At 62.3% G+C, this 115,055-nt stretch carries 99 protein-coding genes and 1 tRNA gene (2 of these 100 running past the window's edge); 52 read left to right on the top strand and 48 right to left on the bottom strand.

Translation table 11 applies throughout. The features are described 5' to 3' along the window. The 4 genes from LMG28727_RS06875 to LMG28727_RS06860 all read right to left on the bottom strand — a co-directional run. A protein-coding gene (locus LMG28727_RS06875) for an ABC transporter ATP-binding protein (protein ID WP_201641563.1) crosses the window boundary here: on the bottom strand, window positions 1-308 show its beginning. 472 nt of this gene lie to the left of the window's left edge; 308 of the gene's 780 nt are visible here — the first part of the coding sequence; the start codon lies at window positions 306-308; its stop codon lies off the left edge, out of view. A gap of 45 nt (window positions 309-353) precedes the next feature. Continuing rightward, window positions 354-1,067, bottom strand: coding sequence for an ABC transporter permease (locus LMG28727_RS06870; RefSeq protein ID WP_201641562.1), 714 nt, complete (start codon window positions 1,065-1,067; stop codon window positions 354-356). Beyond that, window positions 1,064-1,753, bottom strand: coding sequence for an ABC transporter permease (locus LMG28727_RS06865; protein ID WP_201641561.1), 690 nt, complete (start codon window positions 1,751-1,753; stop codon window positions 1,064-1,066). The genes LMG28727_RS06870 and LMG28727_RS06865 overlap by 4 nt, the downstream gene beginning before the upstream one ends. 396 nt (window positions 1,754-2,149) lie before the next feature. Then, window positions 2,150-2,926, bottom strand: coding sequence for an ABC transporter substrate-binding protein (locus LMG28727_RS06860; RefSeq protein WP_201641560.1), 777 nt, complete (start codon window positions 2,924-2,926; stop codon window positions 2,150-2,152). A gap of 629 nt (window positions 2,927-3,555) precedes the next feature. Between LMG28727_RS06860 and LMG28727_RS06855 the strand changes: the two genes are divergently transcribed. After that, the gene (locus tag LMG28727_RS06855) at window positions 3,556-4,266 is read left to right on the top strand and encodes a pirin family protein (protein WP_201641559.1); all 711 of its coding nucleotides are present in this window, start codon (window positions 3,556-3,558) and stop codon (window positions 4,264-4,266) included. A gap of 178 nt (window positions 4,267-4,444) precedes the next feature. On the opposite strand, the gene LMG28727_RS06850 is transcribed toward LMG28727_RS06855, so the two are convergent. Then, on the bottom strand, window positions 4,445-4,987 hold the full coding sequence (locus LMG28727_RS06850) for a periplasmic heavy metal sensor (RefSeq protein WP_201641558.1): 543 nt from the start codon (window positions 4,985-4,987) through the stop codon (window positions 4,445-4,447). A gap of 219 nt (window positions 4,988-5,206) precedes the next feature. Between LMG28727_RS06850 and LMG28727_RS06845 the strand changes: the two genes are divergently transcribed. Then, window positions 5,207-5,932 carry a response regulator gene (locus LMG28727_RS06845; RefSeq protein WP_007175815.1) on the top strand — a complete coding sequence of 242 codons (726 nt, stop codon included), beginning with the start codon at window positions 5,207-5,209 and terminating at the stop codon, window positions 5,930-5,932. Then, window positions 5,916-7,232, top strand: a complete 1,317-nt coding sequence (locus LMG28727_RS06840) for an ATP-binding protein (protein ID WP_201641557.1) — start codon at window positions 5,916-5,918, stop codon at window positions 7,230-7,232. Before LMG28727_RS06845 ends, LMG28727_RS06840 begins: the two co-directional genes overlap by 17 nt. 140 nt (window positions 7,233-7,372) lie before the next feature. On the opposite strand, the gene LMG28727_RS06835 is transcribed toward LMG28727_RS06840, so the two are convergent. Both LMG28727_RS06835 and LMG28727_RS06830 read right to left on the bottom strand, forming a co-directional pair. Beyond that, window positions 7,373-7,639, bottom strand: a complete 267-nt coding sequence (locus tag LMG28727_RS06835; protein WP_201641556.1) for a hypothetical protein — start codon at window positions 7,637-7,639, stop codon at window positions 7,373-7,375. Window positions 7,640-7,819: 180 nt separating this feature from the next. Beyond that, complete coding sequence (locus LMG28727_RS06830) at window positions 7,820-9,511, bottom strand: sensor domain-containing diguanylate cyclase (protein ID WP_201641555.1); 1,692 nt, start codon at window positions 9,509-9,511, stop codon at window positions 7,820-7,822. Between the two features lie 721 nt (window positions 9,512-10,232). Between LMG28727_RS06830 and LMG28727_RS06825 the strand changes: the two genes are divergently transcribed. Together LMG28727_RS06825 and LMG28727_RS06820 are read left to right on the top strand one after the other, a co-directional pair. Next, window positions 10,233-11,984, top strand: coding sequence for an ABC transporter permease (locus LMG28727_RS06825; RefSeq protein ID WP_201641554.1), 1,752 nt, complete (start codon window positions 10,233-10,235; stop codon window positions 11,982-11,984). Between the two features lie 96 nt (window positions 11,985-12,080). Beyond that, window positions 12,081-13,427: an ABC transporter ATP-binding protein gene (locus LMG28727_RS06820; RefSeq protein ID WP_201641553.1), complete on the top strand. Its 1,347-nt coding sequence runs from the start codon at window positions 12,081-12,083 to the stop codon at window positions 13,425-13,427. Between the two features lie 92 nt (window positions 13,428-13,519). Here the strand turns inward: LMG28727_RS06820 and LMG28727_RS06815 are convergent, their stop codons facing one another. From LMG28727_RS06815 to LMG28727_RS06805, 3 genes are all read right to left on the bottom strand, one after another. Further along, entirely contained in the window at window positions 13,520-14,017 is a 498-nt protein-coding gene (locus LMG28727_RS06815) for a hypothetical protein (RefSeq protein ID WP_407945831.1), read from the bottom strand. A 128-nt stretch (window positions 14,018-14,145) separates the two neighbouring features. Then, complete coding sequence (locus tag LMG28727_RS06810; RefSeq protein ID WP_201641552.1) at window positions 14,146-14,724, bottom strand: hypothetical protein; 579 nt, start codon at window positions 14,722-14,724, stop codon at window positions 14,146-14,148. A 342-nt stretch (window positions 14,725-15,066) separates the two neighbouring features. Then, the gene (locus LMG28727_RS06805) at window positions 15,067-16,128 is read right to left on the bottom strand and encodes a sigma-54 interaction domain-containing protein (protein WP_201641551.1); all 1,062 of its coding nucleotides are present in this window, start codon (window positions 16,126-16,128) and stop codon (window positions 15,067-15,069) included. 376 nt (window positions 16,129-16,504) lie between these two features. Here LMG28727_RS06805 and LMG28727_RS06800 point away from each other — a divergent pair, with 376 nt between their 5' ends. From LMG28727_RS06800 to otsA, 6 genes are all read left to right on the top strand, one after another. After that, entirely contained in the window at window positions 16,505-16,822 is a 318-nt protein-coding gene (locus LMG28727_RS06800; RefSeq protein ID WP_201641893.1) for a DUF883 family protein, read from the top strand. Window positions 16,823-16,884: 62 nt separating this feature from the next. Further along, the gene (locus tag LMG28727_RS06795) at window positions 16,885-17,157 is read left to right on the top strand and encodes a hypothetical protein (RefSeq protein ID WP_201641550.1); all 273 of its coding nucleotides are present in this window, start codon (window positions 16,885-16,887) and stop codon (window positions 17,155-17,157) included. A gap of 330 nt (window positions 17,158-17,487) precedes the next feature. Beyond that, a complete protein-coding gene (locus tag LMG28727_RS06790; protein WP_201641549.1) occupies window positions 17,488-18,888 on the top strand; it encodes a sigma-54-dependent transcriptional regulator in 1,401 nt (466 codons plus the stop codon). Between the two features lie 125 nt (window positions 18,889-19,013). After that, complete coding sequence (locus tag LMG28727_RS34040) at window positions 19,014-19,250, top strand: hypothetical protein (RefSeq protein WP_236591641.1); 237 nt, start codon at window positions 19,014-19,016, stop codon at window positions 19,248-19,250. 150 nt (window positions 19,251-19,400) lie between these two features. Next, window positions 19,401-19,613 (top strand): hypothetical protein, encoded by a 213-nt coding sequence (locus LMG28727_RS06785; RefSeq protein ID WP_201641548.1) that lies wholly within the window; start codon window positions 19,401-19,403, stop codon window positions 19,611-19,613. A gap of 244 nt (window positions 19,614-19,857) precedes the next feature. Then, window positions 19,858-21,285, top strand: coding sequence for an alpha,alpha-trehalose-phosphate synthase (UDP-forming) (gene otsA, locus LMG28727_RS06780; RefSeq protein WP_201641547.1), 1,428 nt, complete (start codon window positions 19,858-19,860; stop codon window positions 21,283-21,285). A gap of 201 nt (window positions 21,286-21,486) precedes the next feature. On the opposite strand, the gene LMG28727_RS06775 is transcribed toward otsA, so the two are convergent. The 5 genes from LMG28727_RS06775 to LMG28727_RS06755 form a co-directional block, all read right to left on the bottom strand. Then, window positions 21,487-22,923 carry an MFS transporter gene (locus LMG28727_RS06775; protein WP_201641546.1) on the bottom strand — a complete coding sequence of 479 codons (1,437 nt, stop codon included), beginning with the start codon at window positions 22,921-22,923 and terminating at the stop codon, window positions 21,487-21,489. Between the two features lie 180 nt (window positions 22,924-23,103). After that, complete coding sequence (locus LMG28727_RS06770) at window positions 23,104-23,607, bottom strand: YbhB/YbcL family Raf kinase inhibitor-like protein (protein WP_201641545.1); 504 nt, start codon at window positions 23,605-23,607, stop codon at window positions 23,104-23,106. Window positions 23,608-23,834: 227 nt separating this feature from the next. Further along, entirely contained in the window at window positions 23,835-24,281 is a 447-nt protein-coding gene (locus LMG28727_RS06765) for a very short patch repair endonuclease (protein ID WP_201641544.1), read from the bottom strand. 54 nt (window positions 24,282-24,335) lie between these two features. Further along, a complete protein-coding gene (dcm, locus tag LMG28727_RS06760) occupies window positions 24,336-25,622 on the bottom strand; it encodes a DNA (cytosine-5-)-methyltransferase (protein WP_201641543.1) in 1,287 nt (428 codons plus the stop codon). A 284-nt stretch (window positions 25,623-25,906) separates the two neighbouring features. Next, the gene (locus LMG28727_RS06755; protein ID WP_201641542.1) at window positions 25,907-26,239 is read right to left on the bottom strand and encodes a hypothetical protein; all 333 of its coding nucleotides are present in this window, start codon (window positions 26,237-26,239) and stop codon (window positions 25,907-25,909) included. A 177-nt stretch (window positions 26,240-26,416) separates the two neighbouring features. Between LMG28727_RS06755 and LMG28727_RS06750 the strand changes: the two genes are divergently transcribed. The 7 genes from LMG28727_RS06750 (at window position 26,417) to LMG28727_RS06720 (ending at window position 33,139) form a co-directional block, all read left to right on the top strand. Further along, on the top strand, window positions 26,417-26,608 hold the full coding sequence (locus LMG28727_RS06750; protein WP_201641541.1) for a CsbD family protein: 192 nt from the start codon (window positions 26,417-26,419) through the stop codon (window positions 26,606-26,608). A 225-nt stretch (window positions 26,609-26,833) separates the two neighbouring features. After that, a complete protein-coding gene (locus LMG28727_RS06745) occupies window positions 26,834-27,055 on the top strand; it encodes a hypothetical protein (RefSeq protein WP_201641540.1) in 222 nt (73 codons plus the stop codon). 218 nt (window positions 27,056-27,273) lie between these two features. Then, window positions 27,274-27,981 carry a glutathione S-transferase N-terminal domain-containing protein gene (locus LMG28727_RS06740; protein WP_201641539.1) on the top strand — a complete coding sequence of 236 codons (708 nt, stop codon included), beginning with the start codon at window positions 27,274-27,276 and terminating at the stop codon, window positions 27,979-27,981. A 362-nt stretch (window positions 27,982-28,343) separates the two neighbouring features. Beyond that, on the top strand, window positions 28,344-29,417 hold the full coding sequence (locus tag LMG28727_RS06735) for a transporter (protein WP_201641538.1): 1,074 nt from the start codon (window positions 28,344-28,346) through the stop codon (window positions 29,415-29,417). A 103-nt stretch (window positions 29,418-29,520) separates the two neighbouring features. Further along, on the top strand, window positions 29,521-31,332 hold the full coding sequence (locus LMG28727_RS06730; RefSeq protein ID WP_201641537.1) for an ABC transporter transmembrane domain-containing protein: 1,812 nt from the start codon (window positions 29,521-29,523) through the stop codon (window positions 31,330-31,332). Window positions 31,333-31,416: 84 nt separating this feature from the next. Then, window positions 31,417-31,791 (top strand): gamma-glutamylcyclotransferase family protein, encoded by a 375-nt coding sequence (locus LMG28727_RS06725; RefSeq protein WP_201641536.1) that lies wholly within the window; start codon window positions 31,417-31,419, stop codon window positions 31,789-31,791. A 298-nt stretch (window positions 31,792-32,089) separates the two neighbouring features. Then, window positions 32,090-33,139 (top strand): acyltransferase family protein, encoded by a 1,050-nt coding sequence (locus tag LMG28727_RS06720; RefSeq protein ID WP_236591640.1) that lies wholly within the window; start codon window positions 32,090-32,092, stop codon window positions 33,137-33,139. 117 nt (window positions 33,140-33,256) lie between these two features. Here LMG28727_RS06720 and LMG28727_RS06715 read toward each other — a convergent pair. Together LMG28727_RS06715 and LMG28727_RS06710 are read right to left on the bottom strand one after the other, a co-directional pair. Then, window positions 33,257-33,331: transfer RNA gene (locus tag LMG28727_RS06715), tRNA-Arg, on the bottom strand. 266 nt (window positions 33,332-33,597) lie between these two features. Beyond that, window positions 33,598-33,789 (bottom strand): rubredoxin, encoded by a 192-nt coding sequence (locus LMG28727_RS06710; RefSeq protein ID WP_268960451.1) that lies wholly within the window; start codon window positions 33,787-33,789, stop codon window positions 33,598-33,600. A 319-nt stretch (window positions 33,790-34,108) separates the two neighbouring features. Here LMG28727_RS06710 and LMG28727_RS06705 point away from each other — a divergent pair, with 319 nt between their 5' ends. The 5 genes from LMG28727_RS06705 to LMG28727_RS06685 all read left to right on the top strand — a co-directional run bounded on the left by LMG28727_RS06705 (window position 34,109) and on the right by LMG28727_RS06685 (window position 42,612). Continuing rightward, a complete protein-coding gene (locus LMG28727_RS06705; RefSeq protein ID WP_201641534.1) occupies window positions 34,109-34,510 on the top strand; it encodes a DUF4399 domain-containing protein in 402 nt (133 codons plus the stop codon). Between the two features lie 209 nt (window positions 34,511-34,719). Then, entirely contained in the window at window positions 34,720-36,657 is a 1,938-nt protein-coding gene (locus LMG28727_RS06700; RefSeq protein WP_201641533.1) for an ATP-binding cassette domain-containing protein, read from the top strand. A 791-nt stretch (window positions 36,658-37,448) separates the two neighbouring features. Next, window positions 37,449-39,434 carry a DNA topoisomerase IV subunit B gene (locus tag LMG28727_RS06695; RefSeq protein ID WP_201641532.1) on the top strand — a complete coding sequence of 662 codons (1,986 nt, stop codon included), beginning with the start codon at window positions 37,449-37,451 and terminating at the stop codon, window positions 39,432-39,434. Window positions 39,435-39,521: 87 nt separating this feature from the next. Further along, window positions 39,522-41,846, top strand: coding sequence for a DNA topoisomerase IV subunit A (gene parC, locus LMG28727_RS06690; RefSeq protein ID WP_201641531.1), 2,325 nt, complete (start codon window positions 39,522-39,524; stop codon window positions 41,844-41,846). A gap of 307 nt (window positions 41,847-42,153) precedes the next feature. Then, window positions 42,154-42,612 (top strand): CopD family protein, encoded by a 459-nt coding sequence (locus LMG28727_RS06685; protein ID WP_201641530.1) that lies wholly within the window; start codon window positions 42,154-42,156, stop codon window positions 42,610-42,612. A 29-nt stretch (window positions 42,613-42,641) separates the two neighbouring features. On the opposite strand, the gene LMG28727_RS06680 is transcribed toward LMG28727_RS06685, so the two are convergent. The 7 genes from LMG28727_RS06680 to LMG28727_RS06650 all read right to left on the bottom strand — a co-directional run bounded on the left by LMG28727_RS06680 (window position 42,642) and on the right by LMG28727_RS06650 (window position 50,517). Beyond that, window positions 42,642-43,850: a chromate transporter gene (locus LMG28727_RS06680; protein ID WP_201641891.1), complete on the bottom strand. Its 1,209-nt coding sequence runs from the start codon at window positions 43,848-43,850 to the stop codon at window positions 42,642-42,644. Between the two features lie 196 nt (window positions 43,851-44,046). Further along, window positions 44,047-46,401: a bifunctional diguanylate cyclase/phosphodiesterase gene (locus LMG28727_RS06675; RefSeq protein WP_201641529.1), complete on the bottom strand. Its 2,355-nt coding sequence runs from the start codon at window positions 46,399-46,401 to the stop codon at window positions 44,047-44,049. After that, window positions 46,398-46,598, bottom strand: a complete 201-nt coding sequence (locus LMG28727_RS06670; protein WP_201641528.1) for a hypothetical protein — start codon at window positions 46,596-46,598, stop codon at window positions 46,398-46,400. The genes LMG28727_RS06675 and LMG28727_RS06670 overlap by 4 nt, the downstream gene beginning before the upstream one ends. 248 nt (window positions 46,599-46,846) lie before the next feature. Beyond that, window positions 46,847-47,761: a PhzF family phenazine biosynthesis protein gene (locus LMG28727_RS06665; protein WP_201641527.1), complete on the bottom strand. Its 915-nt coding sequence runs from the start codon at window positions 47,759-47,761 to the stop codon at window positions 46,847-46,849. Between the two features lie 238 nt (window positions 47,762-47,999). Continuing rightward, entirely contained in the window at window positions 48,000-48,464 is a 465-nt protein-coding gene (locus tag LMG28727_RS06660; RefSeq protein WP_201641526.1) for a RidA family protein, read from the bottom strand. 58 nt (window positions 48,465-48,522) lie between these two features. Next, window positions 48,523-49,719 (bottom strand): aminotransferase-like domain-containing protein, encoded by a 1,197-nt coding sequence (locus LMG28727_RS06655; RefSeq protein ID WP_201641525.1) that lies wholly within the window; start codon window positions 49,717-49,719, stop codon window positions 48,523-48,525. A 75-nt stretch (window positions 49,720-49,794) separates the two neighbouring features. Next, the gene (locus LMG28727_RS06650; protein ID WP_201641524.1) at window positions 49,795-50,517 is read right to left on the bottom strand and encodes a VOC family protein; all 723 of its coding nucleotides are present in this window, start codon (window positions 50,515-50,517) and stop codon (window positions 49,795-49,797) included. A gap of 275 nt (window positions 50,518-50,792) precedes the next feature. Here LMG28727_RS06650 and LMG28727_RS06645 point away from each other — a divergent pair, with 275 nt between their 5' ends. Beyond that, complete coding sequence (locus LMG28727_RS06645) at window positions 50,793-52,247, top strand: aminotransferase-like domain-containing protein (protein ID WP_201641523.1); 1,455 nt, start codon at window positions 50,793-50,795, stop codon at window positions 52,245-52,247. A 218-nt stretch (window positions 52,248-52,465) separates the two neighbouring features. Further along, the gene (gene htpG / locus LMG28727_RS06640; protein ID WP_201641522.1) at window positions 52,466-54,364 is read left to right on the top strand and encodes a molecular chaperone HtpG; all 1,899 of its coding nucleotides are present in this window, start codon (window positions 52,466-52,468) and stop codon (window positions 54,362-54,364) included. Between the two features lie 148 nt (window positions 54,365-54,512). Here htpG and LMG28727_RS06635 read toward each other — a convergent pair whose 3' ends face one another. Next, window positions 54,513-54,785: a hypothetical protein gene (locus tag LMG28727_RS06635; RefSeq protein WP_236591639.1), complete on the bottom strand. Its 273-nt coding sequence runs from the start codon at window positions 54,783-54,785 to the stop codon at window positions 54,513-54,515. Window positions 54,786-55,198: 413 nt separating this feature from the next. Beyond that, window positions 55,199-55,705 carry an OmpA family protein gene (locus LMG28727_RS06630; RefSeq protein ID WP_201641520.1) on the bottom strand — a complete coding sequence of 169 codons (507 nt, stop codon included), beginning with the start codon at window positions 55,703-55,705 and terminating at the stop codon, window positions 55,199-55,201. A gap of 257 nt (window positions 55,706-55,962) precedes the next feature. Here LMG28727_RS06630 and LMG28727_RS06625 point away from each other — a divergent pair, with 257 nt between their 5' ends. Both LMG28727_RS06625 and LMG28727_RS06620 read left to right on the top strand, forming a co-directional pair. Beyond that, window positions 55,963-56,667, top strand: coding sequence for a chorismate--pyruvate lyase family protein (locus LMG28727_RS06625; RefSeq protein ID WP_201641519.1), 705 nt, complete (start codon window positions 55,963-55,965; stop codon window positions 56,665-56,667). Next, complete coding sequence (locus LMG28727_RS06620) at window positions 56,667-57,143, top strand: DNA-deoxyinosine glycosylase (protein WP_201641518.1); 477 nt, start codon at window positions 56,667-56,669, stop codon at window positions 57,141-57,143. Before LMG28727_RS06625 ends, LMG28727_RS06620 begins: the two co-directional genes overlap by 1 nt. A gap of 100 nt (window positions 57,144-57,243) precedes the next feature. On the opposite strand, the gene LMG28727_RS06615 is transcribed toward LMG28727_RS06620, so the two are convergent. After that, a complete protein-coding gene (locus LMG28727_RS06615) occupies window positions 57,244-58,179 on the bottom strand; it encodes a hypothetical protein (RefSeq protein ID WP_236591638.1) in 936 nt (311 codons plus the stop codon). A gap of 644 nt (window positions 58,180-58,823) precedes the next feature. Here LMG28727_RS06615 and LMG28727_RS06610 point away from each other — a divergent pair. From LMG28727_RS06610 to LMG28727_RS06595, 4 genes are all read left to right on the top strand, one after another. Next, window positions 58,824-59,759 (top strand): class I SAM-dependent methyltransferase, encoded by a 936-nt coding sequence (locus tag LMG28727_RS06610; protein ID WP_201641516.1) that lies wholly within the window; start codon window positions 58,824-58,826, stop codon window positions 59,757-59,759. A gap of 328 nt (window positions 59,760-60,087) precedes the next feature. Then, the gene (locus tag LMG28727_RS06605) at window positions 60,088-60,327 is read left to right on the top strand and encodes a DUF3311 domain-containing protein (protein WP_201641515.1); all 240 of its coding nucleotides are present in this window, start codon (window positions 60,088-60,090) and stop codon (window positions 60,325-60,327) included. Beyond that, complete coding sequence (gene mctP, locus LMG28727_RS06600) at window positions 60,327-61,877, top strand: monocarboxylate uptake permease MctP (RefSeq protein WP_201641514.1); 1,551 nt, start codon at window positions 60,327-60,329, stop codon at window positions 61,875-61,877. Before LMG28727_RS06605 ends, mctP begins: the two co-directional genes overlap by 1 nt. A 251-nt stretch (window positions 61,878-62,128) precedes the next feature. After that, on the top strand, window positions 62,129-63,253 hold the full coding sequence (locus LMG28727_RS06595; RefSeq protein ID WP_201641513.1) for an FUSC family protein: 1,125 nt from the start codon (window positions 62,129-62,131) through the stop codon (window positions 63,251-63,253). Here the strand turns inward: LMG28727_RS06595 and LMG28727_RS06590 are convergent. The 4 genes from LMG28727_RS06590 to LMG28727_RS06575 all read right to left on the bottom strand — a co-directional run bounded on the left by LMG28727_RS06590 (window position 63,250) and on the right by LMG28727_RS06575 (window position 67,971). Further along, complete coding sequence (locus LMG28727_RS06590) at window positions 63,250-63,681, bottom strand: VOC family protein (RefSeq protein WP_201641512.1); 432 nt, start codon at window positions 63,679-63,681, stop codon at window positions 63,250-63,252. The genes LMG28727_RS06595 and LMG28727_RS06590 overlap by 4 nt on opposite strands. A 546-nt stretch (window positions 63,682-64,227) precedes the next feature. Beyond that, on the bottom strand, window positions 64,228-65,181 hold the full coding sequence (gene tal, locus LMG28727_RS06585; RefSeq protein ID WP_201641511.1) for a transaldolase: 954 nt from the start codon (window positions 65,179-65,181) through the stop codon (window positions 64,228-64,230). A 240-nt stretch (window positions 65,182-65,421) separates the two neighbouring features. Continuing rightward, window positions 65,422-66,642, bottom strand: coding sequence for a benzoate/H(+) symporter BenE family transporter (locus LMG28727_RS06580; protein ID WP_201641510.1), 1,221 nt, complete (start codon window positions 66,640-66,642; stop codon window positions 65,422-65,424). Window positions 66,643-66,795: 153 nt separating this feature from the next. After that, window positions 66,796-67,971 carry a vWA domain-containing protein gene (locus tag LMG28727_RS06575; protein ID WP_201641509.1) on the bottom strand — a complete coding sequence of 392 codons (1,176 nt, stop codon included), beginning with the start codon at window positions 67,969-67,971 and terminating at the stop codon, window positions 66,796-66,798. Here LMG28727_RS06575 and LMG28727_RS06570 point away from each other — a divergent pair. Beyond that, a complete protein-coding gene (locus LMG28727_RS06570; RefSeq protein ID WP_201641508.1) occupies window positions 67,970-68,155 on the top strand; it encodes a hypothetical protein in 186 nt (61 codons plus the stop codon). The genes LMG28727_RS06575 and LMG28727_RS06570 overlap by 2 nt on opposite strands. Here LMG28727_RS06570 and LMG28727_RS06565 read toward each other — a convergent pair. Continuing rightward, window positions 68,133-68,975 (bottom strand): AAA family ATPase, encoded by an 843-nt coding sequence (locus LMG28727_RS06565; RefSeq protein WP_012432267.1) that lies wholly within the window; start codon window positions 68,973-68,975, stop codon window positions 68,133-68,135. The genes LMG28727_RS06570 and LMG28727_RS06565 overlap by 23 nt on opposite strands. 577 nt (window positions 68,976-69,552) lie before the next feature. On the opposite strand from LMG28727_RS06565, the gene LMG28727_RS06560 reads away from it, so the two are divergent. Both LMG28727_RS06560 and LMG28727_RS06555 read left to right on the top strand, forming a co-directional pair. Further along, window positions 69,553-69,921 (top strand): c-type cytochrome, encoded by a 369-nt coding sequence (locus tag LMG28727_RS06560; RefSeq protein WP_201641507.1) that lies wholly within the window; start codon window positions 69,553-69,555, stop codon window positions 69,919-69,921. A 47-nt stretch (window positions 69,922-69,968) separates the two neighbouring features. Continuing rightward, window positions 69,969-70,352, top strand: coding sequence for a c-type cytochrome (locus LMG28727_RS06555; protein ID WP_201641506.1), 384 nt, complete (start codon window positions 69,969-69,971; stop codon window positions 70,350-70,352). Between the two features lie 311 nt (window positions 70,353-70,663). Here LMG28727_RS06555 and LMG28727_RS06550 read toward each other — a convergent pair whose 3' ends face one another. The 3 genes from LMG28727_RS06550 to rsxB form a co-directional block, all read right to left on the bottom strand. Next, entirely contained in the window at window positions 70,664-71,098 is a 435-nt protein-coding gene (locus tag LMG28727_RS06550) for a DUF1841 family protein (protein ID WP_201641505.1), read from the bottom strand. A 465-nt stretch (window positions 71,099-71,563) separates the two neighbouring features. Continuing rightward, a complete protein-coding gene (nth, locus tag LMG28727_RS06545; protein ID WP_201641504.1) occupies window positions 71,564-72,208 on the bottom strand; it encodes an endonuclease III in 645 nt (214 codons plus the stop codon). A 24-nt stretch (window positions 72,209-72,232) separates the two neighbouring features. Further along, the gene (rsxB, locus tag LMG28727_RS06540; protein ID WP_201641503.1) at window positions 72,233-73,192 is read right to left on the bottom strand and encodes an electron transport complex subunit RsxB; all 960 of its coding nucleotides are present in this window, start codon (window positions 73,190-73,192) and stop codon (window positions 72,233-72,235) included. Between the two features lie 236 nt (window positions 73,193-73,428). Here rsxB and LMG28727_RS06535 point away from each other — a divergent pair, with 236 nt between their 5' ends. Then, window positions 73,429-74,061: a TetR/AcrR family transcriptional regulator gene (locus tag LMG28727_RS06535; RefSeq protein WP_201641502.1), complete on the top strand. Its 633-nt coding sequence runs from the start codon at window positions 73,429-73,431 to the stop codon at window positions 74,059-74,061. 159 nt (window positions 74,062-74,220) lie between these two features. Here LMG28727_RS06535 and LMG28727_RS06530 read toward each other — a convergent pair whose 3' ends face one another. Both LMG28727_RS06530 and LMG28727_RS06525 read right to left on the bottom strand, forming a co-directional pair. Next, a complete protein-coding gene (locus tag LMG28727_RS06530) occupies window positions 74,221-75,498 on the bottom strand; it encodes a polyhydroxyalkanoate depolymerase (protein WP_201641501.1) in 1,278 nt (425 codons plus the stop codon). Window positions 75,499-75,678: 180 nt separating this feature from the next. After that, a complete protein-coding gene (locus LMG28727_RS06525; RefSeq protein ID WP_201641500.1) occupies window positions 75,679-77,559 on the bottom strand; it encodes a glycoside hydrolase family 15 protein in 1,881 nt (626 codons plus the stop codon). A 242-nt stretch (window positions 77,560-77,801) separates the two neighbouring features. Between LMG28727_RS06525 and LMG28727_RS06520 the strand changes: the two genes are divergently transcribed. Further along, window positions 77,802-78,047 (top strand): hypothetical protein, encoded by a 246-nt coding sequence (locus tag LMG28727_RS06520; protein ID WP_201641499.1) that lies wholly within the window; start codon window positions 77,802-77,804, stop codon window positions 78,045-78,047. A gap of 297 nt (window positions 78,048-78,344) precedes the next feature. On the opposite strand, the gene LMG28727_RS06515 is transcribed toward LMG28727_RS06520, so the two are convergent. Next, entirely contained in the window at window positions 78,345-78,497 is a 153-nt protein-coding gene (locus LMG28727_RS06515; RefSeq protein ID WP_168793077.1) for a DUF3096 domain-containing protein, read from the bottom strand. Window positions 78,498-78,730: 233 nt separating this feature from the next. Between LMG28727_RS06515 and LMG28727_RS06510 the strand changes: the two genes are divergently transcribed. After that, window positions 78,731-80,020: a lactonase family protein gene (locus LMG28727_RS06510; RefSeq protein ID WP_201641498.1), complete on the top strand. Its 1,290-nt coding sequence runs from the start codon at window positions 78,731-78,733 to the stop codon at window positions 80,018-80,020. Between the two features lie 208 nt (window positions 80,021-80,228). Here the strand turns inward: LMG28727_RS06510 and LMG28727_RS06505 are convergent, their stop codons facing one another. Together LMG28727_RS06505 and LMG28727_RS06500 are read right to left on the bottom strand one after the other, a co-directional pair. Continuing rightward, window positions 80,229-85,700 (bottom strand): DNA translocase FtsK, encoded by a 5,472-nt coding sequence (locus LMG28727_RS06505; RefSeq protein WP_201641497.1) that lies wholly within the window; start codon window positions 85,698-85,700, stop codon window positions 80,229-80,231. 233 nt (window positions 85,701-85,933) lie between these two features. Next, the gene (locus LMG28727_RS06500) at window positions 85,934-86,473 is read right to left on the bottom strand and encodes an META domain-containing protein (RefSeq protein WP_201641496.1); all 540 of its coding nucleotides are present in this window, start codon (window positions 86,471-86,473) and stop codon (window positions 85,934-85,936) included. 413 nt (window positions 86,474-86,886) lie between these two features. Between LMG28727_RS06500 and purT the strand changes: the two genes are divergently transcribed. From purT to LMG28727_RS06470, 6 genes are all read left to right on the top strand, one after another. Next, window positions 86,887-88,101, top strand: coding sequence for a formate-dependent phosphoribosylglycinamide formyltransferase (gene purT, locus LMG28727_RS06495; protein WP_201641495.1), 1,215 nt, complete (start codon window positions 86,887-86,889; stop codon window positions 88,099-88,101). 118 nt (window positions 88,102-88,219) lie between these two features. After that, window positions 88,220-88,432, top strand: coding sequence for a DUF6726 family protein (locus LMG28727_RS06490; RefSeq protein WP_236591637.1), 213 nt, complete (start codon window positions 88,220-88,222; stop codon window positions 88,430-88,432). 111 nt (window positions 88,433-88,543) lie between these two features. After that, window positions 88,544-88,912 carry an MliC family protein gene (locus LMG28727_RS06485; RefSeq protein WP_201641494.1) on the top strand — a complete coding sequence of 123 codons (369 nt, stop codon included), beginning with the start codon at window positions 88,544-88,546 and terminating at the stop codon, window positions 88,910-88,912. A 255-nt stretch (window positions 88,913-89,167) separates the two neighbouring features. Next, window positions 89,168-90,820, top strand: a complete 1,653-nt coding sequence (locus LMG28727_RS06480) for an acetolactate synthase large subunit (RefSeq protein WP_201641493.1) — start codon at window positions 89,168-89,170, stop codon at window positions 90,818-90,820. 177 nt (window positions 90,821-90,997) lie between these two features. After that, window positions 90,998-92,434, top strand: coding sequence for an aldehyde dehydrogenase family protein (locus tag LMG28727_RS06475; protein WP_201641492.1), 1,437 nt, complete (start codon window positions 90,998-91,000; stop codon window positions 92,432-92,434). A gap of 642 nt (window positions 92,435-93,076) precedes the next feature. Next, window positions 93,077-94,561, top strand: a complete 1,485-nt coding sequence (locus tag LMG28727_RS06470; protein ID WP_201641491.1) for a DEAD/DEAH box helicase — start codon at window positions 93,077-93,079, stop codon at window positions 94,559-94,561. Window positions 94,562-94,654: 93 nt separating this feature from the next. Here LMG28727_RS06470 and gluQRS read toward each other — a convergent pair whose 3' ends face one another. Together gluQRS and LMG28727_RS06460 are read right to left on the bottom strand one after the other, a co-directional pair. Next, window positions 94,655-95,539, bottom strand: a complete 885-nt coding sequence (gluQRS, locus tag LMG28727_RS06465) for a tRNA glutamyl-Q(34) synthetase GluQRS (RefSeq protein ID WP_201641490.1) — start codon at window positions 95,537-95,539, stop codon at window positions 94,655-94,657. A gap of 34 nt (window positions 95,540-95,573) precedes the next feature. Continuing rightward, complete coding sequence (locus tag LMG28727_RS06460; RefSeq protein ID WP_201641489.1) at window positions 95,574-96,437, bottom strand: sulfurtransferase; 864 nt, start codon at window positions 96,435-96,437, stop codon at window positions 95,574-95,576. A gap of 342 nt (window positions 96,438-96,779) precedes the next feature. Between LMG28727_RS06460 and dnaE the strand changes: the two genes are divergently transcribed. Beyond that, window positions 96,780-100,358, top strand: coding sequence for a DNA polymerase III subunit alpha (dnaE, locus tag LMG28727_RS06455; RefSeq protein ID WP_201641488.1), 3,579 nt, complete (start codon window positions 96,780-96,782; stop codon window positions 100,356-100,358). A 248-nt stretch (window positions 100,359-100,606) separates the two neighbouring features. On the opposite strand, the gene LMG28727_RS06450 is transcribed toward dnaE, so the two are convergent. Then, window positions 100,607-101,368, bottom strand: a complete 762-nt coding sequence (locus tag LMG28727_RS06450; protein ID WP_201641487.1) for a glycosyltransferase family 2 protein — start codon at window positions 101,366-101,368, stop codon at window positions 100,607-100,609. Between the two features lie 331 nt (window positions 101,369-101,699). Here LMG28727_RS06450 and msbA point away from each other — a divergent pair, with 331 nt between their 5' ends. Next, entirely contained in the window at window positions 101,700-103,493 is a 1,794-nt protein-coding gene (msbA, locus tag LMG28727_RS06445; RefSeq protein WP_201641486.1) for a lipid A export permease/ATP-binding protein MsbA, read from the top strand. A 74-nt stretch (window positions 103,494-103,567) separates the two neighbouring features. On the opposite strand, the gene LMG28727_RS06440 is transcribed toward msbA, so the two are convergent. Beyond that, window positions 103,568-104,674, bottom strand: a complete 1,107-nt coding sequence (locus LMG28727_RS06440) for a glycosyltransferase family 9 protein (protein ID WP_236591636.1) — start codon at window positions 104,672-104,674, stop codon at window positions 103,568-103,570. A gap of 533 nt (window positions 104,675-105,207) precedes the next feature. On the opposite strand from LMG28727_RS06440, the gene LMG28727_RS06435 reads away from it, so the two are divergent. From LMG28727_RS06435 to LMG28727_RS06425, 3 genes are all read left to right on the top strand, one after another. Continuing rightward, window positions 105,208-106,347: an O-antigen ligase family protein gene (locus LMG28727_RS06435; protein WP_236591635.1), complete on the top strand. Its 1,140-nt coding sequence runs from the start codon at window positions 105,208-105,210 to the stop codon at window positions 106,345-106,347. A 16-nt stretch (window positions 106,348-106,363) separates the two neighbouring features. Next, on the top strand, window positions 106,364-107,299 hold the full coding sequence (locus LMG28727_RS06430; protein WP_201641484.1) for a glycosyltransferase family 2 protein: 936 nt from the start codon (window positions 106,364-106,366) through the stop codon (window positions 107,297-107,299). A gap of 63 nt (window positions 107,300-107,362) precedes the next feature. Continuing rightward, complete coding sequence (locus LMG28727_RS06425; RefSeq protein WP_201641483.1) at window positions 107,363-108,208, top strand: glycosyltransferase family 2 protein; 846 nt, start codon at window positions 107,363-107,365, stop codon at window positions 108,206-108,208. 41 nt (window positions 108,209-108,249) lie between these two features. On the opposite strand, the gene LMG28727_RS06420 is transcribed toward LMG28727_RS06425, so the two are convergent. After that, a complete protein-coding gene (locus tag LMG28727_RS06420; protein WP_201641482.1) occupies window positions 108,250-108,570 on the bottom strand; it encodes a hypothetical protein in 321 nt (106 codons plus the stop codon). 85 nt (window positions 108,571-108,655) lie between these two features. Beyond that, the gene (locus tag LMG28727_RS06415) at window positions 108,656-109,222 is read right to left on the bottom strand and encodes an ester cyclase (protein WP_201641481.1); all 567 of its coding nucleotides are present in this window, start codon (window positions 109,220-109,222) and stop codon (window positions 108,656-108,658) included. 205 nt (window positions 109,223-109,427) lie between these two features. Between LMG28727_RS06415 and LMG28727_RS06410 the strand changes: the two genes are divergently transcribed. The 4 genes from LMG28727_RS06410 (at window position 109,428) to LMG28727_RS06395 (ending at window position 113,821) form a co-directional block, all read left to right on the top strand. Continuing rightward, window positions 109,428-110,351, top strand: a complete 924-nt coding sequence (locus LMG28727_RS06410) for a recombination-associated protein RdgC (RefSeq protein WP_201641480.1) — start codon at window positions 109,428-109,430, stop codon at window positions 110,349-110,351. Between the two features lie 131 nt (window positions 110,352-110,482). Next, on the top strand, window positions 110,483-111,889 hold the full coding sequence (locus LMG28727_RS06405; protein WP_201641479.1) for an HdeD family acid-resistance protein: 1,407 nt from the start codon (window positions 110,483-110,485) through the stop codon (window positions 111,887-111,889). 662 nt (window positions 111,890-112,551) lie between these two features. After that, a complete protein-coding gene (locus LMG28727_RS06400) occupies window positions 112,552-113,379 on the top strand; it encodes a transglutaminase-like domain-containing protein (RefSeq protein ID WP_201641888.1) in 828 nt (275 codons plus the stop codon). Window positions 113,380-113,494: 115 nt separating this feature from the next. Further along, window positions 113,495-113,821: a hypothetical protein gene (locus tag LMG28727_RS06395; protein WP_201641478.1), complete on the top strand. Its 327-nt coding sequence runs from the start codon at window positions 113,495-113,497 to the stop codon at window positions 113,819-113,821. A gap of 47 nt (window positions 113,822-113,868) precedes the next feature. Here the strand turns inward: LMG28727_RS06395 and LMG28727_RS06390 are convergent, their stop codons facing one another. Both LMG28727_RS06390 and LMG28727_RS06385 read right to left on the bottom strand, forming a co-directional pair. Next, window positions 113,869-114,822, bottom strand: coding sequence for a Csu type fimbrial protein (locus LMG28727_RS06390; protein WP_201641477.1), 954 nt, complete (start codon window positions 114,820-114,822; stop codon window positions 113,869-113,871). Continuing rightward, window positions 114,819-115,055, bottom strand: the 3' portion of a protein-coding gene (locus tag LMG28727_RS06385) for a fimbria/pilus outer membrane usher protein (RefSeq protein ID WP_236591634.1). It continues 2,352 nt past the right edge of the window; the window shows 237 of its 2,589 coding nt (coding positions 2,353-2,589); the start codon falls outside the window, past its right edge; the stop codon is at window positions 114,819-114,821. The genes LMG28727_RS06390 and LMG28727_RS06385 overlap by 4 nt, the downstream gene beginning before the upstream one ends.

Here is a 115,055-nt window from a genome sequence, read left to right as displayed (position 1 = left end):
AAGTGCTGGAACACCATCGACAATCTGGTGCGCACGCGCTGCAACTGCTTCGGGTCGGACACGCGCAGCGCGCCACCCTTGCCGATCTGCGTGCGGACTTCTTCGCCGTCGACAAAGATCCGTCCCGAGTTCGGCTGTTCGAGAAAGTTGATGCAGCGAAGCATCGTGCTCTTACCCGAACCGGACGAGCCGATCACGCTAATCACATCGCCGGCATTGGCTTTGAGCGACACGCCTTTGAGAACTTCGTTATCGCCGTATTTTTTGTGAAGCTCGTCGACGAAGAGCTTCTGCTTCTTGGTGTTCATCAGGGTCCTTGACGAGCTTACTTGCAGAGGGCTTATGGCCCAGGGTTACTTGCCTTGCGGCCGCAGGTAAGCGAGCCAGCGACGCTCGGCGCGGCGGAACAGCCACACGAGCGCAAAAGAAATACAGAGGTAAAGCAGGGCGGCGATACCGAACGCATTGAACGACTGGTACGTGGCGGAGTTCACGTCACGTGCAATCTTGAGGATGTCCGGCACGGTCGCGGTGAATGCGACGGTAGTGGCGTGCAGCATCAGGATCACTTCGTTGCTGTAGTAGGGCAGTGCGCGACGCAGTGCCGACGGCAGGATCACGCGACGGTACAACGTGAACGACGACATGCCGTATGCACGTGCCGCTTCGATCTCGCCATACGGCGTTGCCTTGATCGCGCCAGCGAAGATTTCGGTGGTGTACGCGCAGGTGTTCAGCGTGAACGCGAGCAGCGTGCAATGCATGCCGTCGCGGAAGAACGCGTTGGTCAACTCGTTATTGCGGATGATGTCGAGGCTATACAGACCGGTGTAGCAGAGCAGCAGTTGCACGTACAGCGGCGTGCCGCGAAAGATATATGTATACAGCCACACGAGGCCGGAGAGCCATTTCTTCTTCGACACGCGTGCCACCGCGAGCGGCACCGACAGGCAGAAGCCCAGTCCGATCGACACCACCAGCAGCCACAACGTGATCGCGAGGCCGGTGAAGCGGTAGCCGTCGGTGAACAGATAGTTGCGCCAGTATTCCTGAATGATCTCGATCATAGATCCGCCTTTCGCACGCCGGTCGAGTAACGCTTTTCGAGGTACATCAGCACGAAGTTCGACACTGTGGTGATGACGAGATAGATCGCCCCTGCGAGCAAAGTGAAAAAGAAGAACCGCAACGTGCCCTTGCCGGCGTCCTGCGACGCCTTGACCACGTCGGCCAGACCGATGATCGACACCAGCGCGGTGGCCTTGACCATCACCTGCCAGTTATTGCCGATGCCGGGCAGCGCGAAGCGCATCATCTGCGGGAACATGACGCGTGAGAACACCTGCCAGTTGGTCATGCCGTAGGCCGCGCCCGCTTCGAGCTGGCCGCGCGGCACCGCGAGAAACGCGCCGCGGAAGGTCTCGGTAAAGTACGCGCCATAAATGAAGCCGAGCACCGCGACACCCGCCACGAATGGGTCGATGTCGATCTGTTCCCAGCCGAGCACGTCGGTCAGGTTGTTCAGCCAGATCTGCAGGCTGTAGAACAGCAGCAGCATCAGCACCAGATCGGGCACGCCGCGCACGAGGGTCGTGTACACCGTGCCGACGCTATACGAGAAGCGGTTCTTCGACAGTTTCGCCGCCGCGCCGAGCAGGCCCAGCACGAAAGCGAACGCCAGTGACAACACCGCCAGTTTGACGGTTTGCCAAGTGCCGTTGAGAAGCAGCGGGCCGTAGCCTTGAAGGAACATAGAGGGTCCTTGACGATGCGTTTGCGGCACACCGCGAAAGACGCGGCCAGCTTTGCGCCGCGTGGGTCGCGAGCCGGGGCTCGTGAGCTGTGCGGCGCACAGCGCACCGCTGTGCAAATCATGACTGCATGGACGTTGCCGGCCTTGCAGCGCGCTTGTTGGACTCTCGTCCCGAACCTGTTTTGAATCTACTGCTGACGACTGTATTACGAAGCCCGAGGAAAGCCCATGCGGGCGAGCCCCGAGTTTCGCGGGTGCTGCGGGATGCTGCGGAGTACTGCCTGCCGCGTGCTGCCGTTGCGGAGGGCGGCGCAACTGGCCGCCTGAGCGTGACTCCGCATAGCTCGCGACTCGTTCCGGCCCAGCGCAGTTCCGCGCTTCGACTTGCCCCGCCGATTAACGCCCGGGGTAAATTTCGAAGTCGAAGTACTGCTTCTCGAGCTTCCTGAACGTGCCGTCCTGATGAACCTGCGCTAACGCCTGATTGAACATCGCCTTCAGGTCGGTATCGCTTTTGCGCAAGCCGATGGCCGTGCCTTCGCCGATCGTTTTCGGGTCCTTCACTTCCGGGCCGGCCCACGCAAAGCCCTTACCGCGCGGCGTCTTCAGGAAACCGGCGTCGGCCTGCACTTCGTCCTGCAAGGCGGCGTCGAGACGTCCCGAGGCGAGGTCGGCATAGACCTGATCCTGATTCTGGTAGGGCACCACGGTCACGCCTTTGGGTTCCCACCAGACTTTTGCGTAGGCTTCCTGGGTCGAACCCTGCTCGACGCCGACGCTCTTGCCTTTCAGCGATTCAGCCGTGGGCAGCAACGGCGAGCCTGCCTTGGCGATCATGCGGGCGGGGGCGTCGAACAGCTTGTCGGAGAAGTCGATCTGCTCTCGGCGCTTGTCCGTGATGGTCAGCGACGACACGATCGCGTCGAACTTCTTGCCCTTGAGTGCCGGGATGATGCCGTCCAGATCCGATTCGACCCAGACGCACTTCACGTTCATCCGTGCACAGAGCGCGCGGGTAAGATCGGCGTCGAAGCCGATTACGTCACCGCTCGGCGCCTTCGATTCAAACGGCGGGTAGCTGGCGTCCACCCCGATGCGCACGGTTTTCCACTCTTTCGCCATCGCGCTGGTGGCCACGAACGCAAGCGCCACGCACAGTGCGAACTTCTTCATGTTTCTCCTGGATCAAACTGATCGTCGTGATGGCTTGAACTCGACGACCGCCGGCGCCTGGCCGACCGTCGCTATTCTAGGCGGTCAAAAATGTCATGCCGCACGGGATGCTGCCAAGGCCCGCCGCCGACTTTCTGACGCATCGAGGAAGTCTGGCGCGGCCCACAAAGCTATTGCGATCCCGCTGCGATGTCGCCGCCGCTGGCCTGGCCGGACCCGCCGGCGCGCTGTCAGCGCCCACGCGTCTTGAAAAGCGCGGTATTTTACCCGAAGAGTGGCGAGGCGCCAGTCCGGCGCGCGGACGGGGGCCAACTCGCGGCTCGGCGCGTTGTGCGTGCGCGACGCTGAAGGCCACCGCGGCGGTGTTCGGGCGGATTTCAGGCGGTTTCCGTACGCTGTGTGCGGGCGGCGTTTATCAGGTTCGCGGCTGGGCTGATTCGGTGTGAGGCGCCTGGCGAGGCGAGCCGTCCGCCGCCGCGTCAGGCAGGCGACGGCCGGCTCGCCACGCGTCGCAGCCCGATTGCACGGATTTTTAGGACGGTCCGGTGCGCTCGCGCACGATTGTTTAGCGGGGGCGCTGCCCCTACATTCTCGACATCGCTATTTACTATTAGATTGGGAGCCCCACCATGATCGAGATTCGCCGTTCCGAAGAACGCGGCCACGCTAACCACGGCTGGCTCGACTCGTATCACAGCTTCTCGTTCGCCGACTACCGCGACCCGCAACACGTGCATTTCGGGCCGCTGCGGGTGATCAACGAAGACCGCATCGCCGGTGGCCAGGGGTTCGGCACGCACGGCCATCGTGACATGGAGATCGTCACCTACGTGCTCGAAGGCGCGCTGGCGCATCGCGACAGTATGGGCAACGGGTCGACGATCCGTCCCGGCGACGTGCAGCGTATGAGCGCGGGCACGGGCGTGCAGCACAGCGAATTCAACGCGTTGCCGAACGACACTACGCACCTGTTGCAGATCTGGGTGATTCCGCAGCGCGCGGGCGATCAGCCCGGTTACGAGGAAAAGCGCTTCGACGCCGCCGACAAACGCGGCCGCCTGCGGGTCGTCGCATCGCCCGATGGCCGCGACGGTTCGGTGACGATTCACGCAGACGCATCGATCTACGCCGGCTTGCTCGATGGCGCGGAGAGCGCGACCTTTGCGCTGCCGAAGGGGCGTCTGGCTTATGTACACGTTGCACGCGGTGCGGTGACGGTGAACGGTCAGGCGTTGCAAGCCGGCGACGCAGCCAAGCTCAGCGACACCGACGTCGTTACGCTGGAGCAGGGTGAGGACGCGGAAGTGTTGCTGTTCGATCTGGGTCAGCTCAATGGCTGAACGCGCTGTGAACACGCAACGCTGATGCGCCGCGTGTGTCGGGCTGAGAAGCGCAAGTAACAGATAAAGGTGCGGGTCAGCAGTCGACGCACAAACAGAAACGCCACGGAGATCCTCCGTGGCGTTTTGCATTGGCCAGACGGCTGGGTAAGCCCGCCTGGCCTGGCAGGCAAGCCGCTTACTGGCTGGCGGCCGGCGCCGACGCTGCGCCCTTGTGGTTATGCTGTTCCCAGCGCTCGCGCATATGCTCGTGACGCGCTTCCATCTTCGCGAAGCGCTGCTTCAGCGCCGTGCTCACAATAGTTTTCTGCTGATCGTTCAGGCCGTTGTAGAACGAGAGCCACGCGTCGGTGGTCTGCTGACGCAGTTGCGCGTCTTTCTGTTCGACCTGCTGATGCGCGCTGGCCATTGCGTTCAGATCCAGGATCGGCTGTTGCTGCGCAGCCTTGAACTGGTCTTTCATCTGCTTGTGATTCGCGCGCATGGCTTCGTGACCCTGCTTCATCGTGTCGAGCGCGGCTTGCCACTGCTTTTCCTGATCAGCGTTCAGCTTCAGCTGGTCGTGCAACTGGGTCAGTTGCTTCATGAAGTGGCCATGCCAGCCGCCGGGGCCGCCGTGACCTGCCTGTCCGGCGGGTTGGGCGGCATAGGCGGCGCCTGCGCCGATGGCGAGGGCAGTGGCGGCAACGGCGAGAACGCGCGACATCTTTTTGGTGGACATGTAAGGCTCCTTGTAATGGAATAGCCGACGATGCAACCGTTAATGTGTTCGGCCTGCATTCGGTAAGTCACAGCGTAGAGAAGCTCGCTCTTCGCTGTGTTACGCGGCTTCCCACCGCTATTACGGAGAATTACGTGCGCCTTTCACCGTAACACCCGGTAACCCTTGAGGGGTGTCGGTTAACTAAAACCATTCCTGCTGCGCGTTAAACTTCAATCCATGGCTACTCAAATACTTGTTGTCGACGACGACGTCGAATTGCGCGATCTGCTGCGCGACTATCTGGCCCGCCAGGGCATCGAAGTATCGGTGCTGCATGACGCCGGCTCGCTCGAGCGCAGGCTCGAACGTGAGCGTCCAGATCTGATCGTGCTGGATCTGATGATGCCTGGCGTCGACGGCCTTACGGCGCTGCGCAAGCTGCGCGCATCGGGCGACGACATTCCCGTCATCATGCTGACCGCGCGTGCAGACGACGTCGACCGGATCGTCGGGCTCGAACTCGGCGCAGACGACTACCTCGGCAAGCCGTTCAATCCGCGCGAGCTGCTGGCGCGTGTGCAGGCGGTGCTGCGGCGGCGTCGCACGTTGCCGTCGGCGGCGGCGCCGGAACAGCGCGAGCCGTTCAACTTCGGCCGCTTCACACTCGACTTCCAGTCGCGCACGCTGCATCTGGAAGACAAGCCGCTCACGCTGTCGGGCAGTGAATTTGCATTGCTGAAGATTTTCGTCAATCACCCCATGCGCACGCTCACGCGTGAACGCCTGCTTGAACTGCTGCACGGTCCCGAATACGACGGCACCGACCGTGGCATCGACGTGCAGGTGTGGCGCCTGCGCCGCATTCTCGAAACGGACCCTTCCACGCCGCGCTTCATTCAGACCGTGCGCGGCCGCGGTTACGTGTTCGTCCCTGACGGCGAGCAACATGCGTCGGCCCATTGATTCCCTGTTCGGACGGCTGGCGCTGCTAGTCGTCGCAGTATTGCTGCTGTCGCATTTCGCGTGGTACTCGCTGATGCGGCTCGAACGCTCGCAGCTGCAAACGCGCTACGCGGTCGAAGAGGCCACGTTTCTCGTCGACGCAGTGCGCCAGCACGTCGCCCGTACGCCGGATCAACCGTTGCCGTCGCGCGTGAAGCTGGTCGATCCGACGAGCCCGGAAGTGCCCCCCGAGGCCGCGGAAATGCCGCCGCCGCTCGAACGTTTCGTCGAGGACGTGCGCGATCGCATGCCGTCGGGCACCCAGGTGCGGGTTGGGGTGCCAGGCAAACCGCCTGAGCTATGGGTGCGCGCCGCGACCGATCACAGCTGGATCGTCGTCCCCATGCAGCCGCTGCGCATGCCGCGTTCGCTCGACCGTACGGTGCTGTGGCTCGTCATCATTTTCTCGTTTGCAGTGATGGCCGCGCTGTTCGCTGCGTGGGCGTTGCAGCAGCCGCTGCGCAGTCTGGCCCAGGCGGTCGCGCGTTTTGGCCGGGGCTTGCCGGTGCCCCCGGTGCCGGAGCGCGGTCCACGAGAATTGCGTCAACTGACGCATGGCTTCAATCAGATGGTGCAGGAAGTGGCGCGCACGGAAAACGATCGCGCGGTGATGCTCGCCGGTGTCGCGCACGATCTGAAAACGCCGCTGGCGCGTTTGCGGCTGCGCGCCGAAATGATGGATGAAGTGAAGATGCGCGACGGCGTAGTGCGCGACGTCGATTCAATGACGCATATCGTCGAGCAGTTTCTGGTGTTTGCGCACGACGGCGCCGATCGCAGCGAGGCCGTCGAAGTGGACGCGCAGTGCGAACGCGTGGTGCGCAGTTATCGTGCGGTCGCCGCCGGTGCGCCGACCGTGCTGACCGAACTCAATGCGGGGGCAACGTTCCTGCTGCCCGCCGCCACGCTCGACCGGATTCTGTCCAACTTGCTCGACAATGCACACGCGTATGGTGCGCCGCCCATTACCGTCACCACGGCGCGCACGTCGCAAGGCTTTACGCTGGCGGTCAGCGATAACGGCAAAGGCATCGCGCCGCAGGATCTGATCAATGCCAGCCGGCCTTTCGTGCGGCTCGATCCGGCGCGCGGCGGCAATGGCCACAGCGGGCTCGGTCTGGCCATCGTCGAGCGGCTGGTGCGGCGTGCAGGCGGGGAGTGGGAAATCGGCAACCACGGCGGCCGTGGTTTGCGAGTGCTGATGAGCTTTCCGTTCGACGTGGTGCCGCGAGTGGCGGCAGTGTCGGAAAGTGCGTGGTAGCTATTATTAGAGCCGGGCAGTATTTAACGCGGTATCTACAGTCTCGTGGAAACTGCCCGGTGCAGGCGCTGCGCATCTGCACCTTGAGTTCGATATCCGGACGTGACGTCCGGATGTTTCACCGGGCCTTCCCCGCTGCGTCAGTCTGAAAACAGTGTATTCAACGCATTCGCCGCGTCGCTATCCACCGTATTCCACGTCACCGTTTCAGCCTCGAAAATATAGTGCGTGGTGTATTTGCCGAGGCGCGCGAGTATCTCCTCCTGAATCAGTTCCGGCGCGACAGCCAGTTTCAGATACCACGCGGTCGACGACAGGCGCGTCTGGAAAGCACCATATTCAGCCAGCAGATGGTCGAATGCGTTAGCGTCCTGATCGCGACAGACGATCACCAAATTTCCCTTCATGCGAATCTCCCGTTAAAGCGGTAGCGGCAACCTCGAAATCAGGGTTGATGATACCTGCTTCATCACGGAAAGCCCGGTGCCGATGTTCGGGCGATGGTTGCGTTGTGTCAGCTTATGCACATAGCTGAGCAGGGTTCGCCTGAGCGAATATCGGACGCTGCAGAGCGGCCTCGGCAGACGCTATAGGACGCTGGCCACCGTGCGGGTGGGTGGCGCGGTGTCGTCGGGCGGCAGCGCTTCGGTGCGGTCGCGGCCGCCCGATTTCGCCGCGTAGAGCGCGGTGTCGGCGCGGCTCACGATCCGCTCGGGCAAATCGTCGGGCGACAGTTCGGTGATGCCGATGCTGACGCTCAGCCCCACCGAAGGCGGAAGCTTCGGCGAAGGAACCGCCTTCAGACGCAGCCGCAAGCGTTCGACCACCTCGCGTCCGTCGGCGAGATTCGTGACCGGCAGCAGCAAGCCGAACTCTTCGCCGCCAAGCCGGCCAATCGAGTCGGCATTGCGAAGCTCGGCCCGGCATGTGTCGACGAAATGTTCGAGCGCGCGGTCGCCGGCCGCATGGCCGAAGCGGTCGTTGATCTGCTTGAAGTGGTCGAGGTCGGCAATTGCCATGCAGAGCGGTTCGTGGCTCGCATGAGCGCGCTCGATCTCCCGCCGCAACAGGTCGAGAAAGTAGCGTCGCGACAACGCGCCAGTCAGCGCGTCGTGGCGAGCCTCCGCCGACAGCAGGGTGTTGGCCGATTGCAATTGTTCCGCCAGATCGCGCGTGGCGCGATGGTGGCGCCGCTCGCGCACATACGACACCGTGATGACCCACGCCAGCGCGACCGTGCCGGCCAGCGTCAGGAACACCAGCAGATGATCGCGTTTGTGATTGCGCAGCAGTTCGGGCCACGCTGCGAGCGGGTCGACCAGATGCGCGGACAGGCCCGAGTTCAGGCCATTGCGAGCCTGATACAGCGACGGCGCCGGCTGCTCGCTCATCCCGAACAACTGCCCGGCGACGGCCGCCGGCACCCACGGCGCCTCTTCGCGAACCTGTGTATCGACGCGAATCTCCATATCGGGGAACACGTCGCGGTGATAGATCAGCTTGCGGTCGGCGGCGCTCATCTGGGTGACGTGGGAGTTGGGCAGCGTGTGGCCTTCGAGTTCGCTGTTATGCGCCATGATGATCACGCCGTTCTCGTCGGCGACGAAGGTGCCCTCGTGCGCGACCCAGTGGCGCAAACGCGCGATCCCTACCTTCGCGACCACCACGCCGACCAGCAGGCCGTCCGCATACACCGGCGCGGCGATGAAGATGCCGGGCTCGCCGCTCGAGCGGCCCACACCATAGGCTTCCGAGAATGCACCGAGCAGCGCATTCGTCAGATAGGCCCGCGTGCGCATGTCGATGCCGACAAACGAGCGCTCGGCCGCCTGCGGATTGTTGGTCGAGTCGCTCGACGCCACGCAGATGCCGTTGGTATTGACCAGCCAGATCTGATCGAGCCCGGAGAAGCCCTGCGCGTCGTGCAGGAAGTTGCTCACGGTGGTCATCTGGCGGTCTTTTAGCAATGCGGCGCGCAGAGCGGGTTCCGCCGCTTCGCTGTTCGCGGCATAATTCTGGGATTGCACCAGGGCGCGCTGGACCACGTCCAATTCGGCCATGGTTGCGGGGATAGCGCGAGACATGGCGAGGTCGCTGGCAATCACCTCGGCCATGTTGTCGACAACCGATGCGGACATTTGCCGCTGCGTGCGCAGGGCAGCGTCCAGCTCTTGCTGTACCATCCGGTCCGCGACCATGCCTGCCACGAACCAGCAAACCAGCACGATCAGCACGAAGCTGATCGGACCGGTTACCTGGCGCAAGGTTGTTCTGTTCATCGACCCTCTGATCCGTCTGGCTGTGACATGCAACAAGCTCATTCATGGCAGCGCGCTGGCGCTGTGCCGACCCTCTGCAAGCGAGTGACGATCCGCCGCCATCGTGGTCCGGGGTAACGGCCGGGCGAGGCGCGTCGTTTCCTGATTTTAACCGTCATGGGGCCAGACGCCACCGTTATTGCGGGAATGCGAAGTACTGGCGCCACACCTTTCCAGTTATGAACGGCAAGCTGGCTGTTCATCTGAAGACGGGAGGGTCTCCGAGGCAACCCGCGGTGATTTTGCGGATGACCGCGAGGTCCGCCGATGTGGCTGACGCGCCACGCTCGCTGCGTCGCCAAGCCGGTTCAGCGTGGCGGCTCCAGACCGGTTTGCCGGACGTACGCCTGTATTTACCGCGATTTGCCGCGAAAGGTTGTGCCTGAAACAGTGGATGGTGTAGTGTCGTGCCGTCCAAAACAAGGAAAGCTCGCCAGCCCTACGGGCGGCGCCTGCGGCGACCGCAGGCCAGCTTGATGGAGGTGGTCGTGAACGGCTCTGAACAGTGCGTTGCGCCCCCCGCCCGTCACCGGCCCACGTGTCTCCAACGCCAACGATTTACCGCGCACACGCGTTTTGCCATGCATGATTTCCGCTTTCCGGACCGATCTTCAGACCGCCGCGCTAAAGCCGCGTGCTCCTTCGACAAGAAGAACACTAGCCACGAAGGGGAGGGCCTCTGATGGATTTCAGTTTTAACCTGAAGCGCACCGCCAATGCGTCGGCATGGCGGGTGTTGCCCAATCGTTGGGACTTCGTCGCCTTTCCGCTGATCATCTGCATTATTGCGATGACGGCGATCGGCTTTCACGAGACGCTGGCGCCGATGTCGGTGCTGAAGAGCCAGGCCATCTCGCTCGATCCGTCGAATCTGCCCGAATATGCGATGCGCACTACGCTGCGCATGCTGGCGGCAATGGTCGCGTCGCTGATCTTCACGCTGGGCTATGGCACGCTGGCCGCCAAGAGCCGCCGCGCGGGACTCGTGCTCGTGCCGATTCTGGACATTCTTCAGTCGGTGCCGGTGCTGGGCTACATTTCGTTTACGGTCACGTTCTTCCTCGCGCTGTTTCCGGGCCGCGTGCTCGGTGCCGAACTCGCGGCGATCTTCGCGATCTTCACGAGCCAGGCGTGGAATATGACGTTCAGCTTCTATCAGTCGCTGCGCACGGTGCCGCGCGATCTGGACGAGGTGTCGCGCGGCTTTCATCTGACTTCATGGCAACGCTTCTGGAAGCTCGAAGTACCGTTCTCGATGCCGGGCCTCATCTGGAACATGATGATGTCGATGTCGGGCGGCTGGTTCTTCGTGGTCGCGTCCGAAGCCATCACGGTCGGCAATAACACGATCACGCTGCCGGGCATCGGCGCGTATCTGGCGCAGGCGATCCAGGTCAAGAATCTGCACGCGATCGGCTGGGTGATCCTCGCGATGACGGTCGTGATCCTCGCGTACGACCAGCTGCTGTTCCGTCCGCTGGTCGCGTGGGCCGACAAGTTCCGCATGGAAAACACCAGTTCCGGCGACGCGCCGGAATCCTGGCTGCTCGACCTGATTCGCCGCACCCGGCTGATCCACCGTTTGCTGGTGCCGCTCGGCTGGATGTTCGCGAAGGCCGCACGCGTGCGCTTCCAGTTGCCGGCGTTCAGCGCGCCGCGTTTCCAGATTCCGCAGCGTGAAAAGAGTTCGAAGGTGGGTGACATCGTTTGGGCCACGCTGGTGCTGCTCGCCACCGTGTACGTCGTGTATCGCGTGTTCATGTATGTGCGCACCGGCGTGTCGCTCGACGAAGTCGGTCACGTATTCGTGCTCGGTCTTATCACGCTGCTTCGCGTGGTGGTGCTGATCGCGATTGCTTCGGTGATCTGGGTGCCGATCGGCGTGCTGATCGGGCTGCGTCCGGCGCTCTCCGAGAAAATCCAGCCGCTTGCGCAGTTCCTCGCCGCGTTCCCGGCCAACCTGCTGTTCCCGGTGTTCGTGATCGTGATCGTGCGGTTCCACCTGAACCCGGACATCTGGCTGTCGCCGCTGATCGTGCTCGGCACGCAGTGGTATATCCTTTTTAACGTCATTGCCGGTGCGAGTTCCTATCCGAACGACTACCGCGAGGCGGCCAAGAATTTCCACATCCGCGGCTGGCAGTGGTGGCGTCAGGCAATGCTGCCCGGCATTTTCCCGTACTACGTGACCGGCGCAATCACCGCGTCGGGCGGCGCGTGGAACGCGAGTATCGTGGCGGAATTCGTCCAGTGGGGCGACACCAAGGTGGCGGCGCACGGTTTGGGCGCGTACATCGCGCAGACCACCGCAGCGGGCGACTATCCGAAGATCATTGTGGGCATCGCCGTGATGTCCCTGTTCGTGACGCTGTTCAACCGACTGCTGTGGCGTCCGCTGTTCGCGTACGCCGAAGCCAAGCTCCGGCTTGATTGAGCGCCCCCGAACCTGGCGCTTGGCGCCAGGCTTCCCGAGCGACTGAGACTCGGCACGAGCCTGGCGTGTTCATCAGAGAAATGAAGGCATAACGCGATGCAAAATCCTAAAGCTGCTATGACCGCCGCACCGATCCAGACGCCGCCCAAGCCGCCGCGCCTCGGCGAAGAGATCCTGCGCGTCAAGGACGTGTGCCGCGGTTTCAACAAGTCGCAGGGCGAACTGCTCGTTCTCGACGACGCGAATCTGTCGTTGCGCGAAGGCGAAATCGTCGGTCTGCTGGGTCGTTCGGGTTCGGGCAAATCGACGCTGCTGCGCATCATCGCCGGTTTGATCGAACCGACCGATGGCGAAGTCACCTATATGGGCAAGCCGCTCGACGGCCCGGCGAAGGGCGTCGCGATGGTGTTCCAGACCTTCGCGCTGTTCCCGTGGCTGACTGTGCTGCAAAACGTGGAGGCGGGTCTCGAAGCGCAGGGTGTCGGCGCGAGCGAGCGGCGCACGCGGGCGCTTGCCGCGATCGACCTGATCGGTCTCGACGGGTTTGAAAACGCGTATCCGCGCGAGTTGTCGGGCGGTATGCGGCAGCGCGTCGGCTTTGCGCGCGCGCTGGTGGTCGACCCGACGCTGCTGCTGATGGACGAACCGTTCTCCGCGCTTGACGTGCTGACCGCCGAAACGCTGCGTACCGATTTGCTCGATCTGTGGACGCAAGGCCGCATGCCGATCAAGTCGGTGCTGATCGTCACGCACAACATCGAGGAAGCGGTGTTCATGTGCGACCGGATTCTGGTGTTGTCGTCGAATCCGGGGCGCGTGGTGGCTGAGATCAAGGTGCCGTTCAAGCATCCGCGTAACCGTCTCGACCCGGCGTTCCGCAAGCTGGTGGACGACATCTACGCGAAGATGACCGCACGCCAGACGGACGAGAAGACCAAGAAGGGGCTCGAGCTGCATAGCTGGCTGCCGCATGTGTCGACCAACCTGATGGCGGGTCTGATCGAAACGCTGGCTGCCGCGCCGTACCACGGACGCGCTGACATGCCGGAAATCGCACGTTCGCTGCACCTGGAGGTCGACGATCTGTTCCCGGTGGCCGAAGTGCTGCAGCATCTCGGTTTTGCCGACATCCGCGAAGGCGATATTTTCCTCACGCCGCCGGCGCGTGTGTTCTCCGAGTTCGGCACGCAGGAACGGAAGATGATGTTCGCCGAGCATCTGCTGCGGCACGTGCCGCTTGCTGCGCGAATCAAGAAGGTGCTGAACGAACGGCCGGGGCATCGCGCGCCGCGCGTGCGCTTCGAACAGGAGCTGGAGGATTTTCTGTCGGACAGCGCGGCGGAAGAAACGCTGGACGCGGTCATCAACTGGGGCCGTTATGGCGAGATTTTCTCGTACAACGACCAGACCGAAATCTTCAGCCTCGAAGACGTGGAGTCTTGAACGAGGGGGAGGCGCGTGAGCGCGCCTCGCGAAGAACCGATGCAGACAGAAGCGGCAGGGGAGACCCCCGCCGCTTTTTTCATGCTGTGCGTTTATTGCAGATTGCCCCAGCGTTCGACCGCAGGTTCGGCGGACGCCCACTTCCAGCCTTTGTCCTGCTGACACGCGCTCGCCGTGAACCAGGCTTCATGCGCGTTCGGCCCGTCGCCGTCGCGCACCGAGAACACGAATTCCTTGCACAGCGCGAGCGACGAACCGAATGCACGGATCACGCGCACTTCGCCGTGGCCGTTCTCGATGGGCAGCGTGTGCTTGACCGACCAGGGGCGCGTCTCGCCGACCGGCATGTCGCCCGCCAACGCCGCGATCAGGTCCTGCTGGTCCTTGTGCATGCTCTTCATATAGCGGGCGACCGCTTCGTCGGTTGCCGCCTGCACGGCGATGCCGACGCCGATCGCCACCGCCGGGTTCGACGTGAAGATGCCCGACGCGACGCCTGCCGCGGCACCGCTGGCCGCGCCGATCGACGTGCAGCCGCTCGTCATCAGGCTGGCGCCGACGCAAAGCGCACCCGCCGCGATGAGCCGCAACCGGTTGCCGGACCATCCGCCAGGTCGCGCTTGCGCAGCTTCACGCGCGCCCCGGCGCAAGACGCTGAACGGGGTCCTGAGCGGGTCCCCGAGCGAATCTCTGAATGCTTCCCGAAGCGAGCGCGCCCTCATTGCAGCGCACCCCAGCGTTCGGTGGCGGGTTCGGCCGACGCCCATTTCCAGTTGTCGCCGTCACGGCAGATCGAAGCAACATAAAACGCGCTGCTGGCCGGGACATTTTTAGTGGCGGACGTGTCGACCGAGAAGACGATTTCCTTGCAGTCGAGCGCGCCGCTGCTGATCGCCCGGCTGACGGTGACGCGGCCATGCTCGTCGCTTTCGATCGGGAAGCTGTGCGTCACGCTCCACGGCGCAATCGCGCCGACATCGAGCGGCCCCGCAATCTTTGCGATGCCGTCTTGCGTATTTCTGTGGACTACGCGCTCTGAATACTGGACGCCGGCGCGCGCGGCGGCAACCGCACCGAGGCCGATGCCGGTGGCAACGGCTGCATTGCTGGTGACTTTGCCCGCGACCGCCGCGCCCGCGATACCGGCGCCAGCCACGGCGCCTTCCGAGTACAGCGAGCTACAGCCGCTCAATGCCGACGAGAGCGCCAGCACGGCCGCGACGACCAGTGTTGCATTGGGGCGTCCGCGTTTGGTCGCCTGATTTATCCTGCCAGCCCACATCATATTTTTTTGCATTTCCCTGTCTCTGCTCGTGCAAATGCCTTTCATTCACGCCACGCCACCTGTGAACGAACGGCACATCGATCCAATACGCTGCCGCATTTTGCAGGATGCGATTTGTAATTGGCAGAGGAAAAATGCAAGAAATTGCAAAACATAATGCGGAGAAAATCGGTTTCTGGTTATGTCCGCCGATATTTGCCTGGCGATGCGAAGCAATTGACCGGCAACCGTATTTATCCGTAAAAGCTGCAATATTGTGATGAAACGACACGCTGCGCGCGCGGAAAAATCGCTTGAATGTGCGGTAGGATTGACCGCCTCAAACTGATTTTTCCACTAAGTTTCCGGGCGTTTTCAATTACCGTCGGCTTCTTCTTCGGCGCCTTCATCGCCATACGCGCTCAAGCGGTTGTACAGCGTTTTCAGGCTCACGCCGAGCGCCTTGGCCGCGCGACGTTTATCGCCGCCGCAATATTTCAGCGTGCCGAGAATGATCTGCTTTTGCGCGTCGGCGAGTGGCGTGCCGATCCATACGCTCATTGCGTCACCCTGCGTCACGGCTTTTTTCACCCGCGACGCGAGGTGCGGATGCGGTAATTCAACGGTCTTTTCCGCGAGAATAAACGCGCGATACACGGCGTTTTTCAATTCGCGCACGTTGCCGGGCCATGACCAGGTGCGCAGCGTTTCGATCGAGCGCTTGCTGAAACTCTTGCTCGTGCCTTCCTGTTGATTCAATTGCGCGAGGAAGTGTTGCGCAAGCAGTTCGCGATCGTTTTCGCGTTCGCGCAGCGGCGGCGCGCGCAACGGAAAAACTGCAAGCCGGTACATCAGGTCTTCACGCAGGCCGTTTTCTTTCACGGCGACCGCCGGGTCCCGATTGGTCGCGGCGATCACTCGTACGTTGCCGCTGATCAGCTCATTGCCGCCGACCCGATAGAACGTGCCGGTCTCCAGCGCGCGCAGCAGTTTGACCTGGCGCACGGGCGCCATCTCGGTGATTTCGTCGAGAAACAGCGTGCCGCCATTCGCGTGTTCGAAGTAGCCGATGCGGCCCTGCACCGCGCCCGTGAAACTGCCTTTTTCATGGCCGAACAATTCGGCTTCGATGAGTTCGTCGGGAATCGCGCCGCAATTCACGGCGACGAAGGCCGCATCTTTGCGGCTGCTTTGATCGTGAATCGTGCGGGCAATGAGCTCTTTGCCGGTACCGGATTCGCCGATGATCAACGCGGTTGCGTCAGTGCACGCGACCCGCTCGATCTGCTCGTACAGATCCTGCATCACCGGCGACGACCCAAACAGCAGACCGTACGATTTCAGTCCCGCGATGCCGTCCGCGACGCGCTGCTTCGCCTGTGCCGGGCCATTGTCGCCGGCGGAGACGGTGGGCGAGTCCAGATCGATTGACGCCATAAACGGGGAGTCCTGTGCAAATAAATGTCGTTGTTGCGGCGCGCAGGCCTGGAAAAGAGAAGAGTGGCCTGTGCAGCCAATATCTCACAAAAGTTGATTTAACCACTTCGATGCGGTTCCCGGCAATCGAAGTCATGTTCGGCGAAATACATTGATGGGGGATCGGTCGAAAGTGCCGGATTCGCGGTTTCGTCGGTCATTGATGGAGATATTTACCGGGCACGCCGTTTGCGGCATGGATCCGACACGCGTGTGCTTTTTCACTCGCCTAAAGTGAAGAAGTACAGGAACGATTCGTCCGATCGCGAGAGGCGAAAAGCGAATGGCTCACGCGCACGCTGAACCTGCTGAACTGGAACTGGATAAGGAGCGAATGATGACTGACACCACCCAACAGCTCGCACTCGGCGGCCAGAAGATTGTCGAGGATCTGCGAGTGTTGCTGAAGGACTCGGAAGAAATGCTGCGGCTCGCTGCGAACGTGCCGGGCGAGGGCGTTGGCGTGCTGCGCGACAAACTGGGCACGCATGTCGAAACGCTGCAGTCTGCGCTCGGCGATGCGCAGCAGAGCGCGCAGCGCCGCTATCGCGCGGCGACCGTCAACACCGAGCGCTACGTGCGCCATAACCCGTGGCGCGCGATCGGCATCGCGGCGGGCGTTGGCTTCGTGCTCGGCGTGCTGACCGTGCGCTGACCCTGGTTTCGTCGCGTCCTGCACCATTCGGCTTCACGTTTCACGACCTCAAGGAGTTCACGATGGCACGACCCAAAATTGGCATCTTCGGCGCGTTGATGGCGCTCGGCGGCTTTCTGGCGGTCCGCTACGTGCAGCACAAGCGCGCGGCGCATTATCCCGTCGCGCGGGAGTTGAGTCGCTGGGAGGGCGAAGGCGGCGCGGTCGTGACCCCGGCCACGCCCGCGAGCGCAGGCAGTCTGACGGCGGAGAGCGCCAGTGCGGGCACACAGGGTGCCAACGGTGCGGCTCACGCGAACGGCGATGGCCACCCATGGCCGTTTCCACGTAGTTGATCATTGCCCGCGAGGGTGCGCGATGACGCCCCGGTTGCGCGCGCCGCACCCTTTGTAAATTTGACGCTCACGGCTTCGTTTGCATTGCTGATTTATCCCAATAAGGCCGTATAATAGGTAAATAGACAACAATGGAGCGAAAATAGCCGGGCATCTATCGGGTATTGTTGCAAAATTGTATGAAGTCAACGGTTCGGCGCATTGCGAAGTCGTTGAGTGTGCGATGGCTTCCCGAAGCACGCGCATCACACTCGCACGACGCCGCCGGTCCGCTTTTCAACATGCACGTTCGCATGTTTCCTACCCACGCTTGCAGGCTTTCGAGACGCGATGCCACATGTACTGATTGTCGATGACGATGCCGGTACCCGCGAGGCGCTTTCCGCCATCATCGGGGAAGACGGCCTGACTACCGCCACCGCGGGCGATTTGCGCGAAGCGCGCATTCAACTGGTCCGGCAGATGCCGGACGTCGTCTTTACCGACCTGAAGCTGCCCGATGGCAGCGGGGTCGATCTGTTCGAAGACCTCGACCCGCGCTCCGGCGTGGAAGTCATTGTGATTACCGGCCACGCCACGGTGGAATCGGCGGTGAACGCGTTGAAGATGGGCGCCACCGACTATCTGGTCAAGCCGATCAACATGCAGCGCGTGAAGGCTATCCTGTCGCGCCTGCCGCGCGCCGGCGACCTTAAGGCTGAAATCGGCACCTTGCGCGGCGAGTTACGCCGCATGGGCCGTTTCGGTTTGATGCTCGGCAATTCGCCGGCCATCCAGGAGGTCTACGACCAGATCGGCCGGGTTGCGCCGACGGCGGCTTCCGTGATGCTGGTCGGCGAATCGGGTACGGGTAAGGAAGTCGCCGCGCAGACGCTGCACGAACTGAGCTTGCGTCGCAAGCACGCGTTCCTCGCGGTGAATTGCGGCGCGATTTCGCCAAATCTGATCGAGTCGGAAATGTTCGGCCATGAGCGCGGTTCGTTCACCGGCGCGGATCGGCAGCACAAGGGTTATTTCGAGCGCGCGAACGGCGGCACGCTGTTCCTCGACGAAATCACCGAAATGCCGATCGAGTTGCAGGTGAAACTGCTGCGCGTGCTGGAAACCGGCATGTTCATGCGGGTCGGCACAACCAAGGAAATCGAAACCGACGTGCGCCTGATCGCGGCGACCAACCGCGATCCGGAGCAGGCGGTGCTGGAAGGCAAGTTGCGGCTCGACTTGTACCATCGGCTGAATGTGTTTCCGATCAGCCTGCCGCCGCTGCGCGAGCGCGGTAAGGACGTCGAGCTGCTCGCGCAGGCGTTTCTCGACGAACTCAACGAACGTCACAGCACGAAGAAGCATTTCCCGGCGGCCGTGAAGGAAATGCTGATGACGTACCCGTGGCCCGGCAATGTGCGCGAGCTGAAGAATTACGTGCAGCGCGCGCACATCATGTCGGGAACGGACTCCGACAGCACCGCGACGGTGCCGTTGCAGATCACGTTGTCGAAGCCCGCAGCGGGCACGGCGATCACGATCCCGTTCGGCACGTCGCTCGCCGAGGCGGATCGTCAGCTGATTCTGGCCACGCTCGAACAATGCGGCGGCGTGAAAACGCGTGCAGCGGAGATTCTCGGCATCAGCCTGAAGACGCTGTACAACCGTCTGGTCGAGTACGGCAATGACGCGCGTGAAGACGGCGAAGCCGCCGACGAAGCGCGCGCGCTGCGCGGCGCGGACGTCTAGCCGCCTGCCGCCCCAGCTGGCCGCCGGCAGTTTTAATGCCGGCGTGCCGTGCCGTGCCGGGAGGGCATCGTAACGGCACAAGCCTTGCTGCGCTTCAGTGGAACGCAAAGACGAGGATAAAAAATATGCCGGACTACGCTGCCACTCCCGCGCTTCCCGTTTCGAAGCGCGCTCATCGTCCCGAGCCGGTTGAACCACCGTCGGCGCCGCCGGTTCCTGCGGAGCCTGACACTTTCCCCGGTCCCGAGCCGGTACCCATCGAACCTCCTGGCCCGACGCCGCCTCCGATCGGCGATCCGCCGCCTCAGCCGACGCAGACACCGCAAGCCGGTCAGCGTCTGTCCATCCGAATGCAACTCTGACGTGTGAGATCCGCCACCGCCCGTCCGGTGTGGCGGATTTATGTATTTGTTACAAAGTCGGCGCATCTTTTACCGGCAATTTACGGTCGGCGCCCCTAGACTGTAATGATGCCGCTAACCGGCGGCAGGCTTCCCCTGGAGGCATCGATCATGAGACACCCTGCACTGCGACGCTCGGCGCGCCACTCGAAGCGCGACTCACGCCCGGGCAGCAGCAAGACCGAACCGGCAGTGTCGCCGGATCCGGCCGCGCAAAACCGCGTCGCGCCCGATGCGCCGCCCGACGGCGAGCACAATCAGGGCGGCGTACGTCCCGAGGGGCTTGAGTATCAGCGCGACCTCGGTTCGGAACAGGATGCCTGAAGCCGCTCGAGCGTTGCTTGAGCGTTTTTGACGGGCGCGCGGCGCACTGTTCAAGGGCGCCCCGTTTCGTCATACAAAGCAGAAAAAACTTCTTCGCGATGTGACGTCGTCGCGTGTTTTTGCTCGCCCGTCACATTTGCATACATTTTTATTTCCAGAAATAACCAAAACGGCACGCGACTTGCATGCACCTTTTTGGCACATATCCGAATGCAACGAAACAACTGAACTAGGTGGAGCACCAATGAGCAGACTGATCGTGGTATCGAATCGTGTTGCGCCGACCCAGGAAGGCCGTCCCGCAGCGGGTGGTCTGGCGATTGGCGTGCTGGACGCGTTGAAGGAGACCGGCGGGGTCTGGTTCGGCTGGAGTGGGGAGACAGTGAGTGAGCCGTCCGCGCCCGTGATCGAAAAGCAGGGCAACGTCACGTACGCGACCGTGGGCTTGACCAAGCGCGATTACGACCAGTATTACCGTGGCTTTTCCAACGCGACGTTGTGGCCGACTTTCCATTACCGCAACGACCTGTCGCGCTATGACCGGCAGGAATACGCGGGCTATCAGCGTGTCAACGCGACGCTCGCAAAGCAACTCAAAGAGTTGCTAAAGCCCGATGACATCATCTGGGTGCACGACTATCACCTGTTGCCGTTCGCGCGCTGCCTGCGCGAGCTGGGCGTGAAGAACCCGATCGGCTTTTTCCTGCATATTCCATTTCCGGTGCCGGAAGTGCTGCGCACGATTCCGCCGCACGAAGAACTCGTCAAGGCGATGTGCAGCTATGACGTGATCGGGTTTCAGACCGAAGCGGATCGTCAGTCATTTGTCGATTTCATCGAGCGCGGACAGCATGGCACGTCGAGTGAGGACGGCATGGTGCACGCGTATAACCGCTTCCTCAAAGTGGGCGCGTATCCGATCGGGATCTATCCGGACGCGATTGCGAAGGCCGCCGAGCAGTTCACCGACCGCAAGCCGGTGCGCAGCCTGCGTGACGGCATGCGCGGTCGCAAGCTGATCATGAGCGTCGACCGCCTCGATTATTCGAAGGGGTTGGTGGAGCGCTTCCAGGCGTTCGAGCGTCTGCTGCTGAATGCACCGGGTTGGCATGGGCGCGTTTCGCTTGTGCAGATTGCACCGCCGACGCGTGCCGACGTGACCACGTATCAGCGGATTCGGCAGACGCTGGAAGGCGAAGCGGGCCGTATCAACGGACGTTTCGCGCAGCTGGACTGGACGCCGATTCAGTATCTGAACCGCAAGTACGAGCGCAATCTGCTGATGGCGCTGTTCCGTCAGTCGCAGGTGGGCTACGTGACGCCGTTGCGCGACGGGATGAATCTGGTCGCGAAGGAGTATGTCGCGTCGCAGGACCCGGCCGATCCGGGCGTGCTGGTGCTGTCGCAATTCGCTGGAGCGGCCGAACAGTTGCCGGGCGCGCTGGTCGTCAATCCGTTCGATCTGTCGCAAATGGCCGAAGCGCTCGAACGTGCTTTGTCGATGCCGCTTGCTGAACGTCAGGCACGTCATGCGGACATGATGGCGCCGATGCGCGAGAACAATCTGTCGGTGTGGCGCGATACGTTCCTCGCCGATCTGCGCAATGTCGCAACGGCGTCTTCGGTGACGGCTAAAGCGGTAAAGCTCGCTGACGTGACGGCATCGTCGTAGGCATCGGCCCGCGTTGCTTGCCTGCGGGCGGGTGGCGCGTGTGCTGTCACGTCTTTGGAAGTGTTGAACAGCAGTGAGTGACATGGACGAAGGGCGCGAATCGCTTGATTCGATTCGCGCCCTTCGTTTTTCTGCGGTGCCTTCACGTTTTGCCCGTGTCTGTCGGCTTACTGCGACTGCATCAGGCTTACCGTGACCGCATCAGGCCGCCTGCGTCTTGCCGCGCTGTACGACACGCATCATGCTCACCACCGCCGCCACGGCAGAAAAACCCGCCGCCACATACAGCGCGATGAACGCGCCGTCCTTCGGTGCAATGCCGAAGATCAGCGCGACCAGTGCCGCGCCGAGCGTCTGTCCAGTCAGACGCGCGGTGCCCAGCATGCCGCTCGCTCCGCCGCTGCGCTCACGCGGCGCGGAGGACAGCATGGTGCGATTGTTCGGCGACTGGAAGATGCCAAAGCCCACGCCGCACAACGCCATCCGCCACGCAATCTGCATGGGGTCCGGATGGGCGCCGAGCGTCGCGAGTAACAGCAGGCCGACGGTTAGCGCGGCGAGTCCGACGCCGCCGAGCCAGCCCGACGAAATTTTGTCCGATAGCACGCCTGCAACGGGCGCCGCGATGATGATGACGGCGGGCCATGGCGTCATCAACAGACCCGTTTCCACTTGCGACATGCCCAAGGTTTCCTGCAAAAGAAACGGCAGCGACACAAAGGCCAGCATCTGCGCGCAGAACGAGCACACCGACGTGCCGATGGACAGCGCGAACACGGGAATCTTCAACAGGTCGATCGGCAACAGAGGCGCGGCCTGCGTCAGTTGACGCCGCACGAAGAAGTAGCCAATCACCAGCGCGCCAATCAACGCGGCCAGGACGAGACCGAGCCGCTCGCCGTGGCCGGCACCGTCGATCGCGAAAATCAGCAGGCCGAACACGAACGCATTCATCACCGCGCTCAGGTAGTCGTACGGCGATTCGTGACCGGGGTTCATCGGCAGCGCCTTGAAGCCGCCGACGATCGCCGCGATGCCGATCGGCACATTGATCGCGAACAGCCACGGCCACGTTGCCACCGACAGCACCCCGGACGCCACCGTAGGACCGATCGCCGACGACACGGCCACCACCATTGCGTTGATCGACACGCCGCGCCCGAGTTGCGCGGGCGGGTAGATCATTCGCACCAGCGCCGTATTCACGCTCATGATGCCCGCCGCGCCGAAGCCCTGGACCACGCGCGCGAGCGCCAGGGTTTGCAGCGACGTGGACAATGCGCACCCGAACGACGCCACCGTGAACAGGATCAGCCCGCCCAGATAGATGCGCCGGTAGCCGATCCGGTCGCCGAGTGACGCTAGCGGCAGCAATGAAATCGTGATCGCGAGTTGATAGGCGTTGACGACCCAGATCGAACTCGCCGAACTCGCGTGCAGCGTGCGTGCGATGGTCGGCAGCGCCACGTTGGCGATGGCGCTGTCGAGCACTGCGAGCGTGAGCGCGAGGGCAATGACGAGCATCGCCCAGTAGCGTTGCGGGACCGGCAGACCCTGTTCGGTGTGATCGGGCAGTGCATGAGCGGAGGAGGCGGCTGACGTGTCTCTGGCGTCAGTGCGCGAAGGATGGGCTTGCATCGATTGTTTGATTTGTGATGGTTCGGTTCGACGTGGAAGCGCCGGGCGCCGCACATGGCCCGCCGTGGTGACAGCATGGTTTTGTCGCCGCAGAATCTGGCGGCGACGTTGACGGCGTGGTGGTGTGCGATGCCGGCATCAGTTGCTTCGCGTGCCCATGCCGGCATCGTCTCCGTCAGTTCACTTCAGTTCGTACAGCCCGGTATGGGTCGTCGAATCCAGTTCGTTCAGATGCGTCATGAAGCGCGCCACGGCATTGGTGGTCTCTGCATTGACCGGCAGATGCGGCACCTTCAGCGCATGCAGCCGGAAGATGTAGCGATGCGCCTTGTCGCCACGCGGCGGCGCCGCGCCACCGAAGCCAACCGTGCCATAGTCATTGCGCATTTGCAGTGCGCCTTGCGGCAGCAGCGACCCATCTGCCTTGCCGGCGTTGCGCGACAGCGAACGGGCGTCGACGGGAATGTTGACCACGACCCAATGCCAGAAGCCGCTGCCGGTGGGCGCGTCGGGATCGTGAACGGTGAGGGCGAAGCTTTGCGTGTCAGGCGGCGGCGCGTCCCACTGCAATGCCGGCGAGATGTTTTCGCCGTCCACACCGAATGCCTTGTCGTGATATTCATGGGCTTTCGGCATGAAGCCGTTGGTGGGAAATTCGTCGGACCAGAGACGGAAATCAGCCATGATGTGCCTCCCTTGTTGATTGGTTCTGGGATCGTCGGAGCACCGCGGATTTTGCTGCGGGCCACACTCGCGCGGGCGAAAGCGGCGTCATGCAAAAGTGCTCCGAATTAGCCAGTCGAGTGTATCACCGGCGGCTTTCGGACTCGTTCCGGCCGGGCAGGCTGAAAGCGGATCTTCAGCGCGTCGCCGGGCCGTCGCCGGGCATCGAGGCGGTGGCAACAACCGCGTCAGCCGCGTTCCTCGAACTCCGGCTCCTCACTTCGGAGCCACTCGACAAGCCGTTGCAATACCCCTTCGATATCGCGATTGGCGCCACGCAAAGCGCATTCCCACACCACGGCCACGCGCCAGCCGCCCGCGAGTAACGCGTGGCGGACCTTGTGGTCGTTGGTGCGATTGCGGCCGATCTTGTCGCGCCAGAACTCGGGGCGCGTCTGCGGCCATTTGAAAAGCCGGCAATCGTGGCCGTGCCAGAAACAGCCATGCACGAGCACCACCGCGCGATAGCGCGGCAACACGATGTCGGGGCGCCCAGGCAGATCGCGCACATCCAGACGAAAGCGAAAGCCCTGCCGATGCAGCAGGCTGCGGATCAGGATTTCCGGTTTGGTATTGCGGCCGCGGATGCCGGACATCATCCGGCTGCGCGTCGCGCTATCGACGATATCGACCATGTTTAGCGCCGTGATAACGCGTTGCCGCGTTCAGCGGCGCTGACGGCGAACCAGTCAGGCGTACAGCGACAAAGCTTGCTTCGAACCATCGCGGGTTTCCTCGGCGAGCAGGGTGTGCACATGCGGCAGCATGATGCGCGCCACTTCGCGCATCACCGGCATGACGACGCTGTTGCCGAACTGCCGGTACGCCTGCGTATCGCTGACGGGGATTCTGAAGGTGTCGGGGAAGCCCATCAGCCGCGCGCATTCACGCGGCGTCAGGCGGCGCGGACGCAATGCGTCGCCCTGATAGACCAGAATTTCGGAGCCGTCCTTGTGATAACGCGCAGACAGCGTACGCGTGACGCTGTCCGGATACGCCATGCCAAAGCCGAAACCGTTGCCCGCCGCGCGATGCTTGGCCGCGTAGTTCTGCAAATAGGTCCACAGGTTCGAAGTGAGCGTGTACTTTGGCTGCACGCAGCGGGCGGTGTGGTCGAAGAAGCGGTCGTGGTCCCACGGCAGTTCCGGTTCGCTTCCATCCGTGCGATGCAGGATCGAGCCGAGACGCGGACCGTTTTCCGGCAGGCGCAGATCGTCCCACGAGAAATCCGTCTTGCCGCGAAAGCCGACGATGATGATGCGCTCCCGATGCTGCGGCGTGAAATGCTGGCCGTCGATCACCCGGTAATGCACTTCGTAACCGAGTTCGTCGCGCAGGGTTTGCACGATCACGTCGAAGGTACGGCCTTTATCGTGCGAGAGCAGGTTCTTCACGTTCTCCAGCAGAAACGCAGCAGGGCGCTTCGCCGCGATGATTCGCGCAACGTCGAAAAAAAGCGTGCCTTGGGTTGTGCATTCGAAACCGTGCGGGCGGCCCAGCGCGTTTTTCTTGCTGACGCCCGCAATGGAAAACGGCTGGCAGGGAAAGCCGCCGAGCAGCACATCGTGGCTCGGCACGTCCTCGGCGGGAAACGAGACGATATCGCCGATCAGCGCGTGTTCGTCGCCGGCCGGGTAGTTCTCGCGATAGGTGCGGGTCGAAAAATCGTTCCACTCGCTAGTGAAGACACACTCGCCGCCGTGCGCTTCGAAGCCCATGCGAATCCCGCCGATGCCCGCGAACAGGTCGATGAAGCGGAATTGCGCGGCGCCGCTGCCGTGAGCCTCGCCCTTCAAGCGCGCCCCCTGCTGCAGCAGATCGCGCAACGCGGGCTCCAGCATCGCCGGGCACGGTGTTTCGCCCTTTTCCCAGCGGCGCACCGTCTTGATGTCCTTGCCGACATGCGCGGCGATTTCGCGTTGAGTGAAGCGGGCGCGCGCCTGCCTGAGCAGGTTGAGCGGTGCGGCGAGGGTCACGGGCGTCCTTGCTGGGAATTTTTGCGGACATTATGACCTAAGGTCGTCCCGCTTTTCGGGTTTTTGCGACGGCTGGGCAGAAAATTTCCCGCAAGCTCGCGGAAATATTGGGGCGCGGGTGGCGAAATCTGCTTGTCACAGTTGGATGGGTACGCTTGCGGCCGTGACGCGAATCCCCGCGTTGCGACGTGTTAGGGCCGCGACCTGGATCGCGGCCTTCTTTTTAAGCGGGAGCGATAGGGCGCGTCGGCCTGCAATGGCCGACGACGCGGGATAAAGCGGAGTCAGGCCGGGTTGCCGGCGTTCGACGAATGCGGCGGCGCAAACGGTGGCAGTGACGCAGCGGCGGGCAGCATCGTGCCCCATGCCGGTTGAGGTTCAGCTTCGAATTGGGCGAGTTGCAGCAGGAGACTGTCGATCGCGCAGAGTTGCGGATGGGACAGGTTGCCGGAGTCGAGTAACTGGTACAAACGGTTGCGCCAGTAAGCAACGGGGAGAATGGGGCCGCCCAGGTCACCGTGTAACGCTACCCGCATCACACGCGAAATATGCGCGATGTCATGATCGATCAGCGCGATATGGGACGACCCTGAAAGCCTGTTGAGCGTGCGGTCCATAGCTCCTCCATCGCTGTCTAACGGCACGTTGGGGCGGGACTTTAGGCCCTATTTAAAAAATTTTTCAACCGGTATCGTTGCGTGCCGATTCAACGCGAACCAGGCGCGGGCACAGCCGTTGCTCGATAGGGATACTGGCGTAATGTCGCGCCGGCATTCCAGATAGCGGAGCCGAACATGAACAAGGACCAGGTAAAGGGTGTGACCGAACAGGTCAAGGGCAAGGTCAATGAAGCGGTTGGCAAAGCCACGGACAACCCCGGCAAGGAACTGAAGGGCGATCTCCAGCAAGGCGCGGGCAAGGTACAGAAGGCCTACGGCGACGCTAAGGAAGACGCGAAAGACAACGCCAAGCGCAATGCGCCGTAACCGGCTTTGGGCTGTTGATTGCCGATGATCGACGGTGAAGCGTCGATGGCGATGAAAGAGGTGCTTCGGCACCTCTTTTCTTTTTCGCGCGATGTCCACGGATGATGCACGCTGGGTAGCAGGGCTTGGCGACGCCTGGGAGTAACCCGGGATCCGTGCGGTCAGCGTTCCTTGTGCGGTGCGTCGCCCATTAGACTTGGTGCATCCCACACGGAGGTAGCGCCAATGACACCCGAAAAAGTGCTTTCGATGTTCGAACGGCAGTACCTGGAGGGCAAAGCGCCCCTCGATCTCGAATCCACCTGCGCGAGCTATGCCACCTGGTTGTCGGTGGCGTGGGAACTGCTCGACGGCGAGCAGAAGACGCTGCTGCTGACGGTGGGAGCGGCCTTGTGGCGTGAGGGCTATAACTCGCGCGCCGGGACGGCGACCAAAGATTTGTGGTGATGAATACGGTAATGCGTGTAAGGCATTTGCAAGATTTTCAATCTGCGTGAGAGGAATGGCACGCGCTATGGCGCCCGTTTAGGCACGCCATAAACAGCCTCGCACACAGTGCGCCGAGTCGGTTTATATTGGGCGGCTCCGGTCGTCCGGCCCGCCGGATCACCGCCGCCCGATTCCGCTTTCAATCGAACCACTCACGCATAGGGTGACCCCGTCTCATGACCGATTTATCCGCTTTCCCGATCACGAAGAAATGGCCTGCCGCTCATCCTGAGCGGATTCAGCTCTATTCGCTGCCAACGCCGAATGGCGTAAAAATCTCGATCATGCTCGAAGAAACCGGTTTGCCGTATGAACCGCATCTCGTGCGCTTCGACACGAACGATCAGATGACGCCGGAGTTTTTATCGCTGAATCCGAACAACAAGATTCCGGCGATTATCGATCCGGACGGACCGGACGGTAAGCCGCTTGCGTTATTCGAATCCGGCGCGATCCTGCTTTATCTGGCAGATAAAAGCGGTCAATTGGTTCCGCAGGACGCGGCCGGCCGTTATGAAGCCATTCAATGGATCATGTTCCAGATGGGCGGCATTGGCCCCATGTTCGGGCAACTCGGGTTCTTCCACAAATTCGCGGGCAAAGAATACGAAGACAAGCGTCCGCGCGATCGCTATGTCGCCGAATCGAAGCGTCTGCTGGGTGTGCTGAATCAACGGCTCGAAGGACGCGAGTGGATTCTTGGCGACGCTTATTCGATTGCCGATATCGCGACTTTCCCATGGGTGCGTAACCTCGCCGGCTTTTATGAGGCGGGTGAGTTGGTCGGCATTCAGGACTTTCCGAATGTGACGCGTGCGTTGGCGGCATTCGTTGCACGTCCGGCGGTCGAGCGAGGTTTGACGATTCCGAAGCGTCCGGAATAAGCGTCCGGAATAATGCGTTGTCGGGCCGGGTCGCATTGATTGCATCCGGCCCGTGCTAATCAACGGGTTCGCACCGCCCATGCCATCGCATTGACTTGCCTGGCAAAAATAGATGACTGTGTCGTGACCGGCCACGATAAAAGGCGATCGTCCGAATTGGACGATTCATCACCCGGACGCTAAAAATCAGTGGGCTAACCTTCGTTCAACTGGCCGCGATATGCTCCGGCATTTTCGTTCCAGTGCGCTTCTTGCTTTGTTCGAGGCTTGCGTCGCGCGATCATCGTCACGATTTCATGTTCGACGGGTACCTTGGTGAATAATCCGCCAAACCGGGACGGGAAGCGAACCTTCAATGATCTATGAAAGCTGATCTGCTACTGCAAACCTACGGCGCGGATTCGACCGGTATGGTGTGCGGCTTCCTCTTTACTCCCACGCTCGCTGGACGGCCCGTCGACGCCGATGAGGTCGCCGAATGGCTTCGTGGACAACAGGCAAACGGCGCAAACGGCGCGAGTAACACCGGCGGCATAAGCGGCTCAGCGAACGAAGCCGGTGAATTCCTGTGGCTGCACTTCAATCTCGCCCACAGCGCGAGCGAACGCTGGATGAAAGCGCAACTCGATTTGCCTGACGGCTTTTACGATGCGTTGCGCGAAGGCTCGCATTCGACGCGCATCGAGCATGCTGACGGCGCATTGCGCGCGGTCGTCAACGACGTGATGTTCAACCTCGAATTCATTCCGTCCGAGATTGCGACGCTATGGATTTACGCGAATCAGCGGATCATCGTTACCGCGCGCATGAAGCCGCTGCGCTCGGTGGACCGCCTGCGCGCGTCGGTTCGCGAGGGCGAGCTATTCAGGTCTCCCACTGAACTGCTGGTGCATCTGATGCGCGACCAGGCTGATCTGCTGGTGCAGATCGTGCGGCGAACCAGCACCGATGTCGACCGTATCGAAGATCGTTTTCTGTCGCAGCGTCCGACCCAAAATCGCCTCGACCTCGGTGCGATGCGCCGTACGCTGACTCGCCTGCAACGGATGCTCGCACCTGAGCCGGGTGCGATTTTCCGACTGTTGGCGAGACCGCCGCGCTGGCTTCATGCCGAAGACGTGCAGGATCTGCGCGAGTCGACGGAAGAGTTTTCGGTCGTGCTGTCGGATGTCGCCGGACTGATTGAACGGGTCAGGCTGCTGCAGGAAGAAATCATTTCGCGGCTGGAAGAGCAGAACAACCGCACGCTGTTCACGCTGACGCTGGTGACGGTTCTGGCGATGCCGATCAATATCGTCGCGGGTTTTTTCGGCATGAATGTGGGCGGTATTCCGCTTGCTGAAAACCGCCATGGTTTCTGGGTGATGGTGCTGCTGGTTGCCGGTTTCACCGGGCTGGCGGGATGGTGGGCGTTCCGGCGGCGCAAGGAGCGGTAGCGCGAAGTCACCGTTGACCGTGTCATGGCGAGCATTGCCGTGTGACGGCAAATCCGCAGCACTGGCACAATCGGGAGGATCTTCGTTCCGTCCAGGAATCCTCATGTCAACCGCCGCCCCGCGTTCATCGCGTATCGGTCCGCTGTTCGCGCTGTTTCCGTTTATGCGGCCCTATGCCGGGCGCTGGGTGCTCGCGTTCATCGCGCTCGTGACCTCGGCGGGCGCCACGCTCGCGTTGCCGTTGGCATTCAGATATCTGATCGATCGCGGCTTTGCCAGCGGCGACCGGACCCACATCGATCGCTATTTCGTCGCGTTATTCGCGGTGTCGCTGATTCTCGCCGGCGCGACGGCCGCACGCTTTTACCTGGTGTCGTGGCTCGGCGAACGCGTGACGGCCGACCTGCGGCGCGCGGTCTACGACCATGTGCTGAAGATGAGTCCGCAGTTCTTTGAAACCACCCAAACCGGCGAGGTGCTGTCGAGGCTCACCACCGACACCACGTTGATTCAGGCGATGGTGGGCACCAGCCTGTCGATGGGCCTGCGCAACTTCTTTCTGTTGATCGGCGGCGTCGCGATGCTGGCCGTGACCAGTCCGGTGCTGTCCGGGTACATCATCGTCACGTTGATCGTGGTGATCGCGCCGATCGTCATCTTCGGACGGCGCGTACGGCGGCTCTCGCGCGCCAGCCAGGACAAGGTGGCCAACGCCAGCGCGCTGGCCGGCGAGGTGCTCAATGCGATGCCGACTGTGCAGTCGTACACGCAGGAGCCCTATGAGTCGAAGCGGTTTGCCGGCGCGGTGGAGATCGCTTTCGATACCGCGCTCACGCGCATCCGGGCGCGTGCGTGGCTGACCGCCGTGGTGATCGTGCTGGTGTTCAGCGCGATCGTGTTCGTGCTTTGGCTCGGCGCGCAGGCTGTGCTGGCCGGGCGGATGACCGCAGGCCAGTTGTCCCAGTTCATTCTTTACGCGGTGTTCACGGCTGGCGCGGTGGGGGCGGTTGCCGAAGTGTGGGGCGATCTGCAGCGGGCTGCCGGCGCCACTGAACGGCTGCTGCAGTTGCTGGCCGCTCGCTCGCCGGTGGTCGAGGCCGAGGCCACGGTTGCGTTGCCCACGCGCGGACACGGCATCCGTTTCGACAACGTCGGCTTCTCGTATCCGTCGCGCGAAGGCATTGCGGCGCTCTCCGCTCTTTCACTCGATGTTCGCGCAGGCGAGCATGTCGCGTTGGTCGGGCCGTCCGGTGCGGGAAAAACTACGCTGTTCCAACTGCTGCTGCGATTTTTCGATCCGCAATCAGGGACCATTCTGATCAATGGCGTGTCGACGCGTGACGTGCCGCTTGTCGAGTTGCGCCGGGAAATCGGCGTCGTGCTGCAGGAGTCGGTGATCTTCTCCGGCAGCGTGCTCGACAATATTCGCTACGGCGCGCCCGACGCTACTTTCGAACAGGTGCAGCAGGCTGCGGCAATGGCAGCGGCGGCGGGTTTTATCGACCAACTGCCGCAAGGCTACGACACGTTTCTCGGAGAGCGCGGCGTACGATTATCCGGCGGACAGCGTCAGCGAATTGCGATTGCCCGCGCCATTCTGAAGAATCCGCCGATCCTGCTGCTCGATGAAGCCACCAGCGCGCTCGACGCCGCTAGCGAGCGTCTGGTGCAGAAGGCACTCGACAACGCTGCGCAAAATCGCACGACGCTGGTTATCGCACACCGTCTCGCGACGGTGCAGCAGGCAGATCGCATTGTGGTGCTGGAGCAGGGGCGAATCGTTGCGCAAGGGCGTCATACGGAGCTTTTGCACAGCTCGCCGCTGTATGCGCAACTGGCTGCTTTGCAATTCGGTGAACCACTCGTGCGGACGGAGCAGGGTGGTGCCGTGCCGGATCACGCGGACTCTGCGTAGTTGAAGACGCAGAAGACGCAGACGACGCAGAAGACGCAGAAAATCCCGAAGTCTTTTTCCTGTTTGTTTATCAGTTCATTCGATATGTCCAAAACCGATCAAGTGTTTTCCGAGCACCTCTTTTCGTATGGCACGCTGCAACTCGAACAGGTGCAACTGGCGACGTTCGGCCGGAAGCTGGCTGGCCGCGCCGACGACATGCCCGGTTATTCGCTCACGATGCTGAAGATCGAAGACCCCGAAGTCGTCGCGACCAGCGGCAAGACACACCATCCTGTGGTCGCTTATAGCGGTAACTCCGACGACAAAGTGAGCGGAACAGTATTCGTGATCACGCCCGAAGAACTTCAACATGCGGACGACTACGAAGTCGATGCGTATCGACGCGACCGCGTCGTGCTTGCGTCGGGTGTGTCGGCATGGGTGTATGTCGACGCCGCCTCGCCGCGCCAGGAGTAGTCGGAATTTCCGTCTATAACGGCGGAGGACTATCGCATATGGGTAGCCTGGATGCCCCGTAGTCGCGCGACGAAGTGTGGTGATGCGATGAGCAAACCATTGGGCGAGACACTGCGTGCCGCGCATGTCACGCAGATCGAATCGGGCAGTTGAACGACGACTGCATCGGTCGGCGCGATTTTTACGTGGCGTTCACGCACGCCGCGGGTGGAAGTTGGCCAACTCGCCTTCTGTGCCCTGAAGCAAAAAATGACGTGCTGTACCATGTGGCCTTTCGAGAATTTACGGGCGGAAGGGCGTGGTCGGTTTCAGAAAATTCCAATCAATTCAGGCGCTGCGTGCGCTTGCTGCCTTGGGAGTGGTCGCCTTCCATACGAACGGCAACGTACTGGCTTACGGTTGGCATCCGCACCTGTTCGCGCTTGTTTCGCGTTTCGGCGAGATTGGCGTCGACGTTTTTTTCGTTATCTCCGGTTTCATCATGGTGTTTGTGACCCATGAGCAACCTCCCGGTTTCGCTTCGGCCAGATCATTCATCGCCGCGCGCATCGCCCGGATCGTTCCGCTTTATTGGCTGCTGACCGTCCTTTTCATTCTGCTGCTCGTTATTACCCCTAGTGCGTTTGGCAATGCGAGCTTCAACGCATGGAATGCGCTGACATCCTTCGTATTTTTTCCGTCGCTCAATTGGGCCGGTATAACCGCACCGGTTGTCGGAGTCGGCTGGACGCTGAACTACGAGATGTGGTTTTACGTCGTGTTCGCCGCCGCAATGTGCGTGACGCGTCACCGCGTGCTAGTCGCAGGAACGTTCCTCGCACTGACTTCCTTATTGCGGTTATTACCGGATGGCGGTGTAGTCCATCAGTTCTACACGAACCCGATTGTTCTTGAGTTTGTGTTTGGTTGCTGCGTCGGTGTGTTTTATACGTCGGGACGCACGGTGTCGCTGACTGCGGCCGTAGCGCTATTGCTTGTGACGGCGGCGGCAGGTAAAGCATTTGCGCCGACGCTTACCGACACGAACCGCTTTCTTGTGTTCGGCTTGCCGGCGCTGGCCGTGTTCATTGCAGGTCTTTCGCTGGAGAGCAAAGTGCGGTGGAACGCTTTGCTCGAACGAATCGGCGATTCGTCTTATTCGCTGTATCTCACGCATGTTTTTTCGGTGCCGATTGCCGCGAAGGTGTTGCGAATGGCGGATGGGCAGCATCGGTTATCGGGCGATGTTATTTGTGTGGCTGTGGTGGTGATTTCAACGATTGTTGGGCTTGTTTCGTATCGATTGTTGGAGAGGCCGTTGGGACGGTTGGTTAGAGGCAGGGTGGCGGTGGGAAGGCGGGCGGCCTGAAGGTCGGCGTTCCGGATGTTGCGTGGATGGCGGACAGCATTGGGAAAACAAAAAGCCTCGTAGCGGGATGCGTACGAGGCTTTTCTGGGCAAACTTGAAATAGGCTGGGAAGCTAGTTGGTCCCCCTGACAGGAATCGAACCTGTATCTAGCGCTTAGGAGGCACTTGTTCTATCCATTGAACTACAGGGAGAGGACCGAACCGGAATAGTCACCGCATCTACCGCCAATACAAGGGCCGCGAAGACGGGCAAGTCCAGATTCACCAGCGAGCGCAGAGTATATCAAACACACCCGGGCGAGAGGAGGGCTGCAAGCCCGTCGCTTCGGCTTCAACCAGACGGCCCGCAAAAAACAAACGGCCCAGCGGCTTTCGCCTGCTGGGCCGTACTGACCGACTGACCGACTTTTCGACGCACACACCGTAGACATGGCGCTCGCCGCGTCAATCGAGCCAGGTCAGAATTCCACGACGGTAAATTCCGCCTTACCGACATCGCACAACGGGCAGCGCCAGTCTTCCGGAATCGCGGCGAAGCGCGTGCCCGGCGCAATGCCCTCCTCAGGCAGGCCTTCTTCCTCGTTGTAGATCCAACCGCAAATCAGGCAGACCCAGCTCTTATACTCAATCAATTCAATTACTTCGCTCACGGCGTACTCTTCTCTAGTCAATGCAATGGCCCGCATAATCTGCCCCTTTTTTGAGCAGTGCGGCAACCCGCAATATTACCGGAATTTGTCAATTCGACCGCGAACTACCGATGCGGCGCCGCCGCAACGCGTCTGAGACAACTCCGACCCCACTGGACGAATCCCGTCACACACACCGTGTATGCTTTGATTCGCAGCTATTGGTTGGACAGGCGCGCGACGCGCCTGGCATGCATTGCGACCATCGGTCCCAGGCGACGGAAATGCCGGCCGACCGACGTGCGCGTGCATGACCCTCGTTTCCCAAAGGAGAAAAACGATGTTTAAAAACAAATGGTTGGCCGGCGCCGCATTGGCCGGATTGCTCGCCGTCTCAGGCGTGGCGCAGGCTGCAGGCGTCTCCTTCGTACAGCCGGCCGACGGCGCGACGGTCAGCAACCCGGTGCACGTGGTGTTCGCGGTCGAAGGCATGAAAATCGCCCCGGCGGGCACGGTGACGGAAGGCACGGGCCACCATCATCTGCTGATCGACGGCAAGCCGTTGCCCAAGGGTGAAGTCATTCCCGTTAGCGACAAGTCGCTGCACTTCGGCAAGGGTCAGATTGAAACTGATCTGACGCTGCCGCCGGGCGACCATACATTGACGCTTCAATTCGGCGACGGCGCGCATCGATCGTATGGTCCGGAAATGAGCAAGACCATCACGGTGCACGTGAAGTAACTTGACTGAGCCATCGGCCGGGCGAGCGCGAACGCCGCCTGGCCGCGTTTTGCGCCAGTCGAGGCAAGGCCGCCGGCTCTGCCGGCACCGGCCAGTTTCAAGGCTCGCAAGCCAGCCGTTTGGCCTATCTCTTCCAGCAGACAGGCACCGCGCCGCGCGCCCGGTACAATGGGCAGTTCCGACTCATCGCTGTCTTCTGCCAAATCTCCATGTCGCTTTACACCATTACCGGGGCCCAACTGGCGTTCGGTCACGTCGCGTTGCTCGATCACGCGGATTTTTCTCTCGAAGCGGGCGAACGCGTCGGGCTGATCGGCCGCAACGGCGCGGGCAAGTCGTCGCTGCTGACTATCGTTGCCGATCTGGCCAAGCCTGACGACGGCCTTGTCACGCGTCAGCAGAATCTGACCACCGTCTATGTGCCGCAGGAGCCGGAGTTCGATCAGGACGACACCGTGTTCGACGCTGTCGCGGCCGGCCTCACGCACGCCCGCGCGCTGCTCGACGAATACGACGTGGTCGCCAATCAGCTGGCAGACGAGCCGGAAGGCGCACAGCACGACGAGTTGATGTCGCGCATGAACACGCTGCAATCGTCGCTGGATGCAGCGGACGCCTGGAACTGGAGCACCCGCGTGGCCACCACGCTGCAGCAAATCGGCCTGAACGGCGAATTGCGCGTGGGTTCGCTGTCGGGCGGCATGCAAAAGCGCGTCGCGCTGGCGCGTGCGCTAGTCGTGCAACCCGACGTGCTGCTGCTCGACGAGCCGACCAACCACCTCGATTTCGACGGCATCCGCTGGCTCGAAGAACTGCTGGTGTCGCTGCGCACGGGCCTGCTGTTCATTACCCACGACCGCGCGTTTCTCGACCGCGTCGCCACGCGCATCGTCGAACTGGATCGCGGACGTTTGCTGTCGTACCCGGGCAACTTCTCGGCTTACCAGGAGCGCAAGGCGCAACAGCTTGAAATCGAGCGAGTCGAAAACGACAAGGCCGACAAACTGCTCGCGCAGGAAGAGGTGTGGATCCGCAAGGGCGTCGAGGCGCGCCGTACGCGCAGCGTCGGCCGGATCGCCCGGCTCGTGGAGATGCGCAATCAGCGCGCCGAGCGCCGTAACGTGCAGGGCAACGTCAAGCTCGACGTCGGCCAGGGCGAGAAGTCCGGCAAGATCGTCGCCGAATTGACCGACGTCACGAAGCGCTACGGTTCGCGCACGGTCGTCGACAACTTCACGGCCACGGTCATGCGCGGCGACAAGATTGGTTTTGTCGGGCCGAATGGCGCGGGCAAAACCACGCTGCTCAAGATGATCCTCGGCGAACTCGCGCCGGACGAAGGCACGGTGCGCGTCGGCACCAATCTGCAAGTCGCTTATTTCGACCAGATGCGCGCGCAGCTCGATCTGGAAAAAAGTCTCGCGGACACCATCAGCCCGGGTAGCGAATGGGTTGAGGTCAACGGCCAGAAGAAGCATGTGATGAGCTATCTCGGCGACTTCCTGTTCGCGCCGGAACGCGCGCGTTCGCCGGTCAAGTCGCTGTCGGGCGGTGAGCGCAACCGTCTGCTGCTCGCGCGTCTGTTCGCGCGGCCCGCCAACGTGCTCGTGCTCGACGAACCGACCAACGACCTCGACATCCCCACGCTCGAACTGCTCGAAGAACTGCTCACCGAATACGACGGCACGGTGCTGCTGGTCAGCCACGACCGCGCGTTTCTGGATAACGTCGCGACGTCGGTGATCGCGTCGGAGGGCGGCGGCAAGTGGCGCGAGTACGTCGGCGGCTTCACCGACTGGCAGATTCAGCGCGACCGCTCGCAGAAAATGGCGTTGGACGCGCAGAAGGAAGCCAATAAGGAAGCGGGCAAAGACGCGGCGCCGTCCAAAGAGCCGGCGGAGGGCCGTCAGGCGCAGCGCGTGGCGAAGCTGTCGTTCAAGGAACAGCGTGAACTGGAGGCGTTGCCCGGCAAAATTGCCGCGCTGGAGGCCGAGCAGAAAACCATCGGCACGCAACTTGAAGACGGTTCGGTGTTCGCTAAAGACCCGAAAGAAGGCACGCGTCTGACCGAGCGCTATGCCGCGATCGACGAAGAACTGATGATCGCGCTAGAACGTTGGGACGAGTTGGAAAAGCGGCGTAAGTGACACGTGGGCGGCCCAGCGTTCGCGCGCAGCGGCGGCGCAGGGCCGTTGTAGCGGTATGGCAAAGGTCGGCGCACAGCGCGAGTTTAAACATCGCGCTGGCAGCGCCGACGCAGAGCGCACGCTTGTATAGCGGCGCCCCGATGAGCGATGAGCGGTGGGCGGCGTGGCGTGCGAACGCAGCCGCGTGGAGGACAGTGAAGCAACGCTTGAAAAGCCACAGCAAAATACACGGCGTAAAGCAGCGTTGCAAAAAGCCGTCGCAGAACGTGGTGATCGGCAGCAACGCTGCCTGTGAGGCGCGTTTGAGGTTGCCATTGTCATACGCCGCAAAACAGCGCAACGCGCGCCGCACGAGAGCGCCTGACAGGCCCCGCCAGATTTGCCGTCGGCACGCTTTGGGACCACAATTCAAGCCGCCCAGTGGCACATTTCCCCCATCATTCCTTATCCAGACGGCCAATTCCGCTCATCGTCAATTGCCGCCTGGTTTGAAATCAGTAAAATACCCCGCGAACAGGCTTTCCCTGCGATCGCACCGGTGCCGGTGCTGGACGGCTGCCGTATCGGTCCGAGTTGGCACGTATCAGGCATGTGCTGTGGCGCGTACCGGTCCCGCTTCGCCGTCGGGCGCGCCAACGGGAAGCCGCGCGACAAAAACAGCTTGCCCGCACTGCGGGCACCCCACCTAACCCCGTTGTTTCGTTTCGCTTTTTTTGAAAACTCAACGCATTGTCCACGGACTGATGAACAGGACCTGTGGACAACGATGAACCGACGCACCCGAGTCAACCATGTCTACGAAAAAGCCAAACGCCGCGTATAGCGAAGCGTCGATCAAGGTGTTGAAGGGCCTCGAGCCGGTCAAGCAACGGCCCGGGATGTACACCCGCACCGAGAATCCGCTGCACATCATTCAGGAAGTTATCGACAACGCGTCGGACGAGGCCCTTGGCGGCCACGGCCGGCAAATCACGGTCACGCTGCACGCGGACCATTCGGTCTCGGTCGAAGACGACGGCCGTGGTATCCCGTTCGGTCTGCATCCCGAAGAGGGCGTGCCGGTCGTCGAAATCGTTTTCACGCGCCTGCATGCAGGCGGCAAATTCGATAAAGCCGCCGGCGGCGCTTACACGTTCTCAGGCGGCCTGCACGGCGTCGGCGTGTCGGTCACCAACGCGCTGTCTACCCGCCTCGACGTGACCGTCTGGCGCGACGGCAAAGTGGCCGCCCTGAGTTTTGCGAATGGCGATGTTGCCAAAGAACTCGAAGTCCGGGCCGCCACGAAGGGCGACAAGAAGTCCGGCACGCGCGTCACTGCGTGGGCCAATCCGAAATATTTCGACTCGCCGAATCTGCCGCTCGGCGAACTGCAACGACTGCTGCGTTCGAAAGCGGTGCTGTTGCCGGGCGTCGAAGTCACGCTGATCAACGAGAAAACCGGCGAGCAGCAAAGCTGGAAGTATGAAGACGGTCTGCGTGGCTATCTGCTCGAAGGGATGAACGGCAGCGACCTGCTGATCCCGCTGTTCGAAGGCGAGCGTTACGCGGAAAGCTCGCGTTCGAGCGAAGAAACGTTTGCCGAAGGCGAGGGCGCGGCGTGGGTCGTCGCGTGGAGCGAGGAAGGCACGTTGATGCGCGAGTCGTACGTCAACCTGATTCCGACTCCCGCGGGCGGCACGCACGAATCCGGTTTGCGCGACGGTCTGTACCAGGCGGTCAAGAGTTTCGTCGAGCTGCACAACCTGCAGCCGAAGGGCGTGAAGCTTCTTGCTGAAGACGTGTTCGCGCGCGTGTCGTTCGTGCTGTCGGCGAAGGTGCTCGATCCGCAGTTCCAAGGGCAGATCAAGGAGCGCCTGAATAGCCGCGACGCGGTCAAGCTGGTGTCGTCGTTTGCACGGCCGGCGCTGGAGTTGTGGCTCAACCAGCATGTCGAGCACGGCAAGAAACTCGCGGACCTCGTCATCAAGCAGGCGCAGGCACGCACCCGCGCCGGGCAGAAAGTCGAGAAACGCAAGAGTTCGGGCGTGGCCGTGTTGCCGGGCAAGCTGACCGATTGCGAATCGACGGAAATTGGCCGTAACGAACTGTTCCTCGTCGAGGGTGACTCGGCGGGCGGTTCGGCGAAGATGGGCCGCGACAAGGAATATCAGGCGATCCTGCCGTTGCGCGGCAAGGTGCTGAACACGTGGGAAACCGAACGCGACCGGCTGTTTGCGAACAACGAAGTGCACGATATTTCGGTGGCGATCGGCGTCGATCCGCATAGCCCCGACGACAAGGTCGATCTGTCCAATCTGCGTTACGGCAAGATCTGCATTCTGTCGGACGCCGACGTCGACGGCTCGCACATTCAGGTGCTGCTGCTCACGCTGTTCTTCAAGCATTTCCCGCAACTGATCGAGCGCGGGCATGTGTGCGTCGCGCGTCCGCCGCTGTTCCGCGTCGATGCGCCCGCGCGTGGCAAGAAGCCCGCGCAGAAACTGTATGCGCTCGACGAAGGCGAACTCGAAGCGATCCTCGACAAGCTGCGCAAAGACGGCGTGCGTGACACGCAATGGTCGATCAGCCGCTTCAAGGGCCTCGGCGAAATGAGCGCCGAGCAACTGTGGGACACCACGATGAACCCGGACACGCGCCGTCTGCAGCCGGTCGCGCTGGGCGATCTCGACTACGACGCAACGGTCGCGCGTATGACGATGCTGATGGGCAAGGGCGAAGCGGCGTCGCGGCGTAGCTGGCTCGAAGAGAAGGGCAACGAAGTGGAAGCGGATATCTGAGCGCGGGTTTTTTAGCAGGCCTCGGCGCCGGCAATAACGCTCTACATTCGAACCAGACTTCAAGCCAAACACAGATACGGAATCTAGATGGACGACGATAACTCTCTCGACCTTTTCACCGAGCCGCCGCCTCCGGAAGGCGACTTCCTGACGCTCGGCAACTACGCGGAACGCGCGTACCTCGAATACGCGGTCAGCGTGGTCAAGGGCCGCGCGCTGCCGGACGTGTGCGACGGCCAGAAGCCGGTGCAGCGCCGCATCCTGTTCGCGATGAACGAGATGGGCCTCAGCGACAACGCGAAGCCGGTCAAATCGGCGCGCGTGGTCGGCGACGTGCTCGGTAAATATCACCCGCACGGCGACCAGTCGGCGTACGACGCGCTCGTGCGTCTCGCGCAAGATTTTTCGATGCGCTATCCGCTGATCGACGGTCAGGGCAATTTCGGCTCGCGCGACGGCGACGGCGCAGCGGCAATGCGGTACACGGAAGCGCGTCTCACGCCGATCGCGAAACTGTTGCTCGATGAAATCAACCAGGGCACGGTCGATTTCATGCCGAACTACGACGGCTCGTTCGAAGAGCCGAAGACGCTGCCCGCACGCCTGCCGTTCGTGTTGCTGAACGGCGCATCGGGTATCGCGGTGGGTCTGGCGACGGAAATTCCGTCGCACAATCTGCGCGAAGTCGCAGGCGCAGCGGTTGCGTTGATCCGCAATCCGAAGTTGTCGCACGCTGAATTGATGCAACACGTGCCGGGTCCGGACTTTCCAGGTGGCGGCCAGATCATTTCGAGCGAAGCGGAAATTTCCGCCGCGTACGAAGCAGGCCGTGGCAGCCTGAAAGTGCGCGCGCGCTGGAAGATCGAAGAGATGGCGCGCGGCCAGTGGCAACTGGTGATCACGGAACTGCCGCCGAACACGGCCGCGCAGAAGGTGCTCGAAGAAATCGAAGAGCAGACCAATCCGAAGATCAAGCTTGGCAAGAAGACGCTCACGCCCGAACAGTTGCAGACCAAGCAGACCATGCTCGGGCTGCTTGACGCCGTGCGCGACGAGTCCGGCAAGGATGCGCCGGTGCGTCTCGTGTTTGAGCCGAAGTCGAGCCGCATCGACCAGACTGAGTTCGTCAACTCGCTGCTTGCGCATACGAGCCTGGAGTCGAACGCGTCGCTGAACATGGTGATGGTCGGTGGCGATGGCCGGCCGCGTCAGAAGGGTTTGAGCGAAATCCTGCACGAGTGGATTGCGTTCCGCTTCGCTACGGTCACGCGTCGGACGCGTCATCGTTTGTCGAAGGTAGACGACCGGATTCATATTCTCGAAGGCCGGATGATCGTCTTTTTGAATATCGACGAAGTCATCCGCATCATTCGCGAATCCGACGAACCGAAGGTCGCGCTGATGGCCGCGTTCGGTTTGTCCGACCGTCAGGCCGAGGACATTCTTGAAATCCGGCTGCGTCAGTTGGCGCGGCTCGAAAAGATCAAGATCGAGAAGGAACTGTCCGAACTGCGCGACGAAAAGGCCAAGCTCGAAGAACTGCTCGGCAGCGAGCCGGCGATGAAGCGCCTGCTCATCAAGGAAATCGAGGGTGACGCGAAGCAATACGGCGATGAGCGTCGCACGCTGATCCAGCAGGAAAAGCGCGCGACGTTCGAAGCGCGTGTGGTCGATGAACCGGTGACGCTGGTAGTGTCGCAGAAGGGCTGGGTCCGCGCGTTGAAGGGCCACGGGCTCGATCCGGCGGCTTTCACGTTCAAGGCCGGCGACGGTCTGTACGCGGCGTTCCAGTGCCGCACGCCAGACACGCTGATCGCGTGGGGCAGTAACGGGCGCGTCTATTCGGTCGCGGTGAACCTGCTGCCGGGCGGTCGCGGTGACGGTGTACCGGTCACGTCGCTGATCGAACTGGAGTCGGGCAGCCATTTGATGCATTACTACGCGGCATCGGCCGATCAGGCGTTGTTGCTCGCATCGAGCAACGGTTTCGGCTTTATCGCGAAGGTCGGCGATATGGTCAGCCGCGTGAAGGCGGGCAAGTCGTTCATGACGATCGACGCGGGTGCCGCGCCGCTCGCGCCGATGCCGATGCTGCCGGATGCGACCCAAATTGCGTGTCTGTCATCGGGCGGGCGCCTGCTGGTGTTTGGTCTCGATGAAATGAAGACGCTATCGGGCGGCGGACGCGGCGTCACGCTGATGGCGCTCGACGATAAAGAAACGCTCACGCAGGCACTCGCTATTAACCAGGCGGGCGTCGTGCTGATCGGTACTCGCCGGGGTGGCCGTGTGGACGAGGAGAAGCTCACCAGTGCCGCCCTTGCTCCGCATGTTGGCAAGCGTGCTCGCAAGGGTCGTACGCCCGAGAGCAAGATGAAGCTCGACGGCATGCGCCCGGTGATGGCGAATTAACAAAGCTTGACGTTGAAACACGGCGCGCGTCTGCTAGCATGCGGGGCGCTTGCCGTGCTGATTGTTTTCGGGCAACGCGAATGCGATGACAATTGCCGCGCATCAATACGTAGTAGAAAGCGCGAACAAAAAACGGGGTGCAGCGTCGCTGTAATAACGGGCGCGCTGCAATAACAATCAAAGAATCCACGGGAAAGCCTCAGGCGCCCGGAACTGCAAGCACCTCGCGCGGTCGAATGCGCTCAATAGCCGCTGTTAATATCAATCGTCTCAAGCGGTTGTGGTGTCGTCGGGAGAGGAAAACAACATGAATAAAGCTATCGAACTCGCGCTCTTTCTACATCTGCTCGCGGTTGCCGTGTGGGTAGGTGGGATGATCTTCGCGCATTTCTGTCTGCGTCCGGCCATTGCCGATCTCTCGCCGCAATTACGCCTGCCATTGTGGGAATCGGTGTTTGGACGCTTCTTCAATTGGGTCGCCGCTGCCGTGCTGGTGATTCTCTTCAGCGGCGGGTTTCTGCTCATGCAATTCGGCGGCGGTCACGCCACCTGGCCTTTGCATGCGATGGCTGGCCTCGGCATTGTCATGATGCTGATTTTCGGGCACATCCGTTTCGCTGTTTTCCCGCGTATTCGCCGTGCCGTGCAGGCGGAAAAGTGGCCGGATGGCGCGCAGGCGGTCGGCACGATCCGGCGTCTGGTGCTGATCAATATCGTGCTCGGCGTGGTGACGATCGGCGTTGCGGTTCTGTCGCGCGGGTTCTGAGATTCAATGTTGGCGGCGGCGCGCCGTGCTTAAGCCGGTGCGCCGAACGTAAGCCACAAACCGCACACCGTCGCCACCGTTGCGTACACCGCGTACACGGGCACCTTCAGCTTCGCGAAGCACAGGCCGGAGAACAACGCGGTCATTAGATAAACCGGTTTGAAGGGCACATGGCCGGCAATCCGCAGCACGGCCACCGCGAGAAACGCGGTCGTGGCCGCGCGCAGAATCCGCATGCCGTGTTCGAAGCGCGGGTTCGTCTTCAACTGATGCAAATGCCGTTGTGCCAGCACGACGAGGCAGCCCGACGGCACGAACAACGCGAGCGTCGCGATCAGCGCGCCCACCCAGCCGCCCACCAGATAGCCGAAAAACGGCACCACATTCAATAGCGGTCCCGGCGATAACGGCGACAGCGAAAATGCCAGCGTGAAGTCGTTATCCGATATACCGATTGCCGGTGTGACGAACAGCGTCTTGAGCACGGGCAACGCCGAAAATCCACCGCCGAATAACGTCATGCCGGCACCTGCGAGGCGCGGCCACAGCAACGCCAGATCATAGCGATGCGGCAGCGGCAGCGCGAATACCATCAGCAGCAAGCACAATGCAACGAGCATCTGCCAGTCGCTGCGTTCGAGTGAGACGACAACGCGTGCATGGCGAATCGGGCTGACCAGCCATCCGGCGCCGAAAGCAGCGCCGAGCATCACGACATACACCGCGGGACTGCGCGCATAAAAAAGCGCCACGCAACCGAGCACCGCCGCGATCCACGCGAGCGTGCCGCGTACCAGCGTGCGTGTCTGCTTATACCAGGTCACGGTAATCAGCGTGGCCAGCACGACACTGAAGTGATTGAGCAAGGTCTGCGACGCGGCGGCGCGCACGAGCGGCGTGCGGTAGAAGATCGCGAACAGCGTCATCAGCGTGAAGAAGGGCAGCACGCTGGCCATGCCCGCGACCCACGCGCCAGCGCGCCCACGCAACGCGTGCCCGAGTTGCACGGCGACGTTGCATCCCACTGGGCCAGGCACCAACCAGGCAAGCGCGATCAGATCGGAGAACTCGACGCGCGCGAGCCGCCCTTCGCGTTCGACATAGTGGTGCTCGAGCTGTGCCATTAGCGCGAGGCCACCCCAGGACAACGCCGACAACCCGAGTACGACGCGAAATAGCGTCCAGAGCGGTTCCCGTTCACCTCGACGTGCAGCATCCTGGCTCGTGATCATCTGCATGGCGTCACGGAGTCCGGCACGCGGAACCCCGCCTTTGTAGATCATCGTGGTGTGACGCGGCGAAGTCGCATAACATGCGGCCGGCGTCACGCTGTCAACCTTACCGCGCGAATGTAGCCGGTTTTATGACGCAGCGATACAGAGCGAAAAAGAACGAAAAGGCGCGGGTAGAGCGTGAGACGACGCGTGAGCGGCCTCAGGTATTGGTGCTGGACACGCTGCTGGTATTGTCGGTTTCCTGTGCCGCCGCACGGCCAGTCATCCCACACACGCCGAAGCGTTCGAGCAGCGCCGGAATCGCTTCGACTGGCACCGGACGCGAGAACAGGAAACCCTGCGCTTCGATATGACCAAGCGCGGCGAGCCATGCAATCTGCTCTTCGGTTTCGGTCCCCTCGACCACCACTGTGAGCCCGAGCGAGCGCGCCAGATTGACGATGGCCGTCACCATCACGCAGACACTGCGGTCGCCGGGAATGGCCTGGATGAACGAGCGATCCACCTTCAGCGTGTCGACCGAGAAGCGGTTCAGATAGGACAGCGACGAATAGCCGGTGCCGAAATCGTCGAGCGCGATCCGCACGCCGAGACGCTTGAGTGCGAATATTTTCTCGGAGACGAGTTCGGGATATTCCATCATCGCCGTCTCGGTAATTTCGAGTTCGAGGCGGCGCGCGGAAATGCCGGTTTCTTCGATTGCGCGCGACACGGTGGAGTACAGATCGCCGCGCCAGAACTGCACCGCTGAAATATTCACCGCCAGCGACAGCGTGTCATAACCTTGCTGCTGCCACTGCGCGAGTTGCAGGCACGCGGTCTCGATCACGAAGTCGCCGATCGGCACAATCAGGCCGGTCGACTCGGCAACCGGAATGAATTCGTTCGCCGGAATCAAACCATGCTGCGGATGATTCCACCTGACCAGCGCCTCGAAACCGGTAATGCAGCGGCGCGTCAGATCGATCTTCGGTTGATACGCGAGAAACAGTTGCCCTTCATTGAGCGCGACGCGCAACTGCTGTTCCCAGCGCATCAGATGATCTGCGCGATGCGACAGTTGCGGCGAGTAGAACTGGTAGCAGTTCTTGCCCGCGTCTTTCGCGCTGTACATCGCGAGGTCGGCTTTTTTCAGCAGATCGATTTCGTTTTCGTTGGCGACCGAGTAGAGCGCAATGCCGATGCTCGCATGCAGCACGAATGAACTGCCGCGTACTTCGAACGGCGTGGAAAAGGCTTCCGCCGCGGCTTCGGCCAGCGCGACCGCGCGCTTCTCGACGTCGTCGCCTTTTATCACGACGACAAACTCGTCGCCGCCGATGCGGCTCAACGCGCCGTTATCGCCGACTGCGGTGGCGAGTCGCGACGCGGTCATTTGCAGCACGATGTCGCCGGCGTTGTGGCCAAGCGTGTCGTTGACGGTCTTGAAGTTATCGAGGTCGATAAAGAGAATCGCGAGGCGGCCGAGATTGGACGGTTGCGCCACGTCGTGCCGCAGCGTCTGCAAAGTGGCATAACGATTGCGCAAGCCCGTGAGCAGGTCGTATTCGACCAGATGGGTCATCTCGCGCTCGCGGCCAAGCAGTTTGCCGATCAGGCCCGTCGCGACCGCGAAGAAGCTCAGCATGGCGAGCGAGATGAAACCCGCCATTAGCAGATAGACGTCGCGTGTGTGGTTGTAGTCGGCGAATTCTTCGGCTTGCGAAAGACCCACCAGCACGCCGAGCGGATAACCGTCGATATGCCGGTATGACACGATGCGCGTGACCTTGTCGATGGAGTCGACATAGGTGCCCGACACGTGTTCCGAGGTCGGATACGAGCCGCTCGCGGTGAACACGCTGTTCTCCTTTTCGCCGCCGCCGGTGCGCCGCGCGAGCACCGTGCCGTTGTCCGAGATCACCGCGATCACACCGTCGTGGCCAATCGCGGCGTTGTTATAGAAGTCGCTGGTGAAATAGCTGGGATCTTCGGAGACCACCACGACGCCGGCAAACGAGCCGTCCGGATGATTCAGACGGCGCGTCATCTGCAAGGTCCAGTGGCCGGAAATTCGGCCGAGCACGGGCTTGCTGATATACAACTGGTCGTCGTTCTCGTGCTCGTGAACCTTGAAGTGCTCGCGGTCGGACAGGTCGATATGTTTCGGGTTGAGGTCGGTCGTGTTGGAAATCAGGGTGCCGTGCTCGTCGATCAGCGACACCTGCACCAGCGTTTCGCTCTGCACGACGCCTTTTTCGACCGTGCTGGCGAGATCGAAATGATTCGGCGATTTCTCGAACTCGTATTTAACGAAGCGGGTGATCTGGTCGACCTGGTGAATCGCCTTGATGGTGTGCTGTTCGAGCGCCGCAGAAAGGATCGCAGCGGAGGCCATCGCCTCGCGATTAGTCGCCTCTTTCTCGACCGACAGACGCGCGAAGATCACCGTCCAAAGCAGGATCAGGACCAGCACGCCAAGCGCAGGAATGACAAGCAAAGCCCGCCTGCGCGATACGGCTGGATCGCGGCGGGGTTTGGCTTCGCGCGGGTCGGAGAAGCGCGATTGGCTCATCGGGCGGCCTGTGCCAGGGTGCCGCCCGGTTGCATACGCGCGAGCATTGACTGCGCTATTTTCATGGATGGCTGCATGGTGACCGGGGTGCCGGAACTGCTGCGCAGGAAGAGTGGCACCGTGCCTGACCGTCCATAGGTCATCGGGTACGTTTCGATATTACGCAATGCCACTGGATTAAGGAAGCGTTCGGGCATCGGGTATACGCGGGCGCAGCAAACCACGCTGTTTAGCTGGATTCGCGACGGCGTGACAGGCCTTGGGGCCGCAACCCGACGGTCGTTTCAAGTGTTTCATCGGTTCAGTGTTCAGGTGTGCCAGGTCTGCGCACGGCGTTCTAGGATGCATGCGGCATCGATCGTTAATTGAGTAAAACGCTGTGGTCCGCCGCGTTGAAGCCATGCGTGTGGTGCGGTTATGCGTGGCAGGTCGAGCACAGCGCCGTTCAAACCGTGGTTGATGGCAGCCGTATCGTTCCGTCCACGATCGTCACCGACGCGCCGCCAATCCACGTCTTACCGAGTGCATCGTCGTAGTGCACTGAAACCTGGCCCGCGCGGCCGAGCACGGTTCCCTGGCGCGCGGTGTAGTGGGTGCCGGGGCGTCGCTGCTGCGTGGTCAGCAGACCGGCGAGCGCCGCATTGGCGCTGCCGGTCACCGGGTCTTCACCGACACCGAAGCCGCCGCCCGCCATCAGGCAGCGCACCTCGAAGGTCGCGGGGCCGTCGGCGTCGTGCGGGCCGTAGACGGCGAGTCCGTGGGTATCGACTGAATGAACGAGGTCCGCGAGGGCCGCCGCGTCGGGTTCGAGTGCGAGACAGTCGCGCGCCGAATTGACACGCACGACGAGCCACGGCGCGCCGTTGTCGACCGCGCAGGGCGTTGCGCTGAAATCGATGGCGTCGCTACGCAAAGCCGCAGACAACGCCGCGTAACGGTCTTCGGCCAGAGGTGTCACCTGTGCGGGAGGCGCGGCGAATGCCCATGCGCCGGTCGCGACCCCGGTCGACTCTGTGAGTGCTTTCAGTTCGATGAGGCCCTTCGCGCATTGCTGCACTAACTTGCCGGCCTGCTTCGGCTGATAACCGCTTTCGAGCAATGCATGCGCAGTGCCGAGCGTCGGATGACCCGCGAACGGCAACTCGCCATGCGTCGTGAAAATACGCACGCGATAGTCGGCGGCGGGATCGGTGGGCTTTAACAGAAAGGTCGTCTCGGACAGATTGGTCCAATGCGCGATGGCTTGCATCTGCTTCGCATCGAGCCCATCGGCGTCGAACACGACGGCAAGCGGATTGCCTTTGAATGGCACCGACGTGAACACGTCGACCTGTTTGAAACGAACGATATGGTCGGGCATAGCGCGCAGTCCAGCGAATCAGACGATTGAATAGGTTCGCGGATTCTATCTGGAGAGTTCGCAACGAGCCACCTTCTCACCGATGCAAAACGCGCCGCGGGTGGTGGACACCGCGCGGCGCGTTCTGGCTGGATTGCCGGGCGAGCGGTCAGCTTATGCTGGCCGCATTGCCGTGATGGCTTGGTTCATGCAGGTTGCGTCATTTGCGCAACGTCGTCACGTCACTCCGTCGCGTTCGTTAAGCGACTTCCGCGATCATCTCGATCTCGACGCAAGCGCCGAGCGGAATCTGCGCGACGCCGAACGCCGAGCGCGCATGCTTGCCTTGCTCGCCGAACACGTCGGCGACCAGTTCGGACGCACCGTTGGTGACCAGATGCTGTTCGGTGAATTCCGGCGTCGAATTGACGAGGCTCATCAGCTTGACGATGCGGGTGACGCGGTTCAGATCGCCCACATGTGCGTGCAACGTGGCGAGCAGGTCGATGGCGATGGAGCGTGCCGCGGCCTTGCCTTCTTCGGTGGTCAGCGTCGCGCCGAGCTTGCCGACCCACACCTTGCCGTCTTTCTTCGCGATGTGACCCGACAGGTACACCGTATTGCCGCTTTGCGCGCTCATCACATACGCGGCTGCCGGTGCGCCCGCGACGGGCAGTTCGATGCCCAGTTCCTTGAGCTTGTCGTAAACGTTTGTGTTAGCCATGTTGCGTCCTTAATCGGTAAAGGGTTCGTTCGGGCGGAAGCTTGTGCCGCAAACGCGCTTAAACCTTCGCGCGGATCAGCGCAGCGAGTCGCGACACGCCTTCGTCGATCTTCGCCGGCGGCACCGTGACGAACGACAGACGCAGCGTGTTGCTTTGCGCGTGGTCCGCGAAGAACGGCGCGCCCGGCACGAACGCGACATTCTGCGCGACGGCCTCTTCGAGCAGCTTCATGCTGTCGATCTGCGCGGGCAGATTCACCCAGATGAACATGCCGCCTTCCGGACGATTCCAGCTCACGCCTTCGGGCATATAACGTTCGAGCGACGCCAGCATCGCAGCGCACTGATCGCGATAAAGCTCGCGGATGGTCGGCACGTGCGTGTCGAGGAAACCGTCCTTGATCACTTCGTGCACGATGCGTTGCGTGAAGCTCGGCGTGTGCAGATCGGTCGCCTGTTTTGCCTGCACGAGTTTGAAGATCAATTCTTCGGGGGCGATGATGAAGCCCACTCGCAGGCCCGGTGCCAGCACCTTCGAGAACGAACCGAGATAGACGATATGGTCCGGCGCCATCGACAGCATGGTGGGCAGCGGCTCGCCCGCGTAGTCGAGCGCACCGTACGGATCGTCTTCGATCACCGGGAACGGCGCGGTCTTCGCGAACTCGGCGAGTGCCATGCGGCGTTCGAGCGGCAGACGGCGGCCGGTGGGGTTCTGGAAGTTCGGCTGCGAGTACAGCAGGCGCGCACCGGCGGTCAGGTCCGGCGTCAGCGCCGCAGGGATCAGACCTTGTGCGTCGGTGGCCACCTGCACGTAATTCGGCTCGTACATCGAGAACGATTGCAACGCCCCGAGGTAGGTCGGCGTTTCGACCAGCACCGGGCTGTCCGGATTGACCAGCACCTTGCCGAGCAGGTCGAGCGCCTGTTGCGAGCCGGTAGTGATCAGCACCTGGGTCGGACGAATCTGCGCACCGTTGACCGAATAGCGTTGCGCGATCCATTCGCGCAGCGGCGCATAGCCTTCGGTTGCGCTGTATTGCAGCGCTGCGGCGGGTGTGTCGCGCAGAATGCGGTCGGCGGCTTCGCGCATGCGTTCAGCGGGGAAGGTGGCCGGCGAGGGCAGGCCGCCCGCGAACGAAATGACTTCGGGCCGTTCCGTGACCTTCAGAATCTCGCGAATCGCGGAGCTGGTGAGTTTGCGTGCGCGTTCGGAAAATTGCCACGTGGGGGCTTTCAAGTCGCTTTGGTCCATGCTCTCCTCTGCTGGTATCTCTGGAACCGGTCAAAACTTCGATTATCGCGCGAGTTGACGCCCCGCGCGCGCTGGTTATTTGAGGGTCCGTAGACCTTCGGGTGTTTCGAATTCGGCGACGAGCGCCGGAGCGCCGTCGGTGGGCTGCAAATCCAGCAGATGGTCGGCGCCCAGCCACTCGAGTTGCATCCGGATCAGGTCGGCTTGCGGGTGCGAGCCTTTCAATGCTTTCAGTGCAATGCCCGTGTCGGGCAACGCGGTGGACGGATGAAGCGTCGAGTCCCACTGGATCAGCGAGGGCGCGACGCCGTCGCCAGCACCTTGCCATGCAGGAAAAGCGCCGTCGTCCGGGACCGACAGGCCCCAGGTGAAATCGCCGCGCGACATCGGCACGATCGGTGCGAGGCGCTGCGGATACTGCGTTTGCCACGTCGTGAGCTGCTTTGGCCGGTCCACGCGGGCCACCCAGTGCGACAGGTACGGCCCTTGTTCCAGCCGCGCGCGGGTTGCCGGGTCGTCGAGTGCGAACAGACGGGGGCGCGGAGCATTGCTCTGTGCGCTCCCTGCCGGGACATTCGCGTCGGCGCCGTGTGACGACAGGGCGTTCGGATCGGCCGCGATCACTTCCAGGTAGACGCCGCCCCACAGATTCAGCAGGCGGTTATGGGTGCGCATCAGCGGATGCGCGCCGCCGCCCGCCGGTGCGACGCCGAGCGTGTCGGCGACGTACTGCGTGCCCTCGTCGAGGGTACGGGCGGAAACCACAAGATGATCGAGACGAAGCCGATGAGCGGTCATGACGGAACAGGAAAACAGTTTTCTGCGGTAAACCGGTGCGCGCCAGGTGTGACGGCAGCGCTGCCGGGGCCGTAAGCATAACCGTTTGCCGGATCGGCGGGCCATGCCGATGGCATCGACCCGGGTTTGCCAGGTCTCGCGCGAACGCCGGGATGAGTGCCCGGGCGGTCTTTGCGCTGCGTTGCCATCGTTTGTTATCTCGAATGTAGCGGCGCCGACCTGCACAGTAACGGTACAATCGATTCGATACTATTCGGTACAGTTGGAGCCACGTCATGTCCGTCCCGCTTGCCCAGATCCCGGTCCCGCACGACACCACGTCGATGACGCTGGTCGAGCAACTCGTCCAGTGGGCACGCCGCCGTATCGAGGAACGCGTGTTCCGCCCCGGCATGCGCATGCCGTCGATCCGCCAGCTCGCGCTCGACAAACACGTGTCGCGTTTCACGGTGGTCGAGGCGTACGAGCGGCTGGTCGCGCAAGGTTATCTGGAGTCGCGACGCGGTTCAGGGTTTTACGTGCGCGAGCGGCTGGGCGGGGCAACGGTGACGGAAATCCCTCGCGCGCCCGAGGCGGCGCCCGCGCCGCCCACCATCGACGTGGTCTGGCTGCTGCGCAACATGCTGTACACCGGCGCGCGGCCTGAACGCAGTCCTGGGCTCGGTTATCTGCCGCCGCGCTGGCTCGACGGCGATCTGATCACCAACGCGCTGCGCACGCTCGGCCGGCAAAGCGGCGCGCAGATGCTCGGCATCGGTACGCCGCAGGGTTTTCTGCCGCTGCGCCAGCAATTGCAGACGCGGCTCGAAGAACTGGAGATCGGCGCGTCGCCCGATCAGATCGTGATGGTGTCCGGCATCACGCAGGCGATCGACCTGATCTCGCGCATTTACGTGAAATCGGGCGATGCGGTGATCGTCGGCGATCCGGCGTGGTTCCAGATGTTCGGCCGCTTCGCGTCGCAAGGCGCGCGGCTGGTCGGCATGCCCTATACGCCCGACGGCCCCGATCTCGACGCGCTCGAAACGCTGGTGCAGACGTGGCGGCCCAAAATGCTGGTGATCAATTCGGTGTTGCAGAACCCGACCGGCACGTCGCTGACAGCCGCCCAGGCATTCCGCATTCTGCAACTCGCCGAAGCGTACGACTTCATCGTCGTCGAAGACGATATATACGGCGATCTGTGTCCGCCCAGTTCTCCCGGCACGCGCCTCGCGAGCCTCGACCAGCTCAAACGCGTGATCTACCTCGGCAGCTTTTCGAAGACGCTCGCGCCGAATCTGCGAGTCGGGTTCATCGCGGCCGCGCCGGAAGTGGCCACGGAGGTCGGCAATCAGAAGATGCTGGTCGGCATGACCAGCCCGGAACTCAACGAGCGCGTGCTGTACAAGATTCTGACCGAAGGGCACTACCGGCGGCATGTCGAACGGGTGCGGGCCCGGCTCGACACCGTACGCGAAAAATCCATCCGGATGCTGGAAAAGACCGGCATGAAACTCTTCATGACGCCGACTGCCGGCATGTTCCTGTGGGCCGACACTGGCGTCGATGCCAGCTCGCTCGCTGCGGCCGGTCACGAAGCGGGCTTTCTGCTCACCCCCGGCAGCCTGTTTTCGCCCCAGCAATCGCCGACTACGTGGATGCGCTTCAATATCGCCAACTGCGGCGATCCCGAACTGGCGGCGTTCCTGAGCCGCTATATCGACAACGTGATACGCCGCGCCTCTTGAAAACGCGCCGGATTGTCCCCAGTTAGGCGGACAATCCGGCGCTTCGGCGCGTCCGGCAGCCGGCCACGTAGCCCGCCACCGGGCATCGCTTAAGATGCCGGGCACGAGGCCTCGTGGCCCCGGCTGGGTAGTCTGCCCGGCAGGCCACACGGCCAGCGCTTGCGCCTGAGCAACACGCCTGACCTGAACCCCATTTGCAACAGAGAGGAAGTCCGACCATGGCACAAGAAACCATGAGCTTTCAGGCAGAAGTTAAACAACTTCTGCAACTGATGATCCATTCGCTGTACAGCAACAAGGAAATTTTCCTGCGTGAGCTGATTTCCAATGCATCCGACGCGGCCGACAAGCTGCGTTTCGAAGCGATCGAAAACAGCGCGCTGTACGAAAACGACCCGAATCTGCGGATTCGCGTGTCGTACGACAAGGCCGCACGCACCATTACGCTCGACGACAACGGCATCGGCATGAGCCGCGACGAAGCGATCGCGAACCTCGGCACGATCGCGCGCTCGGGCACCAAGGAATTCTTCGGCAAGCTGTCCGGCGACCAGCAGAAAGATGCCGCGCTGATCGGCCAGTTCGGCGTGGGTTTCTATTCGGGTTTTATCGTCGCCGACAAGATCACCGTCGAAACGCGCCGCGCCGGTTTGCCGGCGTCGGAAGGCGTGCGCTGGGAAAGCGCGGGTGAAGGCGACTTCGCTGTTGAACAGATCGAACGCGCCGCGCGCGGTACGACCATCACGCTGCATCTGCGTGCCGATGAGGATGATCTGCTGTCGTCGCATCGTCTGAAGTCGATCATTCAGAAGTACTCGGACCACGTCGCACTGCCGATCCTGATGCAAAAGGAAGAGTGGGATGCGGAAAAGAGCGAGATGGTCACGAAGGACGAAGACGAGAGCGTCAATCAGGCCAGCGCGCTGTGGACCCGTTCGAAGAACGACATCACTGAAGAACAGTACAAGCAGTTCTATCAGCACCTGTCGCACGACCACCAGGATCCGCTCACGTGGACGCATAACCGCGTCGAAGGCCGCAGCGAGTACACGCAATTGCTGTACGTGCCGGCTCACGCGCCGTTCGATCTGTGGAATCGCGATCATCGCGGCGGCCTGAAGCTGTACGTGAAGCGCGTGTTCATCATGGACGACGCCGAGCAATTGCTGCCTACGTACCTGCGTTTCGTGAAGGGCGTGGTCGATTCGAGCGATCTGCCGCTGAACGTGTCGCGTGAAATTCTGCAGGAAAGCCGCGATGTGCGGGCGATTCGCGATGGCGTGACCAAGCGTTCGCTGTCGATGCTGGAAGAACTGGCCAACTCGGATAACGACGCCGAGCGCGCAAAGTACGCCGGCTTCTGGACGGAATTCGGTCAGGTGCTAAAGGAAGGCATCGGTGAAGATCACGCCAACCGCGAGCGCATTGCAAAGCTCGTGCGCTTTGCGTCGACCCATACGGAAACGCCGGAGCAGACCGTGTCGCTGGCCGACTACGTCGCGCGGATGAAGCCCGAACAGACGAAGATTTACTACGTCACCGCCGACACCTGGCAAGCCGCGACCCACAGCCCGCACCTCGAAGTGTTCCGCAAGAAGGGCGTGGAAGTATTGCTGCTGACCGATCGCGTCGACGAGTGGATGCTGTCGTTCCTGAACGAATTCGACGGCAAGCCGTTGCAAAGCGTGGCGCGCGGCGACCTCGATCTCGGTGCGCTGAACGACGAGGAAAAGCAGGCGCAGGAGAAGGTCGGCGAAGAGTTCAAGCCGATGGTCGACAAGATGAAGGAAGCGCTCAAGGACAAGGCCAAGGACGTGCGTCTCACGTTCCGTCTGACCGATTCGCCGTCGTGCCTCGTGGCCGACGACAACGAAATGAGCGGCTATCTGCAACGCATGCTGAAGGCGGCGGGTCAGGAAGCGCCGTCGTTCCACCCGATTCTCGAAGTGAATCCGGAGCACGCGCTGGTGAAGGGCTTGCACACGGACAGCGCAAACTTCGACGACTGGTGCCATTTGCTGTTCGACCAGGCTTTGCTCGCCGAAGGTGGCGCGCTGGAAGACCCGGCGAGCTTCGTGAAGCGGACCAATGCTTTGTTGCTGGCGCGTGCGGGTTGAGTGAGCCGATCGCGTTGAGTTGACGCGCGGTGTTTGTGATTGGAAAAAGCGCTGCTTCGGCAGCGCTTTTTTTTGCCTGCCCTGATGTCTCGCGAGGTTGAGCCGATGGAGATTCAGACTCCCAGTTCGAAAGACGCCAGGCAGCCGCCTAGTTCGTGTTGGAAGTTTGCGCCTGAACATGACGCACTTGTGACAGTACGCAACCGGCCAGTTCTTTCGCCTCGTAGCAGGAGCTCTTGTCGCCAAGTATTTTCGCCGCGAGACTGCCGATCACCTTGCTGGTTTGCTTCGACGTGTGATGTTGCGCCAACGCCGAGCCCGCTAATTCCTTCTCTTCGTGCGAAACGTCTGTGCGCTGTAGAACAATAGCGGCGAGATGGGCGAGACGATCGGATGTTTCTGTCAGATTTTTTGTCGTCAAACTGAACTCCACGGTGGTTGTTGATGAGTTGACTGGTCATCAGGGCTGATCTTCAAGTGACTTGAAATTAAGTATGGTTAACTAATTAAAATCTATCAATAGCCTTATATCGAGATAGATTCATCAACTGTGAAAGTCTGGTTCGCTCTGATGCTGTCGCGTTCGGGTTCACGTTCACGTTCACGTTCGCGGAATGCGTGTCGATTGCAGAGGGACCGCCTGGCAAACTGGATTACGCACTGCGGTCGACGCAACTGCACGTTGGCCTGGTGTGATCAGGTAGTCCGCCACATTAGCGCGATGCGAAGCGCTCGATTTCGCTGGCTGCCCTGGTGCCGTTGAAAGCGTGCCGCGCGCTGCACGGCCGCCCGACACGCTTTCACTGAAACACCATGTCACGAACGAGCCGTGACTTACTTCTTCCCCATCAGCGTATCGATCGATTCACCGCGCACGATGATCTCCGTGCGGCGGTTCAACGCGCGTCCTTCAGGTGTGTCGTTGCTGGCAACGGGGTTGTTATAGGCGTTGCCCTTCGTGCGAATACGGTCGATCGCCACGCCGCGTGCCACCAGCGCGTAGCCCACCGAGGTCGCACGCGCTTCGGACAATTGCTGGTTGTATTCGAGTGTGCCGACATTGTCGGTGTAACCCTCGACGACGATCGGCTTCTTGCTGCGCGTGAGCAGCACCGCCGAGCGATTGATGACCGCCGTGGCGTCGCCGCGCACATTGGACTGGTTGAAGTCGAAGAGTGCGGATTCGGGCAGCTTGACCGCGACACCGTCTGTGACTGAGCTCACTTCGATGCCCACTGCATTGTTCAGCGAGGTTTCGGTGTCGCGTTTCAACGGGGTTGCGCACCCTGCCATCAGCACGACCGACAACGCACATGCCGTTACGCGCAGGACTGTTTTCATGTTTTCTCTCCTTTGATCCGATCACATGGCGCGCTCTTCGAATGCGAGCGAGCCGCCGCTTTGTCAAGCACGACGGTTTTAACGTGGGTCGGTCAGCGTGCGGAATCAGCGAGGTCCGAAAACAGCGATCGTTTGCGGTGGCATTGTTCCTCTCTTTCTGATCGAGATGTCGCGCGGAATATTCGCTGGGATGTTCGGAAAAGACGGGAGTGCGGGCAGAAAATCCACTGACTGCCGCGCCGTTATAATCCGATACCATGTCTATTCGTTTCGATGCAGCCGACGCCCAGTGGCGCGTCACTCCCTCGCCAGGCTTTAGTTCGGCCCAGAAAGACTGGCTGACCCGCGGCGGTTCACTAACCGCGCATCTGCGCGCGCTGGGTGCGGTCGCCGTGCGTGTCACGCGCGAACGTGTGGCGCTGCCTTGGGCGGATGAATCCGCCGCGCTTGGCATCGCACCGCGCGCGCCCGTGTGGGTGCGTGAAGTCGTATTGTCGGTAGATGGCGTGCCGTTCGTCGCCGCGCATAGTGTGACGCCGCGTGCGGCGAGTGTCGGCGTATGGCAGGCTACCCGGCGCTTGCGTACGCGGCCGCTCGCCGAGCTCTTATACAGCGACAGCAGCGTTGCGCGTTCGGCGCTGGTGAGTCGCAAGGTGAGCGCCCGCCATCCGCTATTTCGGTTGGCCGCGCACGAGATCGGCGGCGTGTCGCCGCACGTGTTGCTCGCGCGTCGCTCGGTGTTCGAACGGCACGGCGCACCGTTGATGGTGACCGAATGTATGTTGCCGTCGCTTTGGGCGCATTTGTCCGCATCGTGTGGAGCGCAGTGCCTGGATGAGCGTGTCGCTGCTTTAGCGTCGCATGCAGTGCATCCACGCATGCGCGAGCACGGACGGTCACTCGAGCATACGGCGTCGCGTGCGCATCCCCCGCTGCGCACATCCGACGAGCGAGGCCGCTAATGCTACGTGGCTTTCCTCCCGTCGCCGCCGCAAACACGCATACGCTGATTCTGGGCAGCTTTCCGGGCGAAGCATCGCTGGCGGCGACGCAGTATTACGCGCATCCGCGTAACCAGTTCTGGCGGCTTCTGGGCGCGGTGCTCGGCGAGGCTTCGTTGCACGAGTTGCCCTATGACGAGCGACTGAAGCGCGTGCTCGCACATGGCATCGGCATTTGGGACGTGCTCGATGCGTGTCACCGGGAAGGGAGTCTCGATTCGGCGATTCGCAATGCGCAGCCGAACGATTTCGATTCGCTACGTGAGCATGCGCCGCAGCTTGCAAAAGTCTGCTTCAACGGCAAGACTGCGGGCCGCTTTGCGCCGGTGATCGGCGCGGCGGGTTACGACACGCTGATACTGCCGTCTTCCAGTCCGGCAAACGCGATGCTTTCGTTTGAGCAGAAGCTGGTGGTGTGGCGAGCTGTCATCGAATGACGGCTCGCTAGTTCTGCCGAGGCGTTGCGAACAAAGAGGTCCGACGGTGGGCCTCTTTTCGCAAACCTGTCCTTCAATCGAAGCCTTTATCCTGCGTGCATCAGAACGTCAAAGCCGACGAGATCGACTGAACCGCCGCCTTGTTCAGGAAGATATAAAAATTCTGCGCCGTCGTGCTGCCGGACGGGAACAACGCGATTGTCGTACCGTCCTTCATCAACGCGCCCTCGAAAATCTCGCCGTTGTTTTGATAAAGAACCCGGTACTCGGGCGTCGCTGTATTCATCAACGTGTTGGCGACCCACGCGCGAATGCCGCCCGCCAGCGTGACGATCTGGCCGTCGCTCAGGTTATAGGTCTTGCCGTCGTTGGTGCTGGTAAAGGGGAAAAACGCTTCCAGTGTGGAGATTGTCGTGCTGCATGGCGTGATGTTGTTTCCCGTGGTGGCGGGCGCTACGCAATCGCCGACGAAAACTGTGTCGCCTACCGTTTGTCTCGTTACTTTTGTGTACGCTGCGCCCGCTTGCCAGTTCGCCGATTTGCTGTACAGCGATGCGCCGTTAATCGTATTCGTGATGAGGCCCACTGCGCTGTCGTCGAATAATTCCGTTGGTGAAGCCGAAATCGCGCCGGACAAAGGAACGTTCGTGTAACTGGTGCCGAGCAGTGTCTCGATGACGGTTTTGCCGTCGGTGGCGTATTGGGTTTCCTGGACGTTATCCCCGGTGTAACTCACCTGAATCTGAGCCGGAATGGCTTCAGTCACAACGGCTCCATTCACCAGATAGCGATCGGGGGTGAGCGTTGGCACGGCAAATCCCGAAGCCACTGTCGACGAACCCGACGTCAACTTTTGCGGACCGCCTATTGCCGGGCTTTGCGGCACGCTCGAATCTTGCGTGAAGAACGAACTATTGGGGCTCACGCTCAATGCGCCCGTGGACGAAGTCGTTATGACCAGCGAACCACGTAGATAATGCGCGCCGCCATTACTGGCTAGCGAGAAATTCTCATAGTTTTGTTGGACTGCGCTCAAGTTGGTCGGAGTCGTAGCCGGTGCGTTACTGCTGCCTCCGCCGCCACACGCGGTGAGCGAAAGTGCTCCCATGAATGTCACGGCCAGAGCAACGCGCGTGTGGATAGCTTGCAATTTTATTTTTGCTTCTTTCATTTTGATTATGTCCTTGTCAGACCCGTTTCTGCCGTCCCTTTATTGATTAAGCAGGGAGGTAACGTAATTTCGGGCTCATGCTAATGGAGCTAACGGAAAATTTGACATGTCAATTGAATTAAGCTTATTACAAGAAATTTCTTGTCATCTTTTCAGGAGTCTAGGGATCCTGAATAAATACTTGGATGTCGATAAATCTGCCGGACTCAGCGTATCGAGCCGTATGTTCAGACACAGCTCATGGCGCCTGCCGGTGCCACGGTTAATGGATGTCGCGTGCGTCGAGTGAATGTTGCATCGAGCGGATTGGCAAAGTGCAAGCGGAGTGCATGCTGCCGCAGCGCCGTGCGCGCAAAGAGCGCTCGCTTCCGGGCCAGGAGGAGACCAGCCACAGTCCCGCATTCAAGCCCAAACCCAAGCCCGCCGGCGCCCGGTAATCCGGACCGGCCCGCGCCAAATGCTATGCTCTCGTTCGACCAAAAATTGCGTCTCTAACGCGACATCCCCACATGACGAAATTGATCAAACGCGCTTCGGCCGAGGCGCGTGCCTTCCGTAACCGCGACGCGGACAGCGTCGGCGGAAAACAGAAAACCGCGAAAACCGTGCAACGCGCCGAACGCAACCTCAAAAGCGCGTTGCGCGACGACGACCTGCACGACGCGCCGCAAATCGAAACGCCGCGCAAGCCGCGTTTCGCCCCGGTGACGTTCTCGGAAGAGGGCGGCGTGCGTTTTCTGCATTTCGGCACGGAATGGGTGCAGGGCGCGATGCGTCTGCGCAAGCCCGATCACATCGAGCTCGAATATGCACAGCAGATGATGGCCTGGCTGCTGTTCATCGAAACGCCGAAGCGCATCGTCCAGCTTGGTTTGGGCGCAGCGGCGCTGACCAAGTTCGCATACCGTTTCCTGCCGGGCGCGAAGGTCGAGGCAGTGGAAGTGAACCCCGCCGTGGTGATCGCCGCGCACGCGATGTTCGGCCTGCCGCAGGACGACGCCCGTTTGACCGTGCACGAAACCGACGCATGGGACTTCGTCAACGACCGCGCCAATCACGGCACGATCGGTGCGCTGCAGATCGACGTCTACGATGCGACCGCGCGCGGCCCGGTGCTCGACAGCGTGGGCTTCTACCGCGCGGTGCGCGCGTGTCTGACCGACGCGGGCGTGGCGACGGTGAATCTGTTCGGCGATCATCCGAGCTTCGTGCGCAACATGAAGCGTCTGAATGAAGCGTTCGACGGCCGCGTGGTCGCGCTGCCGGAAGTGCACGACGGCAACCGCATCGCGATTGCGTTCTCGGGTCCGGCGCTCGACGTGCCGTTCAGCGCACTGCAAGCGCGCGCGAAGCTGATCGAAGCGGAACTCGGCTTGCCGGCGCGCAAGTGGATCAAGGGTCTGCAGGAATCGACGGGACAGAACGGCGAGTCGTTCACGATCTGATCGTTGGTGCTGCCGGACTGCCGTCATGGGTCGTCCGGCAGCGGCTTGGCCGCACCCGTCCGTACCCCTCGCCATACCCCTCGCCATACTCGCGCGACGCCTCCCCGGCAAACTTCCCGCGCCTCGGTTTTCCGCCTGCAACAATCAAAAAGCATTGTCAAAAACACCGTCCCGCCTCGGGTCGTCCCTGCTTGACCGCGCATTTGCGACTCCTATACTCTTTCGAAGCTTTCGGGGCGCCCGTGGCACCCGCGGGGCGGCCTTCAGTGTGGGATTCACCTCCCGTCGAACACGGGCCGACATTTCAATAATACGAAGAGGAGACGTCATGGCTCACGACGCCGACGCCAACAAGGCCAGCAAGCACTGGCTGTGGCTGCTGTTGTTGCCCTGGATCGCGATGATCTGGGTGCCGTCGTACAACCGGATCGAACCGCAACTGTTCGACTTCCCGTTCTTTTACTGGTACCAGCTTCTGTGGGTGCTGATCAGCGCGGTCATTACCGCGCTCGTGTACTTCAAGACCAAAACGCGCTCAAACAGCCGTTCGCAAGGGGGCGCACGATAATGAACGCCACCGCAACTTTTGTCTTCGTGTTGTTTTTTATCGGCGTCACGATTCTCGGTTTTGTCGCGGCCCACTGGCGGCGCGGCGACCTCGCGCATCTGGAAGAGTGGGGGCTGGGCGGACGCCGCTTCGGCACTGTCGTCACGTGGTTCCTGCTGGGCGGCGACCTGTACACCGCGTATACGTTTATCGCCGTGCCGGCGCTGGTGTTCGGTGCGGGTGCAACCGGTTTCTTCGCGCTGCCCTACACGATCCTGATCTATCCGTTCGCGTTCGTCGTGTTCCCGAAACTGTGGAGTATTGCGAAACGTCACGGCTACGTGACCTCGGCGGACTTCGTGTCGGCACGCTATGGCAGCCGCATGCTCGCTCTGGCGATCGCGCTGACCGGTATCGTCGCGACCATGCCGTATATCGCGTTGCAACTGGTCGGAATCGAAGTGGTGATCGGCGCGCTCGGCTTCGACACCACGGGCTTCGTCGGCGATCTGCCGCTGATCATCGCGTTCGCGATTCTCGCGGCATACACGTACACGTCGGGTCTGCGCGCACCGGCGATGATCGCGGTGGTCAAGGACATCCTGATCTACGTGACGATCTTCGCGGCGATCATCGTGATTCCGCCGCAACTGGGCGGCTTTGGTCATATTTTCGGTGTCGTGCCGCCCGCCAAGCTGCTGCTGAAGTCGCCGGACGTGTCCAGCCTGAACGGCTACAGCGCGTACGCGACGCTCGCGGTCGGCTCGGCGCTCGCGCTGTTCCTGTATCCGCATTCGATCACGGCGGTGCTGTCGTCGAAATCGGGTAACACGATCCGCCGCAATATGGCGATGCTGCCGGCGTACTCGCTGGTGCTCGGCCTGCTCGCGCTGCTCGGCTTCATGGCGCTCGCGTCGGGCGTGAAGGACATGCCGGAATTCGCGCCGTACTTCAAGGCGTTCGGCCCGAACTTCGCGGTGCCCGCGCTGTTCCTGCACTATTTCCCGTCGTGGTTTGTCGGTGTCGCATTTGCGGCAATCGGGATCGGCGCGCTGGTGCCGGCGGCGATCATGTCGATTGCGGCCGCGAACCTGTACACGCGTAACGTGCACAAGGAGTTCATCAACCGCAATATGACGCACGAGCAGGAGACCAATGTCGCGAAGCTGGTGTCGCTGATCGTCAAGGTCGGCGCGGTCGCGTTCATTCTCGGCCTGCCGCTTACGTACGCGATCCAGTTGCAACTGCTCGGCGGCATCTGGATCATCCAGACGCTGCCGGCCATCGTGCTTGGGCTGTTCACGCGCGTGCTCGACTATCGCGGCCTCTTGATCGGCTGGGCGGTCGGCATTGCAACCGGCACGTGGATGGCGATTTCGCTGAAGCTGGCCAGTTCGATCTTCACGATCCACCTGTTCGGCATGGCAATCCCGGGCTATGCGGCGGTGTGGTCGCTGATCGTGAACCTGGTGGTGTCGGTCGTGGTGAGCCTGCTGGTACGCGCGTTCGGCATGCAGCGCGCCGAAGACCGCACCCGTCCGGAGGATTATCTGGACGTGGTCGAGGGTTGAGCTTTATCGAGCGGATTCGCTCCGCTTCGATGGCGCTCGCGTGGCCCCGTTTGACAGGGGCACGCTGACAACACAACGCCTGCACGCGAAAGCGTGCGGGCGTTTGTACGTGTCGATTCCGAACGCCGCACACGGGTTGGCGCGGGTGTTGAACGCAACGGCGCATCGGGGCGTGTGTGGTGGCGTTTGTCTTTACCCCGCACTCCGGGCAGGATAGCGGAACCGTCCATCACCGCGTTCGTCGCGCCGCCATGGCCTCTGCCGATTCCCGCACCGTGATCCCGCGCCGCTCGGCGCTCAGCCGGATGGTCCGCGCGGTGACGTCGCCGTACTACCGATATCGACACGCGAAGGTGCTGCACAGTCTGCGCGTCGGCCTCGCGATGCTGGTCTCGATCCTGGCGACGACCGGGATCGACATTCCGCACGGCATCTGGTCGTCGGTGACGTTGCTGGTGGTGATCGGCGGCTTGCAGCACCACGGCAATATCCGCAAGAAAGCGGCGGAGCGGGCGGCGGGAACGCTGCTTGGCGCGACGATCGGGCTGCTGCTGATCGTGCAGCAGAATCTGCTCGGCTCGCTGCCGCTCACCTATGTGCTGATGGCGATTGTCGCGGCGATCTGCGCGTGGTTCGCGATCGGGTCGTCCGGCTATATCGGGTTGCTCACGGCGATCACGATGTGCATCGTCGCAGGCCATGGCGACAATCTGATCGATGTCGGCTTGTGGCGCACGCTCAACGTGCTGATCGGGATTGTGATTGCGCTGGCGTTTTCGTTCGCGTTGCCGCTGCACGCCACCTATTCGTGGCGCTACGGGCTCGCTGCGAACCTGCGCGAGTGCGCGTCGATCTACGCGCGGCTGATCGACGGCGGCAGCATCAGCGAGGAAGAGCAGGTCAAACGCTTTCTACTGATCAACCGGCGGCTGGTGCAGTTGCGCTCGCTGATGCCGTCGGTGGCGAAGGAAATCGATGTGCAGCAGTTGAAGCTGGAGGAGATCCAGCGACTGCATCGCTCGGTGTTGAGCGCGCTGGAATTGCTCGCGACGGGGCCGCTGATGCACGCCGACGCCGCCGCGCGTGCCGCGTACGCGGCGCAATGCGGTGTCGAGGTGCGCGCCGTGCGTGGCATTCTGCTGGCGATGGCGCGCGCGTTACGCTTTGGCCGCGTCACGCATTTCAGCATTCCGGCTGCGTCGCCGCTCGCGCAGCGCCACTCGGACATCGCGTTGACGCTGCCGGGCGACCTTCAGGGGCCTTATTGGCTCGGCCAGCGGCTTGCGGAGCAGGTGGACCGGCTACGCGCGCTGTTGCTCGCGACCGAGCCGAACTGGAACATCGAACGGCATTCGCGGACTTTGCTGAAGATTTAGGCCGGTGGTGAGTCCGGGCGATCGGGTTCCGAGACCATCCACATCAGTCCGAAGCGGTCGACGAGCATGCCGAAGCCCGTGCTCCAGAAGGTGGGCTGAAGCGGCATGACGACCTGGCCGCCGTCGGCGAGTGCATCGAAATATTTTTTCGCGGAGGCGGCGTCGTCGGCGGTGAGCGACAGGCTGAAGCCGCTCATCTTTTCATTCGGATTGCAATTACCGTCGGACGCCATCCAGTTGGTGGAGCCCATCTTCAGGTTCGCGTGCATGATTTTCTCAGCGAGCTCCGGGCGCGGCGGGTTGTGCGCGTCGGGCGGCGCTTCCTTGTAGCGCATCTTGACGGTCACTTCGGCACCGAGCTTCGCGCAGTAATAGTCGAGCGCTTCTTCACAACGGCCGTTGAAAAACACGTAAGGCTGAACGTACATGATCGTCTCCCGAAATTGGACCAGCGGCGCCGGTGTTTCTCGCTAAATGGCAGCGGAAAGGGCGTGCGGATGATTGTAGTCGTCTGTTGGAGTGGGGTGGATGACGTTATTGCGTAGGGTGGGGCGGGAGTTTTGAGGGGGACGAGTGTGAAGGGCAATGGCATACGGCGCGCGGCGCACAGTGCGTGCAAACTGAAAACCGCATTGGCAACTAACGGCACAAACGGCCGACGGCCGACGGCCGACGCCCAATGCCCGACGGCCAACGCCCAATGCCCAATGCCCGACGGCCAATGCCCGACGCCCAACGCCCAACGCCCAACGGCCAATGCCCAACGGCAAACGGCCAATGCCCAACGGCAATGCCCAACGGCAAACGGCCAAACGCCAAACAGCGTTAGCCACCCACGGCGCGAACGCAGCCATGCGCAAACGACAAACGGTAAACGACAAACGGCCCGGAACCATCACGTTCCGGGCCGCCTGCCTGGCACTACCAGCGCCCACCGATGCCGGCAGCGCAACTCACCATACTCGCCGTACCGCTTACCGCAGCGCTTCGATCAGCTTCTCCAGCTTCACAGCGTCCGCGGCAAACGCGCGGATACCTTCAGCCAGCTTCTCAGTCGCCATCGCTTCGTCGTTGACGAGGAAACGGAACGACGATTCATCGACCGGAACGCGCTCGATGCTCGCATCATTCGACATGTCCGGCGACAGCTTGCGCTCCACCTTCTCGGTGCTGTCCTGCAGCTTTTGCAGCAGATCCGGGCTGATGGTCAGCAGATCGCAGCCAGCCAGTTCCAGAACCTGACCCGGCGTGCGGAAGCTTGCGCCCATCACCTCGGTTTTGTAACCGAACTTCTTGTAGTACGCGTAAATGCGGCGCACCGATTTGACGCCTGGATCGTTCGCGCCGCCGTCTTTCGCTTCGTCCCACGCGCTGCCGGCGTTTTTCTTGTACCAGTCGTAAATCCGGCCGACGAATGGCGAAATCAGTTGCGCACCCGCTTCCGCGCACGCCGCAGCCTGGGCGAGCGAGAACAGCAGCGTCATGTTGCAGTGGATACCTTCTTTCTGCAGCACTTCGGCTGCGCGGATCCCTTCCCACGTGGACGCTAGCTTGATCAGCACACGTTCGCGGCCGATTCCATGGTCCTTGTACAGCGCGATCAGTTCGCGGCCCTTGGCGATCGACGCTTCGGTGTCGAACGACAGGCGTGCATCGACCTCAGTCGACACGCGACCCGGGATGATCTTGAGGATTTCGGTGCCGAACGCGATCAGCAACTGGTCGATGACTTCGCCGACCGGCTTCGACGCATGCGCCTTCACGGTTTTTTCGAGCAGCGGCTTGTAGTCGTCCTTCTGCACGGCTTTGAGGATCAGCGACGGATTGGTGGTCGCGTCCTGCGGCTTGTACTGGGCAAGCTGCTGGAAGTCGCCGGTATCGGCGACGACGGTGGTGTATTGCTTGAGTTGGTCGAGTGCGGTTGTCATGTTCGAGCCTTCAGGGCGCATCTGCGCCGTGGTTCAGGAGAAATGAGGTCGCCGCCGGACTGACCGGACGAATCAGCGACGGCGGCCGCGGGTCACGCTGCAGCGCCGCCCATGATGTTGCCGGGAAACGCTGACGGATGCTTCTATTCTATGGCGGATCGCCTGAACCGGTATTGACAGTTGGCTTTGGCGATCCGTTCAAACGGATTGTCGGCGATCGCCAGGCGGGGCGCAAACCGCTCACGCGCGACGCGCATTCAACACCAGTTGCGTCAGCACGCCCGCGACCAGACCCCAGAACGCCGAGCCGATCGACAGTAGGGTCAGCCCGGACGCCGTGACCATGAACGTCACCAACGCGGCTTCGCGCTGCTTCACGTCCTGCATTGCGTTGGCGAGACCGCTCATGATCGAGCCGAATAGCGCCAGCGCCGCGACGGATACAACCAGCGCCTTCGGCAACGCCGCGAACAACGCTGCAATGGTTGCGCCGAAAGTCCCGGCGATCAGATAGAAAATCCCGCACCAGACCGCGGCGGTGTAACGCTTGTCGTGGTTTTCGTGTGCTTCGGGGCCGGTGCAGATCGCTGCCGTGATCGCAGCAAGATTGATGCCGTGCGAGCCGAACGGCGCGAGCAGCAGTGACGCGATGCCGGTCGTCGAAATCAGCGGCGCGGACGGCGTGGTGTAGCCGTCGGCGCGCAGTACGGCGATGCCCGGCACGTTTTGCGACGCCATCGCGACGACGAACAGCGGAATGCCGATGCTCACGCAAGCCGCCAGCGAAAACGCCGGGAAAGTGAACACCGGATGCGCCAGCGCGACGTGGAACCGGCTGAAATCGAGCAGCCCGAGCAGACCGGCTGCCGCTGTGCCGACCACCAGCGTCGTCACGATCGCATAACGCGGAGCCAGCCGTTTGACGATCAGGTAAGTGAAGAACATCACGAGCACGAGCGCGGTCTGGAATTGCGCGGCGCGGAAGATCTCGATGCCGATTTCGAACAGGATCCCCGCCAGCAACGCCGACGCGATGCCGGCCGGGATTTTCTTCATCAGCGTGTCGAACCAGCCGGTCAGGCCGACAACCGTCAGCAGCACCGCGCAGACGATAAACGCGCCGATGGCCTCCGGATAAGACACGTGAGGCAGCGACGACACCAGCAGCGCCGCGCCGGGCGTCGACCACGCAATCACAATCGGAGCGCGAAACCGCAGCGACAGGCCGATCGTGCAAACCGCCATGCCAATGGAAAGCGCCCAGATCCACGACGAAATCTGTGCGTCGGTCAGATGCGCGGCCTGACCCGCCTGGAACATCAGCACGAGCGAACTGGTATAGCCGGTCATCATCGCGACAAAGCCGGCGACGATGGCGGATAGCGACGTGTCGGCGAGCGGATTGAGGCGTTTGGGTGGCGTGGCCGCCGGTGACAACTCAGGCGATGAAGATGGACTCATGCAAAGGCTTTCTTATAGTTGAGAGTAAAACCCGACCCAATACGCAATACGCAATACGCAATACGCAATACGCAATACGCAATACGCAATACGCAATACGCAATACGCAATACGCAAATACGTGACACGCGGCGGCGACGTCTGCGGCCAGCGCTATTTGCTCAGCACCCGCATCGCGGTTTCGAGACCGGCCAGCGTCAGCGGGTACATCCGCTGCCCCAGCACTTCGCGGATCGCCCCGACCGACTGCCGGTACGCCCATAACCCCTCGGGCTCGGGATTGAGCCACGCGAAATGCGGGAAATGATCCGCCAGCCGCCGCAGCCACACCGCACCGGCCTCGGCGTTGTTGTATTCCACCGAGCCGCCCGGTTGCAGTACTTCATAAGGGCTCATCGTCGCATCGCCGACGAAGATCAGCTTGTAGTCGGGCGTGAACTTGTGCAGCAGATCCCACGTCGGCATCCGCTCGGCGTGACGGCGGCGGTTATTTTTCCACAGGAAGTCGTACACGCAGTTGTGGAAATAATAAAACTCGAGGTGCTTGAACTCGGCCTTGGCCGCCGAGAACAGTTCTTCGGTGCGCTTGATGTGGTCGTCCATCGAGCCGCCCACGTCGAGCAGCATCAGCACTTTCACCTTGTTGTGCCGCTCGGGCACCATCTTCAGGTCGAGCCAGCCGGCGTTGGCGGCGGTGCTGCGGATCGTGTCGGGCAGGTCGAGTTCTTCGGCCGCGCCTTCACGGGCAAAGCGGCGCAGACGGCGCAGCGCGACCTTGATATTGCGCGTGCCGATTTCGACCTGATCGTCGTAATCGCGATACGCGCGGGCTTCCCACACCTTGACGGCGGTGCGGTTGCCGCCCGCATCGCCGCCGATCCGTACGCCTTCCGGGTTGTACCCGCCATTGCCGAACGGCGACGTGCCACCCGTGCCGATCCATTTGCTGCCGCCTTCGTGGCGCTCTTTCTGTTCGTCGAACAGTTCCTTCAGGCGCTCCATCAGCTTGTCGAGGCCGCCCATCGCCTCGATCTGCGCTTTTTCTTCCGGCGACAGATCGCGTTGGAGCTTCTTTTTCAGCCAGTCGAGCGGCACGTCGAACGCAAGTTCCGACGCCTGCGCGACGCCGTTGAAATACGCGCCGAACGCCTGATCGAACTTGTCGAAATACTGCTCGTCCTTGACCAGCGTGATGCGTGCCAGGTAGTAGAACTCATCGAGCGACGGCGCGATGACGTTGGCTTTGAGCGCTTCGAGCAGCGTCAGGTATTCCTTGACCGACACCGGCAGTTTGGCGGAGCGCAGCGAGTAGAAGAAATCGATCAGCATGCTGGGTCCCATGCAGGAGAGTTGCCGCAGCGGCGAGCGGCGAGCGGCGAGCGGCGGTGCGGCACACCGGCTGGCGGTTTGGATCGCATTGCTGCTGACTGGACTCGCCAGTCAGCGGGCAATCGTGGTCAACGTGATTCGAACCGCTGGCCAATCACTGCTCAACGGTTATTACGGTTCATGAAAATCAGCCGCTCGAACAGGCTCACATCCTGCTCGTTTTTCAGCAGCGCGCCGTGCAGCGGCGGAATGATCTGCTTCTGATCCGACGAGCGCAGCGCTTCGGGAGGAATGTCTTCGGCGAGCAGCAGTTTGAGCCAGTCGAGCAACTCCGAGGTGGACGGCTTCTTCTTCAGTCCAGCCACATTGCGCAGTTCGAAAAAGCTCTGCATGGCAGCGGCGAGCAGCTCTTTCTTGATGCCGGGGTAGTGCACCTCGACGATCTGCTGCATCGTCACCGGATCGGGAAACTTGATGTAGTGGAAGAAACAGCGGCGCAGGAACGCGTCCGGCAGTTCCTTCTCGTTGTTCGACGTGATGATCACGAGCGGGCGCTGTTTCGCGCGGATCAACTCGTGCGTCTCGTACACGTAGAACTCCATGCGGTCGAGTTCGCGCAGCAGGTCGTTCGGGAATTCGATGTCGGCTTTATCGATCTCGTCGATCAGCAGCACGGTTTGCTCGTCCGACTCGAACGCTTGCCACAGCACGCCCTTGACGATGTAGTTGCGGATATCCTTGACGCGTTCGTCGCCGAGTTGCGAATCGCGCAGACGCGACACCGCATCGTATTCGTACAGACCCTGCTGGGCCTTGGTGGTGGACTTGATATGCCATTGCAATAACGGCATGCCGAGTGCGGCGGCGACCTCTTCGGCGAGCATGGTTTTGCCCGTGCCTGGTTCGCCCTTGATCAGCAGCGGGCGCTTCAGCGTCATCGCGGCGTTGACCGCGAGCTTGAGGTCGTCGGTGGCGACGTACTGCGATGAGCCTTCGAAACGCATGGCGAGATGCTCTTTTTTGGGAAAAAACCCAGTATAAGTCAGAAGACCTGTTGGCTTGAAACCGGCTCGCGTATGGTGTGACCCGCGGTGTCGTCCGCGATGCGGCGTCCGCAGGCGGGTCTTTCCGCGGCGCATTTCGGGTGGGCGGCGGGCCGGTTGAGTGGCGCTTGCCAGGCATGCGATGTGTTCAGGAAGCCCGGTTGGGTGAGCACGCTGCCGCGTTGTTGACCTGCAGCGGGTAAACGATGTGTCAGCGATGTGTCAGCGATGCGTCGGCGCTGTACCGGCGCGCTGTATGGGCGTTGTGCGAGGCTTGCCGCAATGGGTCGGCAAGCCGGGCAGGAGCCGGTGTCGTCGGACGCCAGACCTTGCCTGGCGGGCCTTGCGAGCTGAAAAGACGGTGCTGTCGAAGCCGCTTTCGACGGGCGCGCCTGCGGCCCCGCCTGGTGGACGTTCGGCGCGACCGCGCGGTACAATTAGCCCGATTTTTTTGGCCTGCGTGGCTACCCTACAAGAAGAACGGCGCGGGCCGTTGCCATTCCGGGCGCCCGTCTCCCCTCAAGCCAGGTTACATGCTATGAAAAAATTCGTTGGCAAAAACGTCGTAATCGTTGCGCTGTCGGTATTTGGGGGCTTCGCGGCCACTGCGCAGGCGGCGGATCCAGTAGGTAACGTCAAGGCGGGCCAGAGCAAAGTCGCAATGTGTATTGGCTGTCACGGCATCCCGGAATATCGCACAGCGTACCCTGAGGTCTACCGCGTACCTATGCTGGGCGGGCAGAATCGGGCTTACCTCGAAAGCGCATTGCGCGCCTACAAGAAGGGTGACCGCCACTTCGACACCATGCATGCCATCGCCGTTACGCTGTCGGATCAGGACATTGCCGACATTGCCGCTTACTACGCAGCGCAAAATTCCTCTTCGAAAAGCAATCCCGACAAGTGATCGGCGTCGGTCACCCGGCTATAACTATTCGCGGGATAGGAGAATTCATGATTAAGCCACAACAGGCACTCCACACGGTGTTCAAGGCTGCATGCGCGTCGGCGGCAATACTGGGTCTGGTCGCAGCAAACGTTGCGTACGCTGCCGACGCCGCCAACGGCAAAGTGCTGTCCGACAGCCACAACTGCGTGGCGTGTCACGGCGTGAGACTGAACAATCCGGTCAGCCCTGAGTTTCCGAAGCTGGCTGGGCAGCATTCGGACTATATCTACTGGGCGCTGCGTCAATACCAGATGGGCAACGGCAACCCGCATCTCGGCCGTAACAACTCGATCATGCAGGCGCAGGTGCAAAATCTGTCGCCGAACGACATGAAAGATCTCGCGGCTTACATCGAATCGCTGAGCGGCGATCTGGTGCAGAAGAAATAAAGGCGTTGCGCCGCTTGCGCGTGCTGTCGGATTGAAAAACACCTCGCTTTGGCGAGGTGTTTTGTTTTGGGCGCCGGCAAGGGATTAGCGGAGGGGCGGGAGGTCACTGTCGCTGTCGCTTTCGCCTTCGCTTGCTGCGGGGTGTCTTGTGAGCCGTGGCTAGTAGGCCTCTATCGGACCGTGTTGTTGATCGGCGGCGGGGCCGCGAGCCCCGTCTGGCTTTCAGCTAAACTCAAAGGCCTACGAGTGAGTTGCGCGGCTGGGTGGCCATGCGCGCTCGAATGCTTGCTTTCCCGCACCTGCTCTCATCGTCAATCGCGCGTGGCGCGGCGCTCTATGCGTTGCAGATAAGCGTCCGTATCCGGCGGGGTGCCGGTGCGCTGTGCTTCCCAGATGGTCTCGCCGAGGCAGTCCATGATCGCGTGCTGCGCTTCGTGGGTCGAGCCGAGGCGAGCTGCGAGCCGCTCATGCGCGGCGCGAATGCCCGGCGGCTGGTCGATCGACAACTGTTCGGTGATCGCCAGGTGCATCGACAGATGCAGAAACGGGTTCGTTTGACCGCGTTCAGGCGAGTAGTCCTGCGCCTGTGCCGCGCCGCCATCGTTCAGGTCGGCATGGTATTCGGGGTGCTCGACGATCCAGTCGGCGGCAATCGCCTCCAGCGGCGTCAGAATCTCGCCTTTGCGCTGTTTGCGCCAGGTGTCGGTGAAAAAGAGGCGGACTTCGTCGCGGCTGGGATTGAACATCGTGGGACCGGTGCGTATTGGAGTGGGGCGCTTTGAATGCGCGGAGTGCGCGCGCAAACCGCTATTTTACGCCGGGGCGGCGTAGGCCGCAGACACTGAAGCCGCGAGCCGCGAGCCGCGAGCCGCGAGCCGCGAGCCGCAGCCGCAAGCCGCAGCCGCAGCCGCAGCCGCAAGCCGCAAGCCGCAAGCCGCAGCCGCAGCCGCAAGCCGCAGCCGCAAGCCGCAGCCGCAAGCCGCAGCCGCAAGCCGCAGCCGCAGCCGCAAGCCGCAAGCCGCGAGCCGCAGCCGCAAGCCGCAGCCGCAGCCGCAGCCGCAGCCGCAGCCGCAGCCGCAGCCGCAGCCGCAGCCGCAGCCGCAGCCGCAGCCGCAGCCGCAGCCGCAGCCGCAGCCGCAGCCGCAGCCACAAGCCACAAGCCACAAGCCACAAGCCGCAAGCCGAAGCCGCAACCCAACGCCGCGCCCCCCTCAAAGATCCGGCGGCGGTGTCTTCGGTCTGAATTCGCAAAGCGGCTCGATCGCGCAATGCCAGCATTCAGGGCGGCGCGCCCTGCACACATAGCGGCCGTGCAGAATCAGCCAATGGTGCGCATCCTGCTTGAACTCGGCGGGCGTGAATTTTTCCAGCGCCGCCTCGACCGCGCGGACATCCTTGCCGGGCGCGAGCCCAGTTCGATTCGCAACCCGAAAGATATGCGTATCGACGGCGATGGTTGGATGACCGAACGCCGTATTCAAAATCACGTTGGCCGTTTTCCGGCCAACCCCCGGCAGACCTTCAAGCGCCTCGCGATCCTCCGGCACCTCGCCCCCGTACTGGTCGAGCAGAATGCGGCACGTCGCGATGACATTCTTCGCCTTGGTGCGATAGAGCCCGATCGTCTTGATGTAGCCGGTCACGCCTTCTTCGCCGAGATCGAAGACCTTCTGCGGCGTGTTCGCGACCGGGAACATCTTGCGCATCGCTTTGTTGACCGACACGTCGGTGGCCTGTGCGGACAACAGCACGGCGATCAGCAATTCGAACGGTGAGGTGTACTCGAGTTCGGTGGTCGGGTGCGGGTTCAGGCTCTGAAGCGTTTCGTAGATAGCGCGGCGTTTGTTCGCGTTCATGCGGAAGCTTGAAGTGAAGGTCGATTAGCGCGGGTTGGACGGCTTGTCGGCGTCACCGTTGCCGTCGGTGGTGAGCCCGAGACGGCGGCGGCGTGCTTCTGCGGCGTCGATCTGCGCCTGCACGTCGGCGCTGACCTGATCCGTGTTCCGTGGACCCTGACCCTTGGCCGCCAACTCTTCCTTTTTCTTGCGAGCACGTTCGAGTGCGGCCTGGATGATCGCGCGTTTCTTCGCTTCGGCGTCGTCTGCCGTGGGTGAGGCGCCGGGTGCAGCGGATTCGGTGGCTTGCGTGGCGCATGAACTCAGCGCCGCCGCAGAGACACCCGCACCCGCACCCGCACCCGCACCCGCACCCGCACCCGCACCCGCACCCGCACCCGCACCCGCACCCGCACCCGCACCCGCACCCGCACCCGCACCCGCACCCGCACCCCCACCCGCTCGCCGCGCCGCAGCACGCGCTTCGGCGGCTTCGCGCTCGCGTGTCAGGCGCGCTTCGCGTCGGTTATGACGGGCACGCGCCGCGTCGGCCTGGCTTTGGCTCCACGCGTCCCAGCCGGTCGCGTCGCCTGTCACCGACGGCATCGAAATGCAGTCGACCGGGCACGGCGGCACGCACAGATCGCAGCCCGTGCAGAGTTCGGCGATCACGGTGTGCATCTGTTTCGGTGCGCCAACTATTGCGTCGACCGGACAGGCCTGCATGCACAACGTGCAGCCGATGCAAACCTGTTCGTCGATAACCGCCAAAGGACGCGGCCGTTCGACGCCATTGGCGGAATTGAGCGGAATCACCGGTTTGCCGAGCAACGCAGCGAGGCGTGCGACACCTTCGGCGCCGCCTGGAGGGCACTGGTTGTAATTGGCTTCGCCGTTTGCGACGGCCTCGGCATAAGGACGGCATGCGGGATAACCGCACTTCGTGCATTGCGTTTGGGGCAGCAGATCTTCAATGCGATCCGCGAGTATTTGTATGTCTGTCACGGTCACGACGTGGGGGTTTGGCTTGCGGCCGCACAGCTTGAATTAAATAGCACATTATCGCCGATTTCCCCAATTGCCATCCGCAATCCATGTGCCATAATCGAAGCGCTTTTTCGAAAGACCGCAGAAGGGTGTCCCCCAACCATGGCGCGCCCCGTTCAGTGCTGCCGGTGCAAGGTCCGAGGAGAGACCGGCGGCACGACCCGGATAACGCGGCTCACGAAGACGATGCCACCATGAATCAGCCGAAAATCAAAAGAGATCCTGAAGGCACGAGGCGCCGCATTTTGCTCGCGGCGGCCGAAGAGTTTGCAAATGGTGGGCTATTCGGCGCGCGCGTCGATCAGATCGCCCGCCGCGCGGAAACGAATGAACGCATGCTGTATTACTACTTCGGTAGTAAGGAGCAGCTTTTCACTGCCGTTCTCGAGCACGCTTTCAGCGCGCTCAATGAGGCGGAACGTACTCTCGAACTGAACGGCATTGCGCCGGTCGAGGCGGTCACACGTCTCGCGCATTTCGTTTGGGATTACTACCGCGATCACCCGGAGTTGCTGCGGCTCATCAACAACGAGAATCTGCATGAAGCACGCTACATGCAGAAGTCGACGCGCATCCGCGAAATGATCTCGCCGATCGTCGCCACGCTCGGCGGCATTCTCGAACGTGGTCAACGCGCGGGGCTGTTTCGTACCAACGTCGATCCGTTGCGCTTTTACGTGACGTTGTCGGGCATGGGTTACTACATCGTGTCCAACCGCTTCACGCTCGAGGCAACGCTCGGCCGCGATTTCAGCAGTGCGTCTGAACGCAGCGAAGTGATCCAGATGAATACCGAGTTGCTGCTCGCGTATCTATTGCGGAAGTAGTGGGGCGGCGTCAGCGGCGCTGCTAACGTGCGAGCTTTAAAAGCAGCGGCGTTAATCGCCCATTAACCAGCAATGTTCGCAAACAACAACGGCCTCGAAAGAGGCCGTTGTTCGAACTGCTATGCGCAACTGCTATGCGCAACATCACCTGGAATTGACTCAGGCTTCGACTTTTTCCTTCACAACCTTGGGCGCCTTGTTGTGCTCAAGGATGAATTCGCGCAACTGCGGATAAATGATGGTGCGCCAGCGGCGTCCCGAGAAAATGCCGTAGTGTCCGCATTTTTCCGCCGTGAAGTGACGCTTGTCCTGCTGGGGAATACCGGTGCACAGATCGTGCGCGGCATAAGTCTGGCCGTCGCCGGAGATGTCGTCGAGTTCGCCTTCGATCGTGAAGAGCGCGGTCTTCGTGATGTCCTGCGGCTTGACCCGTTCACCCGCAACGTCCCACGTACCCTCGGCCAGACGGAATTCCTGGAACACCACGCGAATCGTGTCGAGGTAATAGTCCGCGTCCATGTCGAGCACAGCGTTGTACTCGTCGTAGAAGCGACGATGCGCTTCCGCGTCGTCTTCGTCGCCGCGCAGCAGGCTCTGGTAGTAATCCCAGTGCGAAGCGGCGTGGCGCTCCGGGTTCATCGCGACAAAACCGGTGTGCTGCAAAAAGCCCGGATACACCTTGCGGCCCACGCCCGGATAGTTAGGCGGCACCGTGAAAATCACGTTGTTCTCGAACCATTCGTACGAGTGCTGCGTGGCGAGCGAGTTGACCGAAGTCGGGCTCTTGCGGGCGTCGATCGGGCCACCCATCATCGTCATGGTGCGCGGCGTGTCTTCGCCGCGGCTCGCCATCAGCGAAATGGCGGCGAGTACCGGCACGGTCGGCTGACATACCGAGATCACATGCAGATTTTTCGCGCCGATGTGGCGAATGAATTCCTGAATGTACGCGACGTAATCGTCGAGACGAAACTCGCCGGCTTCGAGCGGCACCATGCGCGCGTCGATCCAGTCGGTCAGGTAGACCTTGTGGTCTTGCAGCAACGTGCGCACGGTGTCGCGCAACAGCGTGGCGTGGTGTCCTGACAACGGCGCGCAGACCAGTACGACCGGCTCGTCTTTCAATTGAATGACAGCGTCGCTGTCGTCCGCGAAGCGCTTGAAGCGCATCAGGCGGCAAAACGGCTTTTCGACAATCGTTTGTTCGATGATCGGAATGTTGTGGCCGTCTTTAACAATTTGATGAAGATTGAACTCGGGTTTCTCGTAATCTTTACCAAGCCGGTAAAGAAGTTCGTAACCGGCTGACAGGCGCGTGGCGCCCGGCACATAGGCCAGAGGACTGGCAGGATTCGCGAATGATTTCGACGCGGCCTGGGCCCAGGCGGTGAGGGGGCTCAACATCGCCCGCTGGAATTCATGCAATTGGTAGAGCATAGGTGCTCCGTTTTAAGCGGTTCGCATGGGGCTTCGCAAACACGCGTGAGGCGTTGTGGCGGGCCATTTTGGTTGTGGGCACATTGATTTTCGGCCGACAGTCTGATCGATCATATCGAACAACGCGTACTTGTGCAATGCAGCAATTTGCATCGGAAGTGCATGCAAACTGTCACTGAATCATGCTAGTGGCGATGTTGCTGTGCCGCTATTGGGAATTGCCTCAGCCTCAAGTTCCGAGTCTGTCAGGCCGTTATGAGGCGGCTGACCGGTGGCCTGTGCCATCTCCTGTTCGTGCTTCATCAGATTCAGGCCGGTGTGCACCAACGCCACATGCGAGAACGCTTGCGGGAAGTTACCAACCAGACGTTTCGCGGCCGGATCGTATTCTTCGGCGAGCAAACCGACGTCGTTGCACAGCGCGAGCAGTCGCTCATACATCGCAATAGCTTCGTCGATACGGCCTTGCAGCGCCAGGTTGTCCACCATCCAGAACGAACACGCGAGAAACGTGCCTTCTCCGGGCGGCAGGCCATCGTCGAATTCAGTGGTGCGGTAGCGCATCACGAAACCGTCGTGCATCAGGTCGCGTTCGATTGCCGCCACCGTGCCCTTCACGCGCGGATCCTGCGGCGGCAGGAAGCCGACCATCGGCATCAGTAGCACGCTGGCGTCGAGCTGATCGCTGCCGTAATACTGCGAGAATGCGTTGAGCGCCGGATTCCACGCTTTCTCGCAGACCTCGGCGTGGATCTTGTCGCGGATCGCGCGCCACTCGTCGAGCGGCCCGTCGAGCTTGAACATCTCGGCCGAGCGGATCGCCCGGTCGAACGCGACCCATGCCATCACTTTCGAGAACGTGAAATGCTGGCGGCCGCCGCGGGTTTCCCAGATGCCTTCGTCAGGCTCCTGCCAGATCGTGTCCAAGTGTGTCAGCAGCGAGCGCTGCACGTTCCATGCGGTGTCGTCCGCCTGCAGACCGCCGACGCGCGCCAGGTGCAGTGCGTTCATCACTTCGCCGTAGACGTCGAGCTGACGCTGGCCGACCGCGTTATTACCGATGCGCACCGGACTCGCACCCTGGTAGCCCGGCAGCCAGTCGATTTCAAACTCAGGCAAGCGCCGTTCGCCGGCGATCCCGTACATGATCTGCAATTGCTCTGGCGCGCCGGCCATCACGCGGCCGAGCCAGCTTCGCCACGCGCGTGCTTCGTCGTAGTAGCCGCCGCGCATCATCGCGAGCAGGGTGATGGTGGCGTCGCGCAGCCAGCAGTAACGGTAGTCCCAGTTGCGCGTGCCGCCGAGCTGTTCCGGCAGCGACGTGGTGGGTGCGGCAACGATCCCGCCGGTCGGTTCATAAGCGAGCGCCTTCAGCGTGATCAGCGAGCGGCGGATCGGCTCAGCCCAGCGGCCTTCCACCGTGCTGCGCGCCGACCATTCGAGCCAGTGATTTTCGGTGCGGGCGAGCGAGGTGTGCGGATCGCGCGCGGGCGGAATGCGCAGATGCGACGCTGCATAGGCGAGCGAAAACGGCACGCGCTCGCCCTCACTGACCGTGAATTCGGCGACCGTCTTCATGTCTTCGCCGCGCAGTTCGACCGGTGTGCGCAGCACGGCGGTATCGGGTCCGACGATCGCCTTGATGCCGCTGTCGTGCTTCAGCCGATCGACCCACGGAATCGAAAAGCCATAGTCGAATCGCAGCACCAGTTCCATCTTCATCTTCACGGTGCCGCGTTTGCCGACGACGATCCGCACCATCTCCGACCAGCCATTGCCGGGCGGCATGAAATCGATCAGCGTGACGGCGCCTTCGGGCGTCTCGAAGTCGGTTTCGAGAATCAGCGTTTCGCCGCGATAGCGGCGCGTGATGGTGGGCGGGGTGTCCGTGACCGGGGCGAGCAGCCAGCGGCCGTTGTCGGGCGTGCCGAGCAGCGCCGCAAAGCAGGCGCCGGAGTCGAAGCGCGGCCAGCAGAGCCAGTCGACGGAACCGTCGCGTGAGACGAGCGCGGCCGTGTGGCCGTCGCCGATGAGCGCATAGTCTTCGATAAGTGCAGGCATGGATCAACGTATCGGTTACGACGCGCGGCCCGGGCCGCGGCGTCTCGGGTGAGGGTTATTACGGGACTCGCGCCATGCGCTTTGGTTCGTTCTGATTTTTCGGGCAATGCGGCAAAACGCGAGTTGGTAATCTGTGAAACCACTGCCTACAATCGGATTTCAAGCCGATGCCCGGAGCCTTCCGGATCATGACTCGGCCTTGCCCATGGCGCATGCAGACGCCGTTTCCGAGGACGAAAGCTATGCTGAACCCATCGAAAGCCGATTGCATCAAGATTCTTTCCGCTGCGAGTGAACTGAACGACGATTCGATGCTGCCGCTCGATCATGGCCGCCTCGGCCTGAGTCGCAATGGCATGCTGGCTGCGGCCGCATTCCTGGTCGAACGCGCTTGCTTCCGCCGTTATCAGCAAGGGGCGGGCCAATATACGGTCGGCGGATTGTCGTTGCAGGGGCGGCTGCGGCTCGATCAGTTGTCGAACGGCTGATTGATCGCGCAACGCGAGCCGCGCTGTCCGGAGGAGCTGGTATCCACACGTCGTCAGGTTTGCTCATAAGCCGATGCGCTTATCGCGAGTGTGGTGGGTATCGCTCATCTGCCAGGTCTTTCCTGCTGGTTTCATCGCTGCATCGAGCGGCCCGCGTTGTCACGCCCGTTTCACGACGGCGACGTCGACGCCACTTTCAGTTCAGGACCGCACCGGGCCAGCGCCGCACCCGGTTGCGTTCCTTGCGACTGTCTTTCAGCGGCTGCGTTTGGCCGCTCGTCTAACGATTGCTGCCGCTCAGAAGTGCGTCGAGCCCACGCCGAAGATTCCGATGATGCCGATGATGATCAGATAGAGCGCGACGATGTAGTTCAACAGGCGCGGCATGATGAGAATCAGGATGCCGGCGATCAGCGAAACGAGCGGGCCCAGACTGAGTGTGACGTTCATGAAGACTCCGTAGTGTGATTCGCGTAAGGACGCGATTGAAAAAATTCCCCGTCGATCGGGGTAATGGCTACCCATGCGCGCTGAATACCGAATACGGGTAACGGGTTTCGCTGCATGATCCAACCTACGCTTTTATACTTGCTTCGATAAGAACAACGCTCGATTCACCGCGCGGCAGACCAGAGACACCATTACAACTGCTTGTATCCAAATACTTGATGTCAGGAGGTCCTATGCTTCGTCGTCGTGCTGCTGCGCGTGTTGTTTCGAGTTCTCTTTTGCCTGCCACCGCAGATTCGTTGCGCGTGGTGCGGTCCGCACCTCGGCGTTCCGCGCATTCGATCATAAAAGGTTTCGCGCTGCTGGTCTCGCTGGTTGCATCTCATGCGTTTGCGCAAGATTCCGGCCCGGTGCCCGCCGACGGCGTCTACGACATGCTGGTGGGAACCTACACGGCTGGCAAGAGCGAAGGCATCTACGTCTATCACTTCGATACGAAGACGGGCGCGGCGACTCGCGTGTCGGTGGCGCAGACGGTCAATCCGTCGTTCCTCGTGGTGAGCCGCGACCGCCACTTCGTCTATGCGGTCAATGAGTTGCCTGGCGACGATGGTCCGGCCACGCAACGCGGCGGTATCAGCGCGTTTCGTTTCGATCCTGCACAGGGACAACTGTCGTTCATCAACAAGGTGTCGTCGGATGGCAATGATCCTTGTTATCTGAGCTTCTCGCCGGACGGCAGGTATCTGCTGACCGCGAACTACTCGGTCGCCGCCGACCCGGGCGGCAGCTTCGCGGTGTTCCCGTTGCAGGCCGATGGTCAGGTTGGCACGTCGGTGCTCACCGTGCATCACGAGGGCGGTGGTCCGGTGAAGGGACGCCAGGATAATTCGCACGTTCACTCCACCGTGTTTTCGCCGGATGGGCAGTATCTGTTCGCTCAGGATCTCGGCGTCGACAAGCTGTTTTCATATCGTTACACGCCGGATGGCGATCACGGTCCGGTCGTGCCGACCGACTGGCGTTACACGCCGCAGAAGGCCGGTACGGGTCCGCGTCATCTGATCTTCGGCAAGGACGGCAAACACGCGTATTTGACGAGCGAGCTGGCCGGCACGGTCACCACGTTCGACTATCACGATGGCCGCCTGACGCAGCAGCAGGTGGTTTCGCTAACGGAGCCAGGCTTCAAGGGCGCGGTAGGCGGTTCGGCGATTCACCTGTCGCCGGATGGACGCTTCGTGTATGCGTCCAATCGCGGCGACGCGAACGAGATCGTGACCTTCGCCGTCGATCCCGCTAATGGGCATCTGAAGAAGATCGGGCATCAGTCGAGCCTTGGCAAATCGCCGCGTGAATTCGCCATCGATCCAACTGGCAACTGGTTGATCGTCGGCAATCAGAACAGCGACACCGTCTATGTGTTCAAGCGCGATCAGCAGAGCGGCTTGCTCGATCCGACGCCGAAGCAGCATTTCGAACTGGGTTCGCCAGTGGATTTCAAGCTGGTGTCGCCGTCGTGACGCGGTAAGTGTCGGGCGCGCGTAATCTGAACGCTGAACGCGCGCGAAATGACAAACGGGCCGCTCGTTTTTGCGAGCGGCCCGTTTTGCTAGGCGGTTCTGCTTTAGCGCATTGCCTCAGGACTGAGTTTTACGCCGTTGTGTGGTGACAGAGTGCGCAGTGCCGTGCAGTGCGCAGACAGGTGTCGAGGCCGAACGGCGTGCTGCACTATTCCGCGGGTCCAGGCGCAAGCACTTCACGGCTGCCGTTGATGCTCATTGCCGACACGAGTCCAGCTGTCTCCATCTGTTCGACCAGACGCGCCGCACGGTTATAACCGATGCGCAACTGCCGCTGCACCGACGAGATCGACGCGCGTCGAGTGCGGACGACGAACGCGACCGCCTCGTCGTACAGCGGATCGGCTTCTGCGTCCGCCGCTTCGCCGAATAGGTCTTGGGCCGCGCCGCCATCGGTGGTCGGGCCGTCGAGAATGCCTTCCTCGTACTGCGGCTCGCCGAACTGCTTCAGATACTCGACGATCCGATGCACTTCCTCGTCGGCGACGAACGCGCCGTGCACCCGTTGCGGGTAGCCAGTGCCGGGAGGCAGGAACAGCATATCGCCCTGACCGAGCAGCGACTCGGCGCCCATCTGATCGAGGATCGTGCGCGAGTCGATTTTCGACGATACCTGGAACGCGACACGGGTCGGAATGTTCGCCTTGATCAGCCCGGTGATGACGTCGACGGAAGGCCGTTGCGTCGCGAGAATCAGGTGGATGCCGGCGGCGCGTGCCTTCTGTGCGAGCCGCGCGATCAACTCTTCGATCTTCTTGCCGGCGACCATCATCAGGTCGGCCAATTCGTCGATCACGACCACGATCAGCGGCAGCGGCGCGAGCGGCTCGGGCGCTTCGGGCGTCAGCGAGAACGGGTTGCCAAGCTTCTTGCCCTTGGCCTCGGTATCGCGAATCTTCTGGTTGAAACCGGCGAGGTTGCGCACGCCGACCGCGGACATCAGCCGGTAGCGCTTTTCCATTTCGCCGACACACCAGTTCAGCGCGTTGGCCGCCAGCTTCATGTCGGTGACGACCGGCGCGAGCAGATGCGGGATGCCTTCGTAGACCGACAACTCCAGCATCTTCGGATCGATCATGATCAGGCGCACTTCCTCGGGCGTCGCCTTGTAGAGCAGCGAGCAGATCATCGCGTTGATCGCGACCGACTTGCCCGACCCGGTCGTGCCCGCGACCAGCATGTGCGGCGCTTTGGCCAGATCGGCGACGACCGGGTGGCCGGTGATGTCCTTGCCCATCGCGAGCGTCAGTTGCGAATGCGAGTTCTGATAGACGCTCGCTTCGAGGATCTCGGACAGGCGGATGGTCTGCCGCTTCGCGTTCGGCAATTCGAGGCCCATGCAGGTCTTGCCGGGAATCGTTTCGACGACGCGAATCGACGTGAGGCCGAGACCGCGCGACAGGTCCTTCATCAGGCCGACGATCTGACTGCCGCGCACGCCGAGCGCCGGTTCGACTTCGAAGCGCGTGATGACCGGACCCGCCGACGCGCCGACCACCGTGACCGGCACCTTGAATTCCTGCAGACGCTGCTCGATCAGCAGACCGGTCTCGATGAGCTTTTCTTCGGAGACGGATTCGATGTCGGTATCGGCGGGGGCGAGCAGATCGAGTGTCGGGAGTTCGACCATCGACGCGGCCGGCGCGCGGAATTCGAAGCCATTGGTTGGGGCGTGGCCGCGCAGCGGCGGGCGCTGGATCGCGGGTGGTTCGGGTTGCGGCTCGATAGTCGGTTGAGCGGCTGCGAGGGGCGAGGCCGATGCCGGCGCCGGATATCCTGGCGCGATGGGGGGGCTGTCGGCTGCTGTGGCGGCTGCGGGTGTGGCTGGCGCGGCGAAGGTTGCCCAGGGTGCGGATGCTGTGAGTGCCGTGGATGCTGCTGCGATGGTCGAAGCGACTGGAGTCGCCGGAGTCACTGGAACTTCGGTGGCTGTCGGGGCTGTCCAGGTCACAGCGGGCGGCGCGTCGGCTGGGGATGCGGGGACCGAGGAAACGATTGGAGCTACCGGAGTTGCCGAAACGAACGGAGTGACCGGATCGGTTTGGACTACGGGTGCTACTGGAGTTTCAGAGGCCGCTGGGGGCGCCTGAATTTCCGGAGCCGCTGCATTGGCCGGGGATGCTGGAATTGCCGAAGCGACCAGAGTGACCGGAGCGGCTTCGACTACCGAAGCCCTTGGGGTTGCCTGAATTTCCAGAGCCGCTGCATTGACCGGGGATGCTGGAATTGCCGAAACGACCGGAGTAACAGGAGTGGCCTGGACCACCGAAGCCGCCGGAGTTTCAGAAAGCGTTCGAGTCGCCTGAATCTCCGGAGTCGCTGCATCGGCTAGAGATGCCGGAATTGCCGAAGCGACCTGAGTTGCCGGAACGACCGGAGCCAACGGAGCGGCCTGAGCCACCGAAGCTTCGGTGGTTGTCGAGGTTTTCCAGGTCAACGGGGACGCCGGATCTGTCGAAGCAAATGCATCCGGCGGCGCCACTGGCATCCCGATGGCCGTCGGCGCAGGGCTCGGCTTCACATCCGCGGGCTCAACGAAACGGACCGGCTCCTCAGCAACAACCATCGGAACAGCGGGCGTGGGCTGAGCCGTGAGGCGAGGGAATCGGACCACGTTCGACGCCTGCACGTCCGCACTTTCCGGCGCCACATCCGCGACTGTGCCCGCGATATTCGCCATCAGCGATTCCAGTTCGCGCGGCGATTCCGACGCGGCAAATTCATCCTCTTCTTGCGGTGCTTCCAGCATTGTCGACACGTCCGGCTGCGCGGGCGGCGCCCACCTCTCCGTTTCGTGCGACGCGGCAGGCTCGCTTGCCCGCTCGACATCATGTTGCGACGTCGCGCCATGCAATGTGGACGCGGCTTTGTCAGTCACGTGGCCACGCTCAATCGGCGACGCGCTCGACAACCCCGCTGCCTGCTGCGATGTCACGGGCGCCACATCGGTTTCCCAAGGCGCAAGCCCGTCATCGCTAACGACTTCAGCGGACGGCACGGGCGCTTGTATCGTCACCGGATTCGCGAAGTGCGGCTCAGTGACCGGAGTGGCTTCGGCCGAAAAAGTCGGCGCGGCGGTAGCCGATGGCGTCGCAGCCGTCGGGGCGAGTGCAGGGGAACGCTCGGCAGCATGAATTGCCGGCGTTTCAACGGCGGCGACCGGCTGCGAGCGGGAAGCGATGGGATCGATCGATATCACCGGTTCATCGTCGACCGATGACACGTCCGGTTGCGCATCGTCAGCCTGCAACTGGGCGGCGAAAGTTTGGAACGGCGTCGGAGTCGACGCGGGCGGCATGTGACGCGGTACGGACGTGGCAGGTGCATGCGTAGCCGCCGTAGCAGGCGCAGATGCCTCAGATGCCTCAGATGCCTCAGATGCAGGAGACGCCGGAGATGCCGGAGATGCCGGAGATGCCGGAGATGCCGGAGATGCCGGAGCGGAAACTGCCGACGAACCATTCGCAGACGCCGCCGGAACGTATGCCGTCGGAACGTATGCCTCAGGCGCGGCGGCGATCGACGGCGACGTGACGACCACGGGTGCCGCAGTCACGAACGTAGCAGACGCGTCCGTAGCGTCCACACGCTCAGGTATCGGCATGACAGGCGCAGCCGGCACAAATGCGCCGACCGCACTCCCAACTGCCCCAAACGGATTCGACGCTACCCCGGTATCCGCGAGCGCATGTTCAGCAGCCGAAGCAGCCGAAGCAGCCGAAGCAGCCGACGCCGTGGGCGCGGTTGTTATCGGCGTCGGAATATGGATGATCGGCGGCTCGATTGGCCACTGGACGACGGGCACGTTGCTGGTCTCGACCACGGGTTCAACCGTGGCCTCCATGCCAGGCATTTCAACAGACGGTGTTTCGATCGCCAGCGACTCGACCGGCAACTGCGGCAACTGCGACGACAGAAATTCCGTTGGCTCTTGCTCAACGATCTCTTGCAATGGAGCGCTCACCGTCGCCGCTGAAGCCGGCTCGCCAGCCCCAGCCCCAGCCCCAGCCCCAGCCCCAGCCCCAGCCCCAGCCCCAGCCCCAGCCCCAGCCCCAGCCCCAGCCCCAGCCCCAGCCCCAGCCCCAGCCCCAGCCCCAGCCTCAGCCTCAGCCTCAGCCCCAGCCCCAGCCCCAGCCCCAGCCCCAGCCAACAGCGCATCCCCATTCCACTGCCCAGCTTCAAACGGGACGCCAGCGCTCGCATCGCCCGCGGTCATCGCTTCTTCAATACCGCGATTGCGCGCAAGACTCACGCCGGCCAGATCGGTCCAGCGAGCCGCGTTTTCCGCAATGCTGCGAAGTGTTTCCTGGACGCTCGCGGGAGGTGTGACTTTCTGGGTCGTTGCCATGGGGCGCGTATAGGCCGGCGCCGTCCGTCGGACTCCTGCTGCCGGGTTGATCCCTGCCGGTTGCTGGGCCGCCTGAAACGGTTGACGAGGCGCGCCAGCACGGTTAGCCGGAGCTGCCAAGCCCGCTGGCGAGCCCAGAATCGACGTCGGACGGGCAGGCGCCTGGGCAGCTCTTGCCATTGAACCCGCACTGGTGGACAACGCGCCAGAAGCAGCGCGTGCCGCCGTCGATCCATATACCGTTCGCGCGGCTGCGGCTGCGGCCGCGGCCGCAGCCGGTGCCGCCGCGCTCGCGCTCGCACTCGCCACACCCGCCGCCGCAGCAGCCAATCCCGCGCCACCACCCAACGATCCTGCTGGCCGCTGCTCGCCAGCCGGGCGGCGTCCGGCTTGCAGGGCGGCGTCACGAGTCGCAACCCCCGCTGCGTCCAGTCCGGACTTCGCCCCATTTAAAGACGCAGGCGCACGCGGCGCCGGATCGCGCAGCCATCCCGCCGGCGCAACCGGCTCGGTCGGCATGAACGCAGCGCGGTCCATATTCGTCGTCTGGATCGGTGCCGGACGCGCTGCGTGGGTCGCGCCCGTGCGCAGCACTGGCTCGGCTTGCACCGTCTGACTGCGCGGCGCCGCAGCGCCAGTTCGCCAGCTGGCCCCAGCGCCAGGCGCCGACGCGTCTCTCGCCGCCGCAATTGCGCCCGCGCTATTGACACCTGCAGCCCCACCAGCCGCGCTTACGCCGCCAGCCGCACCGCGTCGATGAGCCGGCGGCCGCCAGACGGTAGGCCGCGCATAGCGCCCGTTGCTTTTCGGCGCCATCGTATTGGTCGCAGGCGAAACGTGCGACGGCAAATCATCGTCGATACTGCGATGCCGCCGCGCTTCCTCATCACGCCTCGCCAGACCGCGCGACAAACCCAGGCCGAACGCACCATCCGCCCACACGGCAAAGTCGCGCCAGCGGAAATCGATCAGCCAGGGCAGGCTGATCAGGAACAGCGCCAGCGCCGCGAGCGGCGTGCCGACATGACCCAGCAGATGACCCAGACCCGCGGCCAGCGCATGACCGAATCCATTGATTCCCGCCACGCCGATCAGCGAAGCCTCCAACGTGCAGCTTGCCAGCATCACGCAGACGAAGCCGAGCCAGAGGCGGATCGTGCCGGGGCCGCGCAAACCTGCGCCGCCCGGCAGCACCGACTTCACGAGGCGCCACAAAAGAGGAATAAACCAGACGGCTGACCCGCCGAACCAGCCGAAAACTACCGTGTGCATGCTAGACATCAACGAATGACGGACGCGCGATAACGCAATCCGTCGAGATTAAACCGCGAAGCCCGATGCTTCGAAGGCCGACGCAAGTATGCTTGCGTCCAATAGGAAAGCGGACCGGTGAGTGACCCACAGTCGGCGAAAAACAACGGCCGATGAAACGGCGACATTGTCATCACCCGTGCCACCACTACGACCCGGCAATCCGCCATTTAATTCCGCGCTGCCCGGTCCGCCTATTCGGTGACGCGGTCGAAGGTCAGCGTGTCGCCATCTTCGAGCACCAGTTGCATCTGTTGCGGCGCACGCATCTGCACGCCGGTGCGATCGATATGTGTCAGCGCATCCAGAAACGAACCCTCGATCTTGCCGCCCGGCGTGGCGCACGCCATGCGTGTGCCGCCCAGCGTGCCGAAGCTCAGTTGGCCGTCTTTCAGCGCATACGAACCCATGAAGCGATTGCAGCCGGAAAACCCGCTGGCGTGGCGCTGGCCTTTAGCGGTTGACAGCGTGAGGCTGATCGGCTCGCCCTGATCCGCCGATGGAATCGCGCGTACCGTGCCGTCCGCCTGTTTCCAGGCGCTCAGCACCCAGCTGGTGTCGTCGAGCAATTGCGCGGCGGCGGGATTGAAGGGGTCGGGCGCGGCGGCCTCGGAGTCGGGGTGTTTCGGCATCGCGCAGGCGCTCAGCAGCGCGGCGAGGCTCAACGCGGCGATGGCCGCGCGCGCATGGGGAGTGACGCGCGCAATCAGTCGCGCGGAGGAGCTTTGGAGCATGACGTCGTTCCTCTTCAAACAGGCGAAGGCGTAAGGGTAACGCACTAAGCTTGCCGCGCGCGAGCCTGACAGCGCGCAGCGAACTTATTGCGAGTGATCGGGAGCGGCGGCAGGCAGCGCAGCCGCCGCGCCCTCACGCGCAGATGAAATGGCGGTCTCGATGGACACCGCGCAGCGAGCGGTCCGCGCGGTGTCCGTGCCCGATTGCCGGTGCGTGGTGCGTGGTGCGTGTCGGTTCGCCCACGCGCAACGAACGTGATGCAAGCAGCACGCAGGCGAAATGCAAACGGGATGAAACAGTGGTCAGATGCGTTTGCAAACCGCGACCGTACACAGCGTACGCATCGGGGTGCGCATGTTAACATCGTGTTCTAGGCAATCCCACTCTCATCCGACTTTTTTCTGGAGACCCCATGCAGATCGGCCAACGGATCGGCACGCCCCTTTCTGAATCCGCCACGCGCGTCATGCTGCTCGGCGCCGGCGAGCTCGGCAAGGAAGTGATCATCGCGCTGCAACGGCTGGGCGTCGAAGTGATCGCCGTCGACCGTTACCCGAACGCGCCGGGCCATCAGGTTGCGCACCGCTCGCACGTGATCGACATGACCGACCACGCCGCGTTGCGCGCGCTGGTCGAGCAGGAACGCCCGCATCTGATCGTGCCGGAGATCGAAGCGATCGCCACCGACGCACTCGCGGCGATCGAAACCGACGGTCTCGCCGAAGTGATCCCGACCGCGCGCGCCACCCAACTGACGATGAACCGTGAAGGCATCCGTCGCCTCGCTGCCGAAGAACTCGGCTTGCCGACCTCGCCGTACGCATTCGCCGATTCGCTCGACGAACTGCGCGCCGGCATCGCCAAGGTCGGCTACCCGTGCGTGGTGAAACCGGTGATGTCGTCGTCGGGCAAGGGCCAGTCGGTGCTCAAAAGCGACGCCGATGTCGAACCCGCGTGGCAGCACGCGATGGCGGGCGGCCGCGTAAATCACGGGCGGGTGATCGTCGAAGGCTTTATCGACTTCGAATACGAAATCACGCAACTCACGGTGCGTGCCATCGACCCGGCAAGCGGCGAAGTCAGCACCTATTTCTGCGATCCGATCGGCCACGTGCAGGTGGCGGGCGACTACGTCGAATCGTGGCAGCCGCAGCCAATGAGCCCGCTCGCGCTCGAACGTTCGCGCGAGGTCGCGCACAAGGTGACGGCCGCGCTCGGCGGCCGGGGCCTGTTCGGGGTGGAACTTTTCGTGCATGGCGACGACGTATGGTTTTCGGAAGTGAGCCCGCGTCCGCACGACACCGGTCTGGTCACGCTGTCCTCGCAACGCTTCTCGGAGTTCGAATTGCACGCGCGCGCGATCCTCGGATTGCCGGTCGATACGTCGTTGCGGGCGCCGGGCGCGTCGGCGGTGATTTATGGCGGCCTCGACGAGGCGGGCATTGCGTTCGAAGGCGTTGCCGCAGCGCTGGCGGTGCCGAACGCGGATCTGCGCCTGTTCGGCAAGCCGGAGAGCTTCGTCAAGCGCCGCATGGGCGTGGCGCTTGCAACCGGCGAGAACATCGACGAAGCACGCTCGCGCGCAAAACAGTCGGCGGCGGCGGTGCGGCCGGTGTCGGCGAAGTAATGGGTGGCGGCGCGCTGAAAGCGTAAGCCGCGACTTGCATGACCCGCGCGCGGCAGTCTCGCCGCGCGCGTAATCTGAGTACCGGAAGCCTGTCGGGCTTCCTGGCGTAGAGGTGTGTATGGCGCTGGAATCCCGCAAGACCATGCGGCGCAGTAGGGTAGGTCGTCTCGGCGCACTGGGTGTATTGCTTGCACTCTGTTCGGCTGTGAGTGGATGTGGTCTCGCTGCCGCGCCGTGCCGGATTGCTTCCGCGGGTCTGAAGATCGTGCCGGTAGTGGGCCATGTCGCCGCCGCGCCGACCGACGCATGCGCGGGCGCTATCGATCCATAAGCGCTCGATCAGCAACTCATCGGCGATCAACGATCGCAGCGTGCGGCGCCGGGAAGTTGCCGCACAAGCGTGCCGTCCGTGTTTGACACGCAGCCCCAATCGAGGCATCTGATGACGAAATGGCTTGTTGCAACGATCACGGCGATGGGTCTCGCGGCGTTTGACGGCAGCGCATACGCCGCGCCTTTACAACTTTCCGAACTTCAGATCAAAGACCATCAGACGCACAAATACACCTGTGCAACCGGCAAGATTCTCCAGGTCACCTACTGGAATACATCGAACGGTCAGAGCTTCGCGCTCGTGCCGGTGAAAGGTAAGCCCCTGCTGTTCGTCAACACGATCTCCGGCTCCGGTGCGAAATATCAGGCCGGCAGCTACACCTGGTGGACCAAGGGGCCGCGCGCCGATCTATACGACGCGATGAGCGGCGAAAACGCGTCGCCGATTCTGTCCGACTGCGTCACCATCGTCCGCTAGACATCATGCGGCGGCTCTGCTCCCCGATGCCGCCGTTCGTTTCCCGTTGGTTTGCGTCTCACGCCTGCGCTGCGGCATTGCCCGCTCGCGCGCATCCTTTTTGCGTCAGTAGTAAGCTGTCCGGCATGGCATTCGCCATGCCGTCCTGCCTTGCCGCGCGTTGTCCGCGTGGCCGTCGTCGTCTTCGATCGTCCCTCTGCGGACCCTAACGGTTGGGCCTACAGCCCGCGTCAGTATCATCAAGCGAGACTCTCAATGAAAGCATCGGACCTGTTCGTCAAATCGCTGGAAGCCGAAGGTGTCGAGTACGTGTTCGGCATTCCCGGTGAAGAAAATCTCGATCTGCTCGAATCGCTGCGCCGCTCGAAAATCCGTCTGATTCTCACGCGTCACGAACAGGCCGCCGGTTTCATGGCAGCGACCTACGGACGGTTGACCGGCCGCACGGGCGTTTGTCTGGCCACGCTCGGCCCCGGCGCGACCAACTTCGTCACCGCCGCGGCCTACGCGCAGTTAGGCGGCATGCCGATGCTGATGGTCACCGGCCAGAAGCCGATCAAGTCGAGCAAGCAGGGCCATTTCCAGATCGTCGACGTGGTGCGGATGATGGAGCCGCTGACCAAATACACGCGCCAGATCGTGTCGATCAGCAATATCCCGGCGGCCGTGCGCGAAGCGGTCCGGCAAGCCGAAGAAGAGCGGCCCGGCGCCACGCACCTGGAGTTGCCCGAAGACGTCGCGCATGAAGAGGGTGACGGCAAGCCGATTCCAAAGAGCTACAGCCGACGTCCGGTTGCCGAGGAAAAAGCCGTCGCGCGCGCGGTCGAGGCGATCACTCAGGCGAAGCATCCGCTGCTGATGATCGGCGCGGGCGGCAATCGCAAGACCACGACCAAGATGCTGCGTGAGTTCGTCGATCAGATCGGCATTCCGTTTTTCACCACGCAGATGGGCAAGGGCGTGATCGACGAATCGCATCCGATGTGGCTCGGCAACGCGACCCTGTCGGACGGCGACTTCGTGCACCGCGCGATCGATCTCGCCGATTGCATCATCAATGTCGGGCATGACGTGATCGAGAAGCCGCCGTTCTTCATGCGCAGCGGCGACGCGGGCGAGAAGACGGTGATTCACGTCAATTTTCTCGGCGCGGAAGTGGATACGGTGTATTTCCCACAGATCGAAGTGGTCGGCGATATCGCCAATGCGGTGTGGCAGTTGAAGGAGAGTCTCAAGGAGCGCCAGGAGCATTGGGACTTCACGCGTTTCAAGGAGATCAAGGAACACTTCGAGGCGCATCTGGTGAAAGGCCAGCACGACGAACGCTTTCCGATGTACCCGGTGCGGATCGTCAACGACGTGTACACCACCACGCCGGTGGACGGCATCGTGTGTCTGGACAACGGCATGTACAAGATCTGGTTCGCCCGCTATTACCGCGCGCACGAACCGAATTCGCTGCTGCTCGACAATGCGCTCGCGTCGATGGGGGCAGGTCTGCCTTCGGCGATCGCGACGAAGATCGTGCATCCGGACCGCAAGGTGATGGCCGTATGCGGCGACGGCGGCTTCATGATGAATTCGCAGGAACTGGAAACGGCAGTGCGCCTGCGGCTCGACCTGGTAATCCTGATCTTGCGCGACGACGCGTTCGGCATGATCCGCTGGAAACAGGAGAACATGAATTTCCCCGATTACGGAATGACGCTGAACAATCCTGATTTCGTTGCTTACGCTGAAAGCTATGGTGCAAAGGGGCATCGGATCGACTCGGCAGATCAGTTCGCGCCGTTATTGCGGGAATGTTTCGCGACGCCGGGCGTGCATGTGATCGATCTGCCGATCGACTATTCGGATAACGAGCGCGTGCTGAATCGCGAGATCAAGCGGTTGTCCGCGCAGTTGTGAGTCGTCCTTGAATCGTCCTTGAATCGTCCTTGAGTCGTCTTTTAGCAGAGCGTGGTTGTGAAGCTTTTGAGCGGCAGACAGCGGGTCCAGAAACGTGCATAGGGCGTGTCCGCGGTTGAACAGACTGCCACTGTCCGCATTGTCGAACATCGGATATCGGATCAAGGAGAGCGCGTCATGTTGAAAAAGACCTACCCGTACTACCTGGCGAACGAAGCGGTGGCGGCGAACACCGATCTCGACGTCACCGATAAATTCAGCGGCGAAGTGGCAACCCGTGTGGCGATGGCCGACGCGGCCGCCATCGACAAGGCAATCGGCTACGCCGTCGACGCGATGCCCGCGTTGCGCGCGTTCCCTCCGTTCAAACGGCAGGCGGTGCTCGAACATTGCGTCGCGCGTTTTCGCGAACGTTACGACGAACTGGCGCTCGCGCTGTGCATCGAGGCGGGCAAGCCGATCAACGACTCGAAGGGCGAGGTCACGCGGCTGATCGACACGTTCAAGGTGGCCGCGGAAGAGAGCGTGCGGATCGACGGTGAGATCATCAATCTGGAAATTTCGCCGCGCGCGAAGGGGTATCACGGCTATGTGAAGCGTGTGCCGATCGGGCCGTGCTCGTTCATTTCGCCATTCAATTTTCCGCTGAACCTGACCGCGCACAAGGTGGCGCCGGCGATTGCCGCGGGCGTGCCGTTCGTGTTGAAGCCGGCGAGCCGCACGCCGGTCGGCGCGCTGATCATGGGCGAGATTCTCGCGGAGACTGATTTGCCGAAAGGCGCGTTTTCGATTCTGCCGGCCCATCGCGACGGCGCCGACTTATTCACGACCGACGAGCGCTTCAAGCTGCTGTCGTTTACCGGCTCTCCGGCGGTGGGCTGGGATCTGAAAGCAAAGGCTGGCAAGAAGAAGGTGATCCTGGAGCTGGGCGGCAACGCGGCGGCGATTGTCGATGGTGATCAGGGCGGCAAGCTCGACTACGTGGTCGAGCGGCTCGCGTTCGGCGCGTTCTATCAGTCGGGGCAAAGCTGTATCGGCGTGCAGCGGATTCTGATCCACGCGAAGATTTATGACGCGCTGCGCGAGAAGCTGATCGCCAAAACGAAGTCGCTGGTAATGGGCGATCCGAAGGACGAAAAGACCTTTGTCGGGCCGATGATTTCCGAATCGGAGTCGAAGCGCCTTGCCGGATGGATGGACAGTGCGGTGCAGGCGGGCGCGACAATCGTCGCGGGCGGCAAGGTGGACGGCGCGATGTTCGAGGCGACGCTGCTCGAAGGCGTGAAGCGCGACACGGATCTGTATCGAAAGGAAGCATTTGGGCCGGTCGCGATCCTGGAGCGTTTCGACGATTTCGACGCCGCGCTTGCGACGGTCAACGACAGCGACTTCGGTCTGCAAGCCGGCGTCTTCACGGATTCGCTCGCGAACGCGCATCGTGCATGGGATGCGCTGGAGGTGGGCGGCGTGGTGATCAACGACGTGCCGTCGTTCCGGGTCGACAACATGCCGTACGGCGGTGTGAAGGATTCGGGGCTGGGGCGCGAAGGCGTGCGCTATGCGATTGAAGATATGACGGAGATGCGGTTGATGGTGATGCGGGAGACGTGGTGAGGGTTGGGGCGCTATAGGACCCCGCGGTGAGGCGTTGTCTGGAGATGGAGGGGCGGCGGCCTGGAAGAGGGCGCCGCTCGGCAGTGCGTGCATGTGCCGCCGGTCAACGCCTGCGCATGCTATTCAAGGAAGGCCTGCGCGGCTACCTGGCCGTCAGTTGTTTCTCCGGGTCTGCGCTCGGCCGGTGGCTGGCCTGATGGTGTCAGATGCTGTCACGTTACTGTCGTCCGCACGCACTACCCTCGCCAGGAAGGGCAGGAAGGGCAGCAAGGGCAGCAAGGGCAGCAAGGGCAGCAAGGGCAGCAAAGGCGGCAACGCCCGTGGCGACGGAAAAGCCCGAAGGGGACGCCAGTACGAACTGGCACTTTTTTTGTCAATCCCGGTGTTTCGCGCGTGTTCGCCCCCGGCCTTTCCTCGTCCTACGCAGAAACTCAGCGCATGCGCCATGAGTGTTTTTGCTGAAGTGCTACAATACCGGCCTTTCCGGCGGGTGTTTCCGCCGGCCGGAGCCGGCCGCATTTTTCCCGTAATACTGACGGGTCCCGTGCGGAACGCCGTGGCTCCGCCTTCATCACGATGCCCTCTGCGGTTCCGACCGCTGCCGCGCGCACCGCGCCAAGCGCATTTTTAGCGAAAGCCACCATGTCCGACACAGCCGTCACGCCCATTACTGCGACTTTTGATCAATTCGGTCTCGCGCCCGACATCCTGAAAGCCGTCAAGGAATCGGGCTACACCACGCCCACGCCGATCCAGGAGCAGGCCATCCCTGTCGTGCTGGCCGGCCGCGATGTGATGGGCGCTGCGCAAACCGGTACCGGCAAGACCGCGAGCTTCTCGCTGCCGATCATCCAGCGTCTGCTGCAGCACGCCAGCACGAGCGCATCGCCCGCACGCCATCCGGTGCGCGCGCTGATCCTCACGCCGACCCGCGAACTCGCCGACCAGGTCGCCGCGAATGTGCAGTCGTACGCGAAGCACACGGCGCTGCGCAGCGCGGTAGTGTTCGGCGGCGTGGATATGAATCCGCAATCCGAGCAACTGCGCCGCGGCGTCGAGATTCTGATCGCGACGCCGGGCCGTCTGCTCGATCACGTGCAACAGAAAACCGCCAACCTCGGCCAGGTGCAGATCCTCGTGCTCGACGAAGCCGACCGGATGCTCGATATGGGCTTCCTGCCGGATCTGCAGCGCATCCTGAACCTGCTGCCGAAAGAGCGTCAAACGCTGCTGTTCTCGGCCACTTTCTCGGGCGAAATCAAGAAGCTGGCGGCGACTTATCTGCGTAACCCGCAGACCATCGAAGTCGCTCGCAGCAACTCGACCGCGACCAACGTCACGCAGATCGTCTTCGAAGTTGCCGAGGGCGACAAGACTGGCGCGGTCGTACAACTGATTCGCGAGCGCAGCCTCAAGCAGGTTATCGTGTTCTGCAACAGCAAGATCGGCGCGAGCCGTCTGGCGCGCAGTCTCGAACGCGACGGCGTGGTTGCCACCGCGATTCACGGCGACCGCACGCAGAACGAGCGCATGCAGGCGCTCGAAGCGTTCAAGCGCGGCGAGATCGAAGCGCTGGTGGCGACAGATGTCGCTGCGCGCGGTCTGGATATCGCCGAATTGCCGGCCGTGATCAACTTCGACCTGCCGTTCAGCGCGGAAGACTACGTGCACCGCATCGGCCGTACCGGCCGCGCGGGTGCGTCGGGCGACGCGTTGTCGCTGTGCAGCCCGAACGAGCGCAAGCAGCTTGCCGATATCGAGAAGCTGATCAAGCGTCCGCTGGATGTGCAGCGTCTCACCGTCGAAGCGCCAGTGCGTCATCATCATGAAGAACGCGCGCCGCGCCGCGAACGTAGCAGCGAAGCTCGTGAAGGCCGCGATGAGCGCGGTAGCCGCCGTCGTTCGGGCGCGCCGTCGTCGGGTTCGTTCGACCGGCCGCATCATCACCGCGCGCAGCCTGTGGATGATTTCTTCCTGAAGCCGTATGAGCCGTCGCCGGCTTCGGTTCGCAAGATCGAAGAAGCGAATGCTGCTTCGGCGGCGCCGCAGAAGTCGGGTTCCAAGCAACCGCTGGCCGCGTTGCTCGGCGGCTTTGGCATGCCGCGCAAGTCGACTTCGTCGTCCTGATGCTGATTCAGGTTTTGAGGCGTTAAGCCTTCGAATCTGTTTAAACGCTTCGGCGTATCAAGCGCTTCACCGTTTCAACGGCGAAGCGCTTTTTTATTGTCGAACGTCCATTCGCTTCGCCCAAGCACTCGTCGCGGCTTTGTAAAAGCCGTCGAGCGTCGTATGGTGCGAGCCATCCAACTCCAGTTGCAGATGTCGGGCTGCCGCGTGCAGCGCTTCGAGCGGCTTGTCGCTGTCGAGCGCGGTTGCGCCGTTCTGCTTGCTGAGCTTCTCGCCGTGTTCGTTCGTGACGACGGGCACATGCAGATACTGCGGTGTCGGCACGCCAAGGCAATGCTGCAGAAAAATCTGCCGTGCCGTCGAGTCCATCAGATCCACGCCTCGCACGATGTGCGTGATGTTCTCGTCGGCGTCGTCGACGACCACGGCCAATTGATACGCCCATTGATCGTCCGCGCGACGCAGCACGAAATCGCCGACCTCGGTGGCCAGATTCTGCGTCTGCGCGCGTTGCCAGCGATCCTCGAACGTCATCACGGCGGCGTCGCCGTCGGGCACGCGCAGACGCCAGGCGCGCGCGGGCTTGCCGTTGAGGCCGTGACGGCAGGTGCCGGGATAGGCGAGGGTCGTGTTGCGCGCGTGCGCGTGCAGCAGCGAATCGGCGATTTCCTTGCGCGTACAGCCGCACGGATAGATCAGACCGGTGGACTTCAATTGCTCGAGCGCCTGCGCGTAGCGCGGCATGCGCTGGCTTTGCCAGACCGGTGTCTCGTCCGCGTGCATGCCGAAACGTGCGAGCGTGGCGAGGATATCTTCGGTGGCGCCCGGCACGGTGCGAGGGCCGTCAATGTCCTCGATCCGCACGAGCCACGTGCCCCGATGAGCACGAGCGTCGAGCCAGCTTGCGAGTGCGCTGACCAGCGAGCCGAAATGGAGCGGCCCGGTAGGGGACGGCGCGAAGCGTCCGCGATAGGTCATGGTTGGGTGGCCCGCCACCCATGCGACGCGGCCATTACGCGGCGCGCGTTGCCTTGCTTTCCGGATGGCATTCCGGACACGTCTTGCCTGCCACGTACAGTGGCGATTGTTGCGCCTCAGGCGGCACCACGGCGCGGCAGCCGAAGCATTGCGCGGTGGCGGTCGGCTCCAGTTGCGGATTCAGCGCAGTGCGGTAATCGAACACGAAGCAGTCGCCGTGATAATGCGCGCCGCCCACTTCCTCGAAGTACTTCAGGATGCCGCCTTCGAGTTGATATACGTTCTCGATGCCGACTTCCTTCATGTGGATCGCGGCCTTCTCGCAGCGAATCCCGCCGGTACAGAACGACACAACGGTCTTGCCTTCGAGATCGGCGCGATTGTTTTCGATCACTTCCGGAAATTCGCTGAATTTCGTGATGCGGTAGTCGAGCGCGTTGTCGAACGTGCCGACATCGACTTCGAACGCGTTACGCGTATCGAGCATGACGACCGGACGGCCCTGGTCGTCATGGCCACGGTCCAGCCAGTTTTTCAGCGTAGGCGCGTCGACGAACGGCGCGCGGCCGAGTTCCGGCTTGATTGCCGGCTTTTTCATCGTGATGATTTCGCGCTTGAGTTTGACCAGCATGCGCGTGAACGGCTGCTTGTCCGACAGGCTTTCCTTGAACTGCAGCGACGCGAATTTGCCCTCGAACAGCGGGTCGTGGCGGATGTAGTCGATGAACGCGTCGGTGTTCTCGCGCGTACCGGCGACGAACAGGTTGATGCCCTCCGGCGCCAGCAGAACGGTGCCGCGCAGGCCGAGCGCGTTGCAGCGTTCGGTGACGGGCGCGCGCCAGGCGGCGGTGTCTTCAACGGTCGCGAAATGATACGCGGAGAGATTGACGATACTCATGTGTGTCCAGCGGTAAGAAGTGGCCGGCGACGCGGAGAGCGGCGCGCATTCAGGCGCCCGTGTTCGGACCCCGTATTGGGAGTCGGTCCGGCGCGGCCAGGTCAAATAGGCGAAACCGCTATTATCCCTCAACCGGGCAGTTTCCCCGACTCGGCCGAATGGCCAGCGCTTTGCGCTAGCGCAAAGCGCGCACCAGGTTGCGGTGAAATTGCCGCGCATGGCCGCCAGCCTTGGAGACCGACGCGTCTTGAACGCGTGCGCATGGCGTCGCCTCGCTGACGTCTTAGGCCGGATGGCTAACGTGTGGTGCCGGCCTGAAAACTGCGGAAGGGTGGAGTTACAATGTCGCCCATGTCAGATCCCCGCTTCGTTCATCTCCGCGTCCACTCCGAATTCTCGATTGCCGATGGCATCGTGCGTCTTGACGACGTCGTCAAGGCCGCCGCCAAAGACGGTCAGGGTGCGCTCGCCCTCACCGACCTCGGCAACGCGTTCGGCCTCGTTCGTTTCTACAAGGAAGCCCGTGGCAAAGGGGTCAAACCCATTGCCGGCTGCGACGTCTGGATCACGAATCCCGACGACCGCGACAAGGCTTCGCGCTTGCTGCTGCTGGTCAAAGACCGGCGCGGTTATCTGAATCTGTGCGAACTGCTCAGCAAGGCATCGCTCACGAATCAATACCGTGGGCGCGCGGAAGTCGAAGCCGGCTGGCTCGAATCGGGCCTCGGCGAAGGGCTTCTCGCGTTGTCCGGCGCGCAGCACGGCGACGTCGGCCTCGCGCTCGCGGCAGGCAATGAGGAAGCGGCCAAGCGCAACGCGCTGCATTGGGCGAAGGTGTTTCCGAACGGCTTCTACATCGAATTGCAGCGCAGCGGTCAGCCGGGCGGTGAGCAGTACGTGCAACAGGCGGTCGCGCTGGCGGCGTCGCTGAAATTGCCGGTGGTCGCCACGCACCCCATGCAGTTCATGACGCAGGACGACTTTACCGCGCACGAAGCACGCGTGTGTATTTCCGAAGGCGATATTCTCGCGAATCCGCGTCGTCAGAAGCGCTTCACGCCCGACCAGTTTTTCCGTACGCAAGAGGAAATGGCCGCGTTGTTCGCGGACATTCCGTCGGCGCTCGCCAATACGGTCGAAATCGCCAAGCGTTGCAATCTCACGCTCGAACTCGGCAAGCCGAAGCTGCCGCTGTTCCCGACGCCCGACGGCATGTCGCTCGACGACTATCTGGTCCAGCTGTCGAAAGAGGGCCTCGAAAAGCGTCTCGAACAACTTTATCCGGACGAAGCCGAGCGCGCCGCGCAGCGCGAGACCTATTACCAGCGCCTCGATTTCGAGTGCGGCACGATCATCAAGATGGGCTTTCCGGGCTACTTCCTGATCGTTGCGGACTTTATCAACTGGGCCAAGAACAACGGCGTGCCGGTCGGACCCGGCCGGGGTTCCGGTGCAGGTTCGCTGGTCGCCTATGCGCTCGGCGTGACCGACCTCGATCCGCTGCGCTACAACCTGCTGTTCGAACGTTTCCTGAATCCGGAACGGGTCTCGATGCCCGACTTCGACATCGACTTCTGTCAGCACGGCCGCGATCGCGTGATCCAGTACGTGAAAGAGAAGTACGGCGCGGACGCGGTGTCGCAAATCGCGACGTTCGGCACGATGGCGGCGAAGGCGGCGGTGCGCGACATCGGCCGGGTGCTCGATCTCGGCTATATGTTCACGGACGGCATCGCGAAGCTGATTCCGTTCAAGCCCGGCAAGCACGTGACGATTGCCGACGCGATGAAGGAAGAGCCGCTGTTGCAGGAGCGCTTCGACAACGAAGACGAAGTGCATCAGTTGCTCGAACTCGCGCAGCGCGTGGAAGGCCTCACGCGTAACGTCGGCATGCACGCGGGCGGCGTGCTGATCGCGCCCGGCAAGCTGACCGATTTCTGTCCGCTGTACACGCAGGGCGACGAAAGCGGCGTGGTTAGCCAGTACGACAAGGACGACGTCGAAGCGGTCGGCCTCGTGAAGTTCGACTTTTTGGGTCTGACTACGCTGACCATTCTCGATTGGGCCGAGCGCTATATCCGCCGTCTCGATCCATCCAAGCAGGACTGGTCGCTCGGCCAGGTGCCGCTCGACGATCCGGCGTCGTTCTCGATCCTGAAGAAAGCGAATACGGTCGCGGTGTTCCAGCTGGAAAGCCGCGGCATGCAGGGCATGCTGAAAGACGCGCAGCCCGACCGTTTCGAGGACATCATCGCGCTGGTCGCGTTGTACCGTCCGGGCCCGATGGACCTGATCCCGAGCTTCTGCGCGCGTAAGCACGGCCGCGAAGTGGTCGAGTATCCGGATCCGCGCGTCGAATCTGTTCTGAAAGAGACCTACGGCATCATGGTCTACCAGGAGCAGGTGATGCAGATGGCGCAGATCATCGGCGGCTATTCGCTGGGCGGCGCCGACTTGCTGCGTCGCGCGATGGGTAAGAAGAAGGCCGAGGAAATGGCCGAGCATCGCGAGTTGTTCCGCCAGGGCGCCGCGAAGAACGGTCTGACCGCCGAGAAGGCCGACGAAATCTTCGACTTGATGGAGAAGTTCGCGGGCTACGGCTTTAACAAGTCACACGCGGCCGCGTATGCGCTGCTCGCGTACTTCACCGCGTGGCTGAAGGCGCACCATCCGGCGGAATTCATGGCGGCGAATATGTCGCTCGCGATGGACGACACCGACAAGGTCAAGATCCTGTTCGAAGACTGTCTGACGAACAAGATGGCCGTGTTGCCGCCAGATGTGAATCTGTCCGCGTATCGTTTCGAGCCGGTTGCGGAACCTGACGGCAAGAAGTCGAAGACGATCCGTTATGGCCTCGGCGCGATCAAGGGCAGTGGTCAGAATGCGATTGAAGAGATTCTGCGCGCGCGCGAAGACGGTCCTTTTATCGATATTTTCGATTTCTGCAACCGGATCGATCGCCGCGTCGTCAATCGTCGCACGGTCGAGGCGTTGATTCGCGCGGGCGCGTTCGACACGTTGCATGCGAATCGCGCGCAACTGATCGCGTCCGTGTCGCTCGCGATGGAAGCGGCCGAGCAGGCGGCCGCCAATGCGTCGCAGGCGGGTCTGTTCGACATGGGTGACGCGCCGTCGCAGGGTCACGAACTGGTCGACGAGCCGGAATGGCCGGAAAAGAAGAAGTTGCAGGAAGAAAAGGCTGCGCTCGGCTTCTACCTGTCAGGCCATCTGTTCGACGCATACAAAGCCGAAGTGCGGCGCTTCGTGCGTCAGAAGATCGGCGAACTGAAGGAAGGCCGCGACAAGCTGGTCGCAGGCGTAATCGCGTCGATGCGCACGCAGATGACCCAGCGCGGCAAGATGCTGATCGCGCTGCTCGACGACGGCACAGGCCAATGCGAAGTGACGGTCTTCAATGAGACTTTCGAGGCCCACAAGCATCTGTTCAAGGAAGACGAGTTGCTGGTCGTCCAGGGGCAGGCGCGTAATGACGCGTTCACGGGCGGTATTCGCTTTACCGTCGAAACCGTCATGGATCTCGGGCGCGCGCGTTGCCGTTATGCCGAGGCCGTAAAAGTGCAGATGAACGGTAACGCCGACCCGCTGGCGTTGCGTCGTGTGCTCGAAGCGCATAGTGCCGGCAAGGACGAGCCGCAGGCGGCCGCGGCGCCCGCGCCTTCGCCGCGTGGCGGCGGAGGCGGGCGTAACGGCGGCGGCTATGGTGGTGGCGGTTATGGTGACCGTCAGCGTCAGGCGGTGCAGATTCCAAACGGGCTGGCTGTGCAGGTGGTTTATCGCAGCGAGAACGCGGAAGGAGAAATGCGCCTGGGCGACGCGTGGCGCGTGAAACCGACCGACGAGTTACTCGCCGCGTTGCGCGGCGAGTTTGCGGGAAGCTCGATCGAGATCGTTTATTGAGGGTGGCGGGGTTGTTCGGGCCGGTGTTTGCGTTTTTGCCCGGACCCGGACCCGAACCCGGACCTGAGTTCAAGTGAAGCAAAAGGCGGCGAACCCGAGGTAAGGACTTGAAAGCAGATTCCGGCGCCGGGGCATTGCGAGAGTTGCGACCGACTCAGCGTCCAGGCTCGTAAGGGGCAAATTGTCCAGGTCTGTAAGAGGCAAACCGCATAGGCCGTCCGGCGCTGCCGCCGCCCTCTCGCTTCGCCTCAACGCCGCGCCTTTTCCCCCAAGCGCGCCAGCTTCAAAAACCGGTAGTACACCGTCTCCGCATTGAACATCGCGATCATGAATCCCGCGCGGCCATCCAGAAAGCCGCGCCGCAACAGATACGTCCGCACGAACGCCCACGCGCCGCGACCCAGCGCCTGACCAAAACTGCCGCGCTTACCCGCCGCGTGACGTTGCTGTGCGCCCGCCGTCGAATACGCGTCGAGCTTGCGCAATACGCCTTCGAAGTCCTCGTACGAGTAGTGCAGCAGTTTGCCGGTCAGGCGCTGCGCGGGCGTGTCGAAAACCAGGCGCTCGTGCACGAGGTCGTCGGAAAAACGTGCGGCTCCCCGTTTGAACAGGCGAGGAATCCAGTCGGGGTACCAGCCGCTGTGATGAATCCAGTGACCGCAGAAGCTCGACAGGCGGTCGACGGCGTAGACCTCGGCGGTGGGTGCGATGAGCGCTGCACGGATCGCCGAGGCCAGTTCCGGCGAGACGATTTCGTCGGCGTCGATGGAAAGAATCCAGCTTGTGCTGAGTGCCTCCACCGCGCGGTTTTTTTGTGGGCCGAAGCCTGGCCAGTCGGTCTGCTCGATCACGCGCGCGCCGTGTGCGCGGGCGATGTCGGCGGTGCCGTCGGTGCTGCCGCCGTCGATCACGACGATCTGATCCGCGAAAGCCACGGCCTGTAGGCATTCGGCCAGTCGCGCCGCCGCGTTTTTAGTGATGAGGGCGACGCCGAGAGTGGTTTCTTGCATACCTGAAAATGCGTGGGTGAGTGCGGTGCGTGGAAGACGAAATGACGAAGCGGACGATGCAGGTGAGCGGCGAAGTCGAGTTCCGCCAGCGGTTTGTCGCGAGTATACACAGCGGAGTCCGCCGGGCGTTAAACCACGTCGACGGCCGCTGGCTCATACTTGCTGCACATGTGGCCGCGCACGGTACACAAGCACGCCGTCGCCCGCGCCGGCTCGTGCCACATCGCGATCAACCCCATCACCAACCGTTTACAATGCTGTCTTTTAATACGCCGCGTGGCGGACATCCGGTCCGCCGTGCGGTTGCTGTCCCGCATTCACAGAGGATTCCTTGAGCGCGAAGCCAACGTTAAGCAAACCCATCGGTTCAGGTGAGGCGTCGTCGCCGACTGTCGTTCTCCGGCGCCTGTGGCCGTACATCAAGCCGCTGCTATGGGTGCTCATCGGCGCGATTGCCGCGATGGCCGTGAGCGCCGGCACCGACGCGGCGATCCCCGCGTTGCTCAAACCGCTGCTGGACAAGGGCTTTGGCGCGCACGCGAGCAACAAGGCGGCCTGGTTCGTACCGGGCGCGGTGATCGGCCTCGCGCTGATTCGCGGCGTGTCGCAGTACGCGTCCGGCTATCTGCTTGCGTACGTGTCGAACCGGATCCTGCTCGACCTGCGTCTGAAGATGTTCGACCGGATGATCCACACGAGCGTCGCGTTCTTCCAGCGTGAAACCGCAAGCACGGTGATCAACGCGATCGTCTTCGAAGTGAACCAGATTCTCAACGTGTTGCTGAGCGTGATGGTGACGCTGGTGCGCGATTCGCTGACGGTCGTCTTCCTGCTCGGTTACCTGTTCTATCTGAACTGGCGTTTGACGCTGATCGTCGCGGTGCTGCTGCCCGGAATCGGCTGGCTGGTCGGCAAGATCAACCGTCGTCTGCGGCGCCTGAACCGCGAGCATCAGATGCTCACCAACGAACTGTCGTACATCGTCGAAGAAACGGTGGGCGGCTACAAGGTCGTCAAGGTGCACAACGGCGAGCAGTACGAAATCGACCGCTTCACGTCGATGAGCAAGCGCCTGCGCGGCTACGCGATGCGCATGATCGTCTCCGGCGGTCTCGCGCAGCCGTTGACGCAATTCCTCGCGTCCATCGCGCTCGCGGTCGTGATTACGATCGCGGTGGTGCAATCGTCGTCGGATCAGACCACGGTCGGCGGCTTTGTCGCGTTCGTCACGTCGATGCTGCTGATCATCTCGCCGCTCAAGCATCTGATGGACGTGAATCAGCCGCTGCAACGCGGGATGACCGCGTGCGAGCTGATCTTCGGTCTGATCGACGAGCCGTCCGAGCCGGAAGGCGGCGGCAAGCCGCTCGAGCGGGCGCGCGGCGAAGTGGAATTCCGCGACGTGTCGTTCACTTACGGTACCAATGCCACGCACAATCGCCATACGCTCGACCAGGTGTCGTTCAAGGTCGCGCCGGGCGAAATGGTCGCGCTTGCCGGTCCGTCGGGTAGCGGCAAGACCACGCTGGTAAATCTGCTGCCGCGCTTTTTCGATCCGACCGGCGGTGCCATTCTGGTCGACGGCGTCGCGATTCCCGAATACGACCTGCACGCGCTGCGCAGCCAGATCGCGATGGTGAGCCAGGACGTCGTGCTGTTCAACGACACGGTCGCGAACAACGTCGCGTATGGCCAGACGGCCGACGCGGAGAAGGTCAAGGCCGCGTTGCACGCGGCCAACCTGTGGGATACGGTCGAAGCCATGCCGAATGGCATCGACACGCTGGTGGGCGACAACGGCATGATGCTGTCGGGGGGCCAGCGGCAACGTCTGGCCATCGCCCGTGCGATCTACAAGGATGCGCCGATCCTGATTCTCGACGAAGCCACGTCCGCACTGGATTCCGAATCGGAGCGCCATGTGCAGTCCGCTTTGGAAACCCTGATGAAGGGCCGCACGACGCTGGTGATCGCGCATCGTCTGTCGACCATCGAGCGTGCGAACCGGATTCTGGTGATGGAAGCAGGGCGCATAGTCGAAAGCGGCAGCCATCGCGAGCTGCTAGCGCAAGACGGGCTGTACGCGCACTTGCACCGCATCCAGTTCCAGCAGAACGCGGCGTAAGTTCGCGCCCGGCCGGACGACCGGCCGGGTGGCAGCATCACGCATCGCGGAGGCGCGCCGCCGTGATGCGTCGCCTAAGCGGCGACTTCCGGTTTGTCCGCCCCGGCCAATTGCGTCCGGATCGCGCTCATGATGGCCACGGGCGTGATTTCGTCGACGTCGCCCGTACTCTGGATGCCGATCGAATGACATTGTTCGGTCAAGCGCAGATAGGGCGGCTCGCGGTCGGAAAACAGCGAGACGCTCGGCGTCGGGGTGGAATGGGCGACGTGCATCAAACCGCCGTCCGCGCCCACGAAGAGGCTCGCTTGCGCCGCTATTTCGCGCGATTGCAGCAGGCTCAACTGACCGACCCACGAACTGATGGTCAACCTGCTGAAGGTCTGTTTCAGCAACGCCTCCGCGATGGCCAGCCCGTTGTCCGAACCGAGCAATACGATGTGCTTCGGCATGCCGTGCTCATCCGACTGGTCGATGAGTTCCAGCAGTTCACTCCAACGCCGGTACGTACGGTTCGCATCGAGCCCGCCCACGGCGAGCGCCAGAAAGCGGGTGTTGGGCAGACACGCGCGCACCGATTCGCGAGTCGCGGCGTTCGTCGCCAGATAGGGTTTGCTCATCGACACGATGCTGGCCGCCGGATACCCCAGCGAGAACGCGTGGTTGACCGCGGCGTAGCTGAAGCTCGTCTGGTTGCGGTCCGGTCCGTAGAAATACTGGAACAGGCAGACGTACGGCAGATGCCGGAAATGCCGCGCCTTCAGCTTGATGGACGGCAGGTTGAATTCCGACATCACGATTGCATCGTAGGGACGGCCGTTCAGTTGCTGCAAGTCGGAATAGACGTTCTGGAAAACATCGTCTTCTTCGAACAGCTTGTGCAGGTTCGGCAGCGTGAACAGATCGATCTCGAAGCCACGGCCTTTCAGCAGCGCGCGGCCCGACATGTCCATCGTCGCGTCGCCGAAATTGCGTTTGCCGGTGTAGATCCACAGCAGCCGCCTGATCGAGGCGGTGTTCGTGAGTTCGAGGCGGGTCTGCCCGCGCCATTTGAGCAGCAGGTGCTTGTGAAGATACTTTTTGACAATCTTCGCCCGCGACGTCTTGCGCAGAAACACCTCGGGCTCGTGCGCGACGCCTGCGTAAGGAATGCGCACGGAGCGGTCGACGGCCGTATCCACGGCTCTTTTCAAAGCGGCAGGCGCGCTGCGGTAGAGCGCGCACATCAATCGATTCATTGCTCGGAACGGGGAAGAAGTCAGGGTTTTGCCGCCGTCGGCGCGTGCGCCGTGCAATCCTGGCGGCTGTCCGCGGCGGCGGAGTGTGCGGCCTGTATGGTACCAGCCTGTGTTGCGAGCCCACGCAGGCTTTGCTGCGTCGCAGTTGGCCCGTCCCCGCCGGTGCAAGTGGCGCCCGGCACCGGCTGCCGACCCGGGCGGGTTAATAGGATAAGCACGGGAACCCGGTACAATAGCGGGGCCATCGTACCCGGTCGCGCGTCAACTGACACAACGGCCGGTTAAATTTATAAGACATGTCGACGCCCGCCAAAATATCTTCTCTGAGCGTCAACTCTCGAAGCCTGCTACCAGCGTTATTCCTGCTCACGTATCCGTCGGCCAGTCTGCTGATACACGGTGCGGGCAGTGCGCTGTCAATTGCGGCCGCGGTCGTTTCGCTTGCTCTTCTCCTCCTGCCCAGAACCTGGACAGGTGTGCCGTCCATTCAGTGGGACCGTACCGATATCGCGTTGTGCATCGGCACCGCCTGTCCGTTTTTCGCCGTCCTGCTCGCGGGTGTCTGGCACGGCGCGGTCGTGCCCAACACGCTCGATTCGCCTTCCCGTTTCTTTGCCGCCGCGCCATTCTTTCTCGTACTGCGCCGCAGTTTGCCGCGCACGCTCGCGTGGAGCGACCTGTCGTTTGCGCTGGCCGCCCTTGTGTCTCTCGGTATTCTGCTGATCGCGCCGCGCGATTGGGGTTTTGGCCGGCTCGGCAGCGACTTTCTGAATCCGATTCACTTCGGCGATATCGCCCTCGTCATGGGCGCGCTGTCCATCCTGTCGCTGAACTGGTGGCACAAGGACGGGCTGATCGTGCGCATCGTCAAGGTGGCGGGTCTGTTCGCCGGGCTGGCCGCGTCGCTGATGTCCGGCTCGCGCGGCGGCTGGATCGCGATTCCCATCGTGGCGGCGATGGTTTTCTATACGCGCAGCCGCGACAAGTCGCGTAAATGGAAAGTGGCGTTTCCGCTTGTGATCGTGGCAATTCTGGCCGGCGCCTACGCGTTTTCGCCGACCGTGCGCGACCGCGTCGGCGATGTGTCGTCGGATCTGGTGAAGTACACGCACGGCGACAAGGACACGCCGATGGGCATCCGGCTGCAACTGTACGAGGCGGCGGGCCGCATCATCAGGAGCCATCCGGTGCTAGGTCTGGGCGGCGATGGCTTCCGCAACAGCATGCAGTCGTTTGCGAAAGCGGGCCTGCTTACGCCGGCTGCCGCGCAACTGGGCCGCGGCGAGGTCCATAATCAGATGTTCGCGTACATGACCGACTACGGGATTGTCGGCGGCCTTGCGGTACTGGCCATCTACATCGTGCCGGGTGTCGTCTTCTGGCGCCGTCTGAACGCGCCGGCGATGCCGGCGCGGCGTGCTGCGCTGATGGGGCTCACCTTTATCGTATCGTTCTGGATCTTCGGGCTCAGTGTCGAAACGTTCGATCTGAAGATGACCGTGTCGGTTTACGCCACGGTCATCGGAATTCTTGCCGCGTGCTGCGCCTATGCCGACAGGAATGGCGCCGCGTCTGACAGCGCAACCGGCCGCCCGTCGCGCGATTCCATTCAATGAGACTGCCTACTCCCTCATGTTCAGTATCCTGATTCCGAGCTGGAACAATCTGCCGTATCTGAAGCTGTGTATCGACAGCGTTCGGCGCCATTCGGCGTTCGACCACGAGATCATCGTGCACGTCAACGACGGCAGCGACGGCACGCTCGACTGGGTTCGCTCGGAGGGCATCCGTCACACCTGGAGCAACGGTAATGTCGGCGTTTGCCTGGCGTTGAACGACGCAGCCCGGCTCGCCACGCGCGACTGGATTCTGTTCCTGAACGACGACATGTTCTGCACGCCGGGCTGGGACCGCGCGTTCGAGGCGAGCCTGCGCTCGCTCGGCCATTCGTCGGCGTATCTGTCTTCGGTGCTGATCGAGCCGACCGACACCGGCAATGCCAACGTGACGGCGGCGAACTTCGGCACCGGCCCCGACAACTTCGACGAAGCGGGGCTGCTCGCATACGTCGCCGGTATGAAGGCCGCCGATCGCAACGGCGTGGCGTTGCAACCCATGCTGATCAGCCGCCAGTTGTGGCATGCGGTGGGCGGCTACAGCATCGAGTTCGGACCGGGCATGAGCAGCGACGACGACTTCCTGATGAAGCTTTGGCTGGTCGGTTGCCGCGTGTTCCGCTCGGTTGGCGCGAGCCGTATCTATCACTTTGGCTGCAAATCGACCGGCCGTATCCGCCGCAATCGCGGTGGCCGCGAGTTTCTGATGAAGTGGGGTATTTCGCAGCGCGATTTCACGCGCGACTATATTCGCCAGACGGCCAGCGCCGCACCGGGCACGTTGCCCAATGTGCCGCGCGCGCCGTTCAAAAGCCGCTTCAAGCGCGTGCTGTACGCGTTGGGCCGCTATCCATTCGAAGATCTGGAAGGCTGGGAGCCCGATCTGCCCGCCCGGCTCACTTTCACGAAGCCGTTCGACGAGACGTCTGAAGACCCCGGCACGCGCAACTGATCCGCACCGGGCCTGACCGGCGCGATCCGCTTGCCCGTGCCAACACTACGGAATTCCTATTCGATGTTCTCAATCATCATCCCGACCTGGAACAACCTGCCTTATCTGCGCCTCGTGATCGAGAGCCTGCGGCGTCATTCGACGCACGCGCACCAGATCATCGTGCATGTCAACGACGGCTCGGACGGCACACTCGACTGGGTCCGCAACGAGGGCATCGAGCACACCGCGTCGCCCGGCAATATCGGCATCTGTCACGCGGTCAATATCGCGGCGGCGCGCGCCACGCACGACTACATCGTCTACATGAACGATGACATGTACTGCTGTCCCGGCTGGGACGACGCGCTAGTCAGGCGTCTCGCGCAGATGCCGGCGGACAGGCTGTTCCTGCTGTCGGGCACGATGGTCGAGCCGGTCGACTCCGGGAATCCGTGCGTCGTGGTGCAGAACTTCGGTCGCGACGTGGAGAATTTCCGCGCCGACGAACTCGTTGCCGCTACCCCGAAGCTGGTGCGTGCCGACTGGCGCGGCGCGACCTGGCCGCCGACGCTCGTGCACCGCGACTGGTGGTTCAAGGTCGGCGGCTACAGCAGCGAATTGAGCCCCGGCATGAGCAGCGACAACGATTTCTCGATGAAACTGTGGGACGCCGGTTGCCGCGTGTTCGTGGGGGTCGGCGACAGTCTGGTTTATCACTTCCAGCAGAAGAGCACCGGTAAGGTGGTCAAGAACGATGGGCGGCGTCAGTTCCTCAACAAGTGGGGGATGACCCAGGCGACTTTCGATCGTTACTTCCTGCGACGCGGCACGGCTGTGGAAGGCGGGCTGGCGGTCAGCGAGCCTGAGCGCACTGGCCGTTTGCGGCGAGCGCTGCTCAAGTCGCGGATCAAGCGGGCTTTGAGTTAAGGGCGTTTCTGCATCACTCCGCGGCGTCGCAGCCCGCCGCGTCACACCCCGCCCGTCACCAGTGGCAGCACCGTCAGATCCGGATGGGTGCCTTCCACAATGCTGCGTCCCACATGAACCCCTTCGTAGAGCGCGTCGTCCTTACTGGCGAAGCTCTCTTCGCCGTCTGCGTGAAACGGCACCGCGTGGCCCGGAATGGCGGGGTTCGCGCCCGGATGACAGACATAACCGACATACGTGTAGCGCGCCGGTGGCGGCGCCAGCCCGTGTGATTCATCGGGCGGCCCCTTCTGGAACGGCGCCACGTGAATCTCGAAGCCCTCGTATTCCACCATCTGCCAAGGTGCGGTTTCGTCGGCCATGGCCGCCTCCGTCTTGATCCGTGCCTGTCAAAAGTCTAGGTGATTTGCATGCGGAACGCGGCGCCGGACGGATACGGCAAAACCACTACGGCTTGATCGCGCCAAGCTGCTTGAGCAACGTGAGGTTGTCCTCCAGGTGCCAGTTTTCGACGATGCGGCCATCTTTCACGCGATACAGGTCGAACGCCTGGAAATCGACGCGCTGGCCGTTGCCCTGCAGATTCTGGAACTGGCCCGTGAAGTGTCCGTAGAAATGCAGGTGGACCGATGCGCGGTCGCCGGCCACGACGAGGTCGTCGATTTCCGCGTGCAGGTCGGGCACGGCCGCCCTGAATCCCTTCGACGCCGTCAACGGCCCTTGCGGCCCCTGCGGCCGGCCGTCCGGCAACGTGCGGTCGACGAACTCGGGCGACAACGCGAGTTTCGCCCACGCTTCGTCGCCGGTATTCCAGAACGCGGCGTAGCGGCGCGCGGTTTGCACGACCGCTTCGCTTTGCGCGGACCTGGCGTCGACGGCGACGTGGTGCGGAACGGGCAGATCGGCGTCGTTCGTGGCGCTTGCTGCATGCGCGAGCGGAGCCGCGAGAGCCCCGGCCAGACTGGCCGCAAGCAATGCGTGACGGGCGATCCGTGAAAGCGGGAAGGTGGACATGGGGTTCTCCAGAGAAGCTGAATCGGTGAATGGGTCGATGAAACGCATTCTCCGGCTAATGACTGCATTTGATAATCGGTCTGCCGATTAAAGGATTTTCACTTTAAATTTGAAAATAACCGGCAACTTCGTTACCAGCTTTCGAGGGCACCCGGCTCTGCCGTCAGATAGAATGACGCGCTTTGCCCCGGAAACGACCTCGCCCATGTGGTTCAAAAACCTTCAGCTTCACCGTCTTCCCGCTCCGTGGTCCGTCACCCCCGAACAGATGCAGAAGTGGCTCGCGCCGCACGCGTTTGCACCCGGCAACAGCGTCGAGATGCAAAGCCACGGCTGGGCGTCGCCACGCGATAACGACTCGCTGGTGGTCGCGCTCAATGGCCAGATGCTGCTGATGTTCCGTACCGAAAAAAAACTGCTGCCCGCGTCGGTCGTCACTCAGGTGACGAAGGAGCGCGCGCTCGAACTCGAAGACCAGCAGGGCTTCAAACCTGGCCGCAAGCAGATGCGCGAACTCAAGGAGCAGGTCACCGACGAACTGCTGCCGCGCGCGTTCAGCATTCGCCGCGATACACGCGTGTGGATCGATGGCAGGAACGGCTGGCTGGTGATCGACGCTGCGTCGCAAGCAGTGGCCGATGAAGTGCGCGGCCTGCTGGTGAAATCGATCGATCAATTGCCGCTCGGCACGGTGCGCGTGACGCAATCGCCGGTCGCGGCGATGACGGAGTGGCTGCTGTCCGGCGAAGGTCCCGCGGGTTTCTCGCTCGACCAGGACACCGAACTGCGCTCGCCTAACGAGGGCAATGCCACGGTGCGCTATGTCGGACACACTCTGGATGCCGAAGATATGCGCCGTCATATCGAAGCCGGCAAGCAATGCATGCGACTCGCGATGACGTGGAACGACCGCGTGTCGTTCGTGCTCACACCGTCGCTGACCATCAAGCGCATCGCGGCGCTCGACGTGTTGAAGGAAGCCAGCGACCCGACCGCGCAGAACGACGACGAGCGCTTCGACTCCGACTTCACGCTGATGACCGCCGAACTCGACCGCATGCTGACCGGTCTGCTCGACGCGCTGGGCGGCGAGCAGCGCGAGGCGATGCCCCAGGCTGCGGCGGCCTGACCCGCTGAGCGGCTTTTAACGAGCCGGTCGTGGATGGCGAGACGACGCGCCAGGGCGTCCGCTGCCGGTGTTCTTTCTGAATGTGGTTAAGATGACGCTCAGAAGTGCGTACCGGTCACGGAGGGCTTGCGATGGTCCGTCTCGTCATGATCCTGCTAGGCGTCGATTATCTGCGCACCCGCTGGCGGTCGCTGCAGATCGTCGGCTGGATAAGCCTGGTGCTCGGCTTGGTGGTGTTCGTCGACGCGCTCGATAACGCGCTTTATTTTCCGATTACGCCGTTTGCGCTGTTGCTGTTGCTCGAAGGGCTCGGCACGCTGGCTATCGCGTGGACCGGCATGGGCGGGCAACGCACGCTGCGCTATGTGAAGGGCCTCGCATTCTGCGTGGCGGCGGCGCTGATTCTCGCCGGTCATCATCACGGCAACTTCATTCTGTCGATGATCTTCGGCACGCTTTTTCTGGCCGATGGCACGCTGCAGATCGTCTCCGCGCGCGTGGTCCGCTACCGCACGTGGCGGCTGGCGGTAGCCGGCGGCGCGCTTGAAATCGCGCTGGCGATTTTCTTCTTCCAGCCTTTCCCCACCCATTACGTCGGCACCGTGCCGTATTGCCTCGGCCTCGGGCTGATGTTCGGCGGCTGGAATCTGATCCTGCTCAGCACGCGAGTACGGCGCTTGTCATCGAATCCTGCGGTCGCCCCGGGCGATGCGCACGCAACCATGGGTTCGCGCACGCCCGGCGTGCCGCTTAAAACCGAATGGGACGGCCCGCCCGCCGCCGACGAAGCGGCGCTCACCGTGCACGTGTGGACGCCGGTCGGCTCGGCCAGAAGCGAGGCGCGCCGTCAGTTGATTGTCGATCGCTATATTGCGGCGGTGGATCGCCACGGCGTGATATCGACCGGCCATGCCGCGCTCGAATCGCCCGAGGGTATCTACATCAGCCTGTATCCGGGTGTCGAAATCGATCGCTCTCCCGACGACTTCACGCGGCTTCTGCGTGCCACGCGCGAGAATGACGTGCCGGGCGTTTTCCAACCCGATTACCAGACCGAATCGACAGCATGGTGCCCGTCGACGATTCAGGTGCGCATCCGCAATTACGATCCGGTGCGTCTGCGGCGCTTCTGGGACGCGTATCGACAGGACACGACTTATAACCTCACGCACCGCAACTGTTCGAGCACGGTGTCGCGCGCGCTGGAAGCCGCGATCGAAGGCGCATCGGCGCGGGTGTGGGGCAGCGTTGGCGACTGGCGGCCGTTCTGGCGGGTCATCACGACGCCGGAGTTGTGGGTCGCTGCGCAGCTGCGCAAGCGTGCGGCGACGATGGCGTGGACGCCCGGTCTTACGCTCGACTATGCGCGCGCGCTGAGCATGCTGGCCGATCCGCGTCCGTCGGGTTGGGTCAAGATGGCACGTCTTGCCGTGCGGCGGATGATCCATTCGCGGCAACAATGGCGCGAGGAGGCGCGCAACGCGCCCGCCGCGCAGGAAGCGGCGAGTAGCGCAGCGCGAAGCGGGGCGAGGGAGTGAGGGCGCGCGCCGCGTGAGGGGCAAGCGCCCCGAAATATGACGCAGCAGGACCGCCGCGCGTGCCCAACATCGACGTCGCGGTAAAAATGGCAAGCACATCAACAGCTTGCAGATTTTGCCGGCTAGTTATGCACAGATTTGCGAACAGATTCTGTTGATAACTTCCGCGCTTTGCGCAGTTATTTAGATGAACGTTGGGAATGAATTCGGCGGGTGTATGCTGGCCCGTCGTTTTCCGATCACGCATGGGCGCTTCCAGGTCCCGCTGCGGTTCGCGCGCCCCGTCAGGCTCGAGCCTTGCTGTCACCTTGCTGTCACTATCAGGCCTGCGAGGCAGCGGCGTTTGACGAGAACGACGGCGATCGACAGCGTGCAGTCGCTGGCATTCATCGTAGCTTCAGATGAATCAGCGGCCGTGTTTGGCGATGCGTCGCATTAGCGTAGTCCGAGATTCCTGTCACCGATCCGCGGTTGGCCCGCGAGGTCGCCTCCATGACACGAACGCGTCCGGCCACCTGATGCCGGTGCGTGTTTTTCAAGCAGAAAGAACAACGCAATCGACCGCGTGCCAAATAACCCCGCCTGCGCGGCTGTCTACGGACAGCGGAATTGCGCGGACGGGAAGCGTCAACGGAATGTTTCAACTGGAAGAGGGCGTGGCGATGAAATTGCGCGTTGGCTACGAACTGGTTTACGAATGCGTGCAACCGACGCCGATGCTGTTGATGCTGAACACGCACTTCTCGCACGCAAAAGAGATGCTGAGTCCCGATCTGCTGGTGGTCGATCCGCCGTTGCCGATCAGCCAGTATCGCGACGGTTTCGGCAATCTGTGCAGCCGGCTGTTTGCGCCGCCCGGAAAAATTGCATTCTCGACCAACGCGGTGCTCGATGTGTCGTCCGAGCCGGAGCAGAGGCCGCCGTTTATCGAGCAGCATCCGGTCGAGGCGTTGCCCAGCGACACGCTGATGTTCCTGTTGGGCAGCCGGTACTGCGAAACGGATCTACTGTCCGAATTTGCGTGGCAGAAGTTTGGCACGCTGCCGCTCGGCCGCTGCCGCGTGGAGGCGATCTGCGATTACGTACACAATCACATCGTGTTCGGCTACGACTTCGCGCGTCCCACCAAAACCGCATGGCAGGCGTGGCAGGAGCGCAAGGGCGTGTGCCGGGACTACGCGCATCTGGCCGTGGCGCTGTGCCGGGCGATGAACATTCCGGCCCGCTATTGCACGGGCTATATCAGCGATGTCGGCCTGCCGCCGCCGTATGCACCGATGGATTTCGCCGCATGGTTCGAGGCCTATATTGGCGGCTGCTGGCAAACCTTCGATCCACGCAACAACGCGCCGCGCACCGGACGCGTGTTGATGGCGCGCGGGCGCGACGCCGCCGATGTCGCGATCAGCAATACGTTCGGGCCGACGCAACTGCTGAAATTCACCGTGGTGTGCGAGGCGATCCAGGTTTTCACCGGCCTGGAATCCTAAAGTTCTGCGATGAAATGCCGACATCTTCTGCATTGACCTTTGCATTGACCTTTGCATCGTCCTTTGCCTCGTACTTCGCCTCGTCTTCTGCGTCATTAACCCGCTTACGAACACCATGAAGTCCCGCCATGTGGCCACCGCATCAGCGGTAATGTTTCTCGCACTCCTGAGCGTGCCGGCCTCGCAGGCCGCACAGCCCGGACTCGCTTCGATTGCCGTCAGTCTGATCGTGCAGGAATCCTGCATCGTTCAATCGGCCGACGGCGTGATCACCGTGAGGAATCAGCCCGTCGTGTCCTGTCTGCACGGGGCGCCGTTCCAGATCAGCCAGGCGGGCTTCGATCCACTGGTATCGGCCGATACGGGCAACGCCTCATTGCAGCCGGTCGCCTACGCCGCCAGCGGCGACAGCCAGCAAACCGTCTGGACCGTCAATTTCTAGTCCCCGCTGATGAACGCACGCGCCCGCCGGGGTTCTGACACACCCCGTCAGAAACTGATCGTCGCGGTAATCGTGTCGCTGTAGCTGCCGGGCATCGGCGTGCTCTGCGGCGGCACGAGTCCATACACACTGATCGACACCGGATTGCCCGTGCCCGTGCCGGTCGCCATCGTCGTGCCCGAGTTGCCGTCACCCCACGCGGTCGTGTGGTTCGAATCCGTGTAAAGCTGATAATTCACCGCGCCGCCTCCGCCCGAGCGCTGCATTTGCCGTTGGCTGACGTTGCCGCTCGAACCGCCGTTCAGCGCGATCCGGAACGCGTCGCCGTTGGTGCAGCGCGCCGTGATCGAACCGCTCGCACTCAGCGCCGATTTAAGTACGCCCGACGATGTAAACGCGACGCCCGTTGCACTGATCAGACAGTTGTTGGTCACCGTCGCGGTGACGTTGAATGCAGCGCCGGCGGTGCTGGTCGTCGCGCCGGCGCAGCCCGGCGACAGCAGCAGGTAGAACGCGTAATTCACCGTGAGCTGCGAGTCGAGTTCGGCATACACGGTGTTGGCGTTTCCGGTGGTCGGCACGGTCGGCTGATTGGAGGCGACCAGGCCGTAGTAGCTCACCGTCGCCGATGCGGTCACACCGGTCGCCGGTTTATTGAGTATCAGCGAAATCGGGGTGCCGGATGGGCTCGATCCCCACCCGGTCGAATGCCCCATATCCGAGTACAGGCCGTATTGCAGAGCACTGCCACCGTTCAGCATGGTGCGGGTCGCCGTGCCGCCCATGTTCAGACAGACCTGCACGCTGGGCAACAGCGTGACCGCGGGCCACGTGCATTGAACGAGGATGCTGCCGGTCGCGGCGACCGGGCTGAGCGCGATCGGACTGACGTTGGGAAAACTCAGCGCGGACGGGGTCGCCGAACAGGTTTGCGCGCTGGCGTGGCGCGGCATCAGGCCGAGCAGCGCGCACAGGGCGACAACGAAGATGAGCCGTCTCATCGCACTGCCGACGGCGTGGCCGCGGTTGGCGCCGTGCGCGCGGCATGCGCTTCGCCGTCCGCTGCATGGGTGCTCGCGCCGGCGCGGCAGGTCAACGGGCCGATGGTCGGCAGCGTGCCGTCGGCGGGGCGCTGATAGGTAAATTCGACCCGGCATTGCACCGCGCGCTGAGCGTCGCCAGCGCCGCCGTTGATGATCTCCAGATGGTTGTCCGGTTGCAGCATCTCGATGAA

The sequence above is a fragment of the Paraburkholderia metrosideri genome (assembly GCF_904848625.1).
GTDB classification, from domain to species: domain Bacteria; phylum Pseudomonadota; class Gammaproteobacteria; order Burkholderiales; family Burkholderiaceae; genus Paraburkholderia; species Paraburkholderia metrosideri.
Note: the sequence above shows the minus strand (reverse complement) of the source record. Positions and strands in the feature narration are given on the sequence as shown.

Bases quoted from the DNA above. Each gene is read 5' to 3' on its own strand.
- LMG28727_RS06785 (WP_201641548.1), top strand. From the start codon at position 19,401: ATGAGACACCCTGCACTGCGACGCTCGGCGCGCCACTCGAAGCGCGAC.
- LMG28727_RS06745 (WP_201641540.1), top strand. From the start codon at position 26,834: ATGACACCCGAAAAAGTGCTTTCGATGTTCGAACGGCAGTACCTGGAG.
- LMG28727_RS06740 (WP_201641539.1), top strand. From the start codon at position 27,274: ATGACCGATTTATCCGCTTTCCCGATCACGAAGAAATGGCCTGCCGCT.
- LMG28727_RS06790 (WP_201641549.1), top strand. From the start codon at position 17,488: ATGCCACATGTACTGATTGTCGATGACGATGCCGGTACCCGCGAGGCG.
- LMG28727_RS06700 (WP_201641533.1), top strand. From the start codon at position 34,720: ATGTCGCTTTACACCATTACCGGGGCCCAACTGGCGTTCGGTCACGTC.
- LMG28727_RS06420 (WP_201641482.1), bottom strand. From the start codon at position 108,570: ATGGCCGACGAAACCGCACCTTGGCAGATGGTGGAATACGAGGGCTTC.
- LMG28727_RS06800 (WP_201641893.1), top strand. From the start codon at position 16,505: ATGACTGACACCACCCAACAGCTCGCACTCGGCGGCCAGAAGATTGTC.
- LMG28727_RS06525 (WP_201641500.1), bottom strand. From the start codon at position 77,559: ATGCCTGCACTTATCGAAGACTATGCGCTCATCGGCGACGGCCACACG.
- mctP (WP_201641514.1), top strand. From the start codon at position 60,327: ATGAACGCCACCGCAACTTTTGTCTTCGTGTTGTTTTTTATCGGCGTC.
- LMG28727_RS06750 (WP_201641541.1), top strand. From the start codon at position 26,417: ATGAACAAGGACCAGGTAAAGGGTGTGACCGAACAGGTCAAGGGCAAG.
- LMG28727_RS06605 (WP_201641515.1), top strand. From the start codon at position 60,088: ATGGCTCACGACGCCGACGCCAACAAGGCCAGCAAGCACTGGCTGTGG.
- LMG28727_RS06840 (WP_201641557.1), top strand. From the start codon at position 5,916: ATGCGTCGGCCCATTGATTCCCTGTTCGGACGGCTGGCGCTGCTAGTC.
- LMG28727_RS06530 (WP_201641501.1), bottom strand. From the start codon at position 75,498: ATGCTCTACCAATTGCATGAATTCCAGCGGGCGATGTTGAGCCCCCTC.
- LMG28727_RS06400 (WP_201641888.1), top strand. From the start codon at position 112,552: ATGAAATTGCGCGTTGGCTACGAACTGGTTTACGAATGCGTGCAACCG.
- LMG28727_RS06520 (WP_201641499.1), top strand. From the start codon at position 77,802: ATGCTGAACCCATCGAAAGCCGATTGCATCAAGATTCTTTCCGCTGCG.
- LMG28727_RS06535 (WP_201641502.1), top strand. From the start codon at position 73,429: ATGAATCAGCCGAAAATCAAAAGAGATCCTGAAGGCACGAGGCGCCGC.
- LMG28727_RS06500 (WP_201641496.1), bottom strand. From the start codon at position 86,473: ATGCTCCAAAGCTCCTCCGCGCGACTGATTGCGCGCGTCACTCCCCAT.
- LMG28727_RS06555 (WP_201641506.1), top strand. From the start codon at position 69,969: ATGATTAAGCCACAACAGGCACTCCACACGGTGTTCAAGGCTGCATGC.
- parC (WP_201641531.1), top strand. From the start codon at position 39,522: ATGGACGACGATAACTCTCTCGACCTTTTCACCGAGCCGCCGCCTCCG.
- LMG28727_RS06560 (WP_201641507.1), top strand. From the start codon at position 69,553: ATGAAAAAATTCGTTGGCAAAAACGTCGTAATCGTTGCGCTGTCGGTA.
- LMG28727_RS06620 (WP_201641518.1), top strand. From the start codon at position 56,667: ATGCTACGTGGCTTTCCTCCCGTCGCCGCCGCAAACACGCATACGCTG.
- LMG28727_RS06515 (WP_168793077.1), bottom strand. From the start codon at position 78,497: ATGAACGTCACACTCAGTCTGGGCCCGCTCGTTTCGCTGATCGCCGGC.
- LMG28727_RS06755 (WP_201641542.1), bottom strand. From the start codon at position 26,239: ATGGACCGCACGCTCAACAGGCTTTCAGGGTCGTCCCATATCGCGCTG.
- LMG28727_RS06610 (WP_201641516.1), top strand. From the start codon at position 58,824: ATGACGAAATTGATCAAACGCGCTTCGGCCGAGGCGCGTGCCTTCCGT.
- LMG28727_RS06430 (WP_201641484.1), top strand. From the start codon at position 106,364: ATGTTCAGTATCCTGATTCCGAGCTGGAACAATCTGCCGTATCTGAAG.
- LMG28727_RS06460 (WP_201641489.1), bottom strand. From the start codon at position 96,437: ATGAGTATCGTCAATCTCTCCGCGTATCATTTCGCGACCGTTGAAGAC.
- otsA (WP_201641547.1), top strand. From the start codon at position 19,858: ATGAGCAGACTGATCGTGGTATCGAATCGTGTTGCGCCGACCCAGGAA.
- LMG28727_RS06590 (WP_201641512.1), bottom strand. From the start codon at position 63,681: ATGTACGTTCAGCCTTACGTGTTTTTCAACGGCCGTTGTGAAGAAGCG.
- LMG28727_RS06830 (WP_201641555.1), bottom strand. From the start codon at position 9,511: ATGAACAGAACAACCTTGCGCCAGGTAACCGGTCCGATCAGCTTCGTG.
- LMG28727_RS06660 (WP_201641526.1), bottom strand. From the start codon at position 48,464: ATGGCTAACACAAACGTTTACGACAAGCTCAAGGAACTGGGCATCGAA.
- LMG28727_RS06850 (WP_201641558.1), bottom strand. From the start codon at position 4,987: ATGTCCACCAAAAAGATGTCGCGCGTTCTCGCCGTTGCCGCCACTGCC.
- LMG28727_RS06870 (WP_201641562.1), bottom strand. From the start codon at position 1,067: ATGATCGAGATCATTCAGGAATACTGGCGCAACTATCTGTTCACCGAC.
- LMG28727_RS06490 (WP_236591637.1), top strand. From the start codon at position 88,220: ATGGCGCTGGAATCCCGCAAGACCATGCGGCGCAGTAGGGTAGGTCGT.
- LMG28727_RS06395 (WP_201641478.1), top strand. From the start codon at position 113,495: ATGAAGTCCCGCCATGTGGCCACCGCATCAGCGGTAATGTTTCTCGCA.
- LMG28727_RS06550 (WP_201641505.1), bottom strand. From the start codon at position 71,098: ATGTTCAATCCCAGCCGCGACGAAGTCCGCCTCTTTTTCACCGACACC.
- LMG28727_RS06475 (WP_201641492.1), top strand. From the start codon at position 90,998: ATGTTGAAAAAGACCTACCCGTACTACCTGGCGAACGAAGCGGTGGCG.
- LMG28727_RS06655 (WP_201641525.1), bottom strand. From the start codon at position 49,719: ATGGACCAAAGCGACTTGAAAGCCCCCACGTGGCAATTTTCCGAACGC.
- LMG28727_RS06505 (WP_201641497.1), bottom strand. From the start codon at position 85,700: ATGCACACGGTAGTTTTCGGCTGGTTCGGCGGGTCAGCCGTCTGGTTT.
- LMG28727_RS06685 (WP_201641530.1), top strand. From the start codon at position 42,154: ATGAATAAAGCTATCGAACTCGCGCTCTTTCTACATCTGCTCGCGGTT.
- LMG28727_RS06680 (WP_201641891.1), bottom strand. From the start codon at position 43,850: ATGCAGATGATCACGAGCCAGGATGCTGCACGTCGAGGTGAACGGGAA.
- LMG28727_RS06595 (WP_201641513.1), top strand. From the start codon at position 62,129: ATGGCCTCTGCCGATTCCCGCACCGTGATCCCGCGCCGCTCGGCGCTC.
- LMG28727_RS06580 (WP_201641510.1), bottom strand. From the start codon at position 66,642: ATGAGTCCATCTTCATCGCCTGAGTTGTCACCGGCGGCCACGCCACCC.
- LMG28727_RS06570 (WP_201641508.1), top strand. From the start codon at position 67,970: ATGCTGGGTCCCATGCAGGAGAGTTGCCGCAGCGGCGAGCGGCGAGCG.
- LMG28727_RS06675 (WP_201641529.1), bottom strand. From the start codon at position 46,401: ATGAGCCAATCGCGCTTCTCCGACCCGCGCGAAGCCAAACCCCGCCGC.
- LMG28727_RS06775 (WP_201641546.1), bottom strand. From the start codon at position 22,923: ATGCAAGCCCATCCTTCGCGCACTGACGCCAGAGACACGTCAGCCGCC.
- LMG28727_RS06825 (WP_201641554.1), top strand. From the start codon at position 10,233: ATGGATTTCAGTTTTAACCTGAAGCGCACCGCCAATGCGTCGGCATGG.
- LMG28727_RS06730 (WP_201641537.1), top strand. From the start codon at position 29,521: ATGTCAACCGCCGCCCCGCGTTCATCGCGTATCGGTCCGCTGTTCGCG.
- LMG28727_RS06705 (WP_201641534.1), top strand. From the start codon at position 34,109: ATGTTTAAAAACAAATGGTTGGCCGGCGCCGCATTGGCCGGATTGCTC.
- LMG28727_RS06630 (WP_201641520.1), bottom strand. From the start codon at position 55,705: ATGAAAACAGTCCTGCGCGTAACGGCATGTGCGTTGTCGGTCGTGCTG.
- LMG28727_RS06645 (WP_201641523.1), top strand. From the start codon at position 50,793: ATGTCCGTCCCGCTTGCCCAGATCCCGGTCCCGCACGACACCACGTCG.
- LMG28727_RS34040 (WP_236591641.1), top strand. From the start codon at position 19,014: ATGCCGGACTACGCTGCCACTCCCGCGCTTCCCGTTTCGAAGCGCGCT.
- LMG28727_RS06860 (WP_201641560.1), bottom strand. From the start codon at position 2,926: ATGAAGAAGTTCGCACTGTGCGTGGCGCTTGCGTTCGTGGCCACCAGC.
- LMG28727_RS06805 (WP_201641551.1), bottom strand. From the start codon at position 16,128: ATGGCGTCAATCGATCTGGACTCGCCCACCGTCTCCGCCGGCGACAAT.
- LMG28727_RS06470 (WP_201641491.1), top strand. From the start codon at position 93,077: ATGTCCGACACAGCCGTCACGCCCATTACTGCGACTTTTGATCAATTC.
- LMG28727_RS06410 (WP_201641480.1), top strand. From the start codon at position 109,428: ATGTGGTTCAAAAACCTTCAGCTTCACCGTCTTCCCGCTCCGTGGTCC.
- LMG28727_RS06795 (WP_201641550.1), top strand. From the start codon at position 16,885: ATGGCACGACCCAAAATTGGCATCTTCGGCGCGTTGATGGCGCTCGGC.
- LMG28727_RS06650 (WP_201641524.1), bottom strand. From the start codon at position 50,517: ATGACCGCTCATCGGCTTCGTCTCGATCATCTTGTGGTTTCCGCCCGT.
- LMG28727_RS06835 (WP_201641556.1), bottom strand. From the start codon at position 7,639: ATGAAGGGAAATTTGGTGATCGTCTGTCGCGATCAGGACGCTAACGCA.
- LMG28727_RS06480 (WP_201641493.1), top strand. From the start codon at position 89,168: ATGAAAGCATCGGACCTGTTCGTCAAATCGCTGGAAGCCGAAGGTGTC.
- LMG28727_RS06450 (WP_201641487.1), bottom strand. From the start codon at position 101,368: ATGCAAGAAACCACTCTCGGCGTCGCCCTCATCACTAAAAACGCGGCG.
- LMG28727_RS06820 (WP_201641553.1), top strand. From the start codon at position 12,081: ATGCAAAATCCTAAAGCTGCTATGACCGCCGCACCGATCCAGACGCCG.
- LMG28727_RS06485 (WP_201641494.1), top strand. From the start codon at position 88,544: ATGACGAAATGGCTTGTTGCAACGATCACGGCGATGGGTCTCGCGGCG.
- LMG28727_RS06405 (WP_201641479.1), top strand. From the start codon at position 110,483: ATGGTCCGTCTCGTCATGATCCTGCTAGGCGTCGATTATCTGCGCACC.
- LMG28727_RS06665 (WP_201641527.1), bottom strand. From the start codon at position 47,761: ATGCCCGACCATATCGTTCGTTTCAAACAGGTCGACGTGTTCACGTCG.
- purT (WP_201641495.1), top strand. From the start codon at position 86,887: ATGCAGATCGGCCAACGGATCGGCACGCCCCTTTCTGAATCCGCCACG.
- LMG28727_RS06565 (WP_012432267.1), bottom strand. From the start codon at position 68,975: ATGCGTTTCGAAGGCTCATCGCAGTACGTCGCCACCGACGACCTCAAG.
- LMG28727_RS06390 (WP_201641477.1), bottom strand. From the start codon at position 114,822: ATGAGACGGCTCATCTTCGTTGTCGCCCTGTGCGCGCTGCTCGGCCTG.
- LMG28727_RS06575 (WP_201641509.1), bottom strand. From the start codon at position 67,971: ATGCTGATCGATTTCTTCTACTCGCTGCGCTCCGCCAAACTGCCGGTG.
- LMG28727_RS06695 (WP_201641532.1), top strand. From the start codon at position 37,449: ATGTCTACGAAAAAGCCAAACGCCGCGTATAGCGAAGCGTCGATCAAG.
- LMG28727_RS06510 (WP_201641498.1), top strand. From the start codon at position 78,731: ATGCTTCGTCGTCGTGCTGCTGCGCGTGTTGTTTCGAGTTCTCTTTTG.
- gluQRS (WP_201641490.1), bottom strand. From the start codon at position 95,539: ATGACCTATCGCGGACGCTTCGCGCCGTCCCCTACCGGGCCGCTCCAT.
- LMG28727_RS06865 (WP_201641561.1), bottom strand. From the start codon at position 1,753: ATGTTCCTTCAAGGCTACGGCCCGCTGCTTCTCAACGGCACTTGGCAA.
- nth (WP_201641504.1), bottom strand. From the start codon at position 72,208: ATGAACGCGAACAAACGCCGCGCTATCTACGAAACGCTTCAGAGCCTG.
- tal (WP_201641511.1), bottom strand. From the start codon at position 65,181: ATGACAACCGCACTCGACCAACTCAAGCAATACACCACCGTCGTCGCC.
- LMG28727_RS06415 (WP_201641481.1), bottom strand. From the start codon at position 109,222: ATGTCCACCTTCCCGCTTTCACGGATCGCCCGTCACGCATTGCTTGCG.
- dnaE (WP_201641488.1), top strand. From the start codon at position 96,780: ATGTCGCCCATGTCAGATCCCCGCTTCGTTCATCTCCGCGTCCACTCC.
- htpG (WP_201641522.1), top strand. From the start codon at position 52,466: ATGGCACAAGAAACCATGAGCTTTCAGGCAGAAGTTAAACAACTTCTG.
- LMG28727_RS06735 (WP_201641538.1), top strand. From the start codon at position 28,344: ATGAAAGCTGATCTGCTACTGCAAACCTACGGCGCGGATTCGACCGGT.
- LMG28727_RS06625 (WP_201641519.1), top strand. From the start codon at position 55,963: ATGTCTATTCGTTTCGATGCAGCCGACGCCCAGTGGCGCGTCACTCCC.
- LMG28727_RS06810 (WP_201641552.1), bottom strand. From the start codon at position 14,724: ATGCAAAAAAATATGATGTGGGCTGGCAGGATAAATCAGGCGACCAAA.
- LMG28727_RS06770 (WP_201641545.1), bottom strand. From the start codon at position 23,607: ATGGCTGATTTCCGTCTCTGGTCCGACGAATTTCCCACCAACGGCTTC.
- LMG28727_RS06845 (WP_007175815.1), top strand. From the start codon at position 5,207: ATGGCTACTCAAATACTTGTTGTCGACGACGACGTCGAATTGCGCGAT.
- LMG28727_RS06670 (WP_201641528.1), bottom strand. From the start codon at position 46,598: ATGCCCGAACGCTTCCTTAATCCAGTGGCATTGCGTAATATCGAAACG.
- LMG28727_RS06725 (WP_201641536.1), top strand. From the start codon at position 31,417: ATGTCCAAAACCGATCAAGTGTTTTCCGAGCACCTCTTTTCGTATGGC.
- LMG28727_RS06765 (WP_201641544.1), bottom strand. From the start codon at position 24,281: ATGGTCGATATCGTCGATAGCGCGACGCGCAGCCGGATGATGTCCGGC.
- LMG28727_RS06855 (WP_201641559.1), top strand. From the start codon at position 3,556: ATGATCGAGATTCGCCGTTCCGAAGAACGCGGCCACGCTAACCACGGC.
- LMG28727_RS06425 (WP_201641483.1), top strand. From the start codon at position 107,363: ATGTTCTCAATCATCATCCCGACCTGGAACAACCTGCCTTATCTGCGC.